Source organism: Pasteurella dagmatis (assembly GCF_900186835.1).
Taxonomy (GTDB): Bacteria; Pseudomonadota; Gammaproteobacteria; order Enterobacterales; family Pasteurellaceae; genus Pasteurella; species Pasteurella dagmatis.
Window position 1 is genome coordinate 114,286 of sequence record NZ_LT906448.1, and the last position, 115,343, is coordinate 229,628.

At 37.2% G+C, this 115,343-nt stretch carries 114 protein-coding genes, 4 tRNA genes and 1 pseudogene (2 of these 119 only partly in view); 84 read left to right on the plus strand and 35 right to left on the minus strand.

What is annotated here, in order from left to right; translation table 11 throughout:
• Together ulaR and ulaG are read right to left on the minus strand one after the other, a co-directional pair.
• Positions 1-576: the 5' portion of an HTH-type transcriptional regulator UlaR gene (ulaR, locus tag CKV78_RS00630; protein ID WP_005765244.1), read on the minus strand. Its footprint begins 171 nt before the window's first position; 576 of the gene's 747 nt are visible here — the first part of the coding sequence; its start codon is at positions 574-576; its stop codon lies beyond the left edge, outside the window.
• A gap of 84 nt (positions 577-660) precedes the next feature.
• Positions 661-1,752 carry an L-ascorbate 6-phosphate lactonase gene (ulaG, locus tag CKV78_RS00635; protein ID WP_005765246.1) on the minus strand — a complete coding sequence of 364 codons (1,092 nt, stop codon included), beginning with the start codon at positions 1,750-1,752 and terminating at the stop codon, positions 661-663.
• 377 nt (positions 1,753-2,129) lie between these two features.
• Between ulaG and CKV78_RS00640 the strand changes: the two genes are divergently transcribed.
• From CKV78_RS00640 to CKV78_RS00655, 4 genes are all read left to right on the plus strand, one after another.
• Positions 2,130-3,923, plus strand: a complete 1,794-nt coding sequence (locus CKV78_RS00640; protein WP_005765248.1) for a PTS ascorbate-specific subunit IIBC — start codon at positions 2,130-2,132, stop codon at positions 3,921-3,923.
• Positions 3,924-3,981: 58 nt separating this feature from the next.
• Positions 3,982-4,449 carry a PTS sugar transporter subunit IIA gene (locus CKV78_RS00645; protein ID WP_005765250.1) on the plus strand — a complete coding sequence of 156 codons (468 nt, stop codon included), beginning with the start codon at positions 3,982-3,984 and terminating at the stop codon, positions 4,447-4,449.
• Between the two features lie 23 nt (positions 4,450-4,472).
• Positions 4,473-5,147 carry a 3-keto-L-gulonate-6-phosphate decarboxylase UlaD gene (locus CKV78_RS00650; protein WP_005765252.1) on the plus strand — a complete coding sequence of 225 codons (675 nt, stop codon included), beginning with the start codon at positions 4,473-4,475 and terminating at the stop codon, positions 5,145-5,147.
• A 177-nt stretch (positions 5,148-5,324) separates the two neighbouring features.
• Complete coding sequence (locus CKV78_RS00655; protein ID WP_005765254.1) at positions 5,325-6,404, plus strand: endonuclease/exonuclease/phosphatase family protein; 1,080 nt, start codon at positions 5,325-5,327, stop codon at positions 6,402-6,404.
• Positions 6,405-6,488: 84 nt separating this feature from the next.
• On the opposite strand, the gene cmoA is transcribed toward CKV78_RS00655, so the two are convergent.
• Positions 6,489-7,214, minus strand: coding sequence for a carboxy-S-adenosyl-L-methionine synthase CmoA (gene cmoA, locus CKV78_RS00660; protein ID WP_032855678.1), 726 nt, complete (start codon positions 7,212-7,214; stop codon positions 6,489-6,491).
• Positions 7,215-7,279: 65 nt separating this feature from the next.
• Positions 7,280-7,798: an isoprenylcysteine carboxyl methyltransferase family protein gene (locus CKV78_RS00665; RefSeq protein WP_005765258.1), complete on the minus strand. Its 519-nt coding sequence runs from the start codon at positions 7,796-7,798 to the stop codon at positions 7,280-7,282.
• A gap of 213 nt (positions 7,799-8,011) precedes the next feature.
• On the opposite strand from CKV78_RS00665, the gene aspS reads away from it, so the two are divergent.
• From aspS to ruvB, 8 genes are all read left to right on the plus strand, one after another.
• A complete protein-coding gene (gene aspS, locus CKV78_RS00670; RefSeq protein ID WP_032855679.1) occupies positions 8,012-9,784 on the plus strand; it encodes an aspartate--tRNA ligase in 1,773 nt (590 codons plus the stop codon).
• Between the two features lie 54 nt (positions 9,785-9,838).
• A complete protein-coding gene (locus CKV78_RS00675) occupies positions 9,839-10,258 on the plus strand; it encodes a hypothetical protein (RefSeq protein ID WP_005765262.1) in 420 nt (139 codons plus the stop codon).
• Positions 10,259-10,491: 233 nt separating this feature from the next.
• Positions 10,492-10,944, plus strand: coding sequence for a dihydroneopterin triphosphate diphosphatase (gene nudB, locus CKV78_RS00680; protein ID WP_005765264.1), 453 nt, complete (start codon positions 10,492-10,494; stop codon positions 10,942-10,944).
• Positions 10,945-11,006: 62 nt separating this feature from the next.
• On the plus strand, positions 11,007-11,747 hold the full coding sequence (locus CKV78_RS00685) for a YebC/PmpR family DNA-binding transcriptional regulator (RefSeq protein WP_005765266.1): 741 nt from the start codon (positions 11,007-11,009) through the stop codon (positions 11,745-11,747).
• Positions 11,748-11,835: 88 nt separating this feature from the next.
• On the plus strand, positions 11,836-12,270 hold the full coding sequence (locus CKV78_RS00690) for a hypothetical protein (protein WP_005765267.1): 435 nt from the start codon (positions 11,836-11,838) through the stop codon (positions 12,268-12,270).
• 71 nt (positions 12,271-12,341) lie between these two features.
• The gene (ruvC, locus tag CKV78_RS00695; protein ID WP_005765269.1) at positions 12,342-12,914 is read left to right on the plus strand and encodes a crossover junction endodeoxyribonuclease RuvC; all 573 of its coding nucleotides are present in this window, start codon (positions 12,342-12,344) and stop codon (positions 12,912-12,914) included.
• A 63-nt stretch (positions 12,915-12,977) separates the two neighbouring features.
• Positions 12,978-13,592, plus strand: coding sequence for a Holliday junction branch migration protein RuvA (gene ruvA / locus CKV78_RS00700; RefSeq protein ID WP_005765272.1), 615 nt, complete (start codon positions 12,978-12,980; stop codon positions 13,590-13,592).
• A gap of 14 nt (positions 13,593-13,606) precedes the next feature.
• Positions 13,607-14,617: a Holliday junction branch migration DNA helicase RuvB gene (gene ruvB, locus CKV78_RS00705; protein ID WP_005765274.1), complete on the plus strand. Its 1,011-nt coding sequence runs from the start codon at positions 13,607-13,609 to the stop codon at positions 14,615-14,617.
• Between the two features lie 60 nt (positions 14,618-14,677).
• Here ruvB and CKV78_RS00710 read toward each other — a convergent pair whose 3' ends face one another.
• Positions 14,678-15,001 (minus strand): DUF5339 domain-containing protein, encoded by a 324-nt coding sequence (locus CKV78_RS00710; RefSeq protein WP_005765276.1) that lies wholly within the window; start codon positions 14,999-15,001, stop codon positions 14,678-14,680.
• A gap of 453 nt (positions 15,002-15,454) precedes the next feature.
• Here CKV78_RS00710 and CKV78_RS00715 point away from each other — a divergent pair, with 453 nt between their 5' ends.
• From CKV78_RS00715 to recC, 18 genes are all read left to right on the plus strand, one after another.
• The gene (locus CKV78_RS00715; protein ID WP_005765278.1) at positions 15,455-17,017 is read left to right on the plus strand and encodes a cytochrome ubiquinol oxidase subunit I; all 1,563 of its coding nucleotides are present in this window, start codon (positions 15,455-15,457) and stop codon (positions 17,015-17,017) included.
• Between the two features lie 14 nt (positions 17,018-17,031).
• The gene (gene cydB / locus CKV78_RS00720; protein ID WP_005765280.1) at positions 17,032-18,168 is read left to right on the plus strand and encodes a cytochrome d ubiquinol oxidase subunit II; all 1,137 of its coding nucleotides are present in this window, start codon (positions 17,032-17,034) and stop codon (positions 18,166-18,168) included.
• A gap of 12 nt (positions 18,169-18,180) precedes the next feature.
• Positions 18,181-18,279 (plus strand): cytochrome bd oxidase small subunit, CydX/CbdX family, encoded by a 99-nt coding sequence (locus CKV78_RS00725; protein WP_081442246.1) that lies wholly within the window; start codon positions 18,181-18,183, stop codon positions 18,277-18,279.
• A gap of 4 nt (positions 18,280-18,283) precedes the next feature.
• Complete coding sequence (gene ybgE, locus CKV78_RS00730; protein ID WP_032855680.1) at positions 18,284-18,571, plus strand: cyd operon protein YbgE; 288 nt, start codon at positions 18,284-18,286, stop codon at positions 18,569-18,571.
• A gap of 126 nt (positions 18,572-18,697) precedes the next feature.
• Positions 18,698-19,108 (plus strand): tol-pal system-associated acyl-CoA thioesterase, encoded by a 411-nt coding sequence (gene ybgC / locus CKV78_RS00735; protein WP_005765284.1) that lies wholly within the window; start codon positions 18,698-18,700, stop codon positions 19,106-19,108.
• Positions 19,109-19,126: 18 nt separating this feature from the next.
• Positions 19,127-19,816 carry a protein TolQ gene (gene tolQ, locus CKV78_RS00740; RefSeq protein WP_005765286.1) on the plus strand — a complete coding sequence of 230 codons (690 nt, stop codon included), beginning with the start codon at positions 19,127-19,129 and terminating at the stop codon, positions 19,814-19,816.
• 74 nt (positions 19,817-19,890) lie between these two features.
• Entirely contained in the window at positions 19,891-20,313 is a 423-nt protein-coding gene (gene tolR, locus CKV78_RS00745) for a colicin uptake protein TolR (RefSeq protein WP_005765289.1), read from the plus strand.
• Positions 20,314-20,329: 16 nt separating this feature from the next.
• Entirely contained in the window at positions 20,330-21,403 is a 1,074-nt protein-coding gene (gene tolA, locus CKV78_RS00750) for a cell envelope integrity protein TolA (protein ID WP_005765291.1), read from the plus strand.
• Between the two features lie 75 nt (positions 21,404-21,478).
• Entirely contained in the window at positions 21,479-22,777 is a 1,299-nt protein-coding gene (gene tolB / locus CKV78_RS00755) for a Tol-Pal system beta propeller repeat protein TolB (RefSeq protein WP_005765293.1), read from the plus strand.
• An 18-nt stretch (positions 22,778-22,795) separates the two neighbouring features.
• Positions 22,796-23,251: a peptidoglycan-associated lipoprotein Pal gene (pal, locus tag CKV78_RS00760; protein ID WP_005765295.1), complete on the plus strand. Its 456-nt coding sequence runs from the start codon at positions 22,796-22,798 to the stop codon at positions 23,249-23,251.
• Between the two features lie 205 nt (positions 23,252-23,456).
• Positions 23,457-23,532, plus strand: a tRNA-Lys gene (locus CKV78_RS00765).
• Between the two features lie 40 nt (positions 23,533-23,572).
• Positions 23,573-23,648, plus strand: a tRNA-Lys gene (locus CKV78_RS00770).
• Between the two features lie 30 nt (positions 23,649-23,678).
• Positions 23,679-23,754: transfer RNA gene (locus CKV78_RS00775), tRNA-Lys, on the plus strand.
• A gap of 190 nt (positions 23,755-23,944) precedes the next feature.
• Positions 23,945-24,472 (plus strand): pilus assembly FimT family protein, encoded by a 528-nt coding sequence (locus tag CKV78_RS00780; RefSeq protein WP_005765297.1) that lies wholly within the window; start codon positions 23,945-23,947, stop codon positions 24,470-24,472.
• A complete protein-coding gene (locus CKV78_RS00785; protein WP_005765299.1) occupies positions 24,472-25,176 on the plus strand; it encodes a hypothetical protein in 705 nt (234 codons plus the stop codon). The genes CKV78_RS00780 and CKV78_RS00785 overlap by 1 nt, the downstream gene beginning before the upstream one ends.
• A 4-nt stretch (positions 25,177-25,180) precedes the next feature.
• Positions 25,181-25,876, plus strand: a complete 696-nt coding sequence (locus CKV78_RS00790) for a DUF2572 family protein (protein ID WP_032855681.1) — start codon at positions 25,181-25,183, stop codon at positions 25,874-25,876.
• Complete coding sequence (locus tag CKV78_RS00795; RefSeq protein WP_005765304.1) at positions 25,860-26,162, plus strand: DUF5374 domain-containing protein; 303 nt, start codon at positions 25,860-25,862, stop codon at positions 26,160-26,162. Before CKV78_RS00790 ends, CKV78_RS00795 begins: the two co-directional genes overlap by 17 nt.
• 70 nt (positions 26,163-26,232) lie before the next feature.
• Positions 26,233-29,610 carry an exodeoxyribonuclease V subunit gamma gene (gene recC, locus CKV78_RS00800; protein ID WP_032855711.1) on the plus strand — a complete coding sequence of 1,126 codons (3,378 nt, stop codon included), beginning with the start codon at positions 26,233-26,235 and terminating at the stop codon, positions 29,608-29,610.
• A gap of 64 nt (positions 29,611-29,674) precedes the next feature.
• Here the strand turns inward: recC and rimI are convergent, their stop codons facing one another.
• Complete coding sequence (gene rimI, locus CKV78_RS00805; protein WP_005765309.1) at positions 29,675-30,118, minus strand: ribosomal protein S18-alanine N-acetyltransferase; 444 nt, start codon at positions 30,116-30,118, stop codon at positions 29,675-29,677.
• Positions 30,112-30,528 (minus strand): DNA polymerase III subunit psi, encoded by a 417-nt coding sequence (locus CKV78_RS00810; RefSeq protein ID WP_005765311.1) that lies wholly within the window; start codon positions 30,526-30,528, stop codon positions 30,112-30,114. The genes rimI and CKV78_RS00810 overlap by 7 nt, the downstream gene beginning before the upstream one ends.
• 76 nt (positions 30,529-30,604) lie before the next feature.
• On the opposite strand from CKV78_RS00810, the gene rsmC reads away from it, so the two are divergent.
• Positions 30,605-31,591: a 16S rRNA (guanine(1207)-N(2))-methyltransferase RsmC gene (gene rsmC / locus CKV78_RS00815; RefSeq protein WP_005765313.1), complete on the plus strand. Its 987-nt coding sequence runs from the start codon at positions 30,605-30,607 to the stop codon at positions 31,589-31,591.
• A 51-nt stretch (positions 31,592-31,642) separates the two neighbouring features.
• On the opposite strand, the gene fbpC is transcribed toward rsmC, so the two are convergent.
• The 5 genes from fbpC to CKV78_RS00840 form a co-directional block, all read right to left on the minus strand.
• A complete protein-coding gene (fbpC, locus tag CKV78_RS00820) occupies positions 31,643-32,692 on the minus strand; it encodes a ferric ABC transporter ATP-binding protein (RefSeq protein WP_005765317.1) in 1,050 nt (349 codons plus the stop codon).
• Between the two features lie 15 nt (positions 32,693-32,707).
• Positions 32,708-34,777 carry an ABC transporter permease gene (locus CKV78_RS00825; RefSeq protein ID WP_005765318.1) on the minus strand — a complete coding sequence of 690 codons (2,070 nt, stop codon included), beginning with the start codon at positions 34,775-34,777 and terminating at the stop codon, positions 32,708-32,710.
• A gap of 161 nt (positions 34,778-34,938) precedes the next feature.
• Positions 34,939-35,973, minus strand: coding sequence for an ABC transporter substrate-binding protein (locus tag CKV78_RS00830; RefSeq protein WP_005765322.1), 1,035 nt, complete (start codon positions 35,971-35,973; stop codon positions 34,939-34,941).
• 12 nt (positions 35,974-35,985) lie between these two features.
• Complete coding sequence (locus CKV78_RS00835) at positions 35,986-37,014, minus strand: ABC transporter substrate-binding protein (protein ID WP_005765325.1); 1,029 nt, start codon at positions 37,012-37,014, stop codon at positions 35,986-35,988.
• Positions 37,015-37,022: 8 nt separating this feature from the next.
• Positions 37,023-38,060 (minus strand): ABC transporter substrate-binding protein, encoded by a 1,038-nt coding sequence (locus CKV78_RS00840; RefSeq protein ID WP_005765328.1) that lies wholly within the window; start codon positions 38,058-38,060, stop codon positions 37,023-37,025.
• A gap of 225 nt (positions 38,061-38,285) precedes the next feature.
• Here CKV78_RS00840 and udk point away from each other — a divergent pair, with 225 nt between their 5' ends.
• The 4 genes from udk to CKV78_RS00860 are packed head-to-tail and all read left to right on the plus strand — an operon-like array spanning position 38,286 to position 41,954.
• Positions 38,286-38,936, plus strand: coding sequence for a uridine kinase (gene udk, locus CKV78_RS00845; RefSeq protein WP_005765330.1), 651 nt, complete (start codon positions 38,286-38,288; stop codon positions 38,934-38,936).
• An 11-nt stretch (positions 38,937-38,947) separates the two neighbouring features.
• The gene (dcd, locus tag CKV78_RS00850; RefSeq protein WP_005765332.1) at positions 38,948-39,532 is read left to right on the plus strand and encodes a dCTP deaminase; all 585 of its coding nucleotides are present in this window, start codon (positions 38,948-38,950) and stop codon (positions 39,530-39,532) included.
• Between the two features lies 1 nt (position 39,533).
• Positions 39,534-40,763 (plus strand): AsmA-like C-terminal region-containing protein, encoded by a 1,230-nt coding sequence (locus CKV78_RS00855; protein WP_032855682.1) that lies wholly within the window; start codon positions 39,534-39,536, stop codon positions 40,761-40,763.
• 3 nt (positions 40,764-40,766) lie between these two features.
• The gene (locus tag CKV78_RS00860; RefSeq protein ID WP_005765336.1) at positions 40,767-41,954 is read left to right on the plus strand and encodes a sugar transporter; all 1,188 of its coding nucleotides are present in this window, start codon (positions 40,767-40,769) and stop codon (positions 41,952-41,954) included.
• Positions 41,955-42,118: 164 nt separating this feature from the next.
• On the opposite strand, the gene CKV78_RS00865 is transcribed toward CKV78_RS00860, so the two are convergent.
• A tRNA-Ser gene (locus tag CKV78_RS00865) sits at positions 42,119-42,208 on the minus strand.
• 132 nt (positions 42,209-42,340) lie between these two features.
• Here CKV78_RS00865 and dauA point away from each other — a divergent pair.
• From dauA to CKV78_RS00880, 3 genes are all read left to right on the plus strand, one after another.
• Positions 42,341-44,080, plus strand: a complete 1,740-nt coding sequence (dauA, locus tag CKV78_RS00870) for a C4-dicarboxylic acid transporter DauA (RefSeq protein ID WP_005765338.1) — start codon at positions 42,341-42,343, stop codon at positions 44,078-44,080.
• Positions 44,081-44,101: 21 nt separating this feature from the next.
• On the plus strand, positions 44,102-44,746 hold the full coding sequence (locus tag CKV78_RS00875) for a bifunctional 4-hydroxy-2-oxoglutarate aldolase/2-dehydro-3-deoxy-phosphogluconate aldolase (RefSeq protein WP_005765340.1): 645 nt from the start codon (positions 44,102-44,104) through the stop codon (positions 44,744-44,746).
• Positions 44,747-44,848: 102 nt separating this feature from the next.
• Entirely contained in the window at positions 44,849-45,484 is a 636-nt protein-coding gene (locus tag CKV78_RS00880) for a tellurite resistance TerB family protein (protein ID WP_005765341.1), read from the plus strand.
• Between the two features lie 51 nt (positions 45,485-45,535).
• On the opposite strand, the gene CKV78_RS00885 is transcribed toward CKV78_RS00880, so the two are convergent.
• Positions 45,536-45,826 (minus strand): YfcZ/YiiS family protein, encoded by a 291-nt coding sequence (locus CKV78_RS00885; protein WP_005765343.1) that lies wholly within the window; start codon positions 45,824-45,826, stop codon positions 45,536-45,538.
• A 247-nt stretch (positions 45,827-46,073) separates the two neighbouring features.
• Between CKV78_RS00885 and CKV78_RS00890 the strand changes: the two genes are divergently transcribed.
• The 4 genes from CKV78_RS00890 to CKV78_RS00905 all read left to right on the plus strand — a co-directional run bounded on the left by CKV78_RS00890 (position 46,074) and on the right by CKV78_RS00905 (position 49,544).
• Positions 46,074-47,456: an outer membrane protein transport protein gene (locus CKV78_RS00890; RefSeq protein ID WP_005765345.1), complete on the plus strand. Its 1,383-nt coding sequence runs from the start codon at positions 46,074-46,076 to the stop codon at positions 47,454-47,456.
• A gap of 62 nt (positions 47,457-47,518) precedes the next feature.
• On the plus strand, positions 47,519-48,061 hold the full coding sequence (locus CKV78_RS00895; RefSeq protein ID WP_032855683.1) for a methylated-DNA--[protein]-cysteine S-methyltransferase: 543 nt from the start codon (positions 47,519-47,521) through the stop codon (positions 48,059-48,061).
• Between the two features lie 19 nt (positions 48,062-48,080).
• Positions 48,081-48,743: a DNA mismatch repair endonuclease MutH gene (gene mutH / locus CKV78_RS00900; protein WP_005765349.1), complete on the plus strand. Its 663-nt coding sequence runs from the start codon at positions 48,081-48,083 to the stop codon at positions 48,741-48,743.
• A 72-nt stretch (positions 48,744-48,815) separates the two neighbouring features.
• Positions 48,816-49,544 (plus strand): TerC family protein, encoded by a 729-nt coding sequence (locus CKV78_RS00905; protein WP_005765351.1) that lies wholly within the window; start codon positions 48,816-48,818, stop codon positions 49,542-49,544.
• Between the two features lie 65 nt (positions 49,545-49,609).
• Here CKV78_RS00905 and polA read toward each other — a convergent pair whose 3' ends face one another.
• The gene (polA, locus tag CKV78_RS00910) at positions 49,610-52,402 is read right to left on the minus strand and encodes a DNA polymerase I (protein WP_005765353.1); all 2,793 of its coding nucleotides are present in this window, start codon (positions 52,400-52,402) and stop codon (positions 49,610-49,612) included.
• Between the two features lie 248 nt (positions 52,403-52,650).
• Between polA and CKV78_RS00915 the strand changes: the two genes are divergently transcribed.
• Complete coding sequence (locus CKV78_RS00915; RefSeq protein WP_032855684.1) at positions 52,651-53,466, plus strand: 5'-nucleotidase, lipoprotein e(P4) family; 816 nt, start codon at positions 52,651-52,653, stop codon at positions 53,464-53,466.
• Between the two features lie 116 nt (positions 53,467-53,582).
• Here CKV78_RS00915 and argH read toward each other — a convergent pair whose 3' ends face one another.
• The 3 genes from argH to argC are packed head-to-tail and all read right to left on the minus strand — an operon-like array spanning position 53,583 to position 56,756.
• Complete coding sequence (gene argH, locus CKV78_RS00920) at positions 53,583-54,956, minus strand: argininosuccinate lyase (protein WP_005765358.1); 1,374 nt, start codon at positions 54,954-54,956, stop codon at positions 53,583-53,585.
• A gap of 18 nt (positions 54,957-54,974) precedes the next feature.
• Positions 54,975-55,748, minus strand: a complete 774-nt coding sequence (gene argB / locus CKV78_RS00925; protein WP_005765359.1) for an acetylglutamate kinase — start codon at positions 55,746-55,748, stop codon at positions 54,975-54,977.
• Positions 55,749-56,756, minus strand: a complete 1,008-nt coding sequence (argC, locus tag CKV78_RS00930; RefSeq protein ID WP_005765362.1) for an N-acetyl-gamma-glutamyl-phosphate reductase — start codon at positions 56,754-56,756, stop codon at positions 55,749-55,751.
• Between the two features lie 663 nt (positions 56,757-57,419).
• Between argC and argE the strand changes: the two genes are divergently transcribed.
• Entirely contained in the window at positions 57,420-58,571 is a 1,152-nt protein-coding gene (argE, locus tag CKV78_RS00935) for an acetylornithine deacetylase (protein ID WP_005765364.1), read from the plus strand.
• A gap of 160 nt (positions 58,572-58,731) precedes the next feature.
• Here argE and suhB read toward each other — a convergent pair whose 3' ends face one another.
• Positions 58,732-59,535 (minus strand): inositol-1-monophosphatase, encoded by an 804-nt coding sequence (suhB, locus tag CKV78_RS00940; RefSeq protein ID WP_005765366.1) that lies wholly within the window; start codon positions 59,533-59,535, stop codon positions 58,732-58,734.
• Positions 59,536-59,726: 191 nt separating this feature from the next.
• Between suhB and trmJ the strand changes: the two genes are divergently transcribed.
• The 8 genes from trmJ (at position 59,727) to fdx (ending at position 66,039) form a co-directional block, all read left to right on the plus strand.
• Positions 59,727-60,452: a tRNA (cytosine(32)/uridine(32)-2'-O)-methyltransferase TrmJ gene (trmJ, locus tag CKV78_RS00945; protein WP_005765367.1), complete on the plus strand. Its 726-nt coding sequence runs from the start codon at positions 59,727-59,729 to the stop codon at positions 60,450-60,452.
• Between the two features lie 65 nt (positions 60,453-60,517).
• Positions 60,518-60,982: a Fe-S cluster assembly transcriptional regulator IscR gene (gene iscR / locus CKV78_RS00950; RefSeq protein ID WP_005765369.1), complete on the plus strand. Its 465-nt coding sequence runs from the start codon at positions 60,518-60,520 to the stop codon at positions 60,980-60,982.
• 48 nt (positions 60,983-61,030) lie between these two features.
• On the plus strand, positions 61,031-62,245 hold the full coding sequence (locus tag CKV78_RS00955) for an IscS subfamily cysteine desulfurase (RefSeq protein ID WP_005765370.1): 1,215 nt from the start codon (positions 61,031-61,033) through the stop codon (positions 62,243-62,245).
• 109 nt (positions 62,246-62,354) lie between these two features.
• A complete protein-coding gene (iscU, locus tag CKV78_RS00960) occupies positions 62,355-62,741 on the plus strand; it encodes a Fe-S cluster assembly scaffold IscU (RefSeq protein ID WP_005765372.1) in 387 nt (128 codons plus the stop codon).
• 69 nt (positions 62,742-62,810) lie between these two features.
• Entirely contained in the window at positions 62,811-63,134 is a 324-nt protein-coding gene (gene iscA / locus CKV78_RS00965; protein ID WP_005765373.1) for an iron-sulfur cluster assembly protein IscA, read from the plus strand.
• A 42-nt stretch (positions 63,135-63,176) separates the two neighbouring features.
• Positions 63,177-63,698: a Fe-S protein assembly co-chaperone HscB gene (gene hscB / locus CKV78_RS00970; RefSeq protein WP_005765374.1), complete on the plus strand. Its 522-nt coding sequence runs from the start codon at positions 63,177-63,179 to the stop codon at positions 63,696-63,698.
• A gap of 121 nt (positions 63,699-63,819) precedes the next feature.
• Positions 63,820-65,682 carry a Fe-S protein assembly chaperone HscA gene (gene hscA / locus CKV78_RS00975; protein ID WP_005765375.1) on the plus strand — a complete coding sequence of 621 codons (1,863 nt, stop codon included), beginning with the start codon at positions 63,820-63,822 and terminating at the stop codon, positions 65,680-65,682.
• Between the two features lie 21 nt (positions 65,683-65,703).
• Positions 65,704-66,039 (plus strand): ISC system 2Fe-2S type ferredoxin, encoded by a 336-nt coding sequence (gene fdx / locus CKV78_RS00980; RefSeq protein WP_005765376.1) that lies wholly within the window; start codon positions 65,704-65,706, stop codon positions 66,037-66,039.
• A 90-nt stretch (positions 66,040-66,129) separates the two neighbouring features.
• Here the strand turns inward: fdx and mtgA are convergent, their stop codons facing one another.
• The 7 genes from mtgA to CKV78_RS01015 form a co-directional block, all read right to left on the minus strand.
• The gene (mtgA, locus tag CKV78_RS00985) at positions 66,130-66,873 is read right to left on the minus strand and encodes a monofunctional biosynthetic peptidoglycan transglycosylase (protein ID WP_032855685.1); all 744 of its coding nucleotides are present in this window, start codon (positions 66,871-66,873) and stop codon (positions 66,130-66,132) included.
• Positions 66,851-67,159 carry a trp operon repressor gene (trpR, locus tag CKV78_RS00990; protein WP_005765378.1) on the minus strand — a complete coding sequence of 103 codons (309 nt, stop codon included), beginning with the start codon at positions 67,157-67,159 and terminating at the stop codon, positions 66,851-66,853. The genes mtgA and trpR overlap by 23 nt, the downstream gene beginning before the upstream one ends.
• Positions 67,160-67,189: 30 nt before the next feature.
• Positions 67,190-69,349 (minus strand): transglycosylase SLT domain-containing protein, encoded by a 2,160-nt coding sequence (locus CKV78_RS00995; RefSeq protein WP_005765379.1) that lies wholly within the window; start codon positions 69,347-69,349, stop codon positions 67,190-67,192.
• 140 nt (positions 69,350-69,489) lie between these two features.
• The gene (locus CKV78_RS01000; protein WP_005765380.1) at positions 69,490-69,786 is read right to left on the minus strand and encodes a YciI family protein; all 297 of its coding nucleotides are present in this window, start codon (positions 69,784-69,786) and stop codon (positions 69,490-69,492) included.
• A 14-nt stretch (positions 69,787-69,800) separates the two neighbouring features.
• Complete coding sequence (gene yciA / locus CKV78_RS01005; protein WP_032855686.1) at positions 69,801-70,256, minus strand: acyl-CoA thioester hydrolase YciA; 456 nt, start codon at positions 70,254-70,256, stop codon at positions 69,801-69,803.
• 2 nt (positions 70,257-70,258) lie between these two features.
• Positions 70,259-70,813 (minus strand): septation protein A, encoded by a 555-nt coding sequence (locus CKV78_RS01010; RefSeq protein WP_005765382.1) that lies wholly within the window; start codon positions 70,811-70,813, stop codon positions 70,259-70,261.
• Between the two features lie 6 nt (positions 70,814-70,819).
• Positions 70,820-71,578, minus strand: coding sequence for a hypothetical protein (locus CKV78_RS01015; protein WP_005765383.1), 759 nt, complete (start codon positions 71,576-71,578; stop codon positions 70,820-70,822).
• A gap of 287 nt (positions 71,579-71,865) precedes the next feature.
• On the opposite strand from CKV78_RS01015, the gene CKV78_RS01020 reads away from it, so the two are divergent.
• Positions 71,866-72,480, plus strand: coding sequence for an OmpW family outer membrane protein (locus CKV78_RS01020; protein WP_005765384.1), 615 nt, complete (start codon positions 71,866-71,868; stop codon positions 72,478-72,480).
• Positions 72,481-72,595: 115 nt separating this feature from the next.
• On the opposite strand, the gene recN is transcribed toward CKV78_RS01020, so the two are convergent.
• Together recN and CKV78_RS01030 are read right to left on the minus strand one after the other, a co-directional pair.
• Positions 72,596-74,272, minus strand: a complete 1,677-nt coding sequence (gene recN, locus CKV78_RS01025) for a DNA repair protein RecN (RefSeq protein WP_005765386.1) — start codon at positions 74,270-74,272, stop codon at positions 72,596-72,598.
• An 89-nt stretch (positions 74,273-74,361) separates the two neighbouring features.
• Positions 74,362-75,276 carry an NAD(+) kinase gene (locus CKV78_RS01030; RefSeq protein WP_005765388.1) on the minus strand — a complete coding sequence of 305 codons (915 nt, stop codon included), beginning with the start codon at positions 75,274-75,276 and terminating at the stop codon, positions 74,362-74,364.
• Positions 75,277-75,436: 160 nt separating this feature from the next.
• Here CKV78_RS01030 and grpE point away from each other — a divergent pair, with 160 nt between their 5' ends.
• Positions 75,437-76,018 (plus strand): nucleotide exchange factor GrpE, encoded by a 582-nt coding sequence (grpE, locus tag CKV78_RS01035; RefSeq protein WP_032855687.1) that lies wholly within the window; start codon positions 75,437-75,439, stop codon positions 76,016-76,018.
• Positions 76,019-76,186: 168 nt separating this feature from the next.
• On the plus strand, positions 76,187-77,512 hold the full coding sequence (locus tag CKV78_RS01040; RefSeq protein ID WP_005765393.1) for an L-cystine transporter: 1,326 nt from the start codon (positions 76,187-76,189) through the stop codon (positions 77,510-77,512).
• A gap of 27 nt (positions 77,513-77,539) precedes the next feature.
• Here CKV78_RS01040 and mnmC read toward each other — a convergent pair whose 3' ends face one another.
• Complete coding sequence (mnmC, locus tag CKV78_RS01045) at positions 77,540-79,564, minus strand: bifunctional tRNA (5-methylaminomethyl-2-thiouridine)(34)-methyltransferase MnmD/FAD-dependent 5-carboxymethylaminomethyl-2-thiouridine(34) oxidoreductase MnmC (protein WP_005765395.1); 2,025 nt, start codon at positions 79,562-79,564, stop codon at positions 77,540-77,542.
• A 160-nt stretch (positions 79,565-79,724) separates the two neighbouring features.
• Between mnmC and fabB the strand changes: the two genes are divergently transcribed.
• Positions 79,725-80,945, plus strand: coding sequence for a beta-ketoacyl-ACP synthase I (gene fabB / locus CKV78_RS01050; protein WP_005765397.1), 1,221 nt, complete (start codon positions 79,725-79,727; stop codon positions 80,943-80,945).
• Positions 80,946-81,032: 87 nt separating this feature from the next.
• Here fabB and cmoB read toward each other — a convergent pair whose 3' ends face one another.
• On the minus strand, positions 81,033-81,998 hold the full coding sequence (cmoB, locus tag CKV78_RS01055; protein ID WP_005765399.1) for a tRNA 5-methoxyuridine(34)/uridine 5-oxyacetic acid(34) synthase CmoB: 966 nt from the start codon (positions 81,996-81,998) through the stop codon (positions 81,033-81,035).
• Positions 81,995-83,509 (minus strand): sodium/proline symporter PutP, encoded by a 1,515-nt coding sequence (putP, locus tag CKV78_RS01060; protein ID WP_005765401.1) that lies wholly within the window; start codon positions 83,507-83,509, stop codon positions 81,995-81,997. The genes cmoB and putP overlap by 4 nt, the downstream gene beginning before the upstream one ends.
• Before the next feature lie 154 nt (positions 83,510-83,663).
• Between putP and rng the strand changes: the two genes are divergently transcribed.
• From rng to CKV78_RS01075, 3 genes are all read left to right on the plus strand, one after another.
• Entirely contained in the window at positions 83,664-85,139 is a 1,476-nt protein-coding gene (gene rng, locus CKV78_RS01065; RefSeq protein WP_005765403.1) for a ribonuclease G, read from the plus strand.
• A gap of 128 nt (positions 85,140-85,267) precedes the next feature.
• A complete protein-coding gene (gene tldD / locus CKV78_RS01070; RefSeq protein WP_005765404.1) occupies positions 85,268-86,716 on the plus strand; it encodes a metalloprotease TldD in 1,449 nt (482 codons plus the stop codon).
• A 126-nt stretch (positions 86,717-86,842) separates the two neighbouring features.
• Positions 86,843-88,042, plus strand: coding sequence for an aspartate aminotransferase family protein (locus CKV78_RS01075; protein WP_005765406.1), 1,200 nt, complete (start codon positions 86,843-86,845; stop codon positions 88,040-88,042).
• Positions 88,043-88,285: 243 nt separating this feature from the next.
• Here CKV78_RS01075 and CKV78_RS01080 read toward each other — a convergent pair whose 3' ends face one another.
• Positions 88,286-88,987, minus strand: a complete 702-nt coding sequence (locus CKV78_RS01080) for an epoxyqueuosine reductase QueH (protein WP_005765408.1) — start codon at positions 88,985-88,987, stop codon at positions 88,286-88,288.
• Positions 88,988-89,066: 79 nt separating this feature from the next.
• A complete protein-coding gene (gene ispB / locus CKV78_RS01085; protein ID WP_032855713.1) occupies positions 89,067-90,038 on the minus strand; it encodes an octaprenyl diphosphate synthase in 972 nt (323 codons plus the stop codon).
• A gap of 238 nt (positions 90,039-90,276) precedes the next feature.
• Between ispB and rplU the strand changes: the two genes are divergently transcribed.
• From rplU to hflC, 8 genes and pseudogenes are all read left to right on the plus strand, one after another.
• Complete coding sequence (gene rplU / locus CKV78_RS01090; protein ID WP_005721505.1) at positions 90,277-90,588, plus strand: 50S ribosomal protein L21; 312 nt, start codon at positions 90,277-90,279, stop codon at positions 90,586-90,588.
• A gap of 20 nt (positions 90,589-90,608) precedes the next feature.
• Complete coding sequence (rpmA, locus tag CKV78_RS01095) at positions 90,609-90,866, plus strand: 50S ribosomal protein L27 (RefSeq protein WP_005765414.1); 258 nt, start codon at positions 90,609-90,611, stop codon at positions 90,864-90,866.
• Between the two features lie 65 nt (positions 90,867-90,931).
• A complete protein-coding gene (locus CKV78_RS01100; RefSeq protein ID WP_005765416.1) occupies positions 90,932-91,864 on the plus strand; it encodes a DMT family transporter in 933 nt (310 codons plus the stop codon).
• 1 nt (position 91,865) lies between these two features.
• Complete coding sequence (locus CKV78_RS01105) at positions 91,866-92,783, plus strand: DMT family transporter (protein WP_005765418.1); 918 nt, start codon at positions 91,866-91,868, stop codon at positions 92,781-92,783.
• Between the two features lie 8 nt (positions 92,784-92,791).
• A complete protein-coding gene (cgtA, locus tag CKV78_RS01110; RefSeq protein WP_005765420.1) occupies positions 92,792-93,964 on the plus strand; it encodes an Obg family GTPase CgtA in 1,173 nt (390 codons plus the stop codon).
• A gap of 474 nt (positions 93,965-94,438) precedes the next feature.
• On the plus strand, positions 94,439-95,164 hold the full coding sequence (locus CKV78_RS01115; protein ID WP_005765422.1) for a 4'-phosphopantetheinyl transferase family protein: 726 nt from the start codon (positions 94,439-94,441) through the stop codon (positions 95,162-95,164).
• Positions 95,165-95,309: 145 nt separating this feature from the next.
• Positions 95,310-96,416, plus strand: a pseudogene (gene hflK / locus CKV78_RS01120) (FtsH protease activity modulator HflK); the annotation flags it as partial.
• 131 nt (positions 96,417-96,547) lie between these two features.
• Positions 96,548-97,438 (plus strand): protease modulator HflC, encoded by an 891-nt coding sequence (hflC, locus tag CKV78_RS01125; protein WP_005765426.1) that lies wholly within the window; start codon positions 96,548-96,550, stop codon positions 97,436-97,438.
• A gap of 63 nt (positions 97,439-97,501) precedes the next feature.
• Here the strand turns inward: hflC and yjgA are convergent, their stop codons facing one another.
• Positions 97,502-98,047: a ribosome biogenesis factor YjgA gene (gene yjgA, locus CKV78_RS01130; protein ID WP_032855689.1), complete on the minus strand. Its 546-nt coding sequence runs from the start codon at positions 98,045-98,047 to the stop codon at positions 97,502-97,504.
• A 109-nt stretch (positions 98,048-98,156) separates the two neighbouring features.
• On the opposite strand from yjgA, the gene pmbA reads away from it, so the two are divergent.
• The 7 genes from pmbA to artM all read left to right on the plus strand — a co-directional run bounded on the left by pmbA (position 98,157) and on the right by artM (position 103,873).
• Positions 98,157-99,512 (plus strand): metalloprotease PmbA, encoded by a 1,356-nt coding sequence (gene pmbA, locus CKV78_RS01135; protein ID WP_005765430.1) that lies wholly within the window; start codon positions 98,157-98,159, stop codon positions 99,510-99,512.
• A gap of 237 nt (positions 99,513-99,749) precedes the next feature.
• Complete coding sequence (gene hpt, locus CKV78_RS01140) at positions 99,750-100,289, plus strand: hypoxanthine phosphoribosyltransferase (RefSeq protein WP_005765432.1); 540 nt, start codon at positions 99,750-99,752, stop codon at positions 100,287-100,289.
• Positions 100,290-100,316: 27 nt separating this feature from the next.
• Positions 100,317-100,901, plus strand: coding sequence for a D-sedoheptulose 7-phosphate isomerase (lpcA, locus tag CKV78_RS01145; protein ID WP_005765434.1), 585 nt, complete (start codon positions 100,317-100,319; stop codon positions 100,899-100,901).
• 146 nt (positions 100,902-101,047) lie between these two features.
• Complete coding sequence (gene artP / locus CKV78_RS01150; protein WP_005765437.1) at positions 101,048-101,779, plus strand: arginine ABC transporter ATP-binding protein ArtP; 732 nt, start codon at positions 101,048-101,050, stop codon at positions 101,777-101,779.
• Between the two features lie 13 nt (positions 101,780-101,792).
• Positions 101,793-102,512, plus strand: coding sequence for an arginine ABC transporter substrate-binding protein (locus CKV78_RS01155; protein WP_032855690.1), 720 nt, complete (start codon positions 101,793-101,795; stop codon positions 102,510-102,512).
• A gap of 6 nt (positions 102,513-102,518) precedes the next feature.
• Positions 102,519-103,190 carry an arginine ABC transporter permease ArtQ gene (gene artQ / locus CKV78_RS01160; protein WP_005765441.1) on the plus strand — a complete coding sequence of 224 codons (672 nt, stop codon included), beginning with the start codon at positions 102,519-102,521 and terminating at the stop codon, positions 103,188-103,190.
• Positions 103,190-103,873, plus strand: coding sequence for an arginine ABC transporter permease ArtM (gene artM, locus CKV78_RS01165; protein WP_005765443.1), 684 nt, complete (start codon positions 103,190-103,192; stop codon positions 103,871-103,873). Before artQ ends, artM begins: the two co-directional genes overlap by 1 nt.
• 59 nt (positions 103,874-103,932) lie before the next feature.
• On the opposite strand, the gene CKV78_RS01170 is transcribed toward artM, so the two are convergent.
• Entirely contained in the window at positions 103,933-104,166 is a 234-nt protein-coding gene (locus CKV78_RS01170; protein ID WP_005765445.1) for a zinc ribbon domain-containing protein, read from the minus strand.
• Positions 104,167-104,415: 249 nt separating this feature from the next.
• Here CKV78_RS01170 and CKV78_RS01175 point away from each other — a divergent pair, with 249 nt between their 5' ends.
• The 10 genes from CKV78_RS01175 to ftsW form a co-directional block, all read left to right on the plus strand.
• Positions 104,416-105,963, plus strand: coding sequence for a carbon starvation CstA family protein (locus CKV78_RS01175; protein ID WP_005765447.1), 1,548 nt, complete (start codon positions 104,416-104,418; stop codon positions 105,961-105,963).
• A gap of 271 nt (positions 105,964-106,234) precedes the next feature.
• Entirely contained in the window at positions 106,235-106,693 is a 459-nt protein-coding gene (mraZ, locus tag CKV78_RS01180; RefSeq protein ID WP_005765449.1) for a division/cell wall cluster transcriptional repressor MraZ, read from the plus strand.
• Between the two features lie 119 nt (positions 106,694-106,812).
• Positions 106,813-107,778 carry a 16S rRNA (cytosine(1402)-N(4))-methyltransferase RsmH gene (rsmH, locus tag CKV78_RS01185; protein ID WP_005765452.1) on the plus strand — a complete coding sequence of 322 codons (966 nt, stop codon included), beginning with the start codon at positions 106,813-106,815 and terminating at the stop codon, positions 107,776-107,778.
• Positions 107,778-108,095: a cell division protein FtsL gene (gene ftsL, locus CKV78_RS01190; RefSeq protein ID WP_005765454.1), complete on the plus strand. Its 318-nt coding sequence runs from the start codon at positions 107,778-107,780 to the stop codon at positions 108,093-108,095. The genes rsmH and ftsL overlap by 1 nt, the downstream gene beginning before the upstream one ends.
• A 17-nt stretch (positions 108,096-108,112) precedes the next feature.
• Entirely contained in the window at positions 108,113-109,921 is a 1,809-nt protein-coding gene (gene ftsI, locus CKV78_RS01195) for a peptidoglycan glycosyltransferase FtsI (RefSeq protein ID WP_005765456.1), read from the plus strand.
• A 9-nt stretch (positions 109,922-109,930) separates the two neighbouring features.
• Positions 109,931-111,412, plus strand: coding sequence for a UDP-N-acetylmuramoyl-L-alanyl-D-glutamate--2,6-diaminopimelate ligase (gene murE, locus CKV78_RS01200; protein ID WP_005765458.1), 1,482 nt, complete (start codon positions 109,931-109,933; stop codon positions 111,410-111,412).
• Positions 111,405-112,790, plus strand: coding sequence for a UDP-N-acetylmuramoyl-tripeptide--D-alanyl-D-alanine ligase (murF, locus tag CKV78_RS01205; protein ID WP_005765460.1), 1,386 nt, complete (start codon positions 111,405-111,407; stop codon positions 112,788-112,790). The genes murE and murF overlap by 8 nt, the downstream gene beginning before the upstream one ends.
• Positions 112,784-113,866, plus strand: a complete 1,083-nt coding sequence (gene mraY / locus CKV78_RS01210; protein WP_005765462.1) for a phospho-N-acetylmuramoyl-pentapeptide-transferase — start codon at positions 112,784-112,786, stop codon at positions 113,864-113,866. Before murF ends, mraY begins: the two co-directional genes overlap by 7 nt.
• Positions 113,867-113,891: 25 nt before the next feature.
• Complete coding sequence (gene murD, locus CKV78_RS01215; protein WP_005765464.1) at positions 113,892-115,196, plus strand: UDP-N-acetylmuramoyl-L-alanine--D-glutamate ligase; 1,305 nt, start codon at positions 113,892-113,894, stop codon at positions 115,194-115,196.
• 19 nt (positions 115,197-115,215) lie between these two features.
• On the plus strand, positions 115,216-115,343 hold the beginning of the coding sequence (gene ftsW / locus CKV78_RS01220) for a putative lipid II flippase FtsW (protein WP_005765467.1). Its footprint extends 1,063 nt past the window's final position; only the first 128 of its 1,191 coding nucleotides appear in the window; its start codon is at positions 115,216-115,218; its stop codon lies beyond the right edge, outside the window.

A 115,343-nucleotide genomic window follows, 5' to 3' on the forward strand; every position in this document is an offset into this window, starting at 1 on the left:
AAGCATTCTCTGTTCAGAGTTTGCGATAAGCATATCAGTTTTATATAGTCCATCAACAGTGAGCCCTTTTCCGCTGGTAAACATAATATTGGCGGCATAGATCGCTTCTGCACTAGTATTCAATGACAGCATAATGGCTTGGTTTTTATTGTACTGTCCTCCCATAATGACTACATCATTGTGATCATGCTCAATTAAATAGTTTGCTAGCGGTAAAAAATTGGTCATTATTTGAACGTTTTTGCCGCAAAGGCTACTACCAAGCATTAGCATAGTTGAACCACAAGTCAGGATGACACTTTCGCCTTCTTGGCAGATTTGTGCTGCAGTTTCCGCAATACGTTGTTTCTCATTAGCATTATTTACTGGAAGAGGTTGTGGGCGATATACCCGTTTCTCGATCACTTCGGCTCCATTACGCACTTTACGTAATCTGCCTTGTTCGTTTAATTTTGTAATATCACGTCTTGCTGTTGCAGGTGAGATATCCAATAAACGGATAATTTCTTGAGTTGAAAGCGCTTTCCTTTCTTCTAATAAATTGAGTAGCTGTCGTTGTCGATAATGTTCGTTCATTATTTTTATTTCCTTAATTAATTCGAAGCTATTGTATCAATAATGAACAAATAAGCCACGCAAAATTGCGTGGCTAAAGATAGCTTAAAGCATTGACTTAAACTGAATATTCGGTTCGTATTCAAAGCAGTCATCGAAGCCACGTGGGTGGTGGTACTCGATAAGATCTTTATCTTGTGGATAAACATACTTGCCACCCACTTCCCAAATAAATGGATGAAATTTATATTGCAAGCGATCTTTACGCATACGCCAGAGATGTAAAATCTCATCTGTGCTTGCCATAAAATTAGTCCAGATATCGTGGTGAACAGGAATAATTACTTTACAACGTAAGCATTCTGCCATACGGAGTAAATCAACTGAGGTCATTTTATCTGCAATACCTACTGGGTTTTCACCGTAGTTATTTAATGCTACATCAATATCAAATTCTTTACCGTGTTTAGCAAATTGAATAGAGTAGTGTGAATCTGCACCATGGTAAATATTACCGCCCGGAGTTTTGAATACATAGTTTACAGCTTTGCGTCCCATTTCTTCATCAGATGGACAGAGACCTAATAGTTCACCACCACGTTCTTCAGCACCTTCAACAGGTAAAGTTACTAAACAAGTACGGTCAAAAGAGTCAAGTGCATGAATTTCAACGTCTTTTAATTTCACTACATCGCCTGGTTTTACAATAATGATACGCTCTTCTGGAACACCCCATTTTTTCCATAACTCAGCACAATGCCACGGACCAACAAATTTCACGTGATCGAGTTTTGGGTTATTTACGATTGCAGCAGCAACATTTACATCAATATGGTCGCTGTGATAATGCGATGCTAAAATAAAGTCTACTTCATTGATTGCAAATGGATCTAATACCATAGGTTGAGCACGTAAGTTTGGTTGTAATTTACGTACACCTGCCATATTGGCCATTTGGTGACCTCGCACCATATCTTTTACTTTCTTAGTGGCTTTACCACGACCACACCATAAATCCATACAGATATTGGCACCTGCTGGGGTTTTAATCCACACACCTACACATCCCAACCACCACATTGCAAAGTTACCTTCAGGTACAACTTCATTTTCAATTTCTTCGTTTAACCAAGTTCCCCACTCAGGAAAAGTAGAAAGGATCCAACTCTCACGGGTGATTTCGCTAATTTTGCTCATTTTGGGCTCCTATAAAATAACTAACTAATAATATAATCACATATAATCATATATAATCAAGAAAGATAACTCAAATGATTAAATTTGATTTTGTGATCTAGATCTTGTTTTTAATAAAATTTATACGATATTTGTTTTTTATTTCTTTTATTTCAATGAGTTATTGTTTTTTTGATCTTTTTGGTAGCATTTTAACAAGATTTTTTTCTATAAAAATAAAAGTGTGAGATTGCTCACATATAATCAAATATAATCTTTTTTAATCTTTTTTTGCTGTTATGATATCTCCCCGATAGATTCCCATTTATAACTTCCGTGAAGCTATTTTATTACCAAAACGTTTTTGACAGACACATGAGAAATTCAGAGGTACCCATATGGAAATACTCTATAACCTATTTTTAGGTTTCAATAACCAAGTGCTTTCTAAAGCACCTTTCTTACTCGGTATTGTTGCTTGTATCGGCTATATTCTTTTAAGAAAAGATACAACTACTGTGATTAAAGGTACGATTAAAACTATTGTTGGTTTTATGATTGTACAAGCTGGCTCAGGCTTCCTTGTTACAAACTTTAAACCTGTTATTGAAGGCTTATCAAAATTCCACAATTTGACTGGTGCAGTTATTGATCCATATACCAGTATGCAAGCAACAATTCAGACAATGGCGGATAACTATGCATGGGTCGGTTACGCAGTTATTCTTGCATTGTTCTTAAATATACTATTAGTTGTTTTACGCAGAGTGACAGGTATTAGAACAATTATGCTCACAGGGCACATTATGTTCCAACAAGCAGGTTTAGTTGCGGTGTTCTATATGATCATCGGCGCTTCAATGTGGGAAACTGTTATTTATACTGCGGTATTAATGGCACTTTATTGGGGTATTTCATCTAACATTATGTATAAACCAACCCAAGCAGTTACAGGTGGAGCTGGTTTCTCAATTGGTCATCAACAACAAATTGCCTCTTGGATTGCAGTGAAATTAGCGCCAAAATTAGGCGATAAAGATGACTCTGTGGATAATATGAAATTACCAAAATGGTTACATATTTTCCATGACAGTATTTCTGCAACTGCACTTGTAATGACAGTATTCTTTGGCATTATCTTGTTGTCATTTGGTTTAGATAATTTACAAACAATGGCAGGTAAAACCCATTGGTTTATGTACATCCTTGAAATGGGATTAAAATTTGCAGTAGCTATCCAAATTATCGTAACCGGTGTACGTATGTTCGTCGCAGAACTTTCAGAAGCATTCAAAGGTATTTCTGAACGTGTGATTCCAAATTCTGTACTAGCGATTGACTGTGCTGCGATTTACGCATTTTCACCAAATGCAATGGTATTTGGTTTTATGTGGGGTGCTATCGGACAATTCGTCGCAGTAGGTATCTTACTTGGCTTTAGTTCACCAATTCTTATTATTCCTGGCTTTATCCCAATGTTCTTCTCTAATGCAACAATCGGTGTGTTTGCTAACCAATTTGGTGGTTGGAAAGCCGTGATGAAAATCTGTTTCATTATGGGGATCGTTGAGGTATTAGGTTCTGCTTGGGTAATTCAATTATTAGCTTCGCAAGGTACAGTATTTAATGGTTGGATGGGAATGGCTGACTGGGCATTATTTTTCCCTCCTGTATTGCAAGGTATTGTGAGCATACCTGGATTCTTCTTTGTATTACTTGCTCTTGCTTTAGTTTATATGGCATTTGCATCGAAAAAATTACGAGCAGAAGAAGCGGCCGCTGCAGCTGCAGGTAAAACTCTCGAGCAAATGGACGGCTATGGTGTTGAAGAGGCTGTTACAGAAACAGCACAACAAACTGAAACAGAAAGTGTTGTGAACAATAGTGGTGTTAAACCAATTCGTATCCTAGCTGTATGTGGTAGTGGTCAAGGCTCATCAATGATGATGAAAATGAAAATTAAAGGCTATTTAGATAAACGTGGTGTAGCAAATATTATGGATTCTTGCGCAGTGACGGACTATAAAGGGAAATTAAACGAAGTTGATATTATCGTTTCATCTCGTCACCTTGCAGACGAAATTGAAGTGGGTGAAGGCAAATCTGTATTAGGCGTGCAAAATATGCTAAATCCAAATTCATTTGGTGATGAGTTGATCGCTTTAATTAAGAAACATCAAGAAACCCATTAAAAAATAGCTCCTAGTTGTGACTAGGAGCTTTGCAATCCAATAGATAGAAGGATATTTTATGAATTTAAAACAGTCTCTTATTGAAAATAATTCAATTAAGCTTCACCAATCTGCAACTAACTGGGAAGAGGCGATTAAAATTGGTACAGATATGTTAATTGCATCAGGCGCAGTAGAACCTCGTTATCACGATACTATTATCAAATGTATTAAAGAAATGGGACCTTATATTATTCTTGCACCAGGGTTAGCAATGCCACATGCTCGCCCAGAAGATGGAGTAAAGCGCACTGCATTTGCACTAGTTACATTAGATACTCCAGTTTATTTTGATGGTGAGGATGATCCTGTGGATGTGTTGTTGACGCTTGCAGGTAGTGATTCAGATCAGCATATGCAAGGCTTAATGGAAATTACGCAAGTGTTAGATGATCCTGACAGTGATACTGGTGTCGATTTAGATAAAATTCGTCGTTGCCAAACTGCAGAAGATGTATATGCTGTAATTGATGCAGTATTAGGTTAATTTTAGATAAAAAGGAAATCATTATGTCAAAACCATTACTTCAGATTGCGTTAGATTCTCTCTCTCTTGAAAAAGCTGTTGCTGATGCCAAACAAGCAGAAAGTGCGGTAGAGATTATTGAAGTTGGCACCATTCTTGCTTGTGCAGAAGGGATGAAGGCAGTGAGTACATTACGTGCATTGCATCCTAATCATATTATTGTGTGTGATTTAAAAACCACTGATGGTGGTGCAATTCTAGCAAAAATGGCATTTGAAGCGGGCGCAGATTGGCTCACTGTATCAGCTGCTGCACATCCTGCAACAAAAGCTGCTTGTAAAAAAGTTGCAGATGAATTTAACCAAGTAAACCTAGATGCGAAAGTTAAAAAAGAAATTCAAATTGAAATCTATGGTAACTGGACCTTTGAAGATGCAAAAGAATGGGTTGATTTAGGTGTAAAACAAGCGATTTATCACCGCTCTCGTGATGCAGAGTTAGCAGGTAAAGGTTGGACAGAAGATGACATTGAAAAAATGAAACGTTTAGAGGAACTTGGTTTAGAAATTTCTATTACAGGTGGTATTATTCCTGAAGATATTCATTTATTCAAAGATATCCGTAATGCAAAAGCCTTTATTGCTGGTCGTGCATTAGTAGGTGAAAAGGGCAAAGCCACTGCGGACGCGATTCGAGCAGAGATTGCAAAATATTGGTAATTAGCTTTTTGATTATTGGAACTTATTGAGTATTAGATTTTTTACTCTTGACATAAAAGTGCGGTAGGATTTTTAAAAATTTTAACCGCACTTTTTCTTTACTTAAACTTTTCCTACTTTGCTAAATAGTGCTACTATTGTTCAACTTTTAACAATTTATTGACACTTACGGACATAATGGACTGGTTACTTCTTTGCTTTTTAAGCATTCCGATTATTGCTACATTCTTGCCTTTTTTACCATTTAATCATTGGACGGTAAGGATCTTTGATTTCCCACGTTTACAGATTGCTGTGCTGAACCTACTGTTTCTGCTTATTGGTTGGCTTGTACAACCAGAGCCTATGTGGTTGTTTATCATCATACAAATTTTGAACGTTATTTGTGTCAGCTACCAGATCTGGGAAATTTTGGCTTACACAAAGTTAGCACGTCCACAAGTATTGCAATATTATGGTGAAAAAGATGAGCGTAGTATTTCGGTCTTGACTACGAATGTGCTCACGCCTAATCGCCAAGTTGACAAGTTATTAATGCTGATTGAAAAATGGCAACCTGATGTTGTGCTAACATTAGAAACGGATTTGTGGTGGGAAGAGAAGCTTTCCTCATTAGAGGAACAGTATGCTTATACAGTTAAAATACCACTAGATAATTTGTATGGAATGCATTTGTATAGCCGTTTACCATTGCGCAATACGGAGGTTAGACATTGGGTGCAAGAGGATATTCCTTCTATCTATACGGAGACCTGCTTACCTTCAGGAGAATGGATTCATTTGTATTGTTTACATCCAATGCCACCAACACCAACAGAGAGTTCAACTTCGACACAACGTGATGCAGAGCTATTATTAGTCGGACAAGAAATCAGTGAAAATAACCAGTCTGTATTGGTGTTTGGTGATTTAAATGATGTGGCTTGGTCATCGACCTCACGTTTATTCCAGAAAACTAGCGGTTTGCTTGATCCCCGTGTGGGGCGTGGCTTATATAGTACCTTCCATGCCAAATATCCTTTTTTACGTTGGCCACTAGATCACATTTATCATAGTAATGATTTTATGATGCGTGATATCCGAGTACTATCTGATATTGGTTCTGATCACTTCCCGGTATACGGTTGTTTTCAATTCCATCCTTGTGTTGAAGTAGCACAACCTGAACCTGAGGTGAATAAGGCGGATCATGAATTAGCTCAAGAAAAAATTGATGAGGCAGAACCAGAGAAGAAAGTAGTTGAGGAGAAATACTGAGTAGTAATAAGATCTCTATCTTTAAATTTAGTGTCCTCTAATAAAAATAGGGAAAAATACCACAGTTCTTCCCTATATTAATGGTTATTTAACAGCGATCATTGAACCAAAATTAAAACATTGAAACCATAGTTCTACTTGCTTAAATCCCACATTCGCTAACCTTGATTTGTGTGTTGTAATGCTGTCTGTACGCATTACATTTTCAAGGGCAGTGCGTTTTTGGCTAACTTCAAGCTCGCTGTAACCATTAGCACGTTTGAATTCGTGGTGTAAGTCAATTAATAGCTCATCTACACGTTCATCTTCAAAATGGAGTTTTTCCGATAAAACTAAAACACCATTTGGGTTTAATCCGTGATAAATTTTTTCAAGTAATGTTTTACGATCTTCTGGTGGTAAAAATTGTAGTGTGAAATTTAAAATCACCATTGACGCATTTTGTATTTCCACTTGGCGAATATCATCACAAAGAATTTCTACGGGGACTATGCTTTGGTACGCATTGATGTGTTGGCGGCAACGTTCCACCATTGGCTGCGAATTATCTATACCAATGATTTTAACACCAGATTTATCTATATTACGACGAGCTGAAAGTGTTGCCGCTCCTCGTGAGCAACCCAAGTCATACACATTGCTGTTTTCCGTTACAAAGCGAGAAGCAAGCATACCAATTGCTGTAATAATATTAGAATAACCTGGAATAGAGCGTTGAATCATATCAGGAAAAACCTCAGCAACGCTTTCATCAAAAGTAAAATCCCCCAATTTTGCAATTGGGGCAGAAAAAAGAGTATCTTTTGCCATTATGTTGTCATCTATGTTTAAAAGTGCGGTCATTTTAGAAGAAGTTTTGTGTTATCACAAATAAATTAGACACTTTTCAATAAATGTGCCATTGCTTGTTCTTCTTGTTTGATACGAATTGCAAGAATGACGAAATAGATTGGTAAACCAATCATTGCTGTATATTTTGCTTGGCAAAATAAACTTAAACCGATGAGCTCAGGAATAATGTTGAGGAAATAGTTTGGGTGTCTCACATATTTAAAGAGAAAGGAACGATTGATCTTATGTTCAGGCAAAATATAGATTTTGACTGTCCAAATTTCTTTTAGCTCGTAAATTACATAAAACAACATAAAAATGGCAAAAATTAGAATGGTCAAACCAATTTGTGAGACTACATCAAACGGAGTTTTTAACAAGTTCGCTTCTGTAATTGCAGCGATATAAAAAGCAACGTGAGCAATGGATAATAAAGCTGAATTTTTATGTCCATACTGAATTGCCCCATTTTTGATTAATTGTTTCTCATTTCGGATTGAAATCGAGAGTGTATAAAAACGAATAGCGAGAATTAACGCAAAAGTGAGATTGATAAATAACATTTTGTCATCCTTTACTTGTTAAAGTTTTATAAAAAATCGACCTAATATAGCAAATTGTCCTATAAAACGCATTAAAATCAATCTGATTTACTCCAGTTGCGTTTAATTTTAACCTCTTTTGTTTATTTTTTGTGTAGAAATAATCTTTCTCTCTAATCAGATTTTCAGCTATAATTAAATGTATTTTGTATGTATAAAAGAAAGGAATTTCATATGATGCGGACACATTATTGCGGAGCATTAAACAGCCATAATATAGGACAAGAAGTAAAATTAAGTGGTTGGGTACATCGTCGCCGTGACTTAGGTGGTTTGATATTTATTGATATGCGTGATCGTGAAGGAATTGTACAGGTTTATTTCGATCCTAAATATCAAGAAGCATTGAATGCAGCGGCAGGTTTACGCAATGAGTTTTGTATTCAAATTCAAGGTGAAGTGATTGCTCGTCCAGAAAATCAAATTAATAAGAATATGGCAACGGGTGAGATTGAAGTATTAGCCAAATCACTTTCAATCTATAATACTGCTGAGTCGCTTCCATTAGATTTTAATCAAAACAATACTGAAGAACAGCGTTTAAAATACCGCTATTTAGATTTACGTCGTCCAGAAATGGCTCAACGTTTAAAAACACGCGCAAAAATTACTAGTTTTGTGCGCCGTTTTATGGATGATAATGGTTTCTTAGACATTGAAACTCCAATGTTGACGAAAGCAACCCCAGAAGGTGCGCGTGACTATTTAGTACCAAGTCGTGTACATAAAGGGAAGTTTTATGCACTACCTCAATCACCACAATTGTTTAAGCAATTGTTGATGATGTCAGGTTTCGATCGTTATTATCAAATCGTGAAATGTTTCCGTGATGAAGATTTACGAGCAGACCGCCAACCAGAATTTACTCAAATCGATGTGGAAACGTCTTTCTTAACAGCCTCCGAAGTGCGTGAAATTATGGAGAAAATGGTTCGTGGGCTTTGGTTAGATATTGCTGGTGTAGATTTAGGTAAATTCCCCGTCATGACATTTGCAGACGCAATGCGTCGCTTTGGTTCAGATAAACCAGACTTACGTAATCCATTAGAAATGGTTGATGTTGCTGATTTATTAAAAGAAGTGGAATTTAAAGTATTCAATGGCCCAGCAAATGATCCAAATGGGCGTATTGCTGTGATTCGTGTACCAAATGGCACTGATATTACACGTAAACAAATTGATGAATATACTCAATTTGTTAGTATTTATGGAGCAAAAGGCTTGGCGTGGTTAAAAGTGAATGATTTGGCAGCGGGCATGGAAGGAATTCAAAGTCCAATTGCTAAATTCCTATCTGAAAACGTACTAAAAGCTCTATTAGAACGTGTGCAAGCACAAAATGGCGACATTTTATTTTTTGGGGCGGATACTTATAAAGTGACGACCGATGCAATGGGAGCATTACGTCTGAAGTTAGGTCGTGATTTAGGTTTAACGAAGTTAGATGAATGGCAACCACTTTGGGTAATTGATTTCCCAATGTTTGAGCGTGATGATGAAGCTGGACTTGCAGCAATGCACCATCCATTTACTTCACCACGTGATTTCAGCCCAGAGCAATTAGAAGCAGATCCAACAAGTGCAGTTGCAAATGCTTACGATATGGTTATCAATGGCTATGAAGTTGGTGGTGGTTCAGTTCGTATTTTTGAACCAAAAATGCAACAGGCAGTATTTAGCATTTTAGGTATTAACGAAGAAGAACAGCGTGAAAAATTTGGTTTCTTATTAGATGCATTAAAATTTGGTACACCACCACACGCAGGTCTTGCATTTGGTTTAGACCGTTTAACAATGTTGTTAACTGGTACAGATAACATCCGTGATGTTATTGCATTCCCGAAAACAACCGCTGCTGCTTGTTTAATGACTGATGCACCTAGTTATGCTAATCCACAGGCATTAAATGAATTAGCGATTTCGGTAATAAAAGAGTTGAAAGAATAATAGAAATGTGGGCAGTGCCCCACATTTTTATATAATCTGGAAGGATAATATTTAATGAGAAGACCGTATGATATGTACATCTTGCCATGTATATTAATAACGCTCTTTATTCAGGGCATTATTGGTATTATTCAAGAGTTGTCGGTATTTAAACTCAGTGATGTTTTTTCTAGCTTTTATCTATTATTTAATTATTTCATTATCTTCGCATTACTTTTTTTAATTATTACTTCCGCAATATTAATTTTTCTAGGCAATAATGCAGGACGATTGCTTTATCTTATTTTAGTGATACTTGTTTTTGGTGGAACAATGTTACTTAATGTAGATAAAGTGACTTTAATTGCTGGAGGAGTTATTTTCCTGATTAGTATTTGGAGCTTGTTTAGGGCGGAGAGTGAGCTGTTTTTTGCACAAGAAAGCCAAAAACGGAAAAAAGATGACATCGAAAGTAGATTTAATAAATTTAACTAATTGATTTTGGCAGTGGATTAATATCTCAAACTTACAAAATAACTTTATTATTGGGCTGATTCAGTTTTTAAGGCTGATGCATTGCAGCCCCAAGCCTCCCCATTTTGAAATTTTCATCTCATTCTTTCTGAAATGTGCACTTGCTATTTTTTATTTCTTTTTATACATTGAAACACTTATTGTATTAAAGTGCGGTCTGTCTTATCTCAATTTTATTACCATAAAAGCTCATAATGCAAACGTATAAGAACCCTTTTTCTGTGCTTATTGTGATTTATGCCCAAAACTCTGGGCGTGTATTAATGTTACAACGTCGAGATGATCCTGATTTTTGGCAATCTGTTACAGGTTCTTTAGAGCCGAATGAAACTCCAATACAAGCTGCATATCGTGAGATCAAAGAGGAAATAGGTATTGATATAATCAAAGAAAACCTAGTTGTTTTTGATTGTAATGAATGGATAGAATTTGAAATTTTTTCTCATTTCCGCTATAAATACGCACCTAATGTGACACATTGTATTGAACATTGGTTTCTATTGGCACTACCAGATGAGAGAGTGCCAACATTAGCGGAACATTTAGCGTTTAAATGGCTAAGCCCAGATGAGGCGGCTTTGCTCACAAAATCGTGGAATAATCGCGCATTAATTGAAAAATATTTATTGAGTTGTATAGAAAAATAATAAGTGTGTTGGAAATTAAATGGAAAAGAGCGCACTTTTATTAATCAAAGAGGAAATTGAGAATGGCAGGTCATAGTAAGTGGGCTAATATTAAACACCGTAAAGCTGCACAAGATGCGCAGAGAGGTAAAATTTTCACAAAATTAATTCGTGAGTTAGTGACAGCTGCAAAATTAGGTGGCGGTGATGTGAGTGCAAACCCACGTTTACGTGCAGCAGTAGATAAAGCATTATCAAGTAATATGACACGTGACACTATTAATCGTGCAATCGATCGTGGTGTTGGTGGCGGTGATGATACTAATATGGAAACGAAAGTGTACGAAGGTTATGGTCCGGGTGGCACAGCGGTAATGGTTGAATGTTTAAGTGATAATGCAAACCGTACGATCTCGCAAGTTCGTCCAAGTTTTACAAAATGTGGCGGTAACCTAGGCACAGAAGGTTCTGTGGGGTATTTATTTAGTAAAAAAGGTTTAATTTTAATTTCATCTGGTGATGAAGATATAATTATGGAAGCTGCAATTGAATCTGGTGCAGATGATGTTCAAGCTCAAGAAGATGGCAGTTTTGAGGTTTACACTGCTTGGGAAGATTTAGGTTCAGTTCGTGATGGAATTGAAGCGGCAGGCATAAAAGTTGATAATGCGGAAGTGACAATGATTCCATCTACAACAGTGGAATTAGATGCAGAAACTGCACCGAAATTACTCAGACTGATTGATATGTTAGAAGACTGTGATGATGTACAAAATGTATATCATAACGGTGAAATTAGTGATGAAGTAGCTGCAATGTTGTAAATTTTCTATTAAGTAGAAACTTATTTAATAGTATGTTGTCAAAAGATTGCACACATTGTGTAATCTATCATGTATTTTAGGAGAATTTATGAAATTTACTAAACTTTTTGTAGGTCTAGTTGCGGTCGGTACATTAGCTGCTTGTTCTCAAAATCTGTCTTCTGATATTGCATCAGTAGGTAAAAAAGCTGCGGATATGGTTTCTACACAACCAACTTTCGAAACAGCTGCTTATTTCTGTGATGTGCAAGGTAAGAGAAACCAAGTGGTTTCTGCAACTTATGCATTTGTAAATGGTAAAGCAGATAGTGCAACGGTAACAATTAATCGCCAAGTAGTTGGTGAAGAAATGAAATTTGATAGCACCTATAAAGATGGTGTTCGTTTTGTAGAGGGCAAAAAAGTGTGGGCGTTAGGAGGACTAGATAATAGTTTTGCTGCGGATACAGTAAGCTCAACCGTACCAGTAATGTTTACTGATAATAATAGAATCTTAGCTAGAAACTGCCTGATTGCAAAATAATGTATATAAAATAGAAATTAAAAGGATGGATTTACAGTAAAATGTAAGTCCATTTATTTTTGGGGAAGAGGATGGCAATAATTCTTGGTATAGATCCCGGCTCACGAGTGACTGGATATGGAGTGATTCGTCAAACAGGAAGACAATTAGAATATCTCGGAAGCGGAGTGATTCGCACCTCAGTGGAGGATTTGCCGACACGTTTAAAACGTATTTATTCTGGTGTAAGTGAAATCATCTTACAATTCCAGCCTGAAATGTTCGCTATTGAAGAGGTTTTCCTCGCCAAAAATGCTAATTCTGCGTTAAAACTTGGCCAAGCACGAGGGGCTGCTATCGTAGCAGCGGTTAATCAGAATTTACCCGTATTTGAATATGCGGCAAGATTAGTGAAACAAACTGTTGTAGGGATTGGTTCTGCAGATAAAATACAAGTGCAAGATATGGTGACGCGGATTTTAAAACTATCTGAAAAACCACAAGCAGATGCCGCCGATGCTTTGGCTATTGCAATTACTCACGCCCATTCAATTCAGCATTCTTTCCATGTGGCAAACGCATCTCAACCTTCTGAAACTCGGGAAAAAATGACTGCACTTTTAAAAACAAGATATAGCCGTGGTCGTTTCCGCTTAAAAATTTAACTGGATATTCATCCAGTTTTATTTTATGCTATAGAGCATATTTTTTTGCGCAATGAGGGGATTATGATTGGTCATTTAACAGGACGTTTAGTCGAAAAGCAGCCACCAGAAATTTTGTTAGATGTGCAAGGTGTTGGTTATGAATTATTATTACCGATGACTAGCTTTTATAACCTCCCTGAAATTGGTCAAAAAACTTCACTATTTACTCACCTTGTTGTACGTGAAGATGCACATCTACTTTTTGGATTCTCACAAAAAACTGACCGCACTTTATTCCGTGAATTGATCAAAACTAACGGAGTTGGTCCTAAATTAGCATTAGCGATTTTATCTGCAATGTCAGTAAATGAATTTGTTTATGCGATTGAACGTGAAGAACTCTCAAAGTTAGTCAAAATTCCAGGTGTAGGTAAAAAAACTGCAGAACGTTTGCTTGTTGAGTTAAAAGGTAAATTTAAAGATGTAACTCAAGGAGATTTCTTTATTGAGAGCAAACACTTACCTGATGTTAAAGTTAGTATGCAAAGTAGCGATGCACCGAATGATGAAGCTGTTTCTGCGCTTGTTGCATTAGGTTATAAACCGGTAGAAGCAGAAAAAATGGTTAAGCGTATTACTAAACCTGATTTATCCAGTGAACAGCTTATTCGTGAAGCGTTGAAGGCTGCATTATAATGTAGAAGAAAAAAATGATAGAAGCTGATCGTATTATTAGTGCAACAGTAAAACTTGATGATGAAGTGATTGATCGCGCCATTCGTCCCAAGTTATTAAGTGATTATGTTGGGCAGCCCCAAGTTTGTGAGCAAATGGACATTTTTATCCAAGCAGCGAAACTACGTCAAGATGCGCTTGATCATTTGCTAATTTTTGGACCACCAGGTTTAGGTAAAACTACATTAGCCAATATCGTGGCAAATGAAATGGGCGTGAATATTCGCACAACATCGGGTCCAGTTCTTGAAAAAGCAGGCGATTTAGCAGCAATGTTGACCAATTTAGAGCCTCATGATGTTCTATTTATTGATGAAATCCATCGTCTTTCTCCAGCAATAGAAGAAGTTCTATATCCTGCAATGGAAGATTATCAGCTAGATATTATGATTGGTGAAGGCCCAGCTGCACGTTCTATCAAATTAGATCTTCCTCCTTTTACTTTGATTGGTGCGACTACAAGAGCTGGCTCATTAACTTCACCTTTAAGAGATCGTTTTGGCATTGTACAACGTTTGGAATTTTATTCAGTAGATGATTTGACTTCTATTGTTACAAGAAGTGCAAATTGCTTGAATTTAATCATTGCGGATAATGCCTCTTATGAAATTGCAAGACGTTCAAGAGGTACACCACGAATTGCTAACCGTTTGTTGCGTCGGGTAAGAGATTTTGCAGATGTGCGTAACGGTGGTGTGATTTCAGAAGATATCGCAAAAGCTGCATTGATGATGTTAGATGTTGATGATGCTGGCTTTGATTATTTAGACAGAAAGTTATTGAGTGCTGTGATTGAGCGCTTTGATGGAGGACCAGTTGGATTAGATAATTTAGCTGCCGCCATAGGTGAGGAACGAGATACAATTGAAGATGTGCTAGAGCCTTATTTAATCCAGCAAGGTTTTTTACAAAGGACACCAAGGGGGAGAATGGCAACTTCGAGAACTTATCGCCATTTTGGTGTTCAAAAGTTAACTGAAGATTAAAATGACATCATAAAATAAAAAGCTTATTAATTTTAATTTAATAAGCTTTTTAAATTCGGGTTACTGATGTTTTAAGTTATTGAGTTTTGCCAAGCCAAGATCACAACTTTTGATTTGTGTTGCTAATTCCATTTCAAGAATTTGTTGTTTGCTTTGGTTGAGTTTACTCTTAATTTTACTTACCTGAGTATGAGTGCCAGGCTGCTTTTCTGCTTCAGCAATTAAATTTTCAGTTTCTTTAAAAAGTTTCTCACATTGTTGCGGCACTGAAAGTGTGTTTTTCTTCGTAATTTGTTCTGTTTTTTCTGCCGCATAAGCAGAGGATATTCCTACTGCTAAAACCGTAAAAAGTGCGGTTAATATATGGGTAAATCTTTTTCTCATTCTTCTTCCTCTGATGAATTTTGTAATACTGCTACAAACAGTAAGAAAATTAACAAAATATGTAAATAATGTCTAGTTATTTGTATTTTTTTTATGCAGACTGTGATTTTTATCGCACTAAACGTTGCTTAAATGTTAATACAATTTATAATTTGACCTGTATCAATTAATGAAGTTCTACTTGGTTTTTGCTAATTTTGATTTAAGTATAAAAATGTGATCGATGTGACACTTTTTTATATTTTTAATCCTTATTTTTAGTAGTAGAATAGATACCGAATCTGAGTTACCTATATCATAACGCACTATCTATTGTGAAAGAGATTTTATTTTGCCTTATCGTGATGATTGTGAAGGTAATTCAAGGGGTCAGCTTAGGGAGTTTCTTTAAGTATTGGGGTGATTACTTTGTAATCATATTGTGAGGACTTGTAGCATTTACAAGGAGTTGAGATGTTGGACGTTGTTGAACTCTCTCGATTGCAGTTTGCATTAACTGCGTTATATCACTTTTTGTTTGTGCCATTAACACTTGGATTATCGTTTATCCTCGTGATTATGGAAACGCTCTATGTAGCCACAGGCAAAGAAGTTTATAAAGATATGACAAAATTTTGGGGTAAGTTATTTGGTATTAACTTCGCTCTAGGTGTAACCACTGGTATTACTATGGAATTCCAGTTTGGTACTAACTGGTCATATTATTCACATTATGTGGGTGACATTTTTGGTGCCCCTCTCGCTATAGAAGCATTATTGGCTTTCTTCTTAGAGTCGACTTTTGTTGGTTTATTCTTATTTGGATGGGATAGATTATCAAAAGGTAAGCACTTATTAGCTACATATTGTGTTGCATTTGGTTCAAATTTATCTGCAATGTGGATCCTAGTTGCGAATGGTTGGATGCAATCACCAGTAGCTTCAGAATTTAACTTTGAAACAATGCGTATGGAAATGACCAGCTTTATGGATTTATGGTTAAACCCAGTTGCGCAAAGCAAGTTCTTACATACCTTGTCTGCTGGTTACGTGAGTGGTGCAATGTTTGTATTAGGAATTAGTGCATACTATATATTGAAAGGTCGTGATTTAGGCTTTGCAAAACGTTCCTTCTCTGTTGCTTCAACATTTGGCCTAATTTCTATTATTTCAGTAATTATTATGGGTGATGAGTCAGGTTACGAAATCGGTCAAGCTCAACCTGTTAAGTTAGCTGCAATGGAAGGTGAATGGCATACTCAAGAAGCGCCAGCATCTTGGAACGCAATTGTAATTCCAAATCAAGCAGAAAAACGTAATGATTTTTCAATTCAAATTCCTTATGCTGCGGGTATCATTGTAACTCGTTCTCTTGATAAACAATTTGCAGGTCTTACTGATTTAGAAGCGTTAAACACAGAGCGTGTACGTAATGGTATTCAAGCTTATGACTTGTTACAACAATTACAAGCTCAGAAAAAAGCAGGTCAAGTGAGCGAAGAAACAAAAGCACAGTTTAGTGCAGTATCTAAAGATCTTGGCTTTGGCTTATTATTAAAACGTTATACTGACAAAGTTGTTGATGCAACTGAAGATCAAATTAAACAAGCTGCTGCCGATACAATTCCAAATGTTGGTCCAACATTCTGGTCTTTCCGTGTGATGATGGCTGCGGGTGGTTTATTAGTATTGCTAATCGCATTCGCATTTATCCAAAACGTACGTAAGACAGTAGGAACAAAAACTTGGTTCTTAAAAGCACTTTTATGGGGAATTCCATTACCTTGGATTGCAATTGAGAGTGGTTGGTTTCTTGCAGAATATGGTCGTCAACCTTGGGCAATTTATGAAGTGTTGCCAGTTGGTGTTGCGAACTCAGCGTTAACGACAGGTGATCTCTGGTTCTCTATTGGTTTAATTTGTGCACTTTATACATTATTCCTTGTTGTTGAAATGTACTTAATGTTCAAATACGGTAGATTAGGTCCTAGTTCATTAAAAACTGGTCGCTATTATTTTGAACAATCGTCTAAATAAGCAGGAGCCTGATTATGATTGATTATGAAATTCTACGTTTTATTTGGTGGATATTGATCGGTGTATTGCTTATTGGTTTTGCAGTAACTGATGGCTTTGATATGGGCGTTTTAACTTTATTACCTTTCGCAGGTAAAAAAGAAGTTGAAAAACGCATTATGATCAACTCAATCGCACCACACTGGGATGGTAACCAAGTTTGGTTATTAACAGCGGGCGGCGCAATGTTTGCGGCGTGGCCGATTGTTTATGCTACCTCGTTCTCAGGTTTCTATATTGCTATGATTTTAGTTTTAGCGGCATTATTTTTCCGCCCTGTTGGGTTAGAATATCGCGCTAAAATTGATAATCCAACTTGGCGTACATTATGGGATTGGGGGTTATTTGTCGGTGGTTTCGTTCCTTCATTAATTTTCGGTGTTGCATTTGGTAACTTATTGCAAGGTGTTCCATTTGAATTCAATGAATTGTTACAAGTTAAATATACTGGTTCATTCTTTGCATTATTAAACCCATTTGCATTACTTTGTGGCTTAGTAAGTGCTGCAATGTTGACTACGCAAGGCGGAGCCTGGTTACAAATGAAGACTACTAGTGAATTACGTGATCGTGCGCGTGTAATCACTCAGGTAGGTGCTGTTACAACATTAATTACATTTGTTCTTGCTGGTGTATGGCTATATTTCAAAGATGGTTTCGTATTAACTTCAATTGTTGATCACAACGCACCATCTACGCCGTTTGGTAAAACAGTCGCAGTTGAAGTAGGGGCTTGGTTCAACAACTATAAAGAGATGCCAGTTTTATGGATTTTCCCTTTACTTGGTGTTGTAGGTGCACTATTAAATATCTTAGCATCTAAAGCTAACCGCTCAGGCTTTGCGTTCTTATTCTCATCATTAACAATGGCAGGTATCATTTTAACTGCAGGTATTGCAATGTTCCCATTCGTAATGCCATCAATTACTCACCCAGAGTTAAGCTTGTTAATGTGGGATTCAACATCAAGTAAGTTAACATTAACCTTAATGCTTGGCTTTACTTTAGTATTAGTTGTTTTCTTATTATCGTATACTATCTGGGCATACTGGAAAATGTTTGGTCGCTTGGATAGTCAATTCATCGAAGAAAACAAGAACTCATTATACTAAGGAGAAAATATTATGTTTTATGTCATTTGGGTATTGGGTGTTTTGTTAGCGGTAATGCTATCTGCAATGATCACTATCGGTCTTGAAAAAACTGGTAAATTGGATGAGTAATCGAATGATTAATTATCTATATCAAATCTTTAATAAGGGTTCGTTAAGAACCCTTTCATTTATATTAGCCATTTTAATTACATTGTGCTTTTTCCTGAATATCAATGACTTTTCTACTAATTTACGTAGTGCCCCTACAAGCATTGTGTTGTTTATTATATGGGGAACAGGCGTGTTTTGGATTCATGGAATTGGTTTTGATATTCGAGCAACAATTTGGAAAGCGTTATTCTCACCATTGCTCGGTTATATTGCCTTTGTACTTGCATTTGTTCTGGCTTGGGTAATGTAATTATTTTTGATAAAAGTGAAATATTTTACTATAACGTTGCTGAAAGCTTGCTTATCATTCATACAAGTTCTAAAATACGCCACCTATTTAGAGTGGTCATATATTTAATAATCGGAAGGAAGAATCATGTGTGAAAGTGTGTTTAATTTTCCTGTTCGAGTCTATTATGAAGACACTGATGCAGGAGGCGTTGTTTATCACGCACGTTATTTATATTTCTTTGAGCGTGCCAGAACAGAATATTTACGTAGTCTGCATTTTTCTCAACAAGCCCTGTTAAATGAACAACAGCTAGCTTTTGTTGTCAAAACAATGAATATTGATTATTGTTTCCCTGCAAAATTAGATGATTTGCTTGTAGTTGAAACAAAAATTATGTCAGTGAAAGGAGCAACTCTACTTTTTTCACAACTATTAAAGAAAGAAAATGTGATTCTATGTGAGGCTACTGTAAAGGTAGCCTGTGTTGATCTTGGAAAAATGAAACCAGTTGCCATTCCAAAAGAGATAAAAATCGCACTGGAAAGTTATCTATAAACGTTGTCGGAGTATGTAATGACTGCAGATTTGAACTTTTTAGAATTATTTCTAAAAGCGAGTATTGTTGTTCAACTTGTTATTGTAATTTTGCTTATTTTCTCAATCATGTCTTGGGCTATCATCATTCAACGTAGCCGTGTATTGACAAGAGCATTAAAAGATTCAGCGGCTTTTGAAGATCGTTTTTGGTCAGGCGAGGATCTTAATCGTTTATATGAAGGTTTAGAAAACCGTCGTGATGGATTGAGTGGTAGTGAGCAAATTTTCTATGTTGGTTTCAAAGAGTTTTCTCGTTTAAAACAAGCAAATCCAGATGCACCAGAATCAATTATTCAAGGTAGTACGCGAGCGATGAACCTTGCGATGAATCGTGAAGTGGAAGATTTGGAAACTCGTGTACCATTCTTAGCAACAGTTGCATCAATCAGTCCATATATCGGTTTATTCGGTACTGTATGGGGGATTATGCACGCATTTATGGCATTAAGTGGTGCAAAACAAGCAACGTTACAAATGGTAGCTCCAGGTATCGCAGAAGCATTGATTGCGACAGCGATTGGTTTATTTGCGGCGATTCCAGCAGTAATGGCTTATAACCGCTTAAGCTTACGTGTCAATAAATTAGAACAGAATTACGGTAACTTTATTGACGAATTTACAACGATTCTACATCGTCAAGTGTTTGGTAGAAATAGCCATCATTAATCAAAAAGATGACATATTTCACCGCACTTTGAAGGCGAAGTGCGGTCAATTTTGAGAAAGTTTTAGAGGTATCTATGTCTTACCGTCGTAAACGCAGAGATGTAAAATCCGAAATTAATATCGTTCCATTTTTGGACGTGTTATTAGTATTGTTGCTTATTTTTATGGCAACAGCACCGATTATTAGCCAAAGTGTACAAGTTGAACTTCCTGATGCCGTGGAAAGTCAAAGTGTATCGAATGAAGATAAAGTGCCAGTTATCTTAGAAGTGGCAGGTATTGGGCAATATAGCTTGGCGATTGGTTCAGAACGCTTAGAAGGTTTAACTGAAGAGATGGTGACTCAGTTATCTAAACAAGAATTTGATAAAGATAACAACACTCTCTTTTTAGTTGGCGGTGCAAGAGATGTACCTTATGAAGAGGTCATTAAAGCATTGAATTTACTTCATCTTGCAGGTATTAAATCTGTTGGATTAATGACAAACCCGATTTAATAAGATAGGTAATATTGTGCAAAGTAAACAACAAAATAAAGATATAAGTGCGGTCATTATTTCGATCGTTTTGCACGTTATCTTGTTTGGTTTGTTGATCTTAGGTTCTTTATATCATCGCGTTGAAATTATGGGTGGTGGAGAAGGCGAAGGTGATGTAATGGGCGCAGTAATGGTCGATACCGGTGCTGCTGCTCAAGAATGGGGCCGACTCCAGCAACAGAAAAAAGGTCAAACAGATAAACCTAAAAAGCCTGAACCTGTTGTTGAAGAGAAACCAGACCAACAAGAAATTCTGCGTCAGCAGGAAATTGAGAAACAAAAAGCGCTAGAAAAACAGAAAGATCTAGAACGACAAAAAGAAGCAGAACGTCAAAAACAACTTCTAGAGCAGAAAAAGCAAGAAGAGAAAGCACGTTTAGAGGCACTAGAAAAGCAAAAACAAGCTGAAGAAGCAAAAGCGAAGCAGGCAGCTGAAGCGGCTAGATTAAAAGCAGAGGCAGAGGCAAAACGTTTAGCAGCATTAGCAAAACAAGCAGAGGAAGAAGCAAAAGCAAAAGCCGCGGAGGCAAAGGCTAAAGCAGAGAAAGCAAAAGCGGATGCTGAAGCGAAAGCTAAAGCAGAAAAAGCGAAAGCTGATGCCAAAGCTAAGGCAGATAAAGCCAAAGCAGAAGCAGCTCAACGTAAAGCTGAACAAGCTGCATTAGATGATTTTATGAATGGCGGAGATGTTGGCGGCGGTTCTGCAAGTAAAGGATCGAATGCTAATCGTCAAGGTAGCCAAGGTAGTGGTGCCGCATTAGGTGCAGGTGATGGCGGTAAAACGGGCGATCAATACGCAGGAGTGATCAAACGAGAAATCCAACGTCGTTTCTTAAAAGAACCGAGCTTTGCAAATAAAGTGTGTATCGTAGAGGTCGAGTTCTTAAGAGATGGTACAATTGCAAGCTATCAACGTGTTTCTGGTGATGATGATATTTGTAATGCAGCAATCAGTGCGGTAGCAAGGACGAAGAAAGTACCGGCAGCACCAAGCGATGAGATCTATCAAAAATATAAAAAATCTCCAATTGAATTTAAATTAAGATAAGGCTAGTATTGCATCTTATTATTGTAATAAAACAGTAATAGAAAGTAATTCAAGGAAAACAATAGGGTGGTTCCAATGAAATTAGTAGCTCGAGTATGGAGTTTATTAATCCTTTTATGTTTCTCAGTGCTACAAACAGCACAAGCAGAAGTACGAATTGTTATTGATGAAGGTGTTGATAGCGCTCGTCCAATTGCCGTTGTGCCATTCAAGTGGAATGGTCCAGGCTCTGCTCCAGCAGATATTGCGGATATTATCGCTTCTGATTTACGTAACAGTGGTAAATTTAATCCAATCCCCGTCAATCGTATGCCACAACAACCAACATCTGTGGCTGAAGTGAATCCAGAGGCTTGGGCTTCTTTGGGGATTGATGCTGTTGTTGTTGGTCAAGTGACCCCTGCAAATGGCGGTTTTAATATCGCATATCAATTAGTTGATACTATTGGCGCGACAGGCTCAGCAGGTGCAGTATTAGCACAAAACCAATATACAGTGACCAACAAATGGTTACGTTATGGCGCACATACTGTAAGTGATGAAACGTTTGAAAAATTAACTGGCATCAAAGGTGCTTTCAGAACACGTATTGCATATATCGTGCAAAAAAATGGTGGCTCGCAACCTTATGAAGTGCGAGTATCTGACTATGACGGTTTTAATCAATTTATTGTGAATCGTAGCTCGCAGCCATTAATGTCACCAGCTTGGTCTGCCGATGGTAAAAAATTAGCTTACGTTTCTTTTGAAAATAGAAAATCTCAATTAGTTGTTCAAGATCTTGGTTCTGGTGCACGTAAAGTTGTTGCATCATTTAAAGGACATAATGGTGCACCTGCATTCTCACCAGATGGTTCGAGATTAGCATTTGCATCATCACAAGATGGTGTATTGAACATCTATGTTATGAATTTAGGTAGTGGACAAATTGCACAGTTGACTCGTGGTGCAGGCAATAATACTGAACCGTCTTGGTCTCCTGATGGACAAACAATTGTGTTCACATCTGATAGAAGCGGCTCTCCGCAAGTTTATCAAATGAGTGCTACTGGTGGTGGCGCATCATTGGTAAGTGCAGGTGGTCGCAGTTATAGTGGCCAAATTACTGCCGATGGTAGCACTTTAATTATGATCAGTGGTGATAATATTATTAAAAAAGACTTAGTTTCAGGTAGTACTGAAGTATTGAGTTCAACTTTCTTAGATGAAAGCCCAAGTATTTCACCAAATGGGATTATGATTATTTACAGCTCTACCCAAGGATTAGGAAAAGTGCTACAATTGGTATCCGCTGATGGGCGTTTTAAAGCACGGTTACCAGGAAATGATGGACAAGTTAAATTCCCAGCTTGGTCACCATATTTAACTAAATAAAAACTCTAAGGAGAATACATGAAAAAATTAACTAAAGTATTGCTAGTTGCTGGTTCTGTTGCTGTATTAGCTGCTTGTGGCTCTTCTAAAAAAGAAGAATCTGCAGCTGGTCAAACTTTCGGTGGCTACTCTGTTCAAGATTTACAACAACGTTACAACACTGTTTATTTCGGTTTTGATAAATACAACATCGAAGGTGAATATGTTCAAATCTTAGATGCTCACGCTGCATACTTAAGTGCAACTCCAGCAACTAAAGTCGTTGTTGAAGGTAACACTGATGAGCGCGGTACTCCAGAATACAACATCGCTTTAGGTCAACGTCGTGCAGATGCAGTACAAAACTACTTATCTGCCAAAGGTGTTCAAGCAGGTCAAGTATCAACAGTTTCTTACGGTGAAGAGAAACCAGCTGTGTTAGGTCACGATGAAGCTGCATACTCTAAAAACCGTCGTGCTGTGTTAGCATACTAATTTGGATTTCAAAAAACTGGGTTTTCGAACCCAGTTTTTTTATGTCTAAAATTTATCCCTACTCTATTTAAGAAATGTGGTATATAGGGTAGAATAAACTTCTTTTGGTGGCTATTTATTCAAATAAACAAAAAAATAAAAATTTTTATTGATTATTGAGATAAAATCAGTATTATAAGCCTCCGTTACGCAATGATATGTAAATGGGTCGTTAGCTCAGTCGGTAGAGCAGCGGACTTTTAATCCGTTGGTCGAAGGTTCGAATCCTTCACGACCCACCACTTACAAATTAGTAACATAGCCAATGCAATAAAATGCAACGGGTCGTTAGCTCAGTCGGTAGAGCAGCGGACTTTTAATCCGTTGGTCGAAGGTTCGAATCCTTCACGACCCACCACTTTTAAACACCTCGTAATGAAATACCTACGGGTCGTTAGCTCAGTCGGTAGAGCAGCGGACTTTTAATCCGTTGGTCGAAGGTTCGAATCCTTCACGACCCACCACTACTTACCAATTTATTGAAAATTATAAAATTAAATTACATCACTGTATTAGTCTCTTTATTATTTAAAGAATTTCCATACATTTTACGTTTGTAAAAAGTAATTTTTGCGATCTACATTCCAACCTTTCCTCTGTTGTCTATCTTTCTCTTTTTTGATTCAGTAAAGTGCGATTCAAAAAGGAAAAATTGTGAAAAAAGGATTTACCTTATTGGAATTAATGATTGCGCTTATGTTGATTTCTGCTCTGTTACTTTCTATTTATCCCACTTGGTCAAAGTTGGGACATCAGCGTATATTAGAAAAAGAACAAGAAAAACTTGCTTTGTTTTTACGGCAATTGCAATCAAGGGTGTCTAATTCTCAACAAGTGTGGTTTTTGATTGCAAGCCGCGATTTTTTGCATAAACGCTGGTGTTTAACCGCTCAAATGAAAAGTGAACAGCTTTGTGATTGTTTATCGCCACAACATTGCTCATCGGATCTTTCGGCACAGTTTTATTATCCACATTTCCCTCATAAGACAATGATCAATACAAAGAATTATTTCCCTTTTGAAATAACTCGGCTAAGTGGTATTCGGGATACGCTTTCTACTGCGTGTTTTACTCTGTCATCTAATAAGGAAAAAGTTGTATTTTCTTTGTTTAATGTGGGTAGTATCAAATTGAAGAAGGCACAAGAAAGCGGTGCTTGTGAAAATGATGGGGAGGATTGATGTTATATCGAGGGCAAATCTTATTTAATTTACTTTTTTCCCTTTTTCTTTCGAGCTTGTTAATTTTAGTAATAGTTTCCTTCTATGTACAAAGCCAGCAACAAAATAAAAAGATATTGGATACTTTGACATTACAATCGGAATTGCACTCTATCCTTCAGCTAATTGCAAAAGATGTCAGACGAGCAGGATTTCGGGCAGTATCCGATAAAGTGATACACAATAATTTCTCTTTGTTTGAGCAAGGAAATGGACAAAGTGTGGTGATGTTCTCAATGCAAGACAATCAAAAAGACGATTGTTTGCTCTTTTTCTATGATCTGGATAGAAATGGTTGTTTAGGTGGTGCCTTTAAAGGTAAGCAATGTGTCCAAAATGACCATAATCAAACACAACATATTGAGCGTGAGTTATTTGGTTATCGGCTAAATCAAAATATGATTGAAACCCGTTTAATGTATAAAAGTGCAGTTAATTCTCGCTGTGTTTTTACAGAATGTCAGAAATATTTGCAGAAAGAGGCTTGTCATTATGGGGGATGGGTAGATTTATTAGATGCGCAAAAATATCGTATTATCCACTTGGCTTTTCAATGGATCGCTGAACAAAAAGGTGTATTAGTAACTTTGAGAGGTGGATTAAGACAACAGCCTGAGATTGTTTATGGAACTAGTGCTGTTATTCCATTACTTAATCAAGAATAGAAAAATGATTAAATATCCATTTTCATTGATACAAAGAGGCATTGCAACCTTAGCTATTTTAGTCATTTTATCTAGTGTATTGTTTGCTTTAATGCTATTTGAAGATGATTTATTAAGGTTATATTCCAACAAGGCAGGGCAACGTTTACATTATATTAAACAGCACTTGCAGTTGCAGCAGTTATCAAAAGAGAAAGCAAAAGCTTTTTGTGAAAACTTACCTTTAGACCAAGAGGGTAATATCTATCGTTTGAGTTTTCGAACAGAAGAAAAGGAAAACGCCATTACACATTATACTTTGTGTCATCGATTAGCATTATTTCATACTTTGCCTAAACGTGGTATTAATCAAGGGGATTTAAGAAAATTTATTCATACAAATTATATTGCTGAGTTTTCTGCTTTATTTTCAAAAAAGCAGGTAGAAATTCTTACTGAAAAATCACCACACTTTTATTGGTTTTCAAAACAACAAACAGAGTGCTATTTAACAAGCAATTTCAATGGTGTTATTGTAGCAGAAGGGGATTTGTATTTAAGGGGAAAAGGAAAAGTGACAGGAGCGATTATTACGGCAGGTAAATTAACCTTAGATGATACAATTAACGTCAGTTATCGAAAAGCGAGCGTAGCCTATTGGGGGCAGAAGTTAAGTCGTTGGAAATTGGCGGAGAAAAGTTGGAATGATTTTGACTTTTAAGATTTACCAATACAAAGGTATTGGAGTAGTTTCGTTTTTAGTAGCGTTGGCTTTATTTAGTAGTATTGCTTTGAGTGTTATACATTGGTCCGCACATCATCGGCAAAGTATGATGCAAATGTATCAATATTTGCAGGCAATTCAGATTGCTGAAAATCAAAAACAACGTCAATTTTTGGGACTAGATTGTGAACAACAAGTGCATCAGAACAATTTAATATTTTTGATTGAATGCAGAGAAACGCACATTTCTATTCGTTATCAATTGGGGGAAATTACTCTGTAAAATACTTGCGATAGATGAAAATCTGCGAAACAATACCTGTCATAAATAATGGGAATGGATGAGGCATATTGTGTTTAATGTTTATTACTCTAACGATTTGGATGTACAAAAAGAAATTTTGTTAAAGATAATGGAAAATACGTTAGATGATCCTTTTCAGTCTGAAGTGGTTTTAGTACAAAGTCCCGGAATGGCGCAATGGCTAAAATGGCAAATAGCGCAAAAAAAAGGGATAGCAAGTAATATTAAATTTCCAATGCCAGCGAGCTTTATTTGGCAACAATATTTAGATAATTTGCCACAAGTCGAAGAACAAAGCCAATTCAACAAAACATCAATGACTTGGCGTTTTATGCGTTTAGTACCTAATTATTTATCTGGCCAATCATTTAGTACGTTACGCCATTATTTGGCGTATTCTGCGCAATCTGAGCAGTATAAACTCTACCAACTTGTCCATAAAATTGCCGATCTATTTGACCAATACTTAGTTTATCGTCCTGAATGGCTGAAAGCGTGGGAGAGTGGGCAAGATGATATGGTCGTGCAAAAACTTACACAAAAACTACCTGCTAATGATGATCCTATATTGCAACAAATTGTGCAAGATGTGCGTTGGCAGGCGAGTTTATGGCGTGCTTTAGTGCAAGATATTCAAGCTGAAACACAAAACGAAAATGTAGTGCATCGTGCCTATTTGCACACACAATTTCTGTCCTTTTTACAGCAAGATTCACCCAAAAATATCCCTAAACGTTTATTTATCTTTGGTATTTCAGCCTTGCCGATTGGTTACTTGGAAACATTTAAAGCGTTAAGCTATCATTGTGATGTGCATTTATTTTTTACTAATGGTTGCCGTGAATATTGGGGGGATTTGGTCGATCACAAATTCCGTCATAAATTGGCACAAATGCAACGTATTTCTTATTACAACCAACAATCTCACGCAATTTATCAAGAAGATCCTACAAAAGCTCTTGAGCAAACTGCAACAGATGAGGAAATCTTAGAAGGGCATCCGTTGCTCTCTAGCTGGGGAAAATTAGGGCGTGATTTCTTATATTTACTGACAGATCTTGAGCAATCAGAGAATGTAAACAGCGTTGAGGCTTATACTGATCTTTCTGAACGTAATTTATTGTCGCAAGTGCAAGCTCGAATTTTACGTTTAGATGGTAACACCGGTTTAAATTTCACAGAAAATGACCGCTCTTTAACTTTCCATTCTTGCCATAGTCCAATGCGAGAAGTGGAAGTGTTGCAAGATTATCTATTGCATTTATTCCAAAATAATCCAGAGATTACACCGAAAGATGTAGTGGTAATGGTGGCGAATATTGATCGCTACACGCCTTATATTCAAGCTGTGTTTGGGCAAAAAAAACGAAATGATAAGTCGAGTATTCCGTTTTCGATTTCAGATAATAAACTCTCTGAGAATGACGTGCTGATTGCAAGTTTCATTCATTTATTAAAAATGCGTGAGGCTCAATTTACTGCGGAAGAAGTTTTAGCCTTATTGGACATTCCTGCTATTCGCAACAAGTTTCAAATTGATTTGACTGATTTGGAGCAAGTACATCATTGGGTTGTAAATGCAGGCATTCGTTTTGGTTTAGAGAAAACAACGGATAGCCAACAAACCAATTACAATTCATGGCAAGCAGGGCTTGAGCGGATGTTGTTAGGCTATGCGATGAGAGAAGAAAATGGTATTTGGCAAGACAGTCTGGGCTTTGATAACAGCTATGGTTTGGGTGGTCAATTAGCTGGCAAACTTGCGGAGTTTATTACTTGTTTGTCGGATTGGTATGAACAAATGCAACAGCCACAACTTGCTTTAAATTGGCAAGAAAATTTGACCGCACTTTTGGCGAACTTTTTCGATTCAGACGAAGATAATTCAGCAACTTTGCTATATATTCAAGACGTGATTGAGCAATCTATTGCTCAGATTCAGCAAACACATTTTGCTGAAAATATCAATATTGATGTGATTGCAGATATGCTGGCCTCAGCTTTGGAAGATGACCCAAACACAATGAGGTTTTTAGCAGGCAAAGTGAATTTCTGCACGCTATTGCCTATGCGTTCAATTCCATTCAAAGTGGTGTGCTTATTGGGAATGAATGATGGTGAATATCCTCGTCAACAAACACCAAATAGTTTTGACTTAATGAAACATGATCGTCGTAAAGGGGATCGTTTTCGTCGAGATGATGACTGCTATCTTTTCTTAGAAGCATTGCTTTCTGCACAAGAGTATTTTTATGTGAGCTTTGTTGGACGTTCCATTATAGACAATCAAGCAAAAGAGCCTTCTGTGTTAGTGAGCCAATTATTGGATTATGTGGCAGAGAAACTGGCTCAGAATGACGATAAAAATTGGCGTGAGCACTTAGTGCAGCAACATCCAATGACAGCATTTAGTCCAGAAAACTTTACGAAAAATGACCGCTCTTTTGCCAAACAGTGGTTGCCATTAGCCAATCGTGAAAATGCAAACCAATTTGAGAATTTCATTCAACCAATTGAGCAAATGTTATTGGACGATGACCGCGAAATTAGATTGTCTGAATTGATAGATTTTGTGCAAAATCCAGTGGCTTTTTTCTTTAAGCGTCGTTTAGGAGTGTATCTAACGGGCTTAGATGAAAGTATTGCTGATACAGAAAATTTCAGTTTAGATGCTTTAGAACAATATCAGATTAATGATGCGTTGCTGTATTGTGATGAAGATGAAACGGATACTTTCTTTGCACAACTCAAAATTAAAGGTGCCTTGCCGAGAGGTGAATTTGCGAATATTTATGCGAATAAACAGAAAGAGGCGGTTCAGGAATTAAAAGAAAAAATTGCCGATTATTTACAACAAGATTATCAAATTCAATCAGTGGATTTGACCTTGAAAACCAGCAAGGGGAAAGTGCGTTTAGTCGGGAATATTGACCGCTTATATTATAACCATCGAGTGAGTTGGCGAGTGGGCAGTGTGAAAGACAAACATTGTATTGAAAGTTGGATTTATTACCTTGCACAATGCGCAATGAGTGAAGACATTGTCCAACCTCCAATTTATTATGGTAAAAATGAAGAACAAACTTTCAAACCGCTAGAGATGGTAGAGGAATTTACAGTTCGAGAGCAAGCAATTAATCAGTTATTGGTTTATATTGAAAGCTATTTGCAAACTTATCAACAGTTGCAAATTGTACCTACCACAGACATTTCCTCTTATTTAGATGCAATGGCGGGCGAAAGTGCGGAAAATTCTTCTGTATTTTTACAGAAATTAAAAGCTATTGCTGAGGGCGGATATATGAGCTCGGGCGATGTATATTGGAAACGTGTATTCGATCAACAGCAGTTTGATGACAGTTTAATTAAAGAGATTAATGAGCGCACTAAATCTTGGTTTGCATTAATGATTGATCATCTTGAGTAAGAGATGGAAAAGCAAAAAGCACTCAATGAAGAGTGCTTTTTTATTGGGTAATTTATTGTTTTATTTAGAGATATAACGCCATTACAATGGCATTTTCGCGCTTATTATCTTTGGTTGGATAATAATTCTTGCGGATATCCACTTCATTGAAACCCAGTTGTTCGTAAAGTGTTTTAGCTATGTGGTTGGATTCTCTGACTTCCAGCCATAAAGTCATAATCCGGCGAGCTTTGAGCCTTTCGATTAAATCTAATAATAGCATTTTCCCTAAGCCTTTGCCTTGTTGTGATGGTTCAACCGCAATATTAAATAGGGTCGCTTCGTCTAACACTGTTTGGCAGATAGCAAATGCGACAATGTTGTCATCTTGTAATAATTTTAAATTCACATAGCGGTCGCCGTGCGTATTTTTTAGCGTTCCCATTGTCCAAGGTGTGATGTGTGCAGCTTGTTCAATTTCAAATAGACGGTCAAAATCAGTTTCTTTAATTGTTTGAATTGTTAACATTGTGGACTCGTTTGAATTTGTTTCCAGAGTTGGCGCTTGGCTTGATGATCTTGCTTAAATTGTTGCCAGTCTGTGGTTTGCCAAATGCTGTTGGCTTGATGGCAAAGGGATAAAGTGCGGTCAATTTTTTCGTGATTTTCGCTGAGTAACCAATAATTCAGTTTTTGTGTTGGTTTAAGGTGCTGTGCTTGTTGGAAATCTACACATATATATTCTTGCTCATTTAACGATAAGCTGAGCAGAACATCTTTTAGCAATGCTGAGTTTGAGGCAATTTCACTATCGCAAACGATAATTAAACGAATATGCTCGCTTAAAACAATATTCACAACGCCTTTTAAGCGTTCTGGGTGTTTTAATTGCCACTGGGTAATACCCATTTCTTGTAGCATAAGATCGCGTCTATTCATTCTATTTTCTTCATCGGGATTGGTTTTTCTTTTATAATGCTGGTAATTTTAACCAATAACCCATAGGATTAACAGCGTGATTTCTCTTGAGAGCCAAGTCTTACAACGCCATCCCCATTTTTTTGCTAATAAATCCGTGCTTTTTGCTGGTGGAATTAATGATCATTTCCCACAACAAGTTTCAGCTCAACGTGTTGATGTTTGGAGCTGGTATTTTGATTATGCTAACCAGCATCAATCAGTAAATTTCAGTGTAGAATGTAATGTTAACGCTGATTTGATCGTTTTCTATTGGAGCAAGAACAAACAAGAAGTGCAGTTTCAATTAATGCATTTATTATCTCAATCTGAAGTTGGGCAAGAGGTTTTAATTATTGGGGAAAATCGCTGTGGTGTTCGCTCAGCAGAGAAAATGCTAGAGCCTTATGGTGATATTGCGAAAATTGATTCTGCACGCCGTTGTGGGTTGTATCATTTTTCTCTCAAAAATCCACCGCACTTTGAGTTAGAAAAGCATTGGAAAACTTACCAACATTCTAAACTTCAAGATCTCACAGTGTATAGCTTGCCGGGCGTGTTTAGTGCAAATGAATTAGATGCGGGAACAGACTTACTGTTATCGACAATCGATCAATCTATTCGTGGCAAAGTGTTGGATCTTGGCTGTGGTGCGGGCGTAATTGGCGCTTATATCAAGCAACAAAATCCAAAAACACAAGTGATAATGACGGATATTCACGCAATGGCATTGGCTTCGGCAAAACGTACATTAGCGGAAAATAAACTGGAAGCTGATGTGCTAGCGAGTGATGTGTTCTCTCATATTGAAGGAAAATTTGATTTAATTATTTCGAATCCGCCATTCCACGACGGTGTTGATACCGCCTATCGTGCAGTGAGTGAGTTAATCAGCAAAGCAAAATGGCATTTAACTCAAGGTGGTGAATTGCGTATCGTAGCTAATGCGTTTTTACCTTACCCTGATTTACTAGATAAGCATTTTGGTTCGCATCAGGTGTTAGCAAAGACCAACAAATTTAAAGTATATTCAGTGAGATATTAATAAAAAAAGAAGGCGGATATTCAATCCGCCTTTTTGCTATTTAAGTTTATGTTATTCAGGTTTGAGTAAGAAGACACCATGCTCCGTTAAATGCACATAAGCTTCTTTCTGATTTGCATCAAATTGCTCTGGGTTAGTGTTAATTAATAAATCGTTACCACCCCAATTTGCCACTATTTCCCAATGATTGCCCATATAGACAGCACTTTTAATCGTACAACGTTGCGATTCTTCACCTATTTGCTTGAGTATCACAGCTTCAGGGCGAATACCAACTAAGCAATCGCCATCAGCTAATCCAAATTGCGATGCTGTCGCAAGCGTGAATTGATAGCCGTTGACGGTTACTTGATTTTGATGAACAGTGCCTTTGAAGATACTTGATTCGCCCATAAAGTTCGCTAAGAACAATGAGTTTGGACGTAAGTACAATTCTTTCGCTGGCGCTTGCTGCATAATTTTACCTTTATGCATCACGATAACTTCATCCGAAACTGCAAATGCTTCAGTTTGGTCGTGCGTGACGTAAAGAGATGTAATGCCTAAACGTTGTTGTAATTCACGAATTTTCTCACGCATTGAACGGCGTAAGTTAGCATCAAGGTTACTTAAAGGCTCATCAAATAATAAAACTTTCGGTTTGAGAACAAGTGCCCTCGCGAGTGCTACACGTTGTTGTTGACCTCCTGAAATTTGATCCACATAGCGCTCTTCAAAGCCTGCTAAATCCACCAATTCTAATGCTTCTTTCACACGTTGCTGGCGCTCTTCTTTGCTTACGCCTTGCATTTTTAAACCGTAACCTACATTATCGCCAATCGACATATGTGGGAATAAGGCATAGGACTGGAACACGATACAAATATCACGATTTTGAATGGATGATTTTGTAACATCTTCACCATCAATGAAAATTTGTCCTGACGTTGGGCTTTCTAAACCTGCGACTAAACGTAGCACTGTTGTTTTACCACAACCAGATGGACCTAATAAAGTCACCATTGTGCCACGTTTAATATTTAGGTTTAAGTTATCAATTACCACTGCTTTGCCGAAAGCTTTAGTGATATTTTTTAATACTAAGAAATCATTATTACTCATATTCAACTACCTATATTAATTCATTTTTTTCGCTTTCGAACGTGAAATGCGGGTATCACCCACTATCCAGTCAAAGAACAAAATAATCGACATCATCACGACAATGAGGATTGAACCATAAGCGATAGCGATACCATATTCGCCGTCTTCAACGCGGTTCAAAATGTATGATGTTGCCACACGAGTATCTGCAGTCACTAAGAAGATAATCGCACTTACTGTTGTCATTGAGCGAACGAAACTGGTCACTAATGCAGATAACAAGGCTGGTTTCAATAGTGGGAACACCACGTACCAAATGGTTTTCAATGAGCTGCCTTTTAATGATAGTGAGGCTTCATCGAGTGATTTATCGAGTTGTCCTAAACCTGCAATTGCAGCACGCATACCCACTGGCATATTACGCATTACCATTGAAAGAACGATGATCATTGCAGTACCGGTTAAGTAAATTGGTGAGCTATTGAAGGCGATGATATAAGACACCCCAGCCACTGTACCCGGTACAGCAAAGCAGAGTAGCGTTAAGAACTCTAATGTTTTCTTACCTTTAAACTCACGACGCACTGTAATGTAGGCAATCAATAAACCAAATAATGCAGTAATTGGAGCCGCACTTGCTGCGAAAATTACGGTTTGGATCAATGATGGCCAAGCACCATCACTAAAGCCTTGTCCGAATAATGTTTCGTAGTTTTTGAGTGTTAATGTGTAGTCAACCCCCCAGTTAACTGTAAAGCTACCATAGAAAATACTGCCGTATAGCACCACATTGAAGATGATCCAGATTGCAAGGAAAGTAATGATCAACATTTTAAGTAGATTTGGCAATTCTTGCACTTCGCCACGATAAGATTTACCTGAAACGGTTACGTATGAGCGTTTACCAATCCATAAATATTGCACCACGAAAATCGCAAGTGAGAACATTAATAAGATGGTACCGAGCGTACTTGCTGAAGCGTAATCTAGTTGTGAACCTGCAATATAAAAATAAATCTGTGTTGCAATCACGTCGAAGCTACCACCAAGCACTAACGGTGTACTAAAGTCTGCCAAGGATTGAATGGCTACTACTAAGAATGAGTTAGCAAGTGCTGGTTTTAATAATGGGAAAATAATATGCCAAAACGCTTGATAACGGTTTGAACGTAATGTGTAAGCTGCTTCTTCAATCGAGGGGTGAATAGATTTTAATGCACCTTCTAAAATCATAAATGACATTGGTGTTAAGGCGAGTGTATGTGCAATTACAATACCTGTGAAACCATAAAGCCAGTTACTGCTGAAACCTAAATACTCCACTAGGAAAGCGGTCACATAGCCTGAACGGCCAAGCATTAAAGTTACCCCAAGACCAACTACGAAAGGTGGTGTTACGATAGGTAAAATAGAGAAAATTTTACCGATAAATGCAGTGCGCTTAGCAATTCTTGTAGTATATAAAGCGAAGGCTAAACCAAAGAATGTGGATAAAATTCCAACTGTCGAAGACACTGCGAGTGAGTTTCCAACCACGCGTGCCACATACGGCTGCTGAACAATAGAGAGCACTTGCTCAGGTTGAAATTCCCCTTTATCGAAGAACATTGAAAGCAAGATTGCAAATGTTGGATAAACAATAAAGAAGGAAATACTCATCACGATCGCAATCAAAGAGGCGATAACAAATTTATCACCTTGCATCACTTTTAGTTTTGCCAATGCATCAGTTGCTAAAGCTAAAAGTGCAATCATTAAAATAATGATCGAATACCCTAAACTAAAATCCGTAGCAGTCGCTGAAATAAATACGAATAAGAAAATACTAATTACCGCACCTAATTCAAATTTTGCTCGGCGAGTTTGTGAGTCAGAGTCTTGTTGAGGGAAAAGTAAAGAGAAAAGTGGGAAGAGAAGCATTGGTAGAAACCAAAGCCAACTGAGGTTTAGGGTTGACCAACCCATCGCCTCAAATAGCTCATCAGATGTCGAATCTAATAAGCCATAATCGAGTGCTTTGGAGGGCAATAATATAAAGCCTAACCAAGCAAAGAGCATCCAAAGTAAAGCAGGATTACACGTAAATAGTTTATTCTGCCTCATAAAAAACCTCTAATTAATAAGCAGTAAGACATTTCATTCAATAGCGAAAAAACGCTATTGAATGAAGAATTTATCAAATAACACTGAATATATCATCAATTATTATAACGATTAGTCAGTTTTATTTGATTGTTCATTTTTGATAAGGAAAACAACGCAATTTATTGTGCAAGTTTTACATCATCAACCCATTTTTTGATTAAGCGTTTTCTTTCTTCTGATGAACCATATTTGTCAAAATCATAATCAATTAAATTAATCGATTTAAAATCTAATGAATATGGAGATTGTTTCGCTTCAGTGTTCGTCAAAATTTGGTGAGTTTCCCCTTTTTGCCAAGATAATTCTTGTGCTTCTTGTGAAAGAGCCCAATCCACAAAGAGTTTTGCATTTTCCAAATTGCGAGCGCCTTTAATCACACTCACGCCACCGATTTCATAGCCAGTGCCTTCACAAGGTACGATTAATTCAACTGGTGCACCTTTTTCTTTCTCGATAGAGTGTTCGTGTAAGAAACCGATACCAATTGAGGCTTCGCCTCGTGCTGTGTTGCGTGTCGCAGTATTTCCGGATTTAGTATATTGCGATACATTTTTATGCAATGCTTTGAGATATTTAAAGCTTTCTTCCTCACCCCAAAGCTGAATAAAGGTAGCTAGTGCGGTATAAGCTGTACCAGAACTTTGTGGATCTGCAGATTGAATTTCATTTTTCAATCGAGGATCTATTAAGTCTTTCCAGCATTTAGGAACTGGAATACCTAATTTATTTAAACGCTCAGTATTTACACCAAAGCCTAACACACCTAAATAAATCGCAGAGGTGTAATGTCCTTTTCGTTTTGCAGGATCTTGTAATTCAGCGGGAATAAATTTCAAGTTAGGCGATTTATAAGGTATTAAAAGCCCCATTTCACCTGCTTGTGAATGTGGATCTAAAGTACCACCGTACCACACATCACCTTGTGGATTTTCTTTCTCCGCTTCAATGCGTGCCAAAATCGCCCCAGTCCCAGCACGAATGTGACTAACTTTTACATTGTGCTTTTTACCAAAAGCCTCAACTTCTTGCTCACACATTGTATTTTGCGCACTACAATAAACAGTCAGGCGTCCTTCTGCATTAGCTTGCAATGCTAGAAGTGCGCTACCGAATAAAAGTGCGGTCGAAATAGTAGAAATTTTGAATTTTTTCATTCTAACTCCTCGTTACTTATTGAGCTTGATTTTATCAACCCATTTGTTGATGAGGTGGTTTCGCATTTCATTTGAACCAAATTTATCAAAGTCATAATTGATCAAATTGAGTTCATTTGGTTTGAGTGCATAAGGTGAAGGTGCAGCATTGACGTTCGTTGGTACGTGATGTGATTGTGCTTCTTTCCACGATAATTCTTGTGCTTCTTTAGACATCACCCAGTCAGCAAATAATTGTGCATTTTTTAAATTACGTGCATCTTTGATGATACTGATTCCACCAAGCTCATAACCCGTGCCTTCACAAGGGACAACTAACTCTATTGGTGCACCATTTGCTTTCTCAAAAGAATAATTTTGTAAGAAACCAATCCCTATTGTAGTTTCTCCACGAGCGGTATTGCGTGAAGGTGCTGTTCCTGCTTTAGGATACTGAGAAATGTATTGATCGATTTTTTTCAAATAATCAAACGCTTTTTCTTCACCCCAAAGTTGAACAAATGTCGCTATCGCTGTGTAAGCAGTACCAGAACTTTGTGGATCGGCAATTTGAATTTCATTTTTAAAGCGCGGATCAAGTAAGTCTTTCCAACATTTTGGCACCTCATTGATTCCTAACTTTTTCAAACGCTCAGTGTTCACACCAAAGCCTAATACTCCCATATAAACAATAGAACTATAACCATTGCCTAGTGATTGGAATTGAGGCATTACCTCCGAAATTTTTGAAGATTTATATGGGGTTAATAATCCTAATTCAATCGCTTGTTGGTGGGTATCAAACGGGCCACCATACCATACATCAGCTTGCGGGTTATTTTTTTCTGCATCGATTTTAGCCAGGGTGCTGCCAGAGCTATTGCGAATAAAAGAGGTCTTTACATCATATTTTTTTTCGAACCCCTGTACCGCTTTTTCACACACAACATTTTGAGCACTACAATAAACCGTCAGGCGTCCTTCTGCATTAGCTTGTAATGCTAGAAGTGCGCTACCGAATAAAAGTGCGGTCGAAATAGTGGAAATTTTGAAAGTGTTCATAGGTACTCCTATTTATTCAATTTCACTTCTTCAACCCATTTGCTGATTAAGCGTTTGCGTTCTTCTGCCGCACCATATTTTTCAAAATCATAATTGATTAAGTTGAGTTTAGTTGGATCGAATGCTGTCGGTGATTGTTCTGCAGTTGTGTTTGTTAAGATTTGTAAACTTTTACCTTGTTTCCACGCTAATTCTTGACCTTCTTTTGATAATGCCCAGTCCACAAAGCGTTTAGCATTATCTAAGTTACGTGCGCCTTTTAGAATACTTACACCACCAAGTTCATAACCGGTTCCTTCACAAGGTACAATCATTTCGATTGGTGCACCTTGTTGTTTTTGTAATGCATAATCGTGTAAGAAACCAATACCGATTGTTGATTCACCGCGAGCGGTATTATTTGATGGAGTGATACCCGATTTAGTGTATTGTGAAATGTTTGGATGGAGTTGTTTGAAGTAATCAAATGCACCACTTTCTCCCCACAGTTGAACAAAAGTTGCAATTGCTGTATAAGCTGTGCCAGAACTTTGTGGGTCTGCAATTTGAATTTCACCTTTAAGGCGTGGGTCAGTTAAATCTTTCCAACATTTTGGTACGTCATTTATACCAAGTTTTTTTAAACGCTCGGTATTTACACCAAAACCTAAAATTCCCATATAAATTGCAGAGGTGTAGTTACCTTTTATTTTAGCTGGGTCTTGGAAGCGTGGTATAATTTGATCCACATTTGGCGAACGATATGCTTCAAGTAAGCCTAATTCACCTGCTTGAGATTGGGGATCGAAAGTACCGCCATACCAAACATCTGCTTGAGGGTTGTTTTTTTCAGCTTCGATCTTAGCGAATGTACTGCCTGAGCCGTTACGAATAAAAGAAGTTTTGACATCGTGTTTTTCACCAAAGGCCTTCATTTCAGCCTCACACATTTCATTGGTTGCACTACAATAAACCACGAGGCGACCTTTCGCATTAGCATTGCTTACAAATACAGTGATACTTAAAAGTGCGGTTGAAATTGCAAGTGTAAATTTATTAAGTCTCATATTAAATACCTCTCTAAGTCAATTGTAATAGATGGAATAGGTTTACATTAAAATTCAAATGCTACCTGAAAGATGAAAGGAATACCGTGAGAGTTATCACAAAATCAAGATAAAGTAGCAGATAGGCTGCTTTTTTGCAGTAATCCGGTATTACTTGCTATCAAAATGGTATTTTTTTCTTTATAATTTACAGAATAAATTTACAGTTCTTTTAGGTTATCAAATATGCCAAATTCAATCCCTTCATCTAGTATTATTATTGCGATTGCTGGTGCTTCAGCATCAGGAAAAAGTTTAATTGCCTCTACTGTTCATCGTGAGCTTTGTGATGAGTTAGGTTGTGAAGAAATTGGTATTATTTCTGAAGATTCTTACTACAAAGATCAAAGTCACCTTGCATTTGAAGAACGCATCAAAACTAATTATGACCACCCAAATTCAATGGATCGAGATCTTCTGATCGAGCACCTCAAAACATTAAAAGCGGGAAAAGCAGTTGATATCCCCGTTTATAGCTATGTAGATCATACACGTACTGATGAAATTACTCATTTTGAGCCGAAAAAAGTAATTATCCTTGAAGGTATTTTATTGCTGACTGATGAACGTTTACGCGATGAAGTGAGCGTTTCGGTATTCGTTGATGCACCGTTAGATATTTGTTTTATTCGTCGTTTACAGAGAGATATGAAAGAACGTGGGCGTTCGCTTGAGTCTGTTGTAGAACAGTACCGCAAAACCGTGCGACCAATGTTCTTGCAATTTATTGAACCTTCTAAACAATATGCGGATATTATCATTCCTCGAGGTGGGAAAAACCGTATCGCCATTAATATGTTAAAGGCGCAAATTAGACAATTACTAGCTAAACGCTAAGGAAACTTACGATGAGATTATGTGATACTGATATTGAGCGTTATTTAGATGAAGGCATCATTTCACTGACCCCTCGTCCTGAAAATGACAAAATTAATGGAGCAACCATTGATGTACGTTTAGGTAACTCTTTCCGTGTTTTTCGTGAACATTCTGCACCTTTTATTGATTTAAGCGGGCCGAAAGAAGAAGTCTCCGCACAGCTAGAATCTGTGATGAGTGAAGAGATTCTGATTGAAGATAATGAAGCTTTCTTTTTACACCCAGGTGAATTGGCTCTCGCAACAACACTAGAGTCCGTAAAATTACCTGCCAATATTATTGGTTGGTTAGATGGTCGCTCTTCTCTGGCTCGTTTAGGTTTAATGGTACATGTGACTGCACATCGTATTGATCCAGGTTGGGAAGGTCGTATAGTACTAGAGTTTTTTAATTCCGGTAAGTTACCCCTAGCTCTACGTCCTAATATGGTAATCGGTGCCTTGAGCTTTGAAGTATTAAGCGGTTCAGCAGCACGCCCATATAGTAGTCGTAAAAATGCTAAATATAAAAATCAGCAAAGTGCGGTTGCTAGCCGAATTGATGAGGATAAATAAAATGTGGAAAAAACTCATTGTTGCTTTCAGTGTAATGATTGTTTTAGTGTGCATAGTGGGTTATGTGCAATTACAACGAGTGAATGATGAGTTGACACAGCGCTTGAAGCAACAGAATATTATTTTTCAAACGCTTGATTTTGATCTTTATCCTAACACTCAATTGACATTATCTAATGCTAATTGGGATAATCCTCAAAAGGATGCTAAAGTGCGGTCTATTTTTGCAGAGAAATTGCATTTAGAGCTGGACTTTTGGTCATTATTCCAACCACAAAATGCGGTGAGAAAATTGAGTTTTGAAAACGCAAAATTGTGGTCAAATGAAAAGAAAGAACCTGAATTTAGCAAAATTAATGGCGAAATTACAGGTGATTTTTTTCTTGATACTCAAAGATTTTCTTTTGCAAATGCAGAAGTGAATATTCGTTTTGATAAACCAATTTTACTTAACACGAAACAAATCAAGCTTTCTATTGCTAAAGGTGAAATTCTTCGTATAGCCCACTTGCAATACCAGTTTCAATGGGATTATGTACGTTTAAATGGCGAAGATTTTCCGTTCTTGAAAGCACAACTGAATATGAACTCACCTAGAGTGCTTGAGTTAAATGGTCAAATTGACTACTTAAATCAACGTTCTTCATCGACTTTTACGTTGAATGCACAATCAGATTCGATATCAGCTAAAAAAATACATATTCAAGGGGAAAATATTATTGCAGAACAGTGGCTGAAAGTGCTTGATTTACCTCTATTAATCTCTGGTACCACAGCATTGGTGGGGGATCTGATGGTATATGAAAATCAAGCTAAAAATGGCGAGTTTAATATTTCAGTACAACAAGGTGAATTGAAAGGATTAAATTTGCTTACTTTAGTGAAAAAATATTTACCTATAAATATTGATGAACAGCCGTTAAAAGAAAAAAATACGGATACTTCATTTGATTCTATGACTGCTAATGTCAAATGGGATAAAAATAATGCGTGGTTAAATCAACTTGTGCTTAAAACAAAATATATTACCGTAACTGGTAATGGCAGCGCAGACTTAGCAACAATGCAATGTGATATTACCTTAAATTTAGGTTTAAGCCAGTTAGAATATGATTATTTCCAATTACCAATTCGTTTTTTTGATAACTGCCATTCACCCCAATATAAAGTCGAATTTAATAAAAATTTCCGCCATCAGTTGAAAACTATCCTAAAAGAAAAATTCCGATAATGTATGTTAACTATTGAAACCGTAAAGCGGATAAAATTCGCTCGTGTACTGACACTTGCTGCCGCTGGATTTATTTTTAATACTACCGAATTTATTCCTGTCGCATTACTTTCCGATATTGCCGCTAGCTTTGAAATGCCAATTTCTCAAACAGGGCTAATGATTACTGTGTATGCTTGGATCGTTTCCTTATTATCGTTGCCCTTTATGCTAATGACGGCTAATTTAGAACGTCGTAGTTTATTACTAAAATTAGTTGCCTTATTTTTCGTTAGCCATGTGATTTCCGTTATTGCTTGGGACTTTTGGGTATTGCTAATTGGTCGGATCGGAGTTGCTTGTGCACACGCCATTTTCTGGGCGATTATGACATCGTTAATTGTCCGAGTCGCACCGAAAGATAAAAAAGCACAAGCTATAGGCTTACTTGCGATTGGTTGTTCTTTAGCTATGGTATTGGGTTTGCCATTGGGGCGAATTATTGGACAATCTCTAGGTTGGCGCGCTACTTTTGCCGCAATTACCTTGATCTCATTTATTATTCTGATTCTGCTTTATAAATTATTACCACACTTGCCAAGTAAAAATGCGGGCTCACTAAAAAGTATTCCAATGCTATTTAAGCGCCCTCTATTAGTGGGATTATATACGTTAACTATTATCATTATTTCAGCACATTTTACAGCATACAGTTATGTTGAGCCTTTTATGCTTAAAATTGGACAAATGACAGGGAATATGACGACAATTATTTTATTAGTTTTTGGTTTCTCTGGTATTACGGCAAGTTTATTATTTAACCGTTTTCATAATTATGGACCCGCAAAATTTTTGACTATTTCAATGGTAATTCTCGTCTTATCATTAGCTTTATTACACCTTTTTAGAGGTAATCAATGGTCAATGTTTTTACTTACTTTCTTATGGGGGATTGGAATTTCAGGTATCGGCTTGAGCTTGCAAATCCGAGTGTTGCAACTAGCACCTGATGCAACAGATGTCGCAATGGCGATTTATTCAGGCATTTATAATATTGGTATCGGTGGTGGAGCGTTATTAGGTAATTTAGTAATGCAACAAGTAGGCTTGGAAAATATAGGTTTATCAGGTGCATTATTTGCTTTATGCGGATTAGTTATCTTCCTTACTATTCATTTACGCTATCGGTATAAACCATTGCAACGTAGCTAACCTACTAATTTTTCTATTAATTATTCAATAAAAGTGCGGTCGAAATCTTAAAAGTTTTTACCGCACTTTTATTTTAGAATATTAGTCGAAATGAGATACAAATAAAGTGAGTATGGGAAAGAAATGGGATTTTTATAAGAAGGTAAAAAAATTGGTATTAAAAATGGCGGTGAGAGAGGGATTTGAACCCTCGATACACTTTCGCATATACACGCTTTCCAGGCGTGCTCCTTCAACCACTCGGACATCTCACCATTTTGAACAGGGTGTGAACTATAAAAATTTAACGTAATTTAGTCAAGTATTTTTTGCGTTAGAACATAAAACATCAGCTTAAATTGAGATAAAATAAACACCTCATTAGATTTTTATTTTTTGGGTTATATATGTTAAAAAAATGGTTCTTGACCAAAAATGTATTTTTAGCGGTAAAGCCGTTTAGCGCATTAAGAGATAGTTTTCGTGCAGGATACTCAAAACAGCACTTAGTCAGAGATATTATTGCAGGCTTAACTGTAGGAGTAATAGCCATTCCTTTATCAATGGCGTTAGCAATAGCAAGTGGTGTTCCCCCTCAACATGGTTTATATACAGCAATTGTGGCGGGGATGATTATTGCATTAGCGGGAGGTTCTCGTTTTAATGTATCAGGACCAACTGCTGCATTTGTTGTGATCTTGTATCCAGTTACCCAACAATTTGGTTTAAGTGGCCTATTAATGGCAACTTTGCTTTCAGGACTTATTTTGGTTTTAATGGCACTATTCCGTTTAGGTCGCTTAATTGAATACATTCCGCTACCTGTTACCCTTGGCTTTACTTGTGGCATCGGGATTGTGATTGCCACATTACAAATTAAAGATTTCCTTGGTTTAACTATCGAGGCAATGCCATCACATTATTTGGGTAAAGTGCAAGTAATTGCCGAGGCGTTACCTAGCATCAACTGGGCTGATGCAGGTGTTGGTATTATGACTTTACTTATATTAACACAATGGCATAAGTTACGTTTACCCATTCCTGGACATTTGCCTGCGGTGATGATTGCGACTTTATTGTCTTTGGGGTTAATCTCATTTGACTTCCAAGTAGCAACGATTGGCTCTGCTTTTCAATATACCTTATCTGATGGTACAACCGGTTTTGGTATTCCAAATGCCTTGCCTGAATTTATTTTGCCTTGGAATATTCCTAATGCACAGGGTGAGTTAATCGAATGGAATTTAACAACAATTCAAACCTTACTGCCAGCCGCGTTTTCAATGGCTGTATTAGGGGCGATTGAGTCCTTATTGTGTGCGGTGATTTTAGATAATATGACAGATACTAAACACCACTCAAATAACGAATTATTGGCTCAAGGTTTAGGGAATATCGCTGCACCATTTTTAGGTGGTATTACTGCTACAGCAGCAATTGCTCGTTCAGTAGCAAATGTCAAGGCTGGTGCAGTGTCTCCTATTTCTAGTGTTATTCACGCACTTTTAGTACTCTTTGCGTTACTTTTCTTTGCTAATGCATTGTCTTATTTACCACTTTCTTCAATGGCTGCATTGTTGTTGGTCGTCGCGTGGAATATGGCTAATATTCCTCAAATTATCCAATTGATTCGCCGTTCAGGTCGTAATGAAATTGCCGTTTTGCTCACTTGTTTAGTGCTAACTGTGATTTTCGATATGGTAATTGCGATTACTGTTGGTGTGTTATTGGCGAGTCTATTGTTTATTCGTACTATTGCAGAAATGACAAAATCCATTGAAATTGCTCATCCAGAAGATTTAGATGATGTACTAGTTTATCGCATTAGCGGACCGCTCTTTTTTGCTGCAGCAGATAATTTATTTGCGGATTTACACGATAAAACGGTTCATACCGATCATGAAATTAAGCATATTGTATTGCAATGTGATGCAGTTACAGTGCTGGATACCGGGGGAATTCACGCCTTAACCCGCTTCGTTCAACATATGTTGCCACATCAGCAACTATATATGTGTAATATGCAGTTTCAGCCGTTACGGATGATTGTGAAATCTAATACAGTGAATGAAATTCAGAAAATCAATTTTGCTTCTGATTTACAAGATGCATTTAATAAAATCAGAGTGTTTGAGCAACAAGCATAAGGTCTTTAAAAGGAGATAAGAATGGCTTACACCACTGCACAAATAATTGAAAAATTACGTTCTTTACAGGTGATTCCTGTGATCGCATTAGAAAATGCAGAAGATATTTTGCCTTTGGCAGATAGCTTAAGCCAAAATGGTTTGCCAGTGGTTGAAATTACTTTCCGCTCACAGGTTGCGGAGCAAGCAATTCGCTTATTATGCGAGAAACGTTCGGATATTTTTATTGCCGCAGGAACTGTTTTAACCCAAGAGCAAGTTATTAAAGCTAAAAATGCAGGTGCAGATTGTGTGGTGACACCTGGTTTTAATCCTAAAATAGTAGAACTTTGTCAAAACCTTGACTTTCCAATCATTCCTGGCGTGAATAATCCAATGGCAATTGAGGCTGCTTTAGATATGGGGAATAATGTAGTGAAGTTTTTCCCTGCTGAAGCATCGGGCGGTGTATCAATGATTAAAGCGTTATTAGGACCTTACCCAATGTTACAAATTATGCCAACAGGGGGGATTGGGTTAAAGAATATTAAGGATTATTTAAATATTCCTCAGGTTATAGCTTGCGGTGGTTCTTGGTTTGTTGAAAAAAATCTTATTCAACAACAGAATTGGGATGAAATTGGGCGTTTGACACGTGAAGTGATAGCACATATTAAGATTAAATAATAAAAAGTGCGGTTGTTTTTTGTCTTTTTTCTGTACATTTGAATTATTTTACTGATAAATTGTCTAATCTAATTCTGATAGAGTCTTATAAGGAAAGTGAATATGAATTTTAATCGTATTTTAAACGAAGTATTAAAAACTGTGACCAAATCAGCTGGGCAAATTAATAAACCTAGCCAAAATACCGCTGATACTATCACAAAAGTAGGTGGGGGGGCTGCATTAGCAGGTATTTTATCAATGGTTCTTGGCAGAAGCGGGGGAGCAAGCCTTACTAAATTAGGTTCTTTAGCGGCACTAGGGAGCTTGGCGTATAAAGCGTATCAAAGTTATCAAAACAATCAGACATCTCAAACAGATAATTTATCTGAAGAGGCGTTTACGACAGCACAACAAACAGAAGATAGTGGTGCATTGATTTTGCGTACTATGCTTGCAGCAGCTATTTCTGATGGTGTGTTAGATAATAGAGAAAGAGATTTGATTGTGCAAGAAGGTGGTAATGAGCCTGAATTACAACAATGGTTAGAGCAAGAAATTGCAAATCCAATTAGTGTAAATGAGATTGCAAGAATTGTGGGGAATGACACCGCACTTGCAACTCAAGTCTACCTTGCAGCACGTATGGTGTGTCAAGATTTGTCTCGTAAAGAAATTGTATTTTTGAGCCAGCTTGCACAAGCATTGAATTTAGATGATGCCTTAGTTGAGCAATTAGAAAAACAAGCAGGTTTCTAATTTTTGGATACTCAAAGAAAAAGACCTCGGTTTTTATCGAGGTCTTTTGATTTATCGTGTTGAAAGTTGGAAGATCATTGCTTCCGCTTGGCAACTAAAGGTGAATTGTGCTTTCAATAATGCTCCATCATCCACTTTTTGAATTTCGCTTTGAATGTCACAAGGATCACTTTCCGCTGCTTTTGCTTTTTCAGAGAGGTAATTCAGTGCCTCTTGTGCTAATTCTTCTGTTGCATAAACTTGTTCAAAATCAACTGTACAATCAGAACCATCAATAATTGTGCCCACATCGACACAACAACAAGCTTTTGCTTCTTCTGGATTACATTTTAATTTGCTCATAATATTATCCTTAATGATGTTTAAAAATTTATCTTATTCTATCATTGTTCCCATTTTTCGTAAAATTTAACCGCACTTTATGTAAGTCAAATTTATCTTGGTTTTTTAAGACAAAAAAATTAGTGAAAAGTGTCCTAAATACTGGTCTGAACTCTTAAAAAAGATACAAATAAATTTGCACCAATAGTAAGACTTCTTTAGAATCCAAACGCTTATTAAAAAATAATTTAAATAACAAGGGCTAAAAATGGCAAAAACGAGCAAATTTACTCAAACTTTTCTTTCTTCTCTTTTAGCATTGGCTGCTGATAGTGCATCAGCTGCAGCATTTCAATTAGCAGAAGTATCTACCTCCGGTTTAGGCCGTGCGTATGCAGGTGAAGCTGCAATTGCAGATAATGCAGCAGTTGTTGCAACAAACCCTGCCTTGATGAGCTTATTAAAACAAGCAGAGGTTTCGGTAGGCGCAATCTATGTCGATCCAAATATTGATTTAGAATCTCCAGCAAGAATTTTCTCTTATAAGAATATTGCACCAAATGCAATCGTACCCAATCTTTACAGCGTATATCCAATTAACGACAAATTTGCTGTAGGTGGTGGATTAAATGTAAATTACGGTTTAGCAACGGAGTTTAATGAACACTACGCAGGTGGTTTCCTAGGTGGTAAAACAGATTTAACGGCACTAAACTTTAACCTAAGCGGTTCCTACAGATTAACTGATAAATTAAGCTTCGGTTTAGGCTTAAACGCAGTTCACGCAAAAGCAGAATTAGATCGTTATGCGGGTAAAGGTTTGCAATTTAAGGCGTTAGAGGCTAAAGCAAAAGCTGAAAAGGCTGCAGCTGCAGCAAAAGCAGGGCAACTATCTCTAGCAGATGCAGAAAAAGCTCATAAAATAGCAGAATTTGCAGGCGCATTAGCTCAAAAAGTTCCTGAAACTGCAATTGTCTCTAAATTAAAAGGCGATACTTGGGACTTTGGCTGGAATGCAGGTTTAGTATATGAGTTCAATGATAACAACCGTATTGGTGTAGCATATCATTCACAAGTAGATTTGAAATTTAACGGTAAATATTCAAATCAATTCCCAACAGCAATGGCTCAGCAATTAAAATTAGCAGGTATTACTGCAACTGGTGGTGCATCAATCCCCGGTTCATTGAATTTACCATTGCCAGCCTATTGGGAAATTTCAGGTTACCACAAAATGACCGAACGTTTCGCAATGCACTATAGCTATAAATATACGCAATGGAGCAAATTCAAAGAGTTACGTGCATTAGGTGCTGACGGTACAACATTATTCCAAAAAACTGAAGAGTTCAGAGATTCTTCTCGTATTGCATTTGGTGCAAGTTATGATGTAGTTGATGCATTAACACTTCGCACAGGTATTGCTTATGATGAAAGTGCAGCGCAAGATCACCACAGTGTATCAATCCCTGATACAAACCGTACTTGGTATAGCTTTGGTGCAACTTACCGTTTGACACCAAACCTTTCTGTTGATGCAGGTTTCTCACACTTACGCGGTAAGAAAAACACATTTAAAGAAGAAGGTGTTCAATTCATTAGTAAGGCTAAAGCAAACATTTACGGCTTAAATGTAAACTACCGTTTCTAATTTAGCCTAAAATCTTAGATAATAAAGCGTACTTTGGTACGCTTTTTCTTTCGGAGAGAATTATGTCTGAGATTTATTATTGTTATTACTTATCTCCAGTAGGGCGTTTATTAATGCTTGGTCAAAAGGGAAAATTAACCAATTTAGATTTTGAACAAGAACAAATTCCACCTCATCCTGCTTGGATTTTTGATGAAAATCAGCCACTATTTTTGCAAGTCAAACAATCGCTTGATCGTTATTTTGCTGGTGAAAAAGAAAGTTTTCAATCTATTCCACTATTACTCCAAGGCACAGAATTTCAATGTAAAGTTTGGCAAGCATTGCGACACGTTCCCTATGGGCAATACTCAAGCTATGGTGAGTTAGCGAAACAAATCTATAACCCTAATGCAGTGAGAGCTGTTGGTGGTGCAGTTGGGCGTAATCCTATCAGTATTATAATTCCTTGCCATCGTATTTTAGGTAAAGATCACACTTTAACAGGTTTTGGTGGTGGTTTACCGACGAAACGTTATTTATTGCAATTAGAACAGATCTCTTATGTGGATAAAGGTGTTGAGTTTGTGAAGCCAAAACTATTAAAGAAATATCGTGAAAAATAATTAAAAAAGACCGCACTTTATGATACCGAGAACAGAACAAGAGTTGCTACAAAAAGCGCAAAATATTGCAGGTTTAAGGCTTGCTGAACTCGCTGAAGAATTATATATCCCAATACCGTCAGATTTAAAACGCAATAAAGGTTGGGTGGGAATGTTAATTGAAACGGCGTTAGGGGCAGCAGCAGGTAGTAAAGCTGAGCGTGATTTTGCTCATTTAGGTATCGAATTAAAAACTTTACCCATTAATTCAAAAGGGTATCCGCTTGAAACCACTTTTGTTAGTCTCGCTCCTTTAATTCAAAATACAGGAGTGACTTGGCAAAATTCTCACGTTAAGCATAAGTTAAGTCGAGTATTATGGATTCCTGTGGAGGGAGAACGCCAGATCCCACTTGTAGATCGTCATATTGGCCAAGGGATTTTATGGCAGCCCACAGCTGAACAAGAATGGCGATTACAACGTGATTGGGAGGAGCTAATGGAATATATTACATTGGGTAAATTAGATCAAATTACTGCTAGGTTAGGTGAGGTTTTACAATTAAGACCAAAAGGGGCTAACAGCCGATCATTGACCAAAGGTATTGGTAAAAAGGGCGAAATTATTGACACATTACCTTTAGGGTTTTATTTGCGTAAAGAATTTACCTATGAAATTTTACAAAATTTTTTAACAAATTAAGCTGAATTATTTTGCATTTTTATTACAACAATATATTATTTGTACGTTTTTTAACAAAAGGGAAAAATAATTATGTTTGAATGGCTTGCTAGCCCAGAAGCTTGGGTTGCACTTTTTACATTAGCCGCACTTGAGATTGTGTTGGGGATTGATAACATTATTTTCATCAGTATTTTAGTGGGGCGTTTACCTGAACATCAACGTCAGTCAGGGCGTTTAATTGGTTTAGGTTTGGCAATGGGGATGCGTATTGCATTGTTGTTGTCCCTTTCTTGGGTAATGTCTTTAACGACACCGCTCTTTACTGTCTTAGGGGAAGAAATTTCAGGACGTGACTTGATTTTATTAATTGGGGGCTTGTTCCTTGTAGCGAAGAGTACGCACGAAATTCACCACGCAATGACCCCTGCAGAAGCAGGCGAAGCGGATAAACCAAAAGCAGCAAGCTTTTTAGGTATTCTCACCCAAATTGCGATTTTAGATATTGTATTCTCTCTAGACTCAGTGATTACCGCAGTGGGTATGGTGGATCAAATTGGTGTAATGATTGTAGCTATTGTCCTTGCTGTTGCAGTGATGATGTTTGCTGCAAAGCCAATCGGAGACTTTGTTGAAACACATCCAACATTAAAAGTATTAGCATTATCCTTCTTAATTTTAATTGGTGTTGCTTTAATCGCAGAAAGTTTAGAGTTCCACATTCCGAAAGGCTACATCTACTTTGCAATGGGCTTCTCTGTTGTGGTAGAAATGATCAACATTAAAATTCGTAAAAAATTCCTTAAAAAACCAGCAGCATAGTTTTACTATTTGGTTTTTATAATATAGAAAGGCGGAAACAATCTTCCGCCTTTTGTTTACTATAATTAATGAGCTTCGTCCCAGTTTTGCCCTACGCCAACATCGACAATCAAAGGCACCACCAGTTGTGCTGCTTTTTCCATAGTTTGTTTAATTAATTGGCTAAATTCTTCCACTTTTTCTGACCGCACTTCAAATACTAATTCATCGTGTACTTGCATAATCATTTGAATATCAGGATTTCCAACAATTTGCTTATCTAAGTCAATCATTGCACGTTTAATAATGTCAGCAGCTGTGCCTTGCATTGGTGCATTGATCGCAACACGTTCAGCTGCTTTTCGACGGATTGCATTCGATGAATTAATATCTGGCAAATATAAACGGCGATCAAATAAGGTTGCAACATAGCCTTGTGCTTTTGCCGTTTCACGGATGTCCGTCATGAAAGTTTGTACACCCGGGTAACGTTGAAAATATAAATCCATATATTTTTGTGCATCATTGCGCGGAATACCTAATTGACGAGATAAACCAAATGAGCTCATTCCATAGATTAAGCCGAAGTTAATTGCTTTTGCACTGCGACGCTGTTCGCTAGTCACTTGTTCTAATGGCAAGCCAAAAATTTCTGCTGCGGTTGAACGGTGAATATCTTTGCCTTCGCTAAAAGCGTTGATTAACCCTTGGTCTTTCGACAAGTGCGCCATAATACGCAATTCAATTTGTGAATAGTCCGCCGCAACCATTGTGAAACCTTCACGTGGAATAAACGCTTGACGAATGCGGCGACCTTCTTCATTACGAATTGGGATATTTTGTAAGTTTGGATCACTTGAAGATAAACGGCCTGTCGCTGTTACGGCTTGATGATAAGACGTGTGCACGCGACCAGTATGCTTGTTGATCATTTGCGGTAATTTATCGGTATAAGTGGATTTTAATTTACTTAAACCACGATGTTCGACTAGTAATTTTGGTAATTCGTGATCGTAAGCGAGTTCTTCCAACACTTCTTCATTGGTTGAAGGCGCACCTTTCGGTGTTTTTTTCAATACAGGCAACCCGAGCTTATCAAATAGAATTTCTTGCAGCTGCTTTGTCGATGCTAAATTGAATGTTTGTCCAGCAAGCTCATAGGCTTGCTGTTCAAGTGCGGTCAATCTTTCTGCAATTTTATTTGATTGTGTCAAAAGTGTATTACTATCAATCAGTACTCCATTACGTTCCATACGAGAAAGTACAGATAACAAAGGCAATTCCATTGTGCGATATAATTTGACTAGCGTAGGTTGTTCTGACACTTTCTCCCATAACACTTGCTGTAGTTTCATTGTAATATCTGCATCTTCCGCCGCATATGTAGTAGCGTGTTCAAGAGGAATTTGGTCGAATGTGAGTTGTCCTTTACCTTTACCTGCAATCTCTTCAAAACTGATGGTTTGATGTCCTAAATAACGTTTGGCTAAGTCGTCCATATTATGACGACCAGTACTGTCTAACACATAAGAAAGTAGCATTGTGTCGTAAGTCACACCTTGCACATTAATTCCGTTACGGGCAAAAATACTTAAATCGTATTTGATGTTTTGTCCGACTTTTTCAATCACAGGGTTTTCTAAAATTGGTTTTAAGCGTGAAAGTGCAGTATCAAAATCAATTTGTTGTGGTGCTCCAATGTAATTATGACGTAATGGTAAATAAGCTGCTTCGCCATTTTCTAATGCAAAGGAAATACCGACTAAATTTGCACTCATATAATCTAAATTATCGGTTTCCGTATCAACTGCGATAAGTTTTGCTTGAGCGAGTTTATCCAACCATTTTTCAAAATCAGCAACAGATAAAATACATTCATATTTGCTGCGATCAATCTCAATTTTGACTGCACTTTCAGGCTCTGTTGCGGGTGGCGTGGCTTGATAATTATTGATTTTGACGGGCTGTTCAGAGCCATTAGTCACTGAACTAGAACCATTATGCATAATCTCAGTTAACCAACGTTTAAATTCATAACGGCCAAAATATTCCACTAACTTATCATTATTTGCAGATCCAAAAGTTAATTGTTCTGGTGTAATTTCCAGTTTTACATCTGTTTTAATTGTAGCAAGTGCATAGGATAGATCTGCCATTTCTTTAGCTTCAAGTAATTTATCACCTAATTTTTTAGCACCACGAATTGGCAACTCGGCGACTTTTTCTAAATTGGCATAAATATCAGTCATATTGCCAATACCTTGTAATAAACTTAATGCAGTTTTTTCTCCCACACCTGGCACACCAGGAATGTTATCTGAGCTATCGCCCATTAAAGCGAGGTAGTCGATAATTAATTCAGGTGGTAAGCCGTATTTTTCGATGACGCCTTCACGATCTAAAAGCGTATTGTTCATTGTGTTGATCAGCATAATATTGTCGTCGACAAGCTGTGCCATATCTTTATCGCCAGTACTGATCAATACTTTTTTGCCTGCTTTTGAGGCTTGCACAGCTAGAGTACCGATAACATCATCAGCTTCCACACCCTCAACCACTAATAAAGGAATTCCCAGTGCACGGATAATGTTGTGTAGCGGTAAAATCTGGCTTCGTAATTCATCCGGCATGGGTGGACGGTGTGATTTGTATTGTTCAAACATTTCATCACGGAAAGTTTTGCCTTTTGCGTCAAACACAACAGCAATATGGCTTGGTTGTACTTGTGAAATTAAACTTTTCAGCATGTTTAATACGCCATACATTGCTCCTGTTGGCTCATTCAGAGAGTTAGTTAGAGGAGGGAATGCGTGAAAAGCTCGATATAGATAAGATGAACCATCGACAAGTACTAATGGGTTTTCTGCAATTTTTGCCATAAATTATCCGTTTTTTGAAATAAATATTTACTGTTTATTATAGCTTAAAAGAGGATTAAAAGTGCGGTGAAAAAATTGAGAATTTTTTTGATTGCGCAGAATATTTATCCGATATGTGTAAATATTGAGGAAATAAAAGAAATATCCTGTGATCTTCATCACATTACAAGGGGACCTTTATATAAATTTTATCATTTCTTTGTTAAATTTTACTCTCAAAACAAATGTGGTTATTCAAGGAGAATACAATGAAAAAATTAAAATTATCTGTGGCAGTTAGTACTTTAGTTTTATTAGCAGCTTGTTCGAATCAACAAGCTTTGGAGCAAGCGAACCAAGCAAAATTACAACAACAAGCTGCATTGGGTTTAGTTTGGACACAGCAATCAGGTGAATATGCAGCATTAGCACACCAAGCATTTAACTCTGCAAAAATGGCATTTGACCACGCTAAAGCAAAAAAAGGTAAGAAAAAAGCGGTTGTTGTAGATCTAGATGAAACAATGATTGATAACAGTGCTTATGCAGGTTGGCAAGTACAAAATGGTCAGGGTTTTTCTCCAAAAACTTGGACAAAATGGGTTGATGCAAGACAATCAGCGGCAATTCCGGGAGCTGTAGAATTTTCTAACTATGTAAATGCGAATGGCGGGACAATGTTTTTCGTGTCAAACCGTCGTGATGACGTAGAAAAAGCAGGTACAGTTGATGATATGAAGCGTCTTGGCTTTACGGGTGTGAATGATAAAACTTTATTATTGAAAAAAGACAAATCAAATAAATCTATCCGCTTCAAACAAGTTGAGGATATGGGGTATGACATCGTATTATTTGTAGGTGATAACCTAAATGACTTTGGTGATGAAACCTATAAAAAATCTAATGAGGAGCGTCGTGCATTTGTAATGAAAAATAGCAAAGCATTTGGCAAAAAATTCATCGTATTACCAAATAACAATTATGGTGATTGGGAAGGTGGTTTAGATAAAAGCTACTTCAAAGGCAATGCACAAAGCAAATTAGATATTCGTGCTAAAGCGATCCACGCTTGGGATGGCAAATAATTTTAGCTTAACTTATCGATTGAAATAAAAAGGTCTAGTAAATTCACTAGACCTTTTGTATTCAAACAGCGGAAGACATATTTCATCAATTATTTAATTCAGGATGAGATAAAAGCTTAAGCTAAACGAGCTTTCGCTTCTGAAATGGCTTCTGCAACACGCAATGGGGATACACCACCTTTCGCACAGCGTTTATCTAAACAAGATTGTAGTGAAAGGATCTCATACACATCTTCTTCAACAACCTCACTAAATTGTTTAAATTCAGCCACAGTTAATGCTTCTAACGCTTTATGCTGTTGAATTGCATAGACAACCGTTTCACCCACAATATGATGTGAATCACGGAATGGTACGCCTTTTGCTACAAGATAATCCGCCAATTCCGTCGCATTCGAATAGCCTTTTAGTGCAGCTTCTTTGGTGCGTTCAACATTGACTTGAATGCCATCTAATACAAGCGTTGCCATATCAACGCAGTCTTGCCAAGTGTCTAGTGCGTCAAAAATTCCCTCTTTGTCTTCTTGCATATCTTTGTTATATGCTAGAGGCAAGCCTTTTAATGTCATCAACATACCGGTTAATGCACCCATTACACGCCCTGCTTTACCACGGATAAGTTCACAAGCATCAGGGTTTTTCTTCTGTGGCATCAATGATGAACCCGAAGTTACACGATCGGAAAGCTCTACAAAGTTAGCTTCGCCACTGTTAAAAATAATCATATCTTCTGCGAAACGTGAAAGGTGAGCCATACTTAATGATGCGGTAGAAAGCAACTCAACAATGTGATCGCGATCGGATACACTATCCAAGCTGTTGCGAGTAGCAAAGCTAAAGTTAAGATCATGCGCCAATTGTTCACGATCAACTGCATAAGCGGTGCCTGCTAATGCACCACTACCAAGTGGACAAGAGTCCATTCGTTTGTAAGCATCAGTTAAACGAGAATGATCACGTTCAAGCATTTCTACATAGGCCATACACCAATGCGCAAATGTAATGGGTTGTGCACGTTGCAAATGGGTATAACCCGGCATGACTGCGTGTTGTGTGTTTTCAGCAGTTTGCACCAGTTTGCGTTGTAATTCACGTACCGAGCTTTGTAATTCAAGCACGCGTTGTTTACACCACATTTTTATGTCGAGTGCGACTTGGTCGTTACGGCTACGACCAGTATGTAATTTTTTACCTAAATTGCCGACTTTATCAATCAGTTTGCTTTCCACCCAACTATGAATATCTTCTGCATCATCTTGCAAAATGGCTTGTGGATTTGAGCGCACTTCAATTAATAATTCATGTAATGCAACTTCTAATTGTTGTTGTTCTTGTTGTGTTAATACACCCACACTTACTAACGCTTTTGACCAACCAATTGAGCCTTCAATATCTTGCTCTGCTAGACGATAATCAAAGCGTAATGAGTCATTAAAATCTTTAAAACGTTTATCTGCCGCTTGTGTAAAGCGACCACCCCAAAGTGCCATAATTTCCTCTTATTCTTTTTATGGTTTGATTCTTGTACCAATAATTTCACCGCCAAAAAGTGCGGTCAATTTCTCAGGATATTTCCAGTTTGCAATATCTACACCACGATTTAAAATTTTTGCAGCCTCTAATGCAGCATTGACTTTGACAATCATTCCGTCAGTAATTACTTTATCTTGAATAAGCTGTTCAATTTGTGCTGAATTTAATTCAGGTAAAAGTTGTTTATCTGCATCTAATACGCCGTCAACATCAGATAACATGACCAAATCGGCATTGATTAATGCAGCAATCGCAGTGGCGGCCTGATCTGCGTTCACATTCATTAATAAGCCATTTTTATCTACTGCAATTGAGCTAATAATAGGTAAGAAAGCCTCGCCAAGCAAATTGTTTAGTAAAGTAGGGGTCTTTGGCATCACGGTTGCAACGTGTCCTAATTCAGGAGCAAGCTGCATTGCTGTTGTCATATTACCATCAGCCAAGCATAATCCCACTGGATTTAACTGAAATTTAGACGCTTGTGCAACTAAGGTTTTGTTGGCAATACCGGCTAATGCGCCCGTAATAATATCGATTTGATCACTTGGTGTAACACGCAAACCATTTTTCTTTTTCACCGGTAGTGCAAGGCGTTGCATTAGTTCATCAACAATACAACCACCGCCGTGAACAATCACTAAAGGGCGGTCAAAATTTTTCTGATAATTAGCGAAGGCAGTGAATAAGTTTTCCATTGCCGCTGGTGTATCGAGTAGCACGCCACCTAATTTTACAACTAACGGTTTCATTTAAAATAATCCTAATGTTTCAGTAAAGCCATAACGAATATTAGCGCATTGTACCGCTTGAGCTGCTGCACCTTTTAATAAATTATCTTCTGCACCAATAATGATGATGTAACCATTCTTTGTTGTAAAACCAATATCGCAATATGGAGTAAACTCAACAGCTTTAATGCTTGGTAAGCCTTGTTCATACAAACGAACTAACTTTTTATTTTCATAAGCTTGTTGATATGCAGAACGAATTTGCTCATCAGTCACAGCATCTTTTAATTTTGCAGTGATTGTTGCCAGAATACCACGTTTGAAATTACCTAAATGCGGTGTGAAAATTACTTCTGTACCTAAATGTATTGCAATTTCAGGTTGGTGACGGTGGTTAAATACGCCATAAGCATTTAGGCTCACTTCGCAGAAACTGCTTGTGAGTGATGCTTTACGACCAGCACCACTTACACCGCTTACTGCATTGATGATCGGTAATTGGTTTAAGTCTAATAAATCAGCTTCAATTAATGGTTTTAAACTTAATTGTGAAACGGTTGGATAGCAACCTGCAACAGCAATTAAATCAGCTTGCTTGAGTTCTTCTGTATTCCATTCGGCTAAGCCGTAAACCGCTTGTTTGAGTAATTCTGGGTGTTGGTGTTCGAAACCGTAGAATTGGGTATAAAATTCAACATCATTAACTCGAAATGCCCCAGACAAATCAAAGACTTTACATTGATTTTGCAAGAAAATTGGGGCAAGATTATGACTCACTTCATGCGCTGTGGCTAAAAAGACGAGATCTATTTGTTGTGCAAGTGCAGTTAAGTCCTCAGGCAAAGGCTGTAAAGACAAATCTACAACTTGTTTGAGCTGTGGATGAATATCTGAAATCCTTTTATTTGTATCTTGGCTGTGGCTGGAAACATATAATCCCACCAGTTCAAATATAGGATGGTTGATTAATATACGTGCTAATTCAGCCCCTGTATATCCGCTAGCCCCGATGATAATTGCTTTTTTCATATGATATTGTGCCTTACAATAAGATGAATTTATTAATTTATTAATTTATTAATTTATTAATTTATTAATTGATTAATTATGCTATTATTATGCATAATTAATCAAAAGGCAAGTTATTAAAAAATTAAACGAAAGAAAAAAGGATCTTATTTCTTTTTAGACGATTAATTTGATCTGTTGTACATAGGGTACTGTTTTACGTGATTAAAAAAGATATCTTCTTGTGTTAAGAATTGGTTGAGTTTTTCTTTCTCTACATCCGATAAAGGTCTCTTTTTATCAAGGGATTGGAAGAACTGATTATAATCATTGAAGAATTGATAACACTCAGCTTGTAATGATTCAAATGGACCGATAAGATGATAACAACCATCCCCCTACGTCAACATATGAGCTACGTGTGATGGCGTAATGAGGAGAGCCTCTTGATCTGATGGATTTATTGGCGCATTTCGATAGGTGTTGTAATCTTGGACAAATAAATTCGCTTTATTTATCTCATAACGAGGACCTAGCCATAGAAAATGTAGAGAGAGTGAGTTCTAATAAAAGAACTAAAATATAAATGTGTATTTTAATTTTGTCATAGGTATGTATTTCCTAGAAATGATTTTGAATATATAACAGTCAACTAGAAAGTAAACAAAAAATAAGCAATTGATTATGAAAAAAATACCACCGTTTCTTGAGATGTATTCTCAGCTTATTGCGATGCCGACCATCAGTAGTATTGTTTCAATCGAAGACCAATCTAATCAAAAATTAATCGAATTATTGGCAAGCTGGTTAAATTCACTAGGTTTTAAAACGGACATTATTGCTGTTGAAGGTAGTCGTCATAAATTTAATTTATTGGCAACTTACGGTGAAGGTGAGGGGGGACTATTGCTTGCTGGTCATACGGATACAGTCCCTTTTGATGAAGGGCGTTGGACATTTGATCCTTTTAAACTCACAGAGAAAGACGGTAAGCTTTATGGTTTAGGTACTGCAGATATGAAGGGATTTTTTGCCTTTGTTGTGGATGCAGTTAGCCAATTAGATTTGTCGAAACTCACTAAGCCATTACGCATTTTAGCTACTGCAGATGAAGAAACGACAATGCTTGGTGCGAGAACCTTCATTCAACATACCCATATTCGACCTGATTGTGCCATCATTGGTGAGCCGACCTCACTTAAACCGATTCGTGCGCATAAAGGCCATATTGGTGAAGCGTTAAGAATTATGGGCAAAAGTGGACATTCAAGCGATCCTAGTAAAGGGATTAATGCTATTGAACTAATGCATGAAGCAACAGGTTATTTGATGCAAATGCGCAATGAATTGCGTGAAAAATATCATCATTCTGCATTTGAAATTCCATACCCAACAATGAATTTTGGTGCAATTTCTGGTGGTGATGCAGTAAACCGTATTTGTGCTTGTTGTGAATTACATTTCGATATTAGACCGTTGCCGAATTTACGCTTAGAGGATCTAAATGAAATGTTACAAGAAAAATTAGCACCGATGTTTGAAAAATGGGGTGATCGTATTTCTTTAACCGCATTGCACGAGCCTATCCCAGGTTATGAGTGTGAACATTCTGCACAAGTGGTGCAAGTGGTAGAACAATTATTAGGTGAGCAATGTGAAGTTGTGAATTATTGCACTGAAGCGCCGTTCATTCAGCAAATTTGCCCAACATTGGTTTTAGGACCGGGATCAATCGATCAGGCACATCAACCAGATGAATTTTTGTCAGCAGAGTTTATTAATCCAACTCGTGAATTATTGAGCAAAATGATTTGGCATTTTTGCGCTACTCATTAATCTTTTGTCTATAAAAAGACAATAAAAAAACGGTTTTAAAATCGTTTTTATCACGTTTTAAAACCGTTAAATTTTAGTTCTCAACACAACTTTATGCAGCTATGCTTTTGCTATTATAGAAGTCAAAGTGCGGTTGTTTTTGAGAAAGTTTTCTTCAACCTTATTTTTTCAATTCATCAACTAAACAAGGTTGAATTCTATTTAAAATTTCTTTCACGATACGTGGTGGCGCGGCAACAATATGACCATTCGTTAAGTAAGTGTGACCTGCATTGAAATCACAAACTAAACCACCAGCTTCACGCACGATTAAATCGCCCGCAGCAACGTCCCAAGCTTTGATGCCCATTTCAAAATAACCATCTACACGACCTGCTGCAACATAACATAAGTCTAATGCGGCAGAACCAGTACGACGGAAATCTGCGCATTCTTCGATTAACGTATTCATCATCGCAAATTGAGTTGGCATTAAGCGAGTTTGCTTGAATGGAAAACCTGTTGCTAATACAGTGCCAGTTAATTCACGCTTGTTATCTACACGTAAACGCATTTCATTGATTTTTGCGCCTTCGCCACGTACAGCAGTGAATAATTCATTACGGATAGGATCATAAACCACACCCACTTCAGTGCGGCCTTTTACACGGATTGCAATTGATACTGCAAAATGAGGTAAACCTTTTACAAAGTTTGTTGTGCCATCTAGTGGATCAATTACCCATTGAACATCGCTATCTTTACCTTCTAATGCGCCACTTTCTTCAGTGATAATTGTATGATCAGGATAAGATTTACGGATTACCTCAATAATTGCTTCTTCAGAGGCTTTATCAATATTCGTTACATAATCATTTTTGCTTTTTAACGTAGTTTGAATATCATCACGGCGTTCGTAACCTTTAGCAATAACATTGCCCGCTTTTCGTGCCGCACGAATAGCGATATTTAACATTGGATTCATTGTGTCCACCAGATTTTAAAGAACATAAAAGTGGCGCTCATTATAGGCAATTCAGAAAAAAATGGCGAGAGAAATTTAAAACGCTTTTAGGATTTTATTACAAAATTTCACATAGAAATGACAAATTGTTGACTAAAAATTATGGGCATTATGTTAGAATAGCTTCCATTTTAAACGAGTGACCTTAAGTTATGTTAGACAATATTCGAATTGTTCTCGTTGAAACCTCTCACAGCGGTAATATTGGTTCTGCTGCCCGTGCAATGAAAACGATGGGGTTAAGCCATTTATATTTAGTCGCGCCAAGGCAAGCTATTGATGAGCAAGCTATTGCTTTATCTGCCGGGGCAGAAGATGTCGTGAAACAGGCAGTGATTGTAGATAGCTTTGATAAGGCTGTTGCTGATTGCTCATTAGTAGTAGGTACAAGCGCACGATTACGTCATTTGCAAAATACCTTGATTGAGCCACGTAAATGCGCAATGAAAGCTGTTGAAGCTGTAAAGAGTGGACAAGTCGCCATTGTTTTTGGGCGTGAGCGTATCGGGTTGACGAATGAGGAATTATTGAAGTGTCGTTATCATTTAACCATTCCTGCAAATCCTGAATATTCTTCGCTAAATCTTGCAATGGCAGTTCAATTAGTATGCTATGAATTACGTATGGCTTTTTTGTCCGTAAAAGAAATGTCATTATCACTTTCAACGATAGGAAAAATCTATCCTAATTTTTCGGATATAGAGCATTTCTTTCAGCATACAGAACGCCTTTATACAGAATTAGGATTTATTCAAAATCAATCAGTTATGCAAAAACTCAGACGCTTATATCAGCGAGCGGAACTTGAAAAAAACGAATTAAATATCCTACGAGGGATGTTAAGTGCGGTGGAAAAGCGGATTAAATCGTCTAGTTGAATAGTTGACTAAATTAGTATGATATGTAAAGATCGCGCCACTTGAATAATTATGGGAAAGGTAAGATGAAATTAACTTCGAAAGGACGCTATGCAGTAACCGCGATTTTGGATATTGCATTACATTCAAAAAGAGGCCCAGTTAGTTTGTCTGATATTTCTGAAAGACAGCATATTTCATTGTCATATTTAGAGCAATTATTTGCCAAATTACGTCGATATGGATTAGTAAAGAGCGTACGTGGGCCTGGTGGCGGCTACCAATTGGGCTTACCAACAAATGAGATTTCCGTTGGTATGGTAATTAATGCCGTAAATGAAAATATTGATGTTACACGCTGCCACGGTCGTGGTGACTGCCAAGAGGGAATCGAATGTTTAACTCACTCTCTATGGAAAGAACTTAGCCAGCGTATTGAAGATTTTTTAAACGAAATCACTTTGGCAGAATTGGTAGATAAACACTACCAAAAATTTAATACCATTGAGTTTCACGGTGATTTTGACAATTTGATCATCTTAGATGATTAGTCAAGGTGCGGTACAATTTAAAAGAATTTTTTAGGAGTGAGAAGAAAAATGAAATTACCTATTTATCTTGATTATGCAGCGACTTGTCCAGTTGATGAGCGCGTTGCAAAAAAAATGATGGAATACTTAACTGTTGAAGGCAACTTTGGTAACCCAGCGTCACGTTCACACAAATTCGGTTGGCAAGCAGAAGAAGCAGTAGATATTGCTCGTAATCATATTGCAGATTTAATCGGTGCAGATTCTCGTGAAATTGTATTTACTTCTGGCGCAACAGAATCAGATAACCTTGCAATTAAAGGTGCAGCGCATTTCTACCAAAGCAAAGGTAAACACATTATTACTTGTAAAACTGAACACAAAGCAGTATTAGATACTTGCCGTCAGCTTGAGCGTGAAGGTTTCGAAGTAACTTATTTAAGCCCGAAAGCAGACGGTTTGATTGATTTAGATGAATTAAAAAATACAATGCGAGATGACACCATTTTAGTGTCAATTATGCACGTTAATAATGAAATCGGTGTAATTCAAGATATTGCAGCAATTGGTGAGTTATGCCGTGAACGTAAAATTTTATTCCACGTTGATGCAACGCAAAGTGTCGGTAAATTACCAATTAACTTGGCTGAATTAAAAGTGGACTTAATGTCTATGTCTAGCCATAAACTTTACGGACCAAAAGGTATTGGTGCATTATATGTAAGTCGTAAACCACGCGTACGTTTAGAAGCAATTATTCATGGCGGTGGCCACGAGCGTGGTATGCGTTCAGGTACATTGCCTGTTCACCAAATTGTTGGTATGGGAGAGGCGTATCGTATTTGTAAAGAAGAAATGGCAACTGAAATGCCACGTTTAAAAGCATTGCGTGATCGTTTATACAATGGCTTAAAAGATATTGAAGAAACTTATGTAAATGGTTCAATGGAACACCGTTTAGACAGTAACTTAAACATTAGTTTCAACTACGTTGAAGGTGAATCATTAATGATGTCTTTGCGTGATATCGCAGTTTCCTCAGGCTCTGCTTGTACTTCTGCAAGTTTAGAACCATCTTATGTATTACGAGCGTTAGGTTTAAATGATGAATTAGCACACAGTTCTATCCGTTTCACTTTAGGCCGTTATACCACTGAAGAAGAAATTGATTACACCATTGAATTAGTGAAAAATGCAGTAAACAAACTGCGTGAGCTTTCTCCTCTCTGGGATATGTTCAAAGAAGGGATTGATTTGAATACTATCGAATGGACACATCATTAATTTAAAATATTAGCTAATTAATTTTAGACTTTTTTAACAAAAAGTGCGGTCATTTTTCTGAAATTTTTCAGATAGTAGCCGTACTTTATTAAACTGGAAGGAATACAAAATGGCATACAGCGATAAAGTAATTGATCACTATGAGAATCCACGTAATGTTGGTTCTTTAGATAAAAAGGATATAAACGTCGGTACAGGTATGGTGGGCGCACCAGCTTGTGGTGACGTAATGCAACTCCAAATTAAAGTAAATGAAGAAGGTATTATTGAAGATGCCAAATTCAAAACTTACGGTTGTGGTTCAGCGATTGCATCAAGCTCATTAATTACCGAATGGGTAAAAGGTAAATCATTAGATGAGGCACAATCGATCAAAAATAGCCAAATTGCGGAAGAATTAGAATTACCTCCAGTGAAAGTTCACTGCTCAATTCTTGCTGAAGATGCGATTAAAGCAGCGATTGCAGATTATAAAGCAAAAAAAGAAACAAAATAATAACTTAATCATTAGTGGGGCAGTTTTGCCCCTTTCATATTATAAGATGGAATGGAGTAAATAATTTAAATGGGTATTTCTCTTACTGAAGCAGCAGCAGATCGTGTCAGAACATTCCTCACCAATCGTGGTAAAGGCATTGGTTTACGTTTAGGTATCAAAACATCAGGCTGCTCTGGTTTAGCTTATGTACTTGAATTTGTGGATGAGTTAAATCCAGATGATCAAGTGTTTGAGCAACATGGCGTGAAGATTATTGTTGATGCCAAAAGCCTTGTCTATTTAGATGGCACAGAATTGGATTTTGCGAAAGAAGGATTAAATGAAGGTTTTAAATTTAATAATCCGAATGTGAAAGATCAATGTGGTTGCGGTGAAAGTTTCCACGTTTAGTTCGTTGCTAAATTTTTTGTTGTTAAAATTGTTGAGTGAAAAATGAATCCATTTAAAATTTTTGATTTACCCGTTGATTTTCAAGTAGATCAAGCAACATTATCAACTCGCTATCTGGCACTACAAAAATCATTACACCCAGATAATTTCACAACCCACTCAGCACAAGAGCAACGTCTAGCAATGCAACGCTCAGCAGAAGTGAACGATGCATTACAAATTCTAAAAGATCCTATTTTACGTGCGGACAGTATTATTGCTATTCATACTGGTGAACAACAAAATATCGAAGAAAAAAGCACCAATGATATGGCATTTTTAATGCAACAAATGCAATGGCGTGAGCAGCTAGAAGAGATCGAGAATACTACTAAAGATAGTGATCAATTGATGCAATTTACAGCGGACATTGAAGCAACTAAGAAAACACTTTTGGACGAATTATCTAGCGCACTTTCAGCAAACCAATGGCAACAAGCCAAAGCCATTAACGATAAGCTACGTTTTATCAAAAAACTTTTGGTCGAAGTTGAGCGTGTAGAAGAATTATTATTTGATTTTTAAACGAAAAATCATTTGCAATTTAATGTGTTCAAGGTGTAGTCTTTTAATTTGCCCTGAAATTAAATAAAAAGAAGAAAACAGGCTATAATTAAAAAATAATATGATTAAAAAGAGATAGACAATGGCATTACTCCAAATTGCAGAACCAGGTCAAAGCGCAGCGCCCCATCAACATAAACTTGCAGTGGGGATTGATCTTGGTACCACAAATTCTTTAATTGCTACGGTGCGCAGTGGTCAAGTGGATATTTTATTAGACGAAAAAGATCGTGCTTTAGTACCCTCTGCCGTGCATTTTAACCAAGATAATGTCATTGTGGGTTATGAAGCAGCTGAATTGGCTAGCCAAAATCCTCACAATACAGTGGTGTCCGTTAAGCGTTTGATTGGACGCAGTTTAGCTGATGTGCAACAACGTTACCCTAGTTTACCTTATGAATTCGAAGCCAGTGAAAACGGGCTTCCATTGCTTAAAACTGACAAAGGTTTATTTAGCCCAGTTGAGATCTCCGCAGAAATTTTGAAAAAATTGACCGCACTTGCTGAGCAACGTTTAGCGGGTGAACTTTCTGGCGCGGTGATCACCGTGCCTGCATACTTTGATGATGCACAGCGTCAAAGTACGAAAGATGCGGCAAAATTAGCGGGCATTAATGTTTTACGTTTATTAAATGAGCCAACGGCGGCGGCAATTGCTTATGGCTTAGATAGCGGACAAGAAGGTGTGATTGCTGTTTACGATTTGGGTGGTGGCACGTTCGATATTTCGATTTTACGTTTATCAAAAGGTGTCTTTGAAGTCTTAGCGACAGGCGGTGATACCTCACTTGGTGGTGATGATTTTGACCATCAATTAATGGATTGGATTGTAAGTCAATCGGGCATTGCACCACAAAATGCACAGCAACAACGTCAATTAGCGGAATTAGCGACACAAATTAAAGTTGCATTGACAGATAACTTAGAAGCTGAAATTGCTTATCAAGGTTGGTTAGGCAAAATTACTCGTGAAGCATTTAATCAATTAATTCAGGGCTTAGTGAAACGTTCATTATTGGCTTGCCGTCGTGCATTAAAAGATGCAAATGTTAGCGTAGATGAAGTTTGTGAAGTTGTGATGGTTGGAGGTTCAACTCGAGTACCATTTGTACGTCAGCAAGTGGCAGAATTCTTCCAAAAAGATCCATTAACTTCAATTGACCCAGATAAAGTGGTGGCATTGGGAGCTGGAATTCAAGCTGATATTTTAGTCGGTAACAAACCTGATTCTGAAATGTTATTGCTTGATGTGATTCCTCTTTCTTTGGGGATCGAAACAATGGGTGGTTTGGTCGAAAAAATTATCCCACGTAACACCACGATTCCTGTGGCGAGAGCGCAAGAATTTACAACCTTTAAAGATGGCCAAACTGCTATGTCTGTGCACGTTGTGCAAGGCGAGCGTGAAATGGTATGTGATTGCCGTTCTTTAGCACGCTTTACTTTACGTGGTATTCCAGCAATGACTGCAGGGGCTGCACATATTCGTGTGACTTATCAAGTGGATGCAGATGGCTTGTTAAGTGTAACAGCAATGGAAAAATCAACTGGTGTTCAATCCTCAATTCAAGTAAAACCATCTTATGGTTTAACTGATGATGAAATTGCCAATATGTTAAAAGCATCGATGTTGAATGCAAAAGAAGATATTCAAGTACGTTTATTAGCAGAACAACGTGTTGAGGCGGAGCGTGTGCTTGAAAGCGTGCGTGCAGCATTGAGCTATGATCAAGATTTATTAAATGATGAAGAATTAAGTGCGGTTAAAAATGCAATTATTTCTTTAGAGCGTTTGCAAAAAGAAGGGGATACGCAAGAAATTAAGCAAGGTATCAAGCAGCTTGATTTAGCGACTCAAGAGTTTGCAGCACGTAGAATGGATAAGTCAATTCGTAAAGCCTTAGCTGGTAAAGGAATTGATGAAGTAATTACTAACGGAAAATAACCTGATAGAGATAGGATTAAAATGCCAAAAGTCGTATTTTTACCTCACGAAGAACTTTGCCCAGAAGGTTTAGCTTTAGATGTGGCAGAAGGTGAGAATTTATTAGATGCTGCACTTGATGCAGGAATTGATATTGAGCACGCTTGTGATAAGTCTTGTGCTTGTACCACTTGCCACGTGATTATTCGTGAAGGTTTTGATAGCTTAAACGAGAGCACAGACACAGAGGATGATATGCTAGACAAAGCTTGGGGCTTAGAAGTAGATAGCCGTTTGAGCTGTCAATGCATTGTAGGTAAAGAAGATTTGGTCGTTGAAATTCCAAAATATAGTTTAAACCACGCACGCGAGGAATAATAAAAGGGCTCAACATTTGTTGAGCCCTTTTACTTTCTTAATCATCAAAACATAACCCCAATTTTTTCTTTTTCATTTTACTGATTTTATTTAGTCCAACAGTTTTAAATAACCTCTCCCTAACAAACTCATTTGATGCAAAATATGTTGCTGTTTTTGTCTTACATAAGCAGAGGGTCTATCTGCTTTAAATAACATCGGATTGGGTAAAATAGCAGCTAAGAGGGCAGCTTCTGAATGTAAAAGTTGTTTTGCGGATTTTTTAAAATAATATCGACTGGCTGCTTCTATGCCAAAAATGCCAGGTCCAAATTCTGCAATATTGAGATACACCTCAAGGATACGCTTTTTGTCCCAGAGGGTTTCTAGCATAAAGGTAACAGGGACTTCTATACCCTTTCTAATCCAATCACGACCGTGCCATAAATACAGATTTTTAGCTGTTTGTTGGCTTATAGTTGATCCGCCGTGTAATCGTTTCTGTGTTTTTTGATTGTGTTTCAACGCATTCTTAATCGCTTTCCAATCAAAACCTTCGTGATAAGGAAAACGCTGATCTTCACTTGCAATAACCGCAAGTTGCATTTGCCACGCAATATCATCAATGCTAACCCATTGATAATTTAAGTCGTAGCTGAAATCCCTCTGTAAAATATGGATCACTTTTTGTTGAGCCATATAAGAAGAAAAAGGGATGGGCACAAAACGAAAGAGTAATGTCAAAGTGATTAACGTGATTACGATGAAAGAAAAAACGCAGTAAAAAAATTGCTTACTTTGACGTAAAAAGCCTAAACAAGGAAAATGCAATTTAACCTTTTTTACTTTGCTCATCGAGTTTTAATTTAATCCAATCCATAAATTCTGGTGGCATTGTTTTAATCATATTTGAGCCACGTGTAATTGTTGCCGCACTGGTATTTAAGTTTTGCTGAATTTCACGTTGCGGTAAATTTTTATCCAATAGCTGAGCTACGATTTGTAAGCGTAGTCCAACTGAGTCACGCTCATCTGGCGTTAATAATAAGGTTAATACTTCCTGTTCCTTCCCTTCATTAAATGCAGTTCTCAACATTTCTACGAAGGCATGCCATTGTTCAAGATTGCGACTTAAATACATAATGTTATCCTCTCATTTGATACTATCGCACTAGTATAAGCGATTATATTCATCTTTGCTAAAATTTTGCTGTTGCTGCTTTTGTAAGATTTGGTAATAAGCATCATAAGCTAACACGCTTTTTACATAATCACGGGTCTCATAAAATGGAATAGAGGCAACAAACTCTGCCATTGTTAATTTCCTATTCGCTTTTGCCAACCAACGATCGACACGGCTTGCCCCAGCATTATAGGCAGCTGCGATCAAAATTCGATTATTACCATAAAGATCGTATAGTTCCTGTAAATGTGTTGTGCCTAACATAATGTTATCGAAAGGATCAAATAATTGGCTTTCATGGGTGTAAGGCAATGCCAGCTTATTTGCTGTTTGTTTGGCGGTCGTTGGTAATAATTGCATTAATCCTCTTGCATTGGCAGGAGAAGCGGCTTGTGTTTTCCAAGCACTTTCTTGACGAGCAATTGCCATTGCAAAAGTACGAGTGATATTTTTGCTATCTAAATGGAGATCAAACCAGTCCTTATAGGCATTTGGTAATCGTAATGCTAAATAGCCCCAAGCTTTGGCTTGAATGGTTGCCTCAACAGAGAGATCAAACCAACTTTGTTTTTCGGCATATTCTGCCAAAGCGAGTTTTTGTTCAAAGCTAGCATTATCTAAAATATTTTTCCACGCAATATTTATATTGTGAGTTTCATTGAAGTATTTTAATTCATTAATGACTTCAAGCTCTTTCGCAAATCTGTCTGCAACTTTATTTAAATCTCGAGCTTGGAATGTTTGCATTTCAGGTTGATAAGGCTGATTTAATTCTTCGCTAGCCAATAGTGGATAGAACCCTCGTTTTTTGCTTAATGCTTGTAATATTTGTGTGGCTTGTGCTTTTTGTTCTGAAGATTTTTGTAGCACTTTTGCCTGCCAATATTGCCATTCATCTTTATTTTTTTTCTCAGTTGATAATAAATCTAGCCAAGTTTGTAATCCTGTTTGCTCTCGAATTGCTGTACGAATACGGCGTTCTGTTAATGCATCATCTTTCAACATTACAACTATATTGTCACGCCATTGCTGAATTTGGGAGTTTTCACTATCAAATAAATGGCTTACCAAGGCTTTTTGCCATTGTTGCTTTTGTTGCTCAGTGAGTTTGAGCATTTCTGCCCATTGTGCATATAAGGAAAACGGATCTTGTGAATTTTCGACAGCACTTTCCTTGATTGTTTTAACAAAATTTGGGAAAAGCGAGAGGTAAACCCGTTTTTTATTATCGTCACTTTCATTATTTGTTGGATAGAAAATATTTTCAGATTCGGTCAGATTAGTTGGATTTTTTAGTAATTGAGTTAATTCCGTAATCCAAGTTTTAACTTCAGGATCTTTTGCTTGTTTATATAGAGTATTAAGCAACGGCACATTCTTACCTTCAAAAATTAGTAAGGAACGTTGTTTAATCAGATCATTTGTGAGTGGTGTTTCCGCTTGCCATAGGGAAATTGGTATATCGCAAGCACTTGGCAAATTATCCCCAGTGAGCCAAATTGATTGTATTGCATTTTTCCACTGTGTAGAAAGTGCGGTATTTTTTTTCAATGTTTTGGCTTCAGCCTCTAAAAAGATACAACGTGATTCAGTATCTGTTTCTAAAAAAGTACGGTTGGTGAGTATTTCTTGCCAGTTTTTTTGTTTTTGCGCCTGTTCTAGCCAATGCTTTTTCAATGATTCAGCAAGCTGAATATTGGGATTGCGTTTATAATAACCTTGCACTTCAGATAGGGTGAGTGTTTCTTTTTTTGCTTTAAATAATTGATATTGAGCATAAGGATAAAGTGGATATTCTCTAATCCGATTTAGTAGTTCCTGTGCAAGATAAAGTGTGCTTGGACTTTGTGAACGAGCAAGTAATTGATGAATTTTTTTGTAAATTTCACGTTGTTTTGGGCGAAAATCAGGTATTACTTGTGTAGTTATCTCATCTTTAAATTTCAATATTTGTGGTTCAACAGTATCCCCTGTTTGTTTTTTGGTAACCACCGTTGGCATGAGTTGATCTTCTATAATGGGTTCTACATAGGCAGCCGCTTTTTCCATTTGTTTTTTTGGTGGTGGTACTGGTGCAGGTTGCTCTGCTAGTGTTGGCACAGCATAAGCTGTTGTAAATAAACTTATCGCAAATAAAAATGGTTTCATAAAGTGCTCAATATCAAATTTAAATAAAATATACTTAATTTAGACCGCACTTTTCAGGTAAAGTGCTTAGAAAGTGGGGTTCGAATAAAGTAAAAGGCGAATTCAGTTCGCCTTTTAGGTACTGAATCATTGTTTGTTGCTTAGAAAACACGTTTAAATGGTTTCACAATTACATTACCATAAACGCCAGCTTCTACATAAGGGTCTTGACTTGCCCATTGTTTTGCTTCTTCTAAGCTTGCAAATTTTGCAATGACGGTAGAACCAGTAAAACCAGCTTCGCCAGGATTTTCATCATCAATCGCAGGGTTTGGACCTGCTACTAATAAACGATCTTCTGCTTGTAATTGTGTTAAGCGAGCGAGATGTTTTTCACGAGCTGCTAAACGTTGTGAGAGGGTGCCTGGGTTATCTTGCGCAAAAATAACATAATACATAAGTTTCTCCTTAATTATTGGTTGATATGAGCCAATGCTGTCTCAAGTTCAGGATTATTTTCTCTAGGTACAATACGTGGACGCCCTTCTTTGTCCACTGCAACGAACGTGAATATCGCTTCTGTCACACAGTAACGTTCGCCAATTGGCTCGCTTGCGACTTTTTTTACCCAAACTTCGACTTTAATTTTAATTGAAGAACGTCCTACGTTTAAGCATTGACCATAGCAGCAAACAACATCTCCGACAGAAATTGGCTTGATGAACGTCATACTATCAACAGCAACAGTAACTACACGACCGTGAGCAATCTCTTTTGCAAGAATAGCACCGCCCATATCCATTTGAGACATGATCCAACCACCGAAAATATCACCATTCGCATTTGTGTCAGATGGCATTGCAAGAGTGCGTAATAACAGTGTGCCTTTAGCGTAGCATAATTTATTCATTTCTAGAGAACTTGACATAATCATTCCTTGTTTTCATTCGGAGATTGCGAAATATAACGGTAAATATAAATGCCGGTGATGAGGCTTGCAATCAATGTCATTCCAATAATGCCGAAAGTTTTAAAATCAACCCAAATATCATCAGATAGGTATTGGCTGATATAGATATTCACCAACATACATACAATAAAGAACAATGCCCAACCAAGATTGAGTTTATTCCAAACATACTCTGGTAATACCAAACTTTCATCTTTTCCAAGCATTAATTTAATTAAGTTTTTCTTGAAAATATATTGGCTCACTAGCAAGATTAAGGCAAAAAGAGCATAGACGATAGTGACTTTCCATTTCAAAAATTCTAACTCATTAAAATATGCTGTTAATGTACCAAAGAAAATAACGGCGATTCCCATAAAGAGAGGCTGTTTTTCGATTTTTCCGTACTTCAATTTTAAGATAATTAGCTGAATAATTGTTGCAATAATCAATGTGATTGCAGCTTCTCGAATACCAACTAGTTTATAGACTGCAAAGAATAAAATGAGTGGGATAAACTCTAATAACTGTTTCATAGCTCACTATGCCTTATTCATAAAAAGTGTGTAAAAACGATAAGTGAACACTAATGAGAACACTGTGACAAATGCAAAAATAAGTGAAGCGCAGAGCTCAAAAATAAGGTTCGAATTGAGAGAATATAGTTGTCTAATCAGCATTGGTAGAGCGAAATAAATGATCAGGCAGTATAAGAAAAGCATTGAAACACGCCCTGTTCCTGCAAGCCACGAGTCTCGAAATGCTTGTCTGACAGTGACTGGGTTAAGTAAATAATATAAGTAAGCTAAACAGCAACGAATGAAAAGATAAATTCCCACAGAAAGAGCAATCAGTGAGAAGAATGAAGGTTGTACTTTGAGAAGCAATACTGAAGCTGCAATATCAGATAAGCCTAGGAGTAATGGTGCAAGCACTAAGATGTTGATGAACAATGCCCCCCAAAAACGTTTCATCGCAAAAGCAAGTGGTGAATTTTGAATAAGAGTTCCTTTGCTAATTTGGTGAATCGTTGTTAAGCACCAAAGAGATAATAAAAATGAAATGGCTTCACTCATAAGGATTGCACTTACCAATAACATATTATCTGAGCTTAATGTTAATGTTTCAACAAATTGCTCTGCGTTTTGGCTACTAGATCTATTCGGTAGAATAAAAGAAGAAAAGAGACTAATACAAATCTGATTCAGAGAAAAGAATAGTGTAAAGGTGAATGTGACCTGTCGGGTATTTCTAACAAAATTCCAACTGTCTTGAAATACTTTTGTAAAATTTATTGCCATATTTATATCCAAATAAAACACACACAGATTTACACATTATACAGCTTTTTGGTTAAGAATTCATAATAAACCTCGATTTTGATATTAAATAAACTAGGTGTTTTTTCTTATTTTTAATGGATTTGTTTGTAATCAATTTATTTTATTTTAACAAAAATTTAAAAAATTGATAAAGATCAGAAAATATGCATCTTGAAAGTGGTATATTCTAGAAAGTCTTAAAGGGACATAATTTTTATATGGTCAATGCAGCTTAATCTTCAATTTTATAAGGTGAGGGATACGAAATGAAAAAAACAATGTTTGCATTAGGAGTTATTAGTGCTTTAGTCGCAGGTTCTGCACTTGCTCATCAAGGTGGTTCACTTATTCTTCGTGGTGGTCCAGTAATGGTGGTGCCAAAAGCATCAACAAATAGCGATGTGTTCAAATTTGATGTGAATTCAAATGCGCAATTAGGTTTAACTGCAACTTATATGGCAACAGATAATGTGGGTATTGAGCTATTAGCAGCTACACCATTTAGTCACGAAATTACACTAGGTAAAACTTTAGTTGGTAAAACCAAACATTTGCCACCAAGCCTTTATGCTCAATATTATTTCTTAGATAAAGATGCGAAAGCTCGCCCATATTTAGGAGCAGGCGTGAATTATACGAATTTCTTTAGTGAGAAAGAAGTATTAGCTGGTGTAAGTGATCTTAAATTAAAAGATTCTTGGGGACCTGTCTTTAACGCCGGTGTTGATATTAAACTTGCGGATAATCTTTATTTAAATACTGCAGTTTGGTATGCAAAAATCAAAACTAAAGCTAGTTTTAAACTTGCTGGCAAAGAGCATAAAGTGAATGTGAAACTAGATCCAGCAGTGGTCTTTGTTGGTTTAGGCTACCGTTTTTAGTCTTTCCTATTAAGAGCATTATTCCTCTAATAATGGAATTATTATTCAATAAAAATGGGCAAGTAAAATTTCTTGCCTATTTTTGTGAGTAAGACTTACTTTGTAAGTATAATGGTTAAGAAGCAAGATCAAGCATTTCTTGCGCATTTGCGAGAGCACTATCTGTAATTTTACTTCCACCTAATAACCTAGCTAAGGCTTTAATGCGTTGTTGATGAGAAAGCGAGGTCATTTTTGTTTCTGTTTTTTCATCGATAGTGAATTTTTCAACAGTAAAGTGTTGATCTCCATAGCAAGCAACTTGTGGTAAGTGGGTAACACAAATTACTTGGCAACGTTGTCCTAATTTACGTAATAGCTTACCAACCACACTCGCAGTTGCTCCACTAATACCCACATCTACCTCATCAAAAATTAAAGTTGGAATTGCTGATTTGTCTGAAGTCAGCACTTGAATTGCCAATGATATACGTGACAATTCGCCTCCTGAAGCAATTTTGGATAATGGTTGTGCTGTTTGCCCTAAGTTACTGCGTAGTGTGAATATCACATTGTCAGCCCCTTGGTGAGTGATTTTATTGTAATCAGCGTTTAACTCAATGAAAAATTCAGCATTTTCCATTGCTAGTTGCTTAATCGACTTAGTTACTTGTTGTGCTAATTTATTCGCCCCTTGTTGGCGGCTTTGATGCAATGCTATTGCTGTATTAAGCATTTTTTCATAGGCCTGTTTCTCTTGGGTAATTAAGATTTGCTCACTTTCAGAAAAATCCATTAATTCATTGAGTTGTTGGTTTAAAGTGCGGTGTAATTCTACTAAGTTTTCAGGCTTTACATTGTGTTTACGGGCAAGCTGTAATGCTTGCGACATACGCTGTTCGATCTCATTGAGTAAAACAGGATCTTGTTCAATATCACTGGCTAAATGTTGTACTTCACTTGTTGCTTCTTGCACTTGAATCAAGGCTTCTTGTAACAAATTAGAAACATTAGTATAGCGAGGATCTAGCTCAGTCAACTCTTCTAATTGCTGGCTTGCGCGATATAACAGAGAATCAATACTAACTGTTTCATTTTCGCTTAATAGTTGTAAGGTGGATTGTGAAAGTGTAGTCAAACGCTCACTATTTGATAGACGCTTTTGATCATCCTCTAATTCTACATATTCATTTGGACGAAGATTAAATTCATTAAGCTCTTCAACTTGATATTGTAAAAGCTGTTTTTTAGCCTCACTTTCAGCTACTTTTTGTTGGAAGCTTTGGACTTGATGTTGAAGCTTTTTCCAATCTTGATAATCACTTTGCATCTGTGCCAATAATATTGGATGTGCACAGAAATTATCAAGTAACTGCAGTTGATAGTCATTTTTCATTAAAAGTTGTGAAGCGTGCTGACCATTGATGTGAACAAGATATTGACCAAGTTCTTTTAATTGTGCTGCGGAAACAGGAATACTATTAATAAATGCTTTTGAGCGACCATCATTATTGATAATACGGCGTAAAATACATTCTTCTGGGTTTTCTGCATCTTGTAATTCTTGATTCGATAACCAATGAAAGGCAGGTGAATTTGAGGAAATTCGGAATGTTGCACAAATATCAGCTCGATCTTGCCCTTCACGTAACATCGAAATTTCAGTGCGCTGCCCTAAACATACACCTAGTGCATCGATAGCAATGGATTTACCTGCACCAGTTTCACCTGTAATTACTGACATTCCTTGGTTAAGTTCAATATTTAAGTGGCGAACAATCGCAAAATTATTAATGGTCAATTGAATAAGCATCGCAAAATCCTCTTTACTGTATATTTATCAGTTTATAACTGTTTTTATATACAGTAAAGTGGTTTTTGCTAAATTTTAAGCATTTTCAATTAAAAAGATTTAAGCCAACCTAATTTTGAACATAACACATTGTAATAATTATAACTTTTAAGATGTAATAATCGGAGTTTATAGGGGCTTTTTTGGATGTGGACAATATCATCAGGTGAAAACTCTAATTCGATTTGACTGTCACAGCCCACTTCCATTTGTGATGTATTGTATTCTGCAAAACGCAATGAAATTTTACTATCGCCGTCAATGACTAAAGGGCGAGAGGAAAGGGTGTGTGGGAACATTGGCACCAGTGCAATAGCATTTAATTGTGGGGTTAAAATAGGACCACCTGCAGATAGTGAATAAGCTGTCGAGCCTGTCGGAGTAGAAATAATTAAACCGTCAGAACGCTGTGAAAAAGCAAATTTATCATTAATATAAACGTGGAAATCGATCATGTGTGCGATTTTGGCAGGATGAATAACAGCTTCGTTTACAGCATTACCACGTGCAATAATTTTTCCTTCTCGCTCGACACTAGCTTCCAATAAAAAGCGTTCTTCAACGAAAAACTCACCTTCATCTAAGCAGGCTTGAAGCTGGGCGTAGGCATTTTTGGGGTCGATGTCAGTTAAGAAGCCAAGATTACCTCGGTTAATTCCAATTAATGCAATATCATATTTAGCGAGAATTCTGGCTCGCCCTAACATATTGCCATCACCACCAATGACAATGCCTAATTGTGCTTGTTTACCAATTTGATCAACTGTGGCTAAATATCTTTCTTCAAGCCCTAATTGTTTGCCAATAACATCTTCCACTAGTACTTGATAGCCTTTTTCGGTTAACCATTGGAATAAATTTTTGTGCATTTGCAGTGTCAAATCGTGACGAGGTTTGCCCAACAAACCAATGGTCTGGAAAGAGGATTGTAGGGCTTTTATGTCTACGGCATTATGAATTTTCATTTCTATCCTGTTTAGCGAGAAAACTGAACGCTCTTGAATTCAAAAAATTAGCCACTATATTACACATAAACCCTTTTCTTTGTCAGCAAGTATCTGTATAAGTGCCAACTTTTACTTTTTTTGTTAGAATCAAGAAATCTTTAGAACTGTGGAGAATAAAATGTCAGAAAAAGAACAACGTATTGAGAGCGAAGAGCAAATCCAAGAAGAACAAGTTCAAGCAGCAGAAACTGAAGTTGAAGCAGCGGAAGAACAAGATGTATTAGGTGAGGCAATTTTACGAGTTCAAGAATTAGAAGCACAACTTGAAGAAATGGCAAAAAGAGAACAAGATTTTGCTCTTCGTAGCCGTGCTGAAATGGATAATATCCGTCGCCGTGCAGAGCAAGATGTTGAAAAAGCGCATAAATTTGCGTTAGAAAAATTCTCAAAAGAGATTTTGAACACCATTGATAACTTAGAGCGAGCATTATCAACAAATGCAAATGTTGAAGATGAAAGCGTGAAAGCATTATTTGATGGCGTTGAACTTACATTAAAAGAGTTACTTTCAACAGTAGGTCGTTTTGGTGTTGAAGCAGTGGGCTCAGAGGGGGAAGTGTTTAATCCTGAATTGCACCAAGCGATTTCAATGCAACCAACGGAAGGTTTTGAAACGAACCAAATTACTGTTGTATTACAAAAAGGTTATTTATTAAACGGTCGTGTTATTCGCCCTGCAATGGTGATGGTTGCAGCTTAATTGTTTAGAAATTTCAATAAAAAAGACCGCACTTTATTCAAAGTGCGGTCTTTTTATATGCAAAAATATTATAAATGATAACCAAAAAATAGTTGAGGTTTAGCAGTAATTTGCATTTAATGCCTGTATATTTGACATTTATTTTACATTTTGTACTGGGGAACCACTATGACAATTGTCAATCTCGTTATTTTTGCTGTATTTTTAGCGCTGTTAGCATTGATTTTTAAACGTACGCAAAAGCTTGGCACAACCGTCTTTATCGGTCTTGTTTTAGGACTAATTGGTGGTGCATTATTACAATATTCTGCTGATCAACAAACAATCAACGGTACATTAGAATGGGTGAATTTAGTTGGTAATGGCTATGTTCGTTTGTTACAAATGATTGTAATGCCATTAGTCTTTGTTTCAATTCTGTCTGCAATTACACGTTTAAATCAAGCAAGTGCATTGGGTAAAATCAGCTTTAGTGTTATCTCTGTATTATTAATCACGACTGCTATTGCTGCGGCAATTGGTATTGCAATGGCGTATGCTTTTGATTTAACCGCAGAAGGTTTAGTGGCTGGAGAGCGCGAACTTGCCGCACAAACCAAAGTGGAAGGGCGTGTCGAAAAAGTTAGTGGGTTAACGATCCCTGCAATGCTACTTTCTTTTATTCCTAAAAATCCATTCTTAGAATTAACAGGCGCAAACCCAACATCGATTATTAGCGTAGTAATTTTCTCAGCGTTACTTGGTGTAGCCGCATTAAGTTTAGCGAAAGAAGATCAAGCACTTGGAGAACGGATTGCTCAAGGTGTGGATTCATTAAATAAATTAATTATGCGTTTAGTGCGTATGGTGATTCGCCTAACCCCATACGGTGTGTTTGCTTTAATGATTAAAATGGCGACCACTTCAAAATGGGCTGATATTGTGAATTTAGGCACGTTTATCGTAGCATCTTACTTAGCAATTTTATTGATGTTTGTGGTTCACGCTTTGTTATTAGCGCTGTTTCGTATTAACCCTCTGGATTACTTTAAAAAAGTATTACCAACCTTGAGCTTTGCTTTTACCTCTCGCTCAAGTGCGGCAACTTTACCGCTAAATATTGAAACGCAAACCAATAAATTAGGAAACAATAGTGTTATCGCTAACTTTGCGGCGACATTCGGTGCGACGATTGGACAAAATGGTTGTGCGGGGATTTATCCGGCAATGTTAGCTGTAATGGTTGCTCCAACTGTAGGCATTGACCCATTTAGTTTAAGTTATTTATTGACTTTAATTTTAGTGGTAACTATTTCTTCTTTAGGTATCGCTGGCGTGGGCGGTGGTGCAACATTTGCTGCAATTGTTGTCCTTTCAACTCTGAACCTGCCACTTGCGTTAGTTGGTTTATTGATTTCTATCGAGCCTTTAATTGATATGGGACGTACAGCATTAAACGTAAATGGCTCAATGGTTGCTGGTACATTAACCAACAAATTATTAGAGAAAAAATAAGCTAGATAAAAATAAAAAAGAGATAGTTTAACTATCTCTTTTTGTTTGTACAGGACTTCCTTTCAACAATTTACGCATCCAACTACGGTTTGAGCTGAGTTGATGGATTATATCTTGGCTGAGTGGTAGCGGTTCTTGATAGATTAATGATGCTAATGTTTCACCTAATAATGGCGCAGAGGTAAGTCCACGAGAACCGAGAGCAGCGATTAAAAATAAATTATCAAAATTGACCGCACTTTTGATCGGTTGTTTACGACGGCGTAGGTTATAAATATTTTTATAGCAGATTAACTGTTGCTCAAAATTTGGGACGTTGCCTAGCATAGGAATACGATCTCTCACCGCACAGCGGATACCAATTCGCGCTTGGTTAGTTGAGGTATCGACATCTTGAACCCAATCTACATTTAGGTTTTGTTGGATTTTTTGCTGATTTTCGAGTTGTTCTTCTGGGCTAAATATACGCTCCGCATTGTCTCGAACGTGACTAGCACCAATACAGTGGGTATGACTTTTGGCCATTGGCGTGAGGTAGCCGTCATAGCAGACTACCGCTTTGAGTTTTTGCAAATTTTGACTGGTAGGTATTTCGCTTACTTGTCCACGCACTGGGTATAACGGTAATTCACGTGTTTGGCTAAACTCAGTAAGCTTGTGCCCATTGGCGAGTACAACGATTTGGTGAGTAAATGTCTCTCCCTCTTCATTTTGGAGAAGCCAATGTTGGGCTTGTTGCTGAAGTGCGGTCACTTTTTGCTGAGTTTTGATCACTAGCCCTCTTTGTTCAAGATGAGAGAACATATTTTGCACAAATTGGCGTGGTGAGAGCCAAGCGCCTTGCGGAATAAATCCGCCAGAACAAGAAAGTGGTAAGCCAACTTTTTTACTTAACTCTGATTGTGAAAGTGATTGATATAAACTTTCTTGCCACTGATAGTCAGAAATTTTATTTAATTTGACCGCACTTTTTTGATCGTAGCCACAAAGTGCTACACCACAGAAATCATATTCAAACTCGATGCCTTGTTGAATAGCTTGTTTCAGGCGTTGTTGCCCGTAAGCAAATGCGTGAATGTAAAAACGGATGTTGATTAAATCATCATCACTAAGTTGAGGGTAAAAAGCCCCTTGTTTATTGCCAGAGGCGTTGAGTGCAACTGCGTCATCTTCACAATATAGAGTGACTTTTGCCTTGCGTTCGAGTAAAGAAAGTGCGGTAAATAATGACGCAATTCCACCACCAATAATTGCTACATCAGCTTGTTGTTCAAATTTTGCAGCTTGAGGTAAATACCAAGGTGTGTGAATAACATCCTCATCTGAGTCTAGCTTAATTCCTTGAATACACTCACGTTTTTTGCCGTAACCTTTGCGTTTATTGACAGCGAAACCTGCATTTTCTAAGCCTTTTCTCACCGCACTTGCAGCTGTGAAAGTGGCAAATGTGCCTTGAGGTTTGGTGTAGCGATACATTTGCTGATAAAGCTCATCATTCCACATTTGTGGATTTTTACTTGGTGCAAACCCATCAAGAAACCACGCATCGATTTGATTTGTCATATAATCGCCAAGTTGTGGCAAATTATCGGCAATATCGCCAAACCATAGATCCAATGTGGTTTCTGCAAAGTGAAAGCGATAGCAACCTTCAATTGGCTCAAGCCAATGTTGGTGTAATTGTTGGCTAAGCTCTGCAAATTCTGGATGCGCTTGATGTGCAGATTTTAATACTTTAAGTGGAATGGGGTATTTTTCAAAAGAAATAAAAAAGAGTCGTTGCAGTGGTGAGTTTGGATATTGTTGGAGGAACTCTCGGAATAATGTGGTAACAGCGAAAAAGTTAAGCCCTGTGCCAAAACCAGTTTCGGCAATTACGAAGTGTGAGCCTGTAAAATCTTGCCAACGTTGCCATAATTGGTTGCCTTCTTGGAAGATATAACGGCTTTCTGCTAAACCATCTTGGTTAGAAAAATAGACGTCATCAAATTGTGCAGAAACAGGCGTGTTTTCTTGGTTGAAATGTATTTCTGCAAACTGAACTTTGTTCATAACCTTTTTATTCCTTTATAGAAAATCCGAATCGTACTATAATAGCTGAATTTCCTAGACTGGTCGAATGATCCAATTATCACTTGAAATCTTGTGTGTTGACGGCTATTTTATCGACCATATTTTCACTATTTGAACAAAAAGCAAAAAGGAATACTCCATGAAAAGAGCGGTTATTACTGGTTTTGGTATTATTTCGAGTATTGGCAACAATAAAGAAGAAGTGTTAGCATCATTAAAAGCGGGTAAATCAGGTATTGAAGTTGTACCTGATTTCGTTGAAATGGGTATGCGTAGTCATGTGGCTGGTACGATTAAATTAAACCCAAGTGAATTAATCGATCGTAAAGTTTATCGCTTTATGGGTGATGCTGCTGCTTATGCTTACCTTTCAATGAAAGAAGCGATTGAAGATGCTGGATTAACTGATGATCAAGTATCTAATGATCGTACAGGGTTAGTGATCGGTGCTGGTACTGGTTCAGCTCATAACCAATTAGTCGCTTGTGATGCTGTACGTGGTCCACGTGGTGTGAAGGCAGTAGGTCCTTATGCTGTAACAAAAACAATGGCATCAAGTGTATCAGCCTGTTTAGCAACACCGTATAAAATTCGTGGTGTGAATTACAGTATCAGCTCTGCTTGTGCAACATCTGCACACTGTATTGGTCATGCACTTGAGTTAATCCAATTAGGTAAACAAGATATTGTATTTGCAGGTGGAGCAGAAGAGCTTTCTTGGGAATGTGCAACAGAGTTTGATGCGATGGGTGCAGTTTCTACTAAATATAATGAAACTCCAGAAAAAGCATCTCGTGCTTATGATGCAAATCGTGATGGTTTTGTGATTGCAGGTGGTGGTGCAGTTGTAGTTGTTGAAGAATTAGAACACGCACTTGCACGTGGTGCAAAAATCTATGCTGAAATTGTAGGTTATGGTGCAACTTCAGACGGTTACGATATGGTAGCGCCTAGTGGTGAAGGTGCAGAGCGTTGTATGAGACAAGCAATGGCAACGATTGATGCGCCAATTGACTACATCAATGTACACGGTACATCTACGCCAGTAGGTGATGTAAAAGAATTAGGTGCAATCAAAAATGTATTTGGTGATAAGGTGCCAGCGATTTCATCAACTAAGTCAATGACGGGACATTCTTTAGGTGCAGCAGGTGCACATGAAGCAATTTATACATTATTAATGTTAGATAATGATTTTATTGCACCGAGTATTAACATTGAAACTTTAGATCCTCAAGCAGAAGGTTGCAATATTGTGACCGAACTTGTTGAAAATGCAGGCTTAAACACAGTGATGTCAAACAGCTTTGGTTTCGGTGGCACGAATGCAGCGTTAATTTTCAAAAAATATAACGGTTAATTGAAAGAAGGCAGATGAAATATCTGCCTTTTCTTTTAGTATATAAAAGCGGATTTTATAATCCGCTTTTTATTTTGATGAACAGAACTATTTATTGGCTAAAATGATCGCTCTTGTTGGTGCCTGATAGCCTTCAATAGTTTTATTATGATCATTGGGATCTAAAAAGTCCACTAAGGATTCATTTTCTAACCAATCTGTTTTACGCTGTTCTTCTAGTGTCGTTGGGGCCATATCTACGCAGCGGACATTTTTAAATCCAACTTTTTCTAACCAATGGATTAATGCCAGGACTGAAGGAATGAAATACACATTTTTCATTTTAGCATAACGATCAGTTGGTACTAGTACGGTGTTTATATCACCATCAACAACCAATGTTTCCAAAACTAATTCGCCACCTTTCACTAATTGATTTTTTAACTGGGTTAAATGGTCTAATGGCGATTTACGGTGATACAACACGCCCATTGAAAAGACGGTATCAAATGCCGCTAACGGTTGCATTTCTTCAAGCCCTATCGGGATTAAATTGGCTCGGCGATCGTTACCTAACAATTTGCGTACCGCCTCAAACTGGCAAAGGAATAATTCAGTTGGGTCTATGCCGACTACCGTTTTCGCACCTTCGCCCACCATACGCCACATATGATAGCCACTTCCACATCCAACATCTAAAATGGTACGATCTTTTAAGGGGGATAGGTGGGGTAATACACGATTCCATTTGAAATCTGAACGCCATTCGCAATCAATATGAATACCGTGCAAGTGATATGGACCTTTACGCCACGGCATTAATTGTTTGAGATGATAAACAATACGTTGTTCTTCACCTTGCGATAATGGTGAAATTGGCTCAGATTTGACCGCACTTTTGAGATCGATATTTGCACAGTCTAAGTGAGGTAAAAAATCAACAATTTTTGCCCATTTTACATAGTCACCGTGAGTTTGTTTTTCCCACTGTTTGAGTTGTAAAGGTAATGTTTCAAGCCAAGCAGATAAATTCGTTGTGGCAATTTGTTGATAAAAAGGACGAAAGTCAATCATAGAGCCTTCTTGTAAGCAGAGTTCGCTTGTTCAAATGTATCGAGAATATGTTTTTCTGGCTTTGCAGTGAGTAACGAAGTAATGACAATAACCAGGCTAGCTAGGATAAAACCAGGAATCATTTCGTAAATGGAGTGAAGTTGAGATCCCTCGACAGTCCACTTTTTCCAACCGAAAACAACGATTGCACCTGTCATCATACCGAATAATGCAGCAGAAGAGGTCATACGTTTCCAAAACAGTGAAAATAACACCACAGGGCCAAATGCACTGCCAAATCCTGCCCATGCAAATTCCACTAATTTTAATACACGGCTGTGTTCATCTTGTGCGATCCAAATCGCAATACCAGCAATGGAAAGTACCATTAAGCGACCAAGCCAAACTAATTCTTTATCAGACGCTTTTGGACGGATAAAACCTTTATAAAAATCTTCTGTGATGGCACTTGATGAGATGAGTAATTGTGCACTTAAAGTACTCATTACGGCTGCTAATATGGCAGAAAGTAGAATGCCTGAAATCCAAGGGTTAAACAACAATTTTGAGAGTTCAATAAAGACTTGTTCTGGTTCGCGATTTACTAAGTCTGCAACTTGGGGATTAGCATAGAAATAAGCAATACCAAAGAAGCCGATGCCCATTGCACCTAATAAACATAATATCATCCAAGTCATACTGATTTTACGTGCATTATTGAGTGATTTCACAGAATCAGCCGCCATAAAACGTGCCAAAATGTGTGGTTGTCCAAAATAACCCAAGCCCCATGCGGCTAGGCTTAACAAACCTAGTGGGGTTGTGCCACTGAAAATATCAGTAAAATCTTTTTGCGCTGTGACTTCTGCTTGTGCTAAGACAAGATGAAATTGTTCAATGCCATCTAAGCTAATTAATACGAAGACGGGAGTTAGAATGAGTGCAAAAATCATTAAAGTAGCTTGAATGGTATCAGTCCAGCTTACCGCGAGGAATCCTCCAATAAAAGTGTAAGCAATCGTTGCTAATGCGCCATACCAAAGTGCGGTTGAATATTGTACGGAGAATAAGTTTTGGAAAAGTTTCGCACCAGCTACTACCCCCGAAGCACAATAAATCGTAAAGAAAACCAAGATAATTGATGCTGAAACAATTTTGATTAGATTATGTGATGATCCAAAACGGTGGTGGAAATATTCCGGTAGTGTTAAAGCATTGTTATTGTATTCAGTATAAATACGTAAACGGCCGGCCACAAATAGCCAGTTAAGATAAGCACCGAGAGTTAAACCAATAGCGATCCATCCTTCGATCAAACCTGAAATATAAATAGCACCAGGTAAACCCATTAATAACCAACCTGACATATCGGATGCACCTGCAGACATTGCTGTCACAAAGCTCCCTAGACGGCGACCGCCTAAAATATAGTCAGATAGATTGTTTGTATAATAGTAGGCTAATAAGCCAATAAATAACATCCCAAAAATGTAAATTGTAAATGTAATAAGTGTTGGATCCAATCCAAACATGATGACCTCACAAACATCGAAAAATTATAATTTTTATCTCCCAAAATTTGAGAAAGCTCACATTTTACCTTATTTGGTACTATTATTCTATTTTCCTTTTCGTTAGACTAAATGACATTAATTATATTTAAAATCTTAATGTTAGGTGTTTTTTATGGATTCTGTTGAATTGTTAGTCAATGTCACGCCAAATGAAACACGGATTGCGCTTGTCGATACCGGAATATTGAAAGAGGTTCATATCGAGCGACAGGCAAAACGTGGCATTGTTGGTAACATCTACAAAGGGCGTGTAACACGAGTTTTACCCGGTATGCAATCAGCTTTCGTGGATATTGGTTTAGAGAAAGCAGCGTTTTTACATGCCTCTGATATTGTTTCTCATACGGAGTGTGTGGAAGAAAGTGAACAAAAGCAATTTGTAGTAAAAGATATTGCAGAGCTTGTTCGTGAAGGACAAGATATTGTGGTACAAGTTGTGAAAGATCCTCTTGGTACAAAAGGTGCTAGATTAACTACGGATATTACACTGCCTTCACGCTATTTAGTGTTTATGCCAGAAAATAGCCATGTAGGTGTTTCACAGCGTATTGAAAGTGAAGAAGAACGTGCCAGATTAAAAGAACTTGTATTACCACTTTGTGATGAGTTAGGTGGATTTATTATCCGTACTGCAGCTGAGGGTGCAACGGAAGACGAATTAAAACAAGATGCGGATTTTCTGAAACGTTTATGGCGAAAAGTATTAGAGCGTCGTGGTAAATATCAAACAAAATCAATGTTATATGGAGAGTTAGCATTAACGCAGCGTATTTTGCGTGATTTTATTGGTGCCGGGCTAGAGAAAATTCGTATTGATTCGAAATTATGCTTTACTGAAGTGAAACAATTTACCGAAGAATTTATGCCAACTTTGGTCGATAAATTGGTGCTTTATTCAGGAAATCAACCGCTCTTTGATGTGTATGGTGTAGAAACTGCTATTCATACTGCATTAAATAAACGTGTAAATTTAAAATCAGGCGGGTATTTAATTATTGAACAAACAGAAGCGATGACCACCATTGATATTAATACAGGTGCTTTTGTTGGCCATCGCAATCTTGAAGAAACTATTTTTAATACGAATATCGAAGCGACAAAAGCTATTGCTCAACAGTTGCAGTTACGCAATCTCGGTGGGATTATAATTATCGATTTTATCGATATGCAAACAGATGATCATCGTAATCGAGTGTTAGAATCTCTGCAAGAAGCACTATCGAAAGATCGTGTTAAAACAAGTGTGAACGGTTTTACTCAACTTGGTTTAGTTGAAATGACGCGTAAACGTACTCGAGAAAGTCTTGAGCATGTGTTATGTGGTGATTGCCCATCTTGTCAGGGGCGTGGTCGTATCAAAACCGTGGAAACGATCTGTTATGAAATTATGCGTGAAATTATCCGCGTTCATCACTTGTTCTCAAGTGAGCAGTTCGTAGTTTATGCATCACGTGCAGTAGCAGATTATTTGATCAATGAAGAATCTCATGGCTTGCTTGCTGAATTGGAAGTTTTTATCGGTAAACAAATCCAAATTAAAACTGAAGTGTATTACAACCAAGAACAATTTGATGTAGTTGTAATGTAGTTAATAGTCATTTATTAGCGACTTTCTTCTTTTGTATAAAGTAAAAGTCGCTTTTCTATTACCTTTCATCCTGCCTAAAAATAACATAAAATACACCGCACTTTTCTTTTCTATTGAATATATAAATTATGATTAATACAGTTAGTAATACATTACTTACACCAAGCAATCTGAGTTTAAAAGATTTACAAAATACCTTTGATTTGCTTTCGCATCGCCATATTGATTATGCAGATCTTTATTTTCAACTTAGCCAAGATGAAAATTGGGTATTGGAAGACAGCATCATCAAAGAAGGTGGATTTCATATTGACCGTGGTGTAGGTGTACGTGCGGTAAGTGGTGAGAAGACAGGTTTTGCGTATTCTGACCAAATTAACTTAGCTAGTTTGCAACAATGTGCCGCAGCGGTCAAAGGGATCGCGCAAGTGAAGCAAGGTAATATCATTGCCCCATCTGTATTGACTCCTGTTGAGGCGATGTTACGTTATCAAAGTATTAACCCACTAAATAGCTTAAACAAAGAAAAGAAAATTGCATTATTGCATTTAGTGGATAAAACAGCGCGTAATGAAGATTCTCGTGTTGTTCAAGTTTCCGCGAGTTTAAGTTCCGTATATGAAGAAGTACTAATTGTAGCAACAGATGGTACGCTTGCAGCGGATATTCGTCCGTTAGTACGTTTATCCATTTCTGTCTTGGTCGAACAAGATGGCAAGCGTGAGCGTGGTAGTGCAGGTGCTGGCGGTCGTTTTGGGTTAGAGTGGTTTTTAGAAAGTGAAAATGGTGAAATAAGAGCGGTCTATTTTGCGAAAGAAGCAGTGCGTCAGGCTTTAGTGAATTTAAGTGCAATTGCGGCACCAGCAGGAATGATGCCTGTCGTTTTAGGAGCGGGCTGGCCGGGCGTATTGTTACACGAAGCTGTTGGACATGGTTTAGAGGGTGATTTTAACCGTAAAGAAAGTTCCTTATTTACAGGTAAAATTGGTGAGCTTGTCACTTCACCTTTATGTACCATTGTTGATGACGGTACGTTACAAAATCGTCGAGGTTCTATAACGGTAGATGATGAAGGCGTACCAAGTCAATATAATGTGTTAATCAAAGATGGTATTTTACAAGGCTATATGCAAGATAAAATGAACGCACGTTTAATGGGCGTAGCGCCAACCGGTAATGGACGTCGTGAATCTTATGCGCACTTGCCAATGCCACGAATGACCAATACCTATATGTTGGCTGGGCAAAGTAAATTTGATGATTTAATTGCTTCGGTAGATTTTGGACTTTTTGCACCGCACTTTGGCGGTGGCCAAGTGGATATTACTTCGGGCAAATTCGTGTTCTCAAGTTCAGAAGCCTACTTGATTGAAAAAGGTAAAATCACTAAACCAGTCAAAGGTGCAACTTTGATTGGTAGTGGTATCGAGGTCATGCAAAATGTCTCTATGGTTGCAGATCAAGTTGAACTTGATCACGGTATTGGCGTTTGTGGTAAAGAAGGACAGAGCGTACCTGTTGGCGTTGGTCAACCTGCTTTAAAAATTGAGCAAATTACCGTAGGTGGTACAAATTAATAAAACAAGTCCAGATCAACTGATCTGGATTTTTTGTGATATTATTGAATATTTATTCATTTATATTGACTAAATATTTCTATTTCACTATGCTTTTTATAATGAAAAAAGAACAAGGATAATGCAATGATACAATATACGAGAGAAACCTTTAATCAAGTGATGATCCAAAACTATGCACCAGCAGATTTTATTCCAGTAAAAGGGAAAGGAAGTCGAGTTTGGGATCAAAAAGGGAAAGAATATATTGATTTTACCAGTGGCATTGCGGTAAATAGCCTAGGGCATTGTCCTGATGAAATCGTTGAAGTATTGAAAACACAAAGTGAAAAGTTATGGCATTCCAGTAACTGGTTTACTAGTGAGCAGACTTTAGCACTTGCAACCAAATTGGTAGAGAAAACGTTTGCAGATCGTGTGATGTTTGTGAATTCAGGGGCGGAAGCAAATGAGGCTGCGTTGAAGCTTGCTCGCCGCTATGCAGTAGATAATTTCGGTTATCAAAAAAGCAAAATTATTGCATTCAAGCAAAGTTTCCACGGACGTACATTATTTACTGTCAGTGTGGGCGGGCAAGCGAAGTATTCAGATGGATTTGGCCCAAAACCTGCGGATATTATTCACATACCTTTTAATGATTTAAATGCTGTAAAAGCGGTGATTGATGAGAATACCTGTGCAGTGATTGTTGAGCCAATTCAAGGGGAAAGTGGTATTTTGCCTGCGCATCAAGATTTTTTACAGGGGCTTCGAGAGCAATGTGATCAACATAATGTACTGTTGATTTTCGATGAAGTACAAACGGGAATTGGGCGTACAGGGTATTTATACGCTTACATGAAATATGGTGTTGTACCTGATATTTTGACTTCTGCGAAAGCGCTTGGTAATGGTTTTCCTATTGGTGCGATGTTGACGACAAATCACATTGCTAAAAGTTTTGTACCTGGTGTACACGGCACTACGTTTGGTGGAAATCCATTGGCTTGTGCAGTCGCAGAGAAAGTGATTGATATTATTTCATCTCCACAATTCTTGCAAAAAATCCACCGCACTTCTGAAAAATTTATGCAAAAGTTGCAAGAAATTAATCAGCAATGTGGCTTATTTAAAGAGATTCGTGGTGAAGGCTTGTTAATCGGTGCAGAGTTAATTGAAAAATATCAAGGTAAAGCCAGCGAGTTTGTCAAAAAAGCAGCGGATAATGGCTTAATGATTCTCGTGGCTGGACCAAATGTATTGCGTTTTGCTCCGGCGCTGAATATTAGTGATGATGAACTCGAAGCCGGATTTGTGCGGTTAGAACAGACTTTGTTAGTAGATTAATTCAGGTTGATTATTCGGGCCTCTTTTCTGCGTGTAATCAAATAAATTCCCTTTTGGTTACGCAAGATTCTGGAAAGGTGATACATGAATTTAAAGGGCGCAATAAGCCACAAAATCAGTTACGGCTGATGATAAGATGAAGTCAACGTTAGCTTATTTTTAATAGAAAAGTAGAAATCTTTTACAAAATAAACAAAAAAGCACCGCACTTTTGAAGTAGCGGTACTTTTTGTTAGTTTATAATTAATCAGCAGAGTAGTACAATTTACCTATTTCAATTTTTTGACGCCCGTTTGCTTCACGCCATTTGTTGGTATCACGTAAAGAATATACACAACCGCAATATTCTTGTTGGTAAAAACGCTCACGCTTACTGATTTCGATCATGCGTTGTGAGCCCCCTCCTTTACGCCAGTTGTAATCCCAATATACTACATCATCATATTTTTCTGCGGCACGGTGTCCACAACCATTGATTTGGTTCATATCTTTCCAGCGAGAAATACCTAAGCAACTTGTGAAGACTGGGAAACCATTGTTATGCGCATATTCAGCAGCTTTTTCAAAACGCATATCAAAGCACATTGTACAACGAATACCTCGCTCAGGTTCATCTTCCATACCTTTTGCTCGGTTAAACCATTCTTGGCGATCGTAATCAGCATCAATAAATGGGATTCCCCATTTTTCGGCAAAACGAATATTTTCCTCTTTACGAATTAAATATTCTTTTAATGGGTGAATATTGGGGTTATAGAAGTAAATGGTGAATTCAATTCCCGAGGCATGAATGGCTTCCATTACTTCACCAGAGCAAGGTGCACAACAAGAATGTAATAACAACTTGTTATGACCATTTGGTAATTCTAATTTTTCACGTACAAAAGGCGCATTAGGATCTTTACCTTTACGTGTTTTTTTCGTTGGGATTTTCTGTTCTGTCATTTTCGTTCTTAAAATTGATAAATAAATGACCGCACTTTAGGCGGTCGCTTGAGTAAATTGTTATCGAATTATGAGCTAATTAATAAGTACGCTCTACGGATAAATACGCAAGTGAAATTAATGCTTGTTTGTACTCATTTTCAGGTAATAAGGCAATGGCATCAACGGCTTTTTGTGCTTCTTCTTTAGCACGGTTCATCGCATAATCTAATGATTTATGTTCAGCCATAATCGCTAGAACAGTATCTAAAATATCGCGTTTACCACCCTGTTCAATGGCATCACGAATCAGTTTAGCTTGTTCAGGGTTTCCATTATGCATTGCATGTAACAATGGTAATGTTGGTTTACCTTCTGCCAAATCATCACCTAGATTTTTACCCAATGTTTGTGCATTAGAGCTGTAATCTAAAATATCATCCACTAATTGGAATGCAGTACCTAAATAACGACCATAGTCTTGTAATGCTTTCTCCTGGGCTGCAGTTGCTTTGGCTAAAATAGCAGAACAGTGTGTTGCAGCTTCAAATAAACGTGCTGTTTTGCCATAAATAACTTGCATATAATTTTCTTCAGTCGTATTGGGATCATTTACATTCATCAACTGTTGTACTTCACCTTCTGCAATCACATTAGTGGCATCAGACATTACTTTTAAAATACGTAGTGAATTCAATTGAGTCATTAATTGAAACGCACGGGTATAAATAAAGTCGCCCACTAATACGCTAGCCGCATTGCCAAATTCAGCATTTGCGGTTGGGTTACCACGGCGTAGTTCAGACTCATCAACAACATCATCGTGTAATAGAGTTGCAGTATGGATAAACTCAATAAATGTAGCACACGTAATGGGTTCATCTGATGTGTAGCCAAGTGCACGAGCAGCAAGAATAGCAATCATAGGGCGAATACGTTTACCGCCACTTTGAATGATGTAATAACCTAGTTGATTGATTAAAGCAACGTTAGAGTTTAATTGTGCTAAAATCGCTTCATTAGTTTTTTGCATATCTAGCTGAATAAGCTGCTGGATGGTTTCAATAGGCATTAAATTATGTTGATTTGTCATTGTAATAATTGCTTTATAGACTGAATGTTTGCTTGATTGTACCCAATTTTCTGTAATTTCTGAAATCAAATCATACAAATTCATAATTTTTTTATTTTATTGTAAATAAGGACTTGCTCTTGAGTCGTTTTTTGCGTAGAATTTGCGACCTATTTATATGAATTTTTGAAGTGCTAAATGAACAAAACATTAAAGCACTATGTATAGCGGAGTATATATGTACGCAGTTTTCCAAAGTGGCGGTAAGCAGCACAGAGTAAGCGAAGGTCAAGTGGTTCGATTAGAAAAACTTGAAGTTGCAACTGGTGAAACAGTTGAATTTGACTCAGTGTTAATGATCGTTAACGGTGAAGATGTTAAAATTGGTGCCCCAGTTGTTGCTGGTGGTAAAGTAGTAGCAGAAGTTGTTGCTCATGGTCGCGGCGATAAAGTTAAAATCGTTAAATTCCGTCGTCGTAAACATAGCCGTAAACAACAAGGTCATCGTCAGTGGTTCACAGAAGTGAAAATCACTGGGATTCAAGCATAATTTCAGAGGAGATCAAGTAGATGGCAACTAAAAAAGCTGGTGGTTCAACTCGTAACGGTCGTGATTCTGAAGCTAAACGCCTTGGTGTTAAACGTTTCGGTGGCGAATCTGTATTAGCAGGTAGCATCATTGTTCGTCAACGTGGTACTAAATTCCACGCTGGTTCAAACGTTGGTATGGGTCGTGACCACACCTTATTTGCAACTGCAGATGGTAAAGTTAAATTTGAAGTTAAAGGCGATAAAAATCGTAAATACGTAAGTATCGTTACTGAGTAATTTCAAGTTCCTAAATTAAAAACGCCTCGCACAAAGTTGCGAGGCTTTTTTATGGGAGTTCTTTTATGCAGCAAAAACCTTGGCTTGGATTCATTTTTGCATTTACCGCAGCTTGTATGTGGGGATCTTTACCAATTGCATTACAGCAAGTATTAAAAACTGTAGATGCTCAAACCATAGTTTGGTTTCGCTTTGCTGTTGCAGCAGTTGGTTTGTTTTTGATATTGAAAGTCACAAGAAAATTACCCAATTTAACCGCACTTTACTTACGACATTGGCTATTGATTTTATTAGGGGTTGTGGGATTATCGGCCAACTTTTTCTTATATAATGTAGCACTAAAATATATTCCACCAACGACAAGCCAAGTTTTTAGCCCACTCACTTCCTTCGGGATGCTATTGGCTGGCGTATGGCTTTTTAAAGAGCAATTTGCGAAACACCAAAAAATCGGTTTATTATTGCTTATCTTTGGATTATTCCTCTTTTTTAATGAACGTTTAGGTGATTTTTTAAATTTTAATCTTTATGTATTAGGCATTCTGTCTTGTATTACAGCTAGTTTTGTTTGGGTTGGCTATGGTATAGCTCAAAAATTAATGTCTAATCGCTTAACTGCACAGCAAGTATTATTACCTATTTACATCGGATGTAGCATTATTTTTATGCCAGTGGCGAATGTATCACAAGTGTTGAATTTGAATTCGATGCAAGTACTTTGCTTGGTTTATTGTTGTTTGAATACGTTGATTGCTTATGGGGCTTACGCCGAGGCATTAAATCATTGGGATGTGACGAAAGTGAGTGCTATTGTCACGCAGATTCCAATACTGACATTAATTTTTTCTGAAATATTATTTTTGATTGCACCTGAATATATGATGTTGGAAAAACTAAATTGGTTGAGTTATCTCGGTGCATTATTTGTTGTATCTGGTGCATTATTTTCAGCTATAGGTCATCGATTAACTAACCATATACTAATGAAGCGAGTTTAAGATGAAACAACAGCAACCTGTGATGGGTTTTCTATTTGCATTAATTACCTCAATGGCTTGGGGCTCATTACCTATCGCTTTACAACGCGTAGTGGCAGTGATGGATCCTCAAACAATTGTTTGGTATCGCTTTTTGGTTGCTGCATTTGGATTACTTATCATTTTAGGATTAACAAATAAGCTACCAAAATTGAGACAGTTTGTGCCTCGTTATCGCATTTTAGTGTTAATTGGTGTGATTGGATTGTCTGCAAACTTTGTCTTATTTAATACCTCATTAAAATATATCGAGCCTTCAATTTCACAGATTTTTGGGCAGTTATCTTCATTTACGATGATGATTTTTGGGGTCGTCTTTTTTAAAGAAAAGTTCCGTTTAAATCAAAAAATAGGCTTAGTGTTACTTGTTGTAGGATTAATGCTCTTTTTTAACGATCGTTTTAAACTCTTTTTAAGTTTAAATGCGTATTCGATTGGTATTTTCTTAGCCGCATCAGCTGCATTAGTGTGGAGTATTTACGGTATTGCACAAAAACTGATGTTGCGTGAATTTAATTCACAACAAATTTTATTTGTGATTTATATTGGCTGCGGAATTGTATTTACACCATTTGCCGAAGTTTCTCAAGTAACGGCATTGAGTGGTTGGACATTATTCTGTTTTATTTATTGTTGCTTAAATACATTAGTCGGTTATGGCGCATATGCTGAAGCCTTAAATCGCTGGGATGTATCTAAAGTTAGCGTAGTGACAACATTGATGCCGTTGTTCACGATTTTATTTTCTTATTTGTTATATGTTTTTTATCCTGAGCATTTTGCAAAGCCGGATTTAAATACGATTAGTTATATTGGTGCATTAGTCGTTGTGTTTGGTGCAATCACCTCTGCGATTGGGCACAAGTTTATTAAGGGTTAGGAGAAAGAATGAAATTTATTGATGAAGCTTTAATCCGAGTTGAAGCAGGCGATGGTGGTAATGGTTGTATTAGCTTCCGTCGTGAAAAATATATCCCTAAAGGTGGCCCAGACGGTGGTGATGGCGGAGATGGTGGTGATGTGTATTTAGTTGCAGATGAAAACTTAAATACCTTGATTGATTACCGCTTTGAAAAGCGTTTTGCCGCAGAGCGTGGTGAGAATGGTCGCAGTGCAAATTGTACGGGGCATCGTGGTAAAGATATTACTTTACGAGTACCAGTTGGGACACGTGCAATTGATAATGACACCAAAGAGGTGATTGGTGATTTAACGAAACACGGTACTAAAATGCTAGTAGCGAAAGGCGGTTATCATGGTTTGGGTAATACCCGTTTTAAATCTTCGGTTAATCGTGCACCACGCCAAAAGACTAATGGTACATTAGGTGAAAAACGTGATTTACAGCTAGAGCTGATGTTGCTTGCAGATGTAGGAATGCTCGGCTTACCAAATGCGGGTAAATCCACTTTTATTCGTGCAATTTCTGCAGCGAAGCCCAAAGTAGCAGATTATCCGTTTACTACGTTAGTGCCAAGTTTAGGTGTTGCTCGTGTTGATGCTAATCGTAGCTTTGTGGTGGCAGATATTCCGGGACTCATTGAAGGTGCTTCGGAAGGCGCAGGCCTAGGGATCCGATTTTTAAAGCATTTGGAGCGTTGCCGTGTATTAGTGCATTTAGTGGATATTGCACCAATTGATGAAAGTGATCCTGCAGATAATATTGGGATTATCGAAGCAGAGTTATTCCAATATAGCGAAGCGTTAGCAGATAAACCACGTTGGTTGGTATTCAACAAGATCGACACAATGAGTGATGAAGAAGCTGAACAACGTGCGAAAGAGATTACTGAGCGTTTAGGCTGGGAGGATTCTTACTATCTAATTTCTGCTGTGACAGGTAAAAATGTTTCACCACTTTGCCGTGATATTATGGATTTCATTGAAGCAAATCCTAGAGAAGATGTGCAGGAGGAAGAACAAAATACAGCCGTCAAATTTAAATGGGATGACTATCATCAAGAGCAACTGGCTGAGCATCAATTGGATATAGATGATGAAGATTGGGATGATTGGTCAGAAGAAGATGAAGAAGGTGTGGAAATTATTTATAAGCCTTAATCTTATGAAAGTGCGGTATAAAATTTTACACTTTTTGACTACACTTTATATTGCCCAAAAGGATGTTAATGGTGAGTTTGCATCCTTTTATTTTGTGACTTAGATAATCACAATATTCGGTTCGCTATAAGGCTTCAGAGCGTTCGTAACAATAATTCTATTTGTAGTGCTCATTATTCTAAGGGATAGGAGAGCCAAAATGTTCCTTGAATAGCTTAATATTTGAACTAGAGGTTACATTTATAATAGTATCGGCTTTGCCGTTTAATTGTTCATTTAATATAAGAATATCATTATATTCACTACACATTAGTGTATATTCACCTAATCCACTAATTAATTAGCTTTCCATCTACATTAATAAATAGTATTTTTCTTGCATTAAATGGTGTGTGACATTGAAAAGAGATAATTAATGTTACAATAATACCAAATTTATTAACGCTATTTTTGTAATTCAGAAAGTGAGTATCAATGGCAACATACATAGCATGGGGAAATATTAATCAATTTTATCCTTTGCATCATATTCCTAAGGATTTATTGACGGAAAAATTATACCAATCCATCGAGGATAAAAATGTAAGAGTGAAAATGCGCCATCGTTGTCGTTGGGTTGCGCATTTCTTGCTATGGTCCTTACTGAACACTTCCCAAAAATCAACCGCACTTTTAAAGCATATTAACTACACCGATTCAGGGCGACCCCAATTTCCCAATGATGAGGTTGATTTTAATATCAGCCATTCTGGTGAATGGGTAGCGGTGATTTTGCATATTAATGAGGGGGGGAAGGCGGTGGTTGGGATTGATATTGAATTTCCACAGCGTGAGCGAAATTATACTGGATTGCTTACACATTTCTCTACTTACAGCGAACAACTTTGGTTTCAACAAATGAGTTTAGCACAACAGCCAAGAGCATTCTATCTAAGTTGGTGTTTAAGAGAAGCTGTATTGAAATCACAAGGTATTGGGATTGTGAAGCTATCAGAGGTGAGTCACGATCCTATTTTACGTAAAATTCAGTCAAATTATTGTCCAGCGGGGTCATTGATCTTCACTAATGAACTACCATTTTATTTGGCATTTTTTATTAATACCGATGAAACAGAGCATATCAACTACTCTTGTTGGGATGGGGATAAGCTCTTACCCCAGTTCTTGAAACAAAAATTGATTTATCAAGTAAATGGCTAAAAACTGTTTTTTATTTAACCGCACTTTAAATTCATAAAAATATCCCCATTTAATAACGAGTTTCGTTAGACTTAAGACAATATTTTGTTTAGACTGTGACAATTTGTTTAAACTGATAACAATTTTTTGACAAATGGAGAAGGGAATGTCATTGAACGGTTCAGATCAAGATCCTTGGGGTAAGCCAGGGCAGAAGCAACCCGAAAGTAATCGTCCTAATAATGAGGGAGATAAAGGCTCAAATTGGAATGATAATTCTCGAGGTAAGCAAAATAACCAAGAACAATCACCGCCAGATATTGAGGAAATGTTCAATAGCTTATTGAAAAAATTGGGTGGTAGTAATGGCGGTAATCGTAACCAATCAAATCAAGGAGGTTCCTTGAAATTGGGTAAATTACTACCGATTGTAATTTCTATTGGTGCGATTGTTTGGGGAGTAAGTGGATTTTACACCATAAAAGAAGCTGAACGTGGAGTAGTAATGCGTTTTGGTGAATTGCATTCTATTGTTCAACCAGGTTTAAATTGGCGACCAAATTTCATTGACCGTGTAGTACCAGTTAATGTAGAACAAGTGAAAGAGTTAAAAACACAAGGTTCTATGTTGACACAAGACGAAAATATGGTGAAAGTCGAAATGACGGTTCAATATCGTGTTCATGATCCTGCTAAATATCTATTCAGTGTAACTAATGCAGATGATAGCTTGAATCAAGCAACAGACAGTGCTTTGCGTTATGTCATTGGTCATATGTCGATGGATGATATTTTGACTACAGGCCGTTCAGTTGTGCGTGAAAATACTTGGAAAACCTTAAATTCAATTATCGAATCTTATGATATGGGTCTTGAAGTTGTTGATGTGAACTTCCAGTCTGCTCGTCCACCAGAAGAAGTAAAAGATGCATTTGATGATGCAATTAAAGCGCAAGAGGACGAACAACGTTATATTCGTGAAGCAGAAGCTTATGCAAGAGAGAGAGAGCCGATTGCTCGAGGTGATGCACAGCGTATTTTAGAAGAGGCTACTGCTTATAAAGATCGTGTTGTATTAGATGCGAAAGGAGAAGTGGAGCGTTTCCAACGTTTATTGCCTGAATTTAAACTTGCGCCAGAATTATTGCGTGAACGTTTATACATCCAAACAATGGAAAAAGTGATGGCAAATACACCTAAAGTGATGTTGGATGGTAACAACGGCAATAACTTAACTGTATTACCGTTAGAGCAGATTTTAAAAGGTAAGAGCAATAAAAATGTTCAACAAAATGTGGTAGAAGAAACAAAACCAACGATTCGTATCGACACGGCACCATCAAATTCTGTGCCAGTGATTCCACAATCAAGACAAGAAAGTACTCGCCAAGGGAGATTTAATTAATGCGTAAATTTTTAACCCCTGTCATTGTTATTATTGCAGCACTCTTGTACTCAAGCATTGTGATTGTGTCGGAAGGTACTCGAGGTATTATGTTGCGCTTTAGCAAAGTACATCGTGATGCAGACAATAAAGTTGTGGTGTATAACCCCGGTTTACATTTTAAAATCCCTTTAATTGACTCAATTAAAATTTTAGATGCTCGTATCCGCACGCTTGATGGTCAAGCAGACCGTTTTGTGACTGTTGAGAAAAAAGACTTGCTTGTTGACTCTTATGTGAAATGGAGAATCAGCGATTTTGGTCGTTTCTATACGGCAACAGGTGGTGGTGATTATGCCCAAGCTTCTAACTTATTACGCCGTAAAGTGAATGACCGTTTACGTTCTGAAATTGGTTCAAGAACTATCAAAGATATCGTTTCAGGTACACGTGGTGAGTTAATGGAAGGGGCTCGTAAAGCATTAAATACTGGTGCTGATAGTACAGCAGAACTAGGTATTGAAGTGGTTGATGTGCGTGTAAAACAAATCAACTTACCTGATGAAGTATCTTCTTCTATTTATCAACGTATGAGAGCGGAACGTGATGCCGTAGCGCGTGAACATCGTTCACAAGGTCGTGAAAAAGCAGCATTTATTCAAGCAGATGTTGATCGTAAGGTCACACTGATTTTGGCTAACGCAAACCGTTCAGCACAAGAATTACGTGGTTCGGGAGATGCTATTGCTGCGAAAGTATTCTCAGATGCTTTTGCTCACGATCCTGCTTTTTATAGCTTTTTAAGAAGTTTGAAGGCATATGAAAGCAGCTTTGCAAACTCATCAGAAAATATGATGATTCTAAAACCGGATAGTGAATTCTTCCGTTTTATGAAAGCACCGACAAAGTAAGAGATTAAATCAGTAAAGAAAAAGGCATCAAATTTGATGCCTTTTGTTTTTTTGAAATTTTATTTATTCTTCAAGCCCCAATTCTTTTAGATATTGGAAAATCTCACGATAGGCTTTTGGTGGCTTGTTTTGATCTTTTTCTTTTTGTGCTGCACGAATGAGATTACGTAAATGTTGGCTATCAGCTTGTGGATATTCATCCAATAATTGTGTGAGAGCATTATTATTCACAATTAATTGATCGCGTAACATCTCTAATTTATGTAGCATTGCTTGTTGTTGGTTATGCTTATTTTCTAATTTTTCTAGTGCTTCTTCTATTGGCTCAGCATCCATACTACGCAAAATTTTGCCGATATATTGCAGTTGGCGGCGTTTAGCTTCTTTTTGTAAGCGCTGAGCAAGCTCAACTGCTTCTAATAATTTATCGTCTAATGGAATTTTATCTAATTTCGCTTTAGTGAGATTGACAAGTTTTTCACCAAGCTTTTTGAGTGCTTCAGCATCACGTTTAATTTCACTTTTACTTACCCAAATAATCTCTTCTTGTTCTTGGTCGTCCCAATCTTGCTTTTCCCAGTCAATCTTATTTTTTCCACGCTTTGCCATTTTCTTTTCCTTAATTTCACGAAAATAAAAGAACATTTTAGCACGGAAATCCAAAATAAGATAAAATGCCACATCATTGCTTAATGATAAGCAGAAAGGAAGGTATTTAATGAAAACTCAAGAAAATTCGACCGCACTTTTAAAGCAACAAGAACAAGCCTTGCGTGATGCGGTGAGCTATGCGATTGAAACAGCACAAAAAGCGGGTGCAACAGCTGAAGTTGCAGTGACAAAAGTGAGTGGGCTATCAGTTTCAACACGTTTGCAAGAAATCGAAAATGTTGAATTTAATAATGATGGCGCGTTAGGCATTTCAGTTTATTTAGGTCAACAAAAAGGCAATGCTTCAACCTCAGATTTAAGCCCAGAAGCGATTAAAAATGCAGTTGAAGCGGCATTAGCCATTGCCAAATATACCTCTCCAGATGAATGTTCAGGTTTAGCAGAAAAAGAATTAATGGCATTTGATGCCCCTGATTTGGATTTATATCATGCAACAGAGATTGATGTTGATAAAGCGGTTGAGCTCGCATTAAGTGCTGAAACAGCAGCATTGTCTTATGATAAACGTATCGTAAATAGTGAAGGGGCGGCATTTAACTCGCATACCGGTGTGCGAGTGTATGGTAATAGCCACGGAATGTTGCAAAGTTATTTATCAAGCCGTTATTCATTGTCCTGCTCTGTTATCGCTGGTGTTGAGGATCAATTAGAACGTGATTATGAATATACCATTTCTCGTAATATGGGCATGCTCGAAAGTGCTATGTGGGTAGGTGAAAATTGTGCGAAAAAAACGTTATCTCGTTTACAACCAAGAAAATTAGCCACTCAACAAGTACCTGTTGTGTTTTTAAATGATGTGGCAACCGGATTAGTTAGCCATTTAACCGCGGCAATTAGTGGTGGCAGTTTATATCGTAAAGCGAGCTTTTTACTGGATCATTTAGGTAAACAAGTTTTGCCTGATTGGTTTGAAATTTCTGAACATCCGCATTTAATTGGACAGCTTGCTTCATCTCCATTTGATAGTGAAGGGGTTCGTACGCAAGATCGCAGTATTATTTCACAAGGGATTTTGCAAACTTACTTGCTCACAAGTTATAGCGGTAAAAAATTAGGTATGCAAAGCACTGGCCACGCAGGCGGTATTCATAACTGGTTAGTAAAACCCAATACACAAGGTGGTTTGACCACGTTGTTAAAACAAATGGGAACTGGTTTATTAGTGACTGATTTAATGGGGCACGGTGTTAATTTAGTAACGGGAGATTATTCTCGTGGTGCGGCAGGTTTTTGGGTTGAGAATGGCGAGATCCAGTATCCAGTAGCGGAAATCACGATTGCAGGCGACTTAAAAGAGATGCTACGTAACATCGTGGCAGTCGGTGATGATATTGAATACCGTTCTAATATTCAGACAGGATCAATTTTATTAGAGAGTTTGAAAGTTTCAGGAAATTAATAAAATTTTATGAAAATGAGAATAATTCCTATTGACAATAAAAAAGGATTTGCTAATATGTGCACATCTGTTAGGAAGCCAGTTGAAGATAATAAGCAGTTTTTTTCAGTTAGAGTCAATACTCCGAGCAGGTAGAGTAGAAAGTAAATTCGTTAGGGTATTTATGGGGCTGAGGTTTAAACTTCAGCCTTTTTTTTGTAAAATAAACCTTTATAACCCTATCTAAAGGTAAATCGAATGAAAAAGCATCACGTTGATATTCTTATCTCTGAAGAAGAAGTCCGTTCTCGTATTCAAGCATTAGGTCGTGAAATCACTCAGCATTATCAACAGCAAAATATTGATAAAGTTATTGTTGTTGGTCTTTTACGTGGTTCTTTTATGTTTATGGCGGATTTAGTGCGTGAAATTAGCTTACCTGTTGAAATTGAATTTATGACTACATCAAGCTACGGTAGTGGAATGACCACAAGCCATGATGTGAAAATCAGTAAAGATCTTGACGGTGATATTAAAGATGAACATGTTTTAATTGTGGAAGACATTATTGATACGGGTTATACCTTGTCAAAAGTTCGTGAGATTTTAAATTTGCGTGATCCTATGTCTTTACGTATTTGCACATTATTAGATAAACCTTCTCGTCGTGAAGTGGAGGTGCCAGTTGAATGGGTTGGCTTCACAATTCCAGATGAATTTGTGGTTGGTTATGGTATTGATTATGCACAGCGTTATCGCAATTTAGGTTATATTGGTAATGTTGTCTTAGAAGAATGATAAATTAACAAGTTAAAAGAGGATATTATGTATCTTGACCAAATTAAAGCCGAGTTAAATGAAGCGGCTGATGTGTTAAATAAATTTATTCATGACGAAAATAATATTAAATTAATTCAGCAAGCCGCTCTATTAATTTCGGATAGCTTTAAACAAGGTGGTAAAGTACTATCTTGTGGTAATGGTGGTTCACACTGTGATGCAATGCACTTCGCAGAAGAATTAACTGGTCGTTATCGCGAAAATCGTCCAGGCTATCCAGCAATAGCGATTTCTGATGTGAGCCATCTAAGCTGCGTAAGTAATGATTTCGGTTATGAATTTGTTTTCTCTCGCTATGTTGAAGCCGTAGGTCAAAAAGGTGATGTACTTTTTGGTTTATCAACTTCAGGTAATTCTAAAAATATTTTGAATGCAATTAGTGCAGCAAAAGAAAAAGGAATGAAAGTTATTGCATTAACTGGTAAAGATGGTGGAAAAATGGCTGGATTAGCGGATGTTGAAATTCGTGTGCCACATTTTGGTTATGCAGATCGTATTCAAGAAATTCACATCAAAGTTATTCATATTTTAATGATGTTGATTGAATTTGAGATGGCAAAGGTGCAATAAGTCTCTTTAGTACAAGAAAAATCCCCAACTATTCGGTTGGGGATTTTTTTATCTATTTTCAAAATTTGTACAAAATTTCATTTGCATAATTATGCATTAAATATTAATATTATTTCAATTATGCAGATTATAGAGATTTTCAAAGAATGGCAATTCGTGTTAAAAATTTAAACTTTTTTTATGGTTCTTCTCAAACTCTTTTTAATATTAATTTAGATGCTGAAGAAGGCGAAACCGTTGTATTACTTGGCCCAAGTGGCGCAGGTAAAAGTACATTAATCCGCACATTAAACTTACTTGAAGTGCCTGCTTCAGGTCAGCTTGAGATTGCAAACAATCAATTTGACTTATCTTCAGATACAACAAATCCGAAAAAAATTCGTCAATTAAGACAAGATGTGGGAATGGTATTTCAACAATATAACTTATGGCCACATTTAACAGTAATTGAGAATTTGATTGAAGCGCCTAAGAATGTGTTAGGCTTAGATAACGCAACCGCAAAAACTCAAGCATTAGAATTACTAAAACGCTTACGTTTAGAAAAATTTGCAGATCGTTTCCCATTACATTTATCAGGGGGGCAGCAACAGCGTGTTGCGATTGCAAGAGCATTAATGATGAAACCACAAGTTTTATTATTTGATGAGCCAACAGCAGCGTTAGACCCTGAAATTACAGCGCAGGTAGTGGGGATTATTAAAGAACTTCAACAAACAGGCATTACGCAAGTGATTGTGACTCACGAAGTGGCAGTTGCTCGTAAAGTCGCAACCAAAGTTGTGTATATGGAGCAAGGTTATATCGTTGAAATGGGCGATGCAAGTTGCTTTCAAAACCCACAAACAGAACAATTTAAACAATACTTATCACACTAATAAAGGACACAATATGAAAAAATTACTTTTGACTGTACTTTTAGCCAGTAGTGCATTAGTAGCAAGTGCTAAAGATATCACTTTCGCAATGGAGCCAAGCTATCCACCGTTTGAATCAACAAATGAGAAAGGTGAGATTATTGGTTTTGATGTTGATATTGCAAATGCAATTTGTAAAGAAATTCAAGCAACTTGCCACTTCAAAGGTCAGGCGTTTGATAGCTTAATTAGTGGTTTGAAATTTAAACATTTTGATGCTTCAATTTCTGCGATTGATATTACGGAAGCTCGTGCAAAGCAAGTGAGCTTTAGTGAATCCTATTATGATAGTTCAGCAAGTTTTATTGCGGTGAAAGGTAAAGCAGATCTAACTACTGCTAAAAAAGTGGGCGTGCAAAATGGCACAACATTCCAACAATATGTTGTGGCTGAAGCAAAACAATATCAACCAGTTCCTTATGCAAGTTTGCAAAGTGCAATTTTAGATCTAAAAAATGGTCGTATTGATGTCATCTTTGGTGATACAGCGGTATTAGTCGATATGTTACAGAAAGAAGACAGCCTTGGCTTTGTTGGCGATAAAGTGACTAACAAAAAATATTTTGGTAACGGTTTAGGTATCGCTGTAAACAAAGCAAACAAAGAGCTTTTATCTGAATTAAATAAAGGCTTGGCGGCGATTAAAGCAAGCGGTGAATACCAAAAAATTTATGATAAATGGATGACGAAATAATCGATTATGTTTTCTGATTATCTTTCTTTGATGTATTCCGCAACCCTAATGACTTTAGGGTTAGCGGTTTGTTCGCTAATTGTTGGTTTGATTTTATCTATTCTCTTTGTGATATTAGAAACCAGTAAATGGGGAGGAATACGTAAACCTGCTTCAGTAATGATCGCTTTATTAAGAGGTTTGCCTGAGATCCTCGTGGTATTATTAATTTACTTTGGTTCTACTGAGGTTGTCGAAATGATAACCGGTGAATTTATTCAATTTAGCGCATTCGGTTGTGGAGTTTTTGCCCTTTCTATTATTTTTGCAGCCTATGCATCACAGTCTTTACGTGGCGCAATTCAAGCTATTCCATTAGGTCAATGGGAGTCTGGTGCCGCATTAGGCTTAAGCCGTAGCTATACCTTTGTGCATATAGTGATGCCACAAGTTTGGCGTCACGCCTTACCAGGTTTAAGTAATCAGTGGTTAGTTTTACTAAAAGATACTGCACTAGTGTCTTTAATCGGGGTGGATGACTTAATGCGTCAAGCGGAATTAGTGAATGCCAATACACATCAGCCATTTACTTGGTATGGGATCGCAGCCTTACTGTATTTAGCCATTACTTTAATCAGCCAAGTGATTATTCGCAAATTGGAATATCGTTTTACTCGTTTTGAGAGAGGAGTGCAATAATGATTCGGGAGTATTTTATGGTCATTGCACAGGGTATTCCTACCAGTTTATTGCTCACTGTCGTATCTTTATTAGTTGCACTGGTGATTGCATTGCTATTCACCTTCGCTTTATCAATGGGCAATAAAGTAGTGAATTGTGGGATTAATACCTATCTTACATTATTTACAGGAACACCTTTATTAGTCCAGTTTTTCTTGATTTATGCAGGCCCAGGTCAATTTGATGTGATTGTACAAAGCCCTGTTTGGTCATTATTATCAAATGCGTGGTTTTGTGCGATGCTCACCTTGGCATTAAATAGTGCAGCATACACCACACAATTATTCCACGGTGCTGTTAAGGCAATCAGCAAAGGGCAGTGGGAGAGTTGTGCTTCATTAGGTTTGACACGTTTGCAAACTTTAAAAATTTTGATTCCTTATGCATTAAAACGTGCGTTACCTTCTTACAGTAATGAGATTATTTTGGTTTTCAAAGGCACAGCACTAGCTTCTACAATTACTATTATGGATATTATGGGCTATGCGAGACAGCTTTATGGGACAGAATATGACGCATTGACTATTTATGGTATTGCAGGTGCAATTTATTTAGTGATTACAGGAATTGCTACTGTGCTATTACGTAAATTAGAAAGTCGAGTGCTCTCATTTGAGCGTTTAGAAGTGGAAAAATCATAGCTAAATTGTGTTTAAAGTGCGGTCAAAAAAGCGAGCTTTTGTTACTCGCTTTTTTACTCTTATCCATTCACTACCCAACTCGCTATACCAATGACTAATGCAAAAATCATAAACCAGACTAAATGTAATTTCGCACTTTGCTTATTGATTTCTTGGTTGTGTAAGCGGCGTTCTTCTAATTTTTGTCGATAAATTTCTAAATTTTCTTCTTTAAAAGAAAATCCGCAATTTGGGCAAATGATTGCACTTTCACTCACTTTATGACGGCATTCAGGGCAACGATTTAGTGCCATTTTTCCTCTCTTAGTTCTATCTGGGGTGAACAATCTTACAGCACATTAAAAGTGCGGTTATGTTTTTATTATTTTATTTCATGATATCAAGAAAAAGAACGACCTAAAGCGTGACAATTATCACAAAGTTGTAACTATTTTGTAATCTTAATAGGGCAGATAGTTTACTTCGTTATCACAAGTGAAATAAAATACACACTGCTTTTTGTTGGTAAAATTTATTTTAATTTTTATTTAAGGTATTTAATTATGTTATGGTTCTTCTTTTGCGTCGCAATATTGCTCCTAGGCTATTTTGTGTATGGTAAAGTGATTGAAAAGATTTTTGTCATCAATCCTAAAAAAACAACACCAGCATACACAATGCAAGATGGTGTTGACTATATGCCAATGTCAACTAAGAAAATTTGGCTAATTCAATTATTAAATATTGCTGGTACAGGTCCAATCTTTGGTCCTATACTTGGTGCATTATATGGACCTGTAGCAATGTTATGGATCGTTATCGGTTGTATCTTTGCTGGTGCGGTGCATGATTATTTCTGTGGTATGTTAAGTGTGCGTAACGGTGGAGCATCAATGCCAACGTTAGCAGGTCGCTATTTAGGTACCCCAGTAAAATCATTCATTAACTTGCTTGCTGTTGTATTATTACTTCTTGTGGGTGTTGTATTCGTAGCAAGCCCTGCGAAATTGTTAAGTACTATTACAATGGATAATTTAGGTGTTGTTGAAAGTGCTGGTGCAGCTGCGACGGTATTCGGTTATGATGCAGCCACTGTGCTGATTATCTGGACTGCGATTATTTTCGTTTATTACATTATTGCAACCTTATTACCAATCGATAAAATTATCGGTCGTATTTACCCACTGTTTGGGGCATTATTACTGTTTATGACTTTTGGTATGATTTATGGTTTAGTAAGTAGTCACTTAAATTCATCAGAGCCAATAGAATTTTTCCGTACAATTGGTGGTGTAGAAACACATAAATTCTTTGAAAATTTCCAACCCAAAGGTGATGTTCCAATTTGGCCACTTTTATTCTTAACAATTTCTTGTGGTGCATTGTCTGGTTTCCATGCAACTCAAACACCATTAATGGCACGTTGTGCGCAAAATGAAAAAGAAGGTCGTTTCATTTTCTACGGTGCGATGATTGCTGAAGGTGTGATAGCGTTAGTATGGTGTGCTGTTGGTTTAAGCTTCTATCAAGATCCAAATGAATTACAAGCAGCCATCGCTGCAGGCTCTCCATCAAAAGTAGTATATGATTCATCAATTTACTTCTTAGGTGCTATTGGTGGTGTATTTGCAATTCTTGGTGTAGTTGTATTACCAATTACTTCTGGTGACACAGCATTCCGTGCAGCACGTTTAATTATTGCAGAGTTCTTCAAATTAGAGCAAAAAACATTAGCTAAACGTTTAATTATTGCTATTCCATTATTCGTATTAGGTTTCATTGTATCGAAAATTGACTTCAGTATATTATGGCGCTATTTCAGCTGGGCAAACCAAACAACTGCAATGGTAATGTTATGGACTGCGGCGGCTTACTTATATCGCTATAATAAATTCCATTGGATATGTACAATCCCAGCAATGTTCATCAGTGCAGTATGTTTTACATACTTAGCGTATAACAAAATTGGATTCAATCTAGATTATCAACTTTCAGTTTATATCGGTCTTGGTTTAACTCTATTCTGTGCAGTATTATTCTTCACAATGCTTAAACCTTTAGGTGATAAAGACCCAGATGCCTTAGTTGATGATTTATCTAAAAATTTTTAATAGCATATCACATTAATAAAAGCTCCTTTTTGGGAGCTTTTTCCTTTTTAATCTTTTGTAGAATTCCTTATTAAGTGCTTCATTTTTACATATTTTTTAATATTAAAAATATACATAACTTTACTAGCTCAAACTATAAAATTGCTTGCAACTTGAGCAAACTAATACTAAACTTAAGAAAAGTGGTAAAAAGTGGAGTTTTGTGGTAAAAATTGTTTAAAGCTTCCTAAATTTAGTCACCCTATAAGGTTAAAGTTAAGGAAAGAATTCAATGTTTCGTGGAGCAACAGCGGTTAATCTAGATTCGAAAGGGCGCGTAGCAATTCCAACACGTTACCGTTCTGAGATCTTAGAAGAGAGCCAAGGTTTAATGGTTTGTACTGTTGATCTTCAGCAACCTTGTTTGGTGCTATACACTTTAATAGAATGGGAAAATATAGAACAAAAGATTAAAGCATTACCTAATTTAGACCCCAATACACGAGCGTTACAACGTGTCGTGATTGGTCATGCCACTGAATGTGAATTAGATCGTGCAGGTCGTATTTTAATTAGCCCGACTTTACGCCAACGAGTGAATCTTGAAAAAAATTTAATGCTGGTTGGGCAATTAAATAAATTTGAAATTTGGAACGAGTCCGTTTGGAATAGACAAATTGAAGCAGATCTTGCGCTGGGTGTAAGTGAGCAATTTGCACAATCTAATGAATTAAAAATGCTGTCATTATAAAGAAAGGCAACTTTCCAATAACAGAACAGCAGCACTAGCAAAGGATAAGCGGCGCTTGGCGCCGCCTTATCTTATCTTAAGATTTATTTCCTTTTTATTTTGTACCATTGGTAATTATTATGAATAAGCAAAATACTTTTTCGTCGCCTGAACATATCACCGTTTTATTAAATGAGGCGGTCGATGGTCTTGCATTGAAAGAAAGAGGTATTTATATCGATGGTACATTTGGACGAGGTGGGCATTCTCGTTTAATTCTTTCAAAATTATCTGATAATGGTCGATTAATCGCTATCGATCGAGATCCTCGTGCGATTGCTGAAGCCAATAAAATTCAAGATGCTCGTTTTCATATTGAACATAATAGCTTCTCTGCGATTCCTGAAATTTGTGAAAAATTAGGTTTAACAGGAAAAATTGACGGCATTTTGTTAGATCTTGGTGTTTCATCTCCACAACTTGACGAAGCGGAGCGTGGTTTCAGTTTTATGAAAGATGGTCCACTGGATATGCGTATGGACACGACTCAAGGGCTGTCGGCAAGTGAATGGTTACAACAAGTCTCTGAATCCGATTTGGCTTGGGTGTTAAAAACATTTGGTGAAGAGCGTTTTGCAAAACGTATCGCAAGCGCGATTGTGAATTACAACAAAAGTGCGCAGCAAAATGGTAGCGGACCTCTTACTCGTACGTTGCAACTGGCTGAATTAATTGCGCAGTCAGTGCCTTTTAAAGATAAACATAAACATCCTGCGACACGTAGCTTCCAAGCAATTCGTATTTTTATTAATGCGGAATTAGATGAATTAGAAAGTGTCTTGCAATCTGCATTAAGTGTATTAGCACCAGAAGGTCGTTTGTCGATTATTAGTTTCCATTCTTTAGAAGATCGTATGGTGAAACATTTTATGCGTAAGCAGAGTAAGGGTGAAAGTCTTCCGAAAGGATTACCGTTACGTGAAGATCAAATAAAACGTTCACAAACTTTAAAAACGATTGGAAAAGCAATTATGCCGAGCGAAGAGGAACAAGCGAATAATCCTCGTTCTCGCAGTGCAGTGCTACGTGTTGCGGAGAAAATCTAATGTTAGAAAACAATACACGTTATCCACTACATCACATTATTATCGAAGATTTATTCAGTGCAAATAAGATTGTTATTGCATTGTTGTTTGCGATTGTGGTGACTGCATTAGGTACAGTTTGGCTAACCCACCAAACTCGTATTTTAGTTGCAGAAAATGGGCAATTAATTGTTGCTCATCAATCATTAGAAAATGAATTTTTAAACTTGAAATTAGAGGAAGCAACACAAAGTGATAACACCCGAATTGAAGCGATAGCGCATCAATTAGGTATGAAGCGTGTACAACCAGAACAAGAAGTGTTGATCGTTGAGTAAGAGTTTAGGGTGGTAGTATGGTTAAATTTAATACAACAAAAAAAACGAAAAAAATAAAAAATACCAAAGCCGAAGCCATTAAGCCAAATAAACCGAAAGTGGTTTATGAAAAGAGTTTTTTAAAAACACGTTATATTTTTTCTTTATTTGCAATTTTAGTGTGCTTAACTGCATTAATCGCAAAAGCGGCTTATGTTCAAATCGTAAACTCCGATTCATTAACAGATGAAGCGGATAAGCGTTCTTTACGCACTCAAGAAATTCAATCTACACGTGGTGCAATTCTCGATCGCCACGGTCAGCTATTATCGGTAAGTGTACCAATGTACTCTATTGTTGCCGATCCAAAATTCATTTTTGAAGAAAACTCCTTAAAAGATAAAGAACGTTGGAAAGCGCTATCTGATGTATTGGATATTTCACATAACGAAATGTCAAAACGTATTGAGAAAAATCCAAAAGCACGCTTTGTTTATTTATCTCGCCAAGTTTCACCGACGGTGGCTGATTATGTTAAACAATTAAAAATTAAAGGAATTACTTTAAAAACTGAACATCGCCGTTTTTACCCACGTGTGGAAGAGGCTGCACATTTAATTGGTTATACAAACATAGATGGTGAGGGAATCGAAGGTATTGAAAAAAGCTTCAACTCACTGCTTATTGGTAAATCGGGTTCTCGCACTGTCCGTAAAGATAAATATGGCAATATCGTTGAAAATATTGCTGATATCAAAAAATATGATGCTCAAGATGTGACTTTAAGTATTGATGAGAAGTTACAGTCAATGGTTTACCGTGAAATTAAGAAAGCTGTAGCAGAAAATAAAGCAGAGTCTGGCACTGCGGTACTTGTAGATGTGCGCACAGGTGAAGTGTTAGCAATGGCAAATGCGCCTTCTTATAACCCAAATAATCGAGTGGGGACAAAAGCGGAGTTAATGCGTAATCGTGCTATTACTGATACCTTCGAACCTGGTTCAACAGTAAAACCTTTTGTTGTCTTAGCTGCACTTCAACGAGGTGTTGTAAAACGTAATGAAGTGATTAATACGGGCCCATTGGTGTTAAATGGACACGAAATTCGTGATGTTGCACCTAGAGATCAATTAACCCTTGATGGAATTTTAGAAAACTCAAGTAACCGTGGTGTGAGTCGTTTAGCATTGCGTATGCCACCATCTGCATTAATGGATACTTACTTAAGTGCAGGTTTAGGTAAACCAACAGATTTAGGGTTGATTGGTGAGCAATCTGGTTTATTAAATGCCAATCGTAAACGTTGGTCTGATATTGAACGTGCAAACGTGGCTTATGGATACGGTATCAATGCGACCCCATTACAAATTGCACGTGCTTATGTGACTTTGGGTAGTTTTGGTATTTATCGTCCACTTTCTATTACTAAAGTTGACCCACCTGTGATTGGACAACGCGTGTATTCAGAAAAGATTACTCGTGACGTAGTCAATATGATGGAAAAAGTGGCAATCAAGAATAAACGTGCAATGGTTGATGGATATCGGGTAGGTATAAAAACGGGAACTGCCAAAAAATTAGAAAATGGTCGCTATGTGGATAAATATATTGCGTATACCGCAGGTGTGGCGCCAGTTTCTGATCCTCGTTATGCTTTAATTGTGCTAATTAATGATCCACAAGCAGGACAATATTATGGTGGTGCAATTTCAGCGCCAGTATTCTCCAGTATTATGGGCTACGCATTACGTGCAAATAACGTGCCACCAGATGCTATGCCACAAGAGAAAACGGCAAAACGTGTAGTGCGTTTAAGTCAAGATAACAATCAACCTAAAATAAACTAAGAAAAAATTATGCAAAAATTGACCGCACTTTTGGGACAAGCGATTGTCCCAAAAACGATTAAATTGACTGAAATGATTTTAGACAGCCGCACGGCAGAGCCAGGCTGTCTTTTTGTTGCTTTGAAAGGTCATCAAGTTGACGGAAGACAATATATTTCACAAGCGATTGAGAAAGGTGCAAGCGCAGTCTTGTCAGAAGCAGATAATGCAGATCAGCATTTACAAATTGAATGGCACCAAGATGTGCCAGTAATCCAATTTTATCAGCTTGCACAACGTTTATCTGAAATTGCAGATCATTTTTATCTTTATCCATCAGATAAATTAACTTTAATTGGTGTAACAGGGACTAATGGTAAAACCACGATATCGCAATTATTAGCACAATGGACAAAATTACTTGGGCATACTAGTGCAGTAATGGGCACTATTGGTAATGGTTTATTTGGTCAAGTTAAAGAGGCAGCAAATACAACAGGATCTGCTGTTGAAATTCAATCATCATTAGCGAAGTTTCTTGAACAAGGTTCAGATTTTGTAGCAATTGAAGTCTCTTCACATGGTTTAGTGCAACATCGTGTTGAAGCTTTAGATTTTGATGTGGCGATTTTCACCAATTTAAGCCGCGATCATCTTGATTACCATTTAACAATGGAAAATTATGCAGCTGCAAAAAAACGTTTATTTACTGAATTAAAACCAAAACACCAAATCATCAATGCGGATGATCCTGTCGGCGTAGAGTGGTTGGCGGAATTAGGTAGCGCAGTTGCAGTCAGTTGTAGAGAAGATTTTCATCCCACTCAGAAAAAATGGTTAAAAGCAACGAAGATAACATTTAACAACAAAGGTGCGCATATTCAATTTGAATCGAGTTGGGGTAATGGCGAGTTGCACAGCGGATTAATTGGTGAATTTAATGTAAGTAATCTATTGTTGGTTTTTGCGACATTGCTATCACTTGATTACGATTTTGATGAACTTTTACGAACCGCTTCGAGTCTTACTGGTGTATGCGGAAGAATGGAAATGCTTACTCAAAGCAACCAACCAACCGCAATTGTAGACTATGCACACACGCCTGATGCGTTAGAAAAAGCACTCCAAGCTGCGCGTTTACATTGCCAAGGTCAATTATGGTGTGTGTTTGGTTGTGGCGGAGATCGTGATACAGGTAAACGCCCTTTAATGGCACATATTGCAGAACGTTTGGCAGATAAAGTGATTGTGACGGATGATAACCCTAGAACTGAAGCGGCTGAGAAAATTATGCAAGATATTTTGCTCGGTTTTGAGGATCAAAGTGCGGTCAAGATTTTACACGATCGTGAGCAAGCTATAGCATTTGCGATTGAACAAGCTGACCCTGAAGATACGATTTTAATCGCAGGAAAAGGACATGAAGATTACCAGATCATTGGTAAACAAAAACACCATTTCTCTGATCAGGAAATGGTAAAGAAATATTTTGATGTGAGTCGGTATGCTTAAATTAAATACGCAAAAACTAGCAGAAATTTTAAATGCAAAGCTTGTCGGGAATGGCTTAGTAGAAGTTGAAAATATCAGTACAGATACACGTAAAATGGTTGTAAACAGTCTGTTCTTTGCGTTAAAAGGTGAAAATTTTGATGCTCACCATTATTTAGATAAAGCCGTAGCCCAAGGTGCGGTTGCATTAGTTGTACAAAAAATAAACTCCCATTTAGATGTACCACAGTTAGTAGTAGAAGATACAAAAATAGCACTTGGTGAACTAGCAAAATGGGTGCGAGAAACCGTTAATCCTCTTGTTGTAGCCATGACGGGCTCTTCTGGCAAAACGACAGTGAAAGAAATGACCGCAAGTATTTTGCAAAAAAGTGCGGTCAATTCTGATACAGTTTTGTTTACTGAAGGCAATTTTAATAATGATATTGGCGTGCCACTCACATTATTACGTTTAACGCCAGAGCACCAATTTGCAGTGATTGAACTTGGTGCAAATCACCAAGGTGAAATAGCCTATACTACTTCATTGGCAAAACCAGATGTTGCATTAGTTAATAATGTTGCTGCTGCGCATTTAGAAGGTTTTGGTAGTATTGAAGGTGTAGCGCAAGCAAAAGGTGAAATTTATCGAGGGTTGCCTGCTTCTGGTGTGGCAATCATCAATAAAGAACATAATTATTCAATAAAATGGGCTCAAGAAATCGGTGAGCGAGCAATACAATATTTTGCTTATCAAGATGCGACTGCGGATTTTTATGCAGATAATGTGCAATTTAATGAATCAGGTTCTGAATTTGAATTACATACACCACAAGGACAGATTCACATTAGCTTGCCTTATTTAGGTGAACATAATGTGAAAAATGCCTTGGCTGCGACTGCACTTGCGATGAATGTAGGAGCATCTTTAACACAAGTAAAAAAAGGGCTTGAGATGCGTTCACAAGTGAAAGGGCGTTTATTCCCAATTCAACCTTGTGAAAATTTGTTGTTACTAGATGATACTTATAATGCGAATGTGGATTCATTGCAGTCTGCAATTAGCGTTTTGCAAAAATATTCAGCCTTTCGTATTTTAATTGTTGGAGATATGGCTGAATTAGGCGAAAATAGTCAACTTTGCCATCAGCAAGTGGCAGATTATGCAAAATCTGCAGATTTAGATCTTGTCTTATCTTTTGGCACAGAAAGTGCAGTCATTTCTCAGGCAAATTTAGGGCAACATTTTACAGATAAAGCTACGTTATGTGCTTATGTAAAGCCGTTAATTGAACAAAAATTAAAAGAAAATCAGAAAGTCGTCATATTGGCGAAAGGATCGCGTCGAATGAAAATGGAGGACGTGATTAATTCTTTGAAGGAAACCTTTGTATGTTAGTTTGGCTCGGTGAGTTTTTACAACAATATTATAGTGGATTTAACGTCATTTCTTATATTACAGTTCGTGCAATTTTAGCATTGTTAACCGCACTTCTAGTCTCACTGTGGGTTGGTCCAAAAGTCATTCGTCGTTTACAAGTGTTGAAATTTGGTCAAGAAGTACGTAATGACGGACCTGAAAGCCATTTTAGCAAACGTGGTACGCCAACAATGGGTGGCATTATGATTTTGTTTGCTATTACTGTGAGTACTTTCTTATGGGCAAACTTAGCTAATCCTTATGTCTGGTTCAGTTTGTTTGTATTACTTGGTTATGGTGCTGTGGGTTTTGTTGATGATTATCGTAAAATTACACGTAAAAATACAGATGGTTTAGTAGCTCGTTGGAAGTATTTTTGGCTGTCTTTTATCGCATTAATTGCAGTATTTGGAATGTATGCTATAGGAAAAGATACTGATGCAACTCGCCTTGTTGTTCCATTCTTCAAAGAAATTATGCCACAATTGGGTTTATTTTATATCGTCTTAGCTTATTTCGTGATTGTTGGCACAAGTAACGCTGTAAACTTAACTGATGGTTTAGATGGTCTCGCTATAATGCCGACAGTGCTTGTTGCAGGTGCTTTTGCGCTAATCGCTTGGGCAACAGGTAACGTGAATTTTGCAGATTATTTACATATCCCATATATTAAATTTAGCGCTGAGTTAGTTGTATTTTGTACCGCAATTGTGGGAGCTGGTTTAGGGTTCTTATGGTTTAACACGTATCCTGCACAAGTTTTTATGGGCGATGTTGGCTCATTAGCATTAGGTGGTGCATTAGGTGTGGTTGCAGTGTTAGTACGTCAAGAGTTCTTGCTTGTGATTATGGGCGGGGTGTTTGTAGTAGAAACGCTATCTGTAATTTTACAAGTAGGCTCATATAAATTACGTAAGCAACGTATTTTCCGTATGGCACCTATTCATCATCATTTTGAATTGAAAGGCTGGCCTGAGCCACGTGTAATAGTTAGATTTTGGATTATTTCCTTAATGCTGGTGCTGATTGGCTTAGTGACATTAAAACTGCGTTAAAAATAATAAAGATAGAGAAAAACCTATGCAAACCTCATATCAAAACAAGAGAATCACTGTTATTGGGCTAGGAAAAACAGGGTTATCCTGTGTAGATTTTTTATTAGCAAAACAAGCCAATGTACGCGTAATTGATACTCGTAAAAATCCAACTGGTACAGATAAATTGCCAACAAATGTGCCGTTGCATAAGGGGAGTTTAAATCAAGATTGGTTGTTAGATAGTGATTTAATTGTGGTTAGCCCAGGGATTGCGATTAAAACACCTGAAATTCAGACCGCACTTTCTGCAGGTGTTAAGGTTATAGGCGACATTGAGTTGTTTTGTCGTGAAGCAAGTAAGCCAATTATTGCGATTACAGGCTCAAACGGTAAAAGTACAGTGACCACATTAGTCTATGAAATGGCAAAAGCCTCAGGCTTAAAAGTTGGAATGGGGGGAAATATTGGTATTCCCGCTTTATCTTTATTAGAACAAAATTATGATCTTTATGTGTTAGAGCTATCAAGCTTCCAATTAGAAACCACATACAGCTTAAAAGCTACTTCAGCTACCGTATTGAATGTCACAGAAGATCATATGGATCGTTATATTGATTTAGAAGATTATCGCCAAGCAAAATTAAGAATTTATCATAATGCAAAAACAGCAATTGTAAACACAGAAGACCCATTAACTACAATAGATAGCCTCAAAAGTGCGGTTAGTTTTGGTGAAGAAAATTCAGATTACTGGCTAAAAACTGAAAACGGTAAACAATATTTTATGGCAAAAAATGAAATGATTTTGCCTTGTGATGAAATTAAGTTAGTTGGTCGCCATAATTATATGAATGTATTAGCTGCTATTGCATTAGCACAAGCAGCAAATGTTTCTTTAGAGGGAATTCGTACTGCTCTACGTGAATTTTCGGGTTTAGATCACCGTTTCCAATTGGCTCATTTTGCCAATGGTGTTTATTGGATCAATGATTCGAAAGCAACTAATGTGGGTAGCACTGTCGCAGCATTAACAGGTCTACAAGTAGCGGGGCATTTGCATTTATTATTAGGTGGTGATGGTAAAGAGGCAGACTTTTCAGAATTATCTACATTAATTCAGCAACCACATATTTATTGTTATTGTTTTGGTAAAGATGGTGCACAGTTGGCAAAACTAAGCCAACAAAGTCAATTATTTGACACAATGGAACAAGCTATTAATGCATTACGCCCAAATTTAAAAGAGGGTGATATGGTTTTACTTTCACCAGCTTGTGCAAGTTTAGATCAATTTACGAGCTTTGAACAACGTGGTGATGAATTTACTCGTTTAGCAAAATTAAGTTAGAGAAATTAGGTAGTTAACAATGGAATTCTGGGATAAAGCTAAAGCGCAATATGAAAGTTGGACACGAATTACGCCAACCAACTTGATGTATGATAGAGCCTTACTTTGGCTATTCATTGTTTTATTGTTAATTGGATTGCTGGCAGT

Coding starts and splice junctions, on each gene's coding strand:
- ulaG (WP_005765246.1), bottom strand. CDS start 1,752: ATGAGCAAAATTAGCGAAATCACCCGTGAGAGTTGGATCCTTTCTACT.
- CKV78_RS00640 (WP_005765248.1), top strand. CDS start 2,130: ATGGAAATACTCTATAACCTATTTTTAGGTTTCAATAACCAAGTGCTT.
- CKV78_RS00645 (WP_005765250.1), top strand. CDS start 3,982: ATGAATTTAAAACAGTCTCTTATTGAAAATAATTCAATTAAGCTTCAC.
- CKV78_RS00650 (WP_005765252.1), top strand. CDS start 4,473: ATGTCAAAACCATTACTTCAGATTGCGTTAGATTCTCTCTCTCTTGAA.
- CKV78_RS00655 (WP_005765254.1), top strand. CDS start 5,325: ATGGACTGGTTACTTCTTTGCTTTTTAAGCATTCCGATTATTGCTACA.
- cmoA (WP_032855678.1), bottom strand. CDS start 7,214: ATGGCAAAAGATACTCTTTTTTCTGCCCCAATTGCAAAATTGGGGGAT.
- CKV78_RS00665 (WP_005765258.1), bottom strand. CDS start 7,798: ATGTTATTTATCAATCTCACTTTTGCGTTAATTCTCGCTATTCGTTTT.
- aspS (WP_032855679.1), top strand. CDS start 8,012: ATGATGCGGACACATTATTGCGGAGCATTAAACAGCCATAATATAGGA.
- CKV78_RS00675 (WP_005765262.1), top strand. CDS start 9,839: ATGAGAAGACCGTATGATATGTACATCTTGCCATGTATATTAATAACG.
- nudB (WP_005765264.1), top strand. CDS start 10,492: ATGCAAACGTATAAGAACCCTTTTTCTGTGCTTATTGTGATTTATGCC.
- CKV78_RS00685 (WP_005765266.1), top strand. CDS start 11,007: ATGGCAGGTCATAGTAAGTGGGCTAATATTAAACACCGTAAAGCTGCA.
- CKV78_RS00690 (WP_005765267.1), top strand. CDS start 11,836: ATGAAATTTACTAAACTTTTTGTAGGTCTAGTTGCGGTCGGTACATTA.
- ruvC (WP_005765269.1), top strand. CDS start 12,342: ATGGCAATAATTCTTGGTATAGATCCCGGCTCACGAGTGACTGGATAT.
- ruvA (WP_005765272.1), top strand. CDS start 12,978: ATGATTGGTCATTTAACAGGACGTTTAGTCGAAAAGCAGCCACCAGAA.
- ruvB (WP_005765274.1), top strand. CDS start 13,607: ATGATAGAAGCTGATCGTATTATTAGTGCAACAGTAAAACTTGATGAT.
- CKV78_RS00710 (WP_005765276.1), bottom strand. CDS start 15,001: ATGAGAAAAAGATTTACCCATATATTAACCGCACTTTTTACGGTTTTA.
- CKV78_RS00715 (WP_005765278.1), top strand. CDS start 15,455: ATGTTGGACGTTGTTGAACTCTCTCGATTGCAGTTTGCATTAACTGCG.
- cydB (WP_005765280.1), top strand. CDS start 17,032: ATGATTGATTATGAAATTCTACGTTTTATTTGGTGGATATTGATCGGT.
- CKV78_RS00725 (WP_081442246.1), top strand. CDS start 18,181: ATGTTTTATGTCATTTGGGTATTGGGTGTTTTGTTAGCGGTAATGCTA.
- ybgE (WP_032855680.1), top strand. CDS start 18,284: ATGATTAATTATCTATATCAAATCTTTAATAAGGGTTCGTTAAGAACC.
- ybgC (WP_005765284.1), top strand. CDS start 18,698: ATGTGTGAAAGTGTGTTTAATTTTCCTGTTCGAGTCTATTATGAAGAC.
- tolQ (WP_005765286.1), top strand. CDS start 19,127: ATGACTGCAGATTTGAACTTTTTAGAATTATTTCTAAAAGCGAGTATT.
- tolR (WP_005765289.1), top strand. CDS start 19,891: ATGTCTTACCGTCGTAAACGCAGAGATGTAAAATCCGAAATTAATATC.
- tolB (WP_005765293.1), top strand. CDS start 21,479: ATGAAATTAGTAGCTCGAGTATGGAGTTTATTAATCCTTTTATGTTTC.
- pal (WP_005765295.1), top strand. CDS start 22,796: ATGAAAAAATTAACTAAAGTATTGCTAGTTGCTGGTTCTGTTGCTGTA.
- CKV78_RS00785 (WP_005765299.1), top strand. CDS start 24,472: ATGTTATATCGAGGGCAAATCTTATTTAATTTACTTTTTTCCCTTTTT.
- CKV78_RS00790 (WP_032855681.1), top strand. CDS start 25,181: ATGATTAAATATCCATTTTCATTGATACAAAGAGGCATTGCAACCTTA.
- CKV78_RS00795 (WP_005765304.1), top strand. CDS start 25,860: ATGATTTTGACTTTTAAGATTTACCAATACAAAGGTATTGGAGTAGTT.
- rimI (WP_005765309.1), bottom strand. CDS start 30,118: ATGTTAACAATTCAAACAATTAAAGAAACTGATTTTGACCGTCTATTT.
- CKV78_RS00810 (WP_005765311.1), bottom strand. CDS start 30,528: ATGAATAGACGCGATCTTATGCTACAAGAAATGGGTATTACCCAGTGG.
- fbpC (WP_005765317.1), bottom strand. CDS start 32,692: ATGAGTAATAATGATTTCTTAGTATTAAAAAATATCACTAAAGCTTTC.
- CKV78_RS00825 (WP_005765318.1), bottom strand. CDS start 34,777: ATGAGGCAGAATAAACTATTTACGTGTAATCCTGCTTTACTTTGGATG.
- CKV78_RS00830 (WP_005765322.1), bottom strand. CDS start 35,973: ATGAAAAAATTCAAAATTTCTACTATTTCGACCGCACTTTTATTCGGT.
- CKV78_RS00835 (WP_005765325.1), bottom strand. CDS start 37,014: ATGAACACTTTCAAAATTTCCACTATTTCGACCGCACTTTTATTCGGT.
- CKV78_RS00840 (WP_005765328.1), bottom strand. CDS start 38,060: ATGAGACTTAATAAATTTACACTTGCAATTTCAACCGCACTTTTAAGT.
- udk (WP_005765330.1), top strand. CDS start 38,286: ATGCCAAATTCAATCCCTTCATCTAGTATTATTATTGCGATTGCTGGT.
- dcd (WP_005765332.1), top strand. CDS start 38,948: ATGAGATTATGTGATACTGATATTGAGCGTTATTTAGATGAAGGCATC.
- CKV78_RS00855 (WP_032855682.1), top strand. CDS start 39,534: ATGTGGAAAAAACTCATTGTTGCTTTCAGTGTAATGATTGTTTTAGTG.
- CKV78_RS00860 (WP_005765336.1), top strand. CDS start 40,767: ATGTTAACTATTGAAACCGTAAAGCGGATAAAATTCGCTCGTGTACTG.
- dauA (WP_005765338.1), top strand. CDS start 42,341: ATGTTAAAAAAATGGTTCTTGACCAAAAATGTATTTTTAGCGGTAAAG.
- CKV78_RS00875 (WP_005765340.1), top strand. CDS start 44,102: ATGGCTTACACCACTGCACAAATAATTGAAAAATTACGTTCTTTACAG.
- CKV78_RS00880 (WP_005765341.1), top strand. CDS start 44,849: ATGAATTTTAATCGTATTTTAAACGAAGTATTAAAAACTGTGACCAAA.
- CKV78_RS00885 (WP_005765343.1), bottom strand. CDS start 45,826: ATGAGCAAATTAAAATGTAATCCAGAAGAAGCAAAAGCTTGTTGTTGT.
- CKV78_RS00890 (WP_005765345.1), top strand. CDS start 46,074: ATGGCAAAAACGAGCAAATTTACTCAAACTTTTCTTTCTTCTCTTTTA.
- CKV78_RS00895 (WP_032855683.1), top strand. CDS start 47,519: ATGTCTGAGATTTATTATTGTTATTACTTATCTCCAGTAGGGCGTTTA.
- mutH (WP_005765349.1), top strand. CDS start 48,081: ATGATACCGAGAACAGAACAAGAGTTGCTACAAAAAGCGCAAAATATT.
- CKV78_RS00905 (WP_005765351.1), top strand. CDS start 48,816: ATGTTTGAATGGCTTGCTAGCCCAGAAGCTTGGGTTGCACTTTTTACA.
- polA (WP_005765353.1), bottom strand. CDS start 52,402: ATGGCAAAAATTGCAGAAAACCCATTAGTACTTGTCGATGGTTCATCT.
- CKV78_RS00915 (WP_032855684.1), top strand. CDS start 52,651: ATGAAAAAATTAAAATTATCTGTGGCAGTTAGTACTTTAGTTTTATTA.
- argH (WP_005765358.1), bottom strand. CDS start 54,956: ATGGCACTTTGGGGTGGTCGCTTTACACAAGCGGCAGATAAACGTTTT.
- argB (WP_005765359.1), bottom strand. CDS start 55,748: ATGAAACCGTTAGTTGTAAAATTAGGTGGCGTGCTACTCGATACACCA.
- argC (WP_005765362.1), bottom strand. CDS start 56,756: ATGAAAAAAGCAATTATCATCGGGGCTAGCGGATATACAGGGGCTGAA.
- argE (WP_005765364.1), top strand. CDS start 57,420: ATGAAAAAAATACCACCGTTTCTTGAGATGTATTCTCAGCTTATTGCG.
- suhB (WP_005765366.1), bottom strand. CDS start 59,535: ATGAATCCAATGTTAAATATCGCTATTCGTGCGGCACGAAAAGCGGGC.
- trmJ (WP_005765367.1), top strand. CDS start 59,727: ATGTTAGACAATATTCGAATTGTTCTCGTTGAAACCTCTCACAGCGGT.
- iscR (WP_005765369.1), top strand. CDS start 60,518: ATGAAATTAACTTCGAAAGGACGCTATGCAGTAACCGCGATTTTGGAT.
- CKV78_RS00955 (WP_005765370.1), top strand. CDS start 61,031: ATGAAATTACCTATTTATCTTGATTATGCAGCGACTTGTCCAGTTGAT.
- iscU (WP_005765372.1), top strand. CDS start 62,355: ATGGCATACAGCGATAAAGTAATTGATCACTATGAGAATCCACGTAAT.
- iscA (WP_005765373.1), top strand. CDS start 62,811: ATGGGTATTTCTCTTACTGAAGCAGCAGCAGATCGTGTCAGAACATTC.
- hscB (WP_005765374.1), top strand. CDS start 63,177: ATGAATCCATTTAAAATTTTTGATTTACCCGTTGATTTTCAAGTAGAT.
- hscA (WP_005765375.1), top strand. CDS start 63,820: ATGGCATTACTCCAAATTGCAGAACCAGGTCAAAGCGCAGCGCCCCAT.
- fdx (WP_005765376.1), top strand. CDS start 65,704: ATGCCAAAAGTCGTATTTTTACCTCACGAAGAACTTTGCCCAGAAGGT.
- mtgA (WP_032855685.1), bottom strand. CDS start 66,873: ATGAGCAAAGTAAAAAAGGTTAAATTGCATTTTCCTTGTTTAGGCTTT.
- trpR (WP_005765378.1), bottom strand. CDS start 67,159: ATGTATTTAAGTCGCAATCTTGAACAATGGCATGCCTTCGTAGAAATG.
- CKV78_RS00995 (WP_005765379.1), bottom strand. CDS start 69,349: ATGAAACCATTTTTATTTGCGATAAGTTTATTTACAACAGCTTATGCT.
- CKV78_RS01000 (WP_005765380.1), bottom strand. CDS start 69,786: ATGTATTATGTTATTTTTGCGCAAGATAACCCAGGCACCCTCTCACAA.
- yciA (WP_032855686.1), bottom strand. CDS start 70,256: ATGTCAAGTTCTCTAGAAATGAATAAATTATGCTACGCTAAAGGCACA.
- CKV78_RS01010 (WP_005765382.1), bottom strand. CDS start 70,813: ATGAAACAGTTATTAGAGTTTATCCCACTCATTTTATTCTTTGCAGTC.
- CKV78_RS01015 (WP_005765383.1), bottom strand. CDS start 71,578: ATGGCAATAAATTTTACAAAAGTATTTCAAGACAGTTGGAATTTTGTT.
- CKV78_RS01020 (WP_005765384.1), top strand. CDS start 71,866: ATGAAAAAAACAATGTTTGCATTAGGAGTTATTAGTGCTTTAGTCGCA.
- recN (WP_005765386.1), bottom strand. CDS start 74,272: ATGCTTATTCAATTGACCATTAATAATTTTGCGATTGTTCGCCACTTA.
- CKV78_RS01030 (WP_005765388.1), bottom strand. CDS start 75,276: ATGAAAATTCATAATGCCGTAGACATAAAAGCCCTACAATCCTCTTTC.
- grpE (WP_032855687.1), top strand. CDS start 75,437: ATGTCAGAAAAAGAACAACGTATTGAGAGCGAAGAGCAAATCCAAGAA.
- CKV78_RS01040 (WP_005765393.1), top strand. CDS start 76,187: ATGACAATTGTCAATCTCGTTATTTTTGCTGTATTTTTAGCGCTGTTA.
- mnmC (WP_005765395.1), bottom strand. CDS start 79,564: ATGAACAAAGTTCAGTTTGCAGAAATACATTTCAACCAAGAAAACACG.
- fabB (WP_005765397.1), top strand. CDS start 79,725: ATGAAAAGAGCGGTTATTACTGGTTTTGGTATTATTTCGAGTATTGGC.
- cmoB (WP_005765399.1), bottom strand. CDS start 81,998: ATGATTGACTTTCGTCCTTTTTATCAACAAATTGCCACAACGAATTTA.
- putP (WP_005765401.1), bottom strand. CDS start 83,509: ATGTTTGGATTGGATCCAACACTTATTACATTTACAATTTACATTTTT.
- rng (WP_005765403.1), top strand. CDS start 83,664: ATGGATTCTGTTGAATTGTTAGTCAATGTCACGCCAAATGAAACACGG.
- tldD (WP_005765404.1), top strand. CDS start 85,268: ATGATTAATACAGTTAGTAATACATTACTTACACCAAGCAATCTGAGT.
- CKV78_RS01075 (WP_005765406.1), top strand. CDS start 86,843: ATGATACAATATACGAGAGAAACCTTTAATCAAGTGATGATCCAAAAC.
- CKV78_RS01080 (WP_005765408.1), bottom strand. CDS start 88,987: ATGACAGAACAGAAAATCCCAACGAAAAAAACACGTAAAGGTAAAGAT.
- ispB (WP_032855713.1), bottom strand. CDS start 90,038: ATGCCTATTGAAACCATCCAGCAGCTTATTCAGCTAGATATGCAAAAA.
- rplU (WP_005721505.1), top strand. CDS start 90,277: ATGTACGCAGTTTTCCAAAGTGGCGGTAAGCAGCACAGAGTAAGCGAA.
- rpmA (WP_005765414.1), top strand. CDS start 90,609: ATGGCAACTAAAAAAGCTGGTGGTTCAACTCGTAACGGTCGTGATTCT.
- CKV78_RS01100 (WP_005765416.1), top strand. CDS start 90,932: ATGCAGCAAAAACCTTGGCTTGGATTCATTTTTGCATTTACCGCAGCT.
- CKV78_RS01105 (WP_005765418.1), top strand. CDS start 91,866: ATGAAACAACAGCAACCTGTGATGGGTTTTCTATTTGCATTAATTACC.
- cgtA (WP_005765420.1), top strand. CDS start 92,792: ATGAAATTTATTGATGAAGCTTTAATCCGAGTTGAAGCAGGCGATGGT.
- CKV78_RS01115 (WP_005765422.1), top strand. CDS start 94,439: ATGGCAACATACATAGCATGGGGAAATATTAATCAATTTTATCCTTTG.
- hflC (WP_005765426.1), top strand. CDS start 96,548: ATGCGTAAATTTTTAACCCCTGTCATTGTTATTATTGCAGCACTCTTG.
- yjgA (WP_032855689.1), bottom strand. CDS start 98,047: ATGGCAAAGCGTGGAAAAAATAAGATTGACTGGGAAAAGCAAGATTGG.
- pmbA (WP_005765430.1), top strand. CDS start 98,157: ATGAAAACTCAAGAAAATTCGACCGCACTTTTAAAGCAACAAGAACAA.
- hpt (WP_005765432.1), top strand. CDS start 99,750: ATGAAAAAGCATCACGTTGATATTCTTATCTCTGAAGAAGAAGTCCGT.
- lpcA (WP_005765434.1), top strand. CDS start 100,317: ATGTATCTTGACCAAATTAAAGCCGAGTTAAATGAAGCGGCTGATGTG.
- artP (WP_005765437.1), top strand. CDS start 101,048: ATGGCAATTCGTGTTAAAAATTTAAACTTTTTTTATGGTTCTTCTCAA.
- CKV78_RS01155 (WP_032855690.1), top strand. CDS start 101,793: ATGAAAAAATTACTTTTGACTGTACTTTTAGCCAGTAGTGCATTAGTA.
- artQ (WP_005765441.1), top strand. CDS start 102,519: ATGTTTTCTGATTATCTTTCTTTGATGTATTCCGCAACCCTAATGACT.
- artM (WP_005765443.1), top strand. CDS start 103,190: ATGATTCGGGAGTATTTTATGGTCATTGCACAGGGTATTCCTACCAGT.
- CKV78_RS01170 (WP_005765445.1), bottom strand. CDS start 104,166: ATGGCACTAAATCGTTGCCCTGAATGCCGTCATAAAGTGAGTGAAAGT.
- CKV78_RS01175 (WP_005765447.1), top strand. CDS start 104,416: ATGTTATGGTTCTTCTTTTGCGTCGCAATATTGCTCCTAGGCTATTTT.
- mraZ (WP_005765449.1), top strand. CDS start 106,235: ATGTTTCGTGGAGCAACAGCGGTTAATCTAGATTCGAAAGGGCGCGTA.
- rsmH (WP_005765452.1), top strand. CDS start 106,813: ATGAATAAGCAAAATACTTTTTCGTCGCCTGAACATATCACCGTTTTA.
- ftsL (WP_005765454.1), top strand. CDS start 107,778: ATGTTAGAAAACAATACACGTTATCCACTACATCACATTATTATCGAA.
- ftsI (WP_005765456.1), top strand. CDS start 108,113: ATGGTTAAATTTAATACAACAAAAAAAACGAAAAAAATAAAAAATACC.
- murE (WP_005765458.1), top strand. CDS start 109,931: ATGCAAAAATTGACCGCACTTTTGGGACAAGCGATTGTCCCAAAAACG.
- murF (WP_005765460.1), top strand. CDS start 111,405: ATGCTTAAATTAAATACGCAAAAACTAGCAGAAATTTTAAATGCAAAG.
- mraY (WP_005765462.1), top strand. CDS start 112,784: ATGTTAGTTTGGCTCGGTGAGTTTTTACAACAATATTATAGTGGATTT.
- murD (WP_005765464.1), top strand. CDS start 113,892: ATGCAAACCTCATATCAAAACAAGAGAATCACTGTTATTGGGCTAGGA.